Origin of the sequence: Algibacter miyuki (assembly GCF_030409805.1) — a bacterium.
Classification (GTDB): Bacteria; Bacteroidota; Bacteroidia; order Flavobacteriales; family Flavobacteriaceae; genus Algibacter; species Algibacter miyuki.
This window is the reverse complement of the sequence record NZ_JAUFQP010000007.1, coordinates 576,715-692,057: the sequence shown is the minus strand read 5'-3', so window position 1 is coordinate 692,057 and position 115,343 is coordinate 576,715. Positions and strand designations below refer to the sequence as shown.

General features: G+C 33.0%; 108 protein-coding genes and 2 tRNA genes (2 of these 110 only partly in view). 64 read left to right on the top strand and 46 right to left on the bottom strand.

The window, feature by feature from the left end:
- Positions 1 to 1,368 carry the 3' portion of a ribonuclease R gene (rnr, locus tag QWY92_RS06020; protein WP_290269332.1) on the top strand. 837 nt of this gene lie to the left of the window's left edge, so only the last 1,368 of its 2,205 coding nucleotides appear in the window; the start codon falls outside the window, past its left edge; it ends in the stop codon at positions 1,366 to 1,368.
- Between the two features lie 273 nt (positions 1,369 to 1,641).
- Here the strand turns inward: rnr and QWY92_RS06015 are convergent, their stop codons facing one another.
- Positions 1,642 to 2,172, bottom strand: a complete 531-nt coding sequence (locus tag QWY92_RS06015; protein ID WP_290269330.1) for a sigma-70 family RNA polymerase sigma factor — start codon at positions 2,170 to 2,172, stop codon at positions 1,642 to 1,644.
- A gap of 369 nt (positions 2,173 to 2,541) precedes the next feature.
- Between QWY92_RS06015 and QWY92_RS06010 the strand changes: the two genes are divergently transcribed.
- The 3 genes from QWY92_RS06010 (at position 2,542) to QWY92_RS06000 (ending at position 6,213) form a co-directional block, all read left to right on the top strand.
- Complete coding sequence (locus QWY92_RS06010) at positions 2,542 to 2,841, top strand: heavy metal-binding domain-containing protein (protein WP_290269328.1); 300 nt, start codon at positions 2,542 to 2,544, stop codon at positions 2,839 to 2,841.
- A 113-nt stretch (positions 2,842 to 2,954) separates the two neighbouring features.
- Positions 2,955 to 3,629, top strand: coding sequence for a head GIN domain-containing protein (locus QWY92_RS06005; RefSeq protein ID WP_290269326.1), 675 nt, complete (start codon positions 2,955 to 2,957; stop codon positions 3,627 to 3,629).
- Between the two features lie 160 nt (positions 3,630 to 3,789).
- A complete protein-coding gene (locus QWY92_RS06000; RefSeq protein WP_290269324.1) occupies positions 3,790 to 6,213 on the top strand; it encodes an ATP-binding protein in 2,424 nt (807 codons plus the stop codon).
- Here QWY92_RS06000 and QWY92_RS05995 read toward each other — a convergent pair.
- The 5 genes from QWY92_RS05995 to QWY92_RS05975 all read right to left on the bottom strand — a co-directional run bounded on the left by QWY92_RS05995 (position 6,206) and on the right by QWY92_RS05975 (position 9,139).
- The gene (locus QWY92_RS05995) at positions 6,206 to 7,546 is read right to left on the bottom strand and encodes a sigma-54-dependent transcriptional regulator (protein ID WP_290269322.1); all 1,341 of its coding nucleotides are present in this window, start codon (positions 7,544 to 7,546) and stop codon (positions 6,206 to 6,208) included. The genes QWY92_RS06000 and QWY92_RS05995 overlap by 8 nt on opposite strands.
- 114 nt (positions 7,547 to 7,660) lie before the next feature.
- The gene (locus QWY92_RS05990) at positions 7,661 to 7,993 is read right to left on the bottom strand and encodes a hypothetical protein (protein ID WP_290269320.1); all 333 of its coding nucleotides are present in this window, start codon (positions 7,991 to 7,993) and stop codon (positions 7,661 to 7,663) included.
- A gap of 38 nt (positions 7,994 to 8,031) precedes the next feature.
- Complete coding sequence (locus tag QWY92_RS05985; RefSeq protein WP_290269319.1) at positions 8,032 to 8,376, bottom strand: hypothetical protein; 345 nt, start codon at positions 8,374 to 8,376, stop codon at positions 8,032 to 8,034.
- A gap of 37 nt (positions 8,377 to 8,413) precedes the next feature.
- Entirely contained in the window at positions 8,414 to 8,758 is a 345-nt protein-coding gene (locus QWY92_RS05980) for a hypothetical protein (protein WP_290269317.1), read from the bottom strand.
- A 36-nt stretch (positions 8,759 to 8,794) separates the two neighbouring features.
- Positions 8,795 to 9,139, bottom strand: a complete 345-nt coding sequence (locus QWY92_RS05975; protein WP_290269315.1) for a hypothetical protein — start codon at positions 9,137 to 9,139, stop codon at positions 8,795 to 8,797.
- Between the two features lie 465 nt (positions 9,140 to 9,604).
- Between QWY92_RS05975 and QWY92_RS05970 the strand changes: the two genes are divergently transcribed.
- The gene (locus QWY92_RS05970) at positions 9,605 to 10,285 is read left to right on the top strand and encodes a LysE family translocator (protein ID WP_290269313.1); all 681 of its coding nucleotides are present in this window, start codon (positions 9,605 to 9,607) and stop codon (positions 10,283 to 10,285) included.
- Between the two features lie 91 nt (positions 10,286 to 10,376).
- Here QWY92_RS05970 and QWY92_RS05965 read toward each other — a convergent pair.
- The 3 genes from QWY92_RS05965 to QWY92_RS05955 all read right to left on the bottom strand — a co-directional run bounded on the left by QWY92_RS05965 (position 10,377) and on the right by QWY92_RS05955 (position 11,073).
- Positions 10,377 to 10,447: transfer RNA gene (locus QWY92_RS05965), tRNA-Cys, on the bottom strand.
- Positions 10,448 to 10,504: 57 nt separating this feature from the next.
- Positions 10,505 to 10,864, bottom strand: coding sequence for a dihydroneopterin aldolase (gene folB, locus QWY92_RS05960; RefSeq protein WP_290269310.1), 360 nt, complete (start codon positions 10,862 to 10,864; stop codon positions 10,505 to 10,507).
- Entirely contained in the window at positions 10,864 to 11,073 is a 210-nt protein-coding gene (locus QWY92_RS05955) for a zinc ribbon domain-containing protein (RefSeq protein ID WP_290269307.1), read from the bottom strand. Before QWY92_RS05955 ends, folB begins: the two co-directional genes overlap by 1 nt.
- Positions 11,074 to 11,185: 112 nt before the next feature.
- Between QWY92_RS05955 and QWY92_RS05950 the strand changes: the two genes are divergently transcribed.
- The 4 genes from QWY92_RS05950 (at position 11,186) to QWY92_RS05935 (ending at position 16,068) form a co-directional block, all read left to right on the top strand.
- Complete coding sequence (locus QWY92_RS05950) at positions 11,186 to 13,195, top strand: glutamine--tRNA ligase/YqeY domain fusion protein (RefSeq protein ID WP_290269305.1); 2,010 nt, start codon at positions 11,186 to 11,188, stop codon at positions 13,193 to 13,195.
- A 21-nt stretch (positions 13,196 to 13,216) separates the two neighbouring features.
- Positions 13,217 to 14,299: a TPM domain-containing protein gene (locus QWY92_RS05945; RefSeq protein ID WP_290269303.1), complete on the top strand. Its 1,083-nt coding sequence runs from the start codon at positions 13,217 to 13,219 to the stop codon at positions 14,297 to 14,299.
- Positions 14,300 to 14,355: 56 nt separating this feature from the next.
- Entirely contained in the window at positions 14,356 to 14,841 is a 486-nt protein-coding gene (locus QWY92_RS05940; RefSeq protein ID WP_290269301.1) for a DUF1761 domain-containing protein, read from the top strand.
- Positions 14,842 to 14,907: 66 nt separating this feature from the next.
- Complete coding sequence (locus QWY92_RS05935; protein ID WP_290269299.1) at positions 14,908 to 16,068, top strand: GNAT family N-acetyltransferase; 1,161 nt, start codon at positions 14,908 to 14,910, stop codon at positions 16,066 to 16,068.
- 75 nt (positions 16,069 to 16,143) lie between these two features.
- On the opposite strand, the gene QWY92_RS05930 is transcribed toward QWY92_RS05935, so the two are convergent.
- Positions 16,144 to 17,070: an SPFH domain-containing protein gene (locus QWY92_RS05930; RefSeq protein ID WP_290269296.1), complete on the bottom strand. Its 927-nt coding sequence runs from the start codon at positions 17,068 to 17,070 to the stop codon at positions 16,144 to 16,146.
- Between the two features lie 77 nt (positions 17,071 to 17,147).
- On the opposite strand from QWY92_RS05930, the gene QWY92_RS05925 reads away from it, so the two are divergent.
- Positions 17,148 to 17,831, top strand: a complete 684-nt coding sequence (locus QWY92_RS05925; protein ID WP_290269295.1) for a hypothetical protein — start codon at positions 17,148 to 17,150, stop codon at positions 17,829 to 17,831.
- Positions 17,832 to 17,849: 18 nt separating this feature from the next.
- Positions 17,850 to 18,965 (top strand): glycoside hydrolase family protein, encoded by a 1,116-nt coding sequence (locus tag QWY92_RS05920; protein WP_290269293.1) that lies wholly within the window; start codon positions 17,850 to 17,852, stop codon positions 18,963 to 18,965.
- Positions 18,966 to 19,046: 81 nt separating this feature from the next.
- On the opposite strand, the gene gltX is transcribed toward QWY92_RS05920, so the two are convergent.
- The gene (gene gltX / locus QWY92_RS05915; RefSeq protein WP_290269292.1) at positions 19,047 to 20,558 is read right to left on the bottom strand and encodes a glutamate--tRNA ligase; all 1,512 of its coding nucleotides are present in this window, start codon (positions 20,556 to 20,558) and stop codon (positions 19,047 to 19,049) included.
- Positions 20,559 to 20,747: 189 nt separating this feature from the next.
- Here gltX and QWY92_RS05910 point away from each other — a divergent pair, with 189 nt between their 5' ends.
- From QWY92_RS05910 to QWY92_RS05890, 5 genes are all read left to right on the top strand, one after another.
- On the top strand, positions 20,748 to 24,188 hold the full coding sequence (locus QWY92_RS05910; protein WP_290269289.1) for a DUF4175 family protein: 3,441 nt from the start codon (positions 20,748 to 20,750) through the stop codon (positions 24,186 to 24,188).
- Positions 24,181 to 24,591 carry an rRNA maturation RNase YbeY gene (ybeY, locus tag QWY92_RS05905; RefSeq protein WP_290269287.1) on the top strand — a complete coding sequence of 137 codons (411 nt, stop codon included), beginning with the start codon at positions 24,181 to 24,183 and terminating at the stop codon, positions 24,589 to 24,591. The genes QWY92_RS05910 and ybeY overlap by 8 nt, the downstream gene beginning before the upstream one ends.
- Before the next feature lie 82 nt (positions 24,592 to 24,673).
- On the top strand, positions 24,674 to 26,545 hold the full coding sequence (gene mnmG / locus QWY92_RS05900; protein ID WP_290269285.1) for a tRNA uridine-5-carboxymethylaminomethyl(34) synthesis enzyme MnmG: 1,872 nt from the start codon (positions 24,674 to 24,676) through the stop codon (positions 26,543 to 26,545).
- 398 nt (positions 26,546 to 26,943) lie between these two features.
- Positions 26,944 to 27,801, top strand: a complete 858-nt coding sequence (locus tag QWY92_RS05895) for a class I SAM-dependent methyltransferase (RefSeq protein ID WP_290269996.1) — start codon at positions 26,944 to 26,946, stop codon at positions 27,799 to 27,801.
- Positions 27,802 to 28,052: 251 nt separating this feature from the next.
- On the top strand, positions 28,053 to 28,586 hold the full coding sequence (locus tag QWY92_RS05890; RefSeq protein ID WP_290269283.1) for an OmpH/Skp family outer membrane protein: 534 nt from the start codon (positions 28,053 to 28,055) through the stop codon (positions 28,584 to 28,586).
- Positions 28,587 to 28,683: 97 nt separating this feature from the next.
- Here the strand turns inward: QWY92_RS05890 and QWY92_RS05885 are convergent, their stop codons facing one another.
- A complete protein-coding gene (locus tag QWY92_RS05885) occupies positions 28,684 to 29,838 on the bottom strand; it encodes a DNA polymerase III subunit (RefSeq protein WP_290269280.1) in 1,155 nt (384 codons plus the stop codon).
- 238 nt (positions 29,839 to 30,076) lie between these two features.
- Here QWY92_RS05885 and QWY92_RS05880 point away from each other — a divergent pair, with 238 nt between their 5' ends.
- The 3 genes from QWY92_RS05880 to QWY92_RS05870 all read left to right on the top strand — a co-directional run bounded on the left by QWY92_RS05880 (position 30,077) and on the right by QWY92_RS05870 (position 34,170).
- Positions 30,077 to 31,264, top strand: coding sequence for a phosphoglycerate kinase (locus QWY92_RS05880; protein ID WP_290269278.1), 1,188 nt, complete (start codon positions 30,077 to 30,079; stop codon positions 31,262 to 31,264).
- A 421-nt stretch (positions 31,265 to 31,685) separates the two neighbouring features.
- The gene (locus QWY92_RS05875; protein ID WP_336622089.1) at positions 31,686 to 33,146 is read left to right on the top strand and encodes a lytic transglycosylase domain-containing protein; all 1,461 of its coding nucleotides are present in this window, start codon (positions 31,686 to 31,688) and stop codon (positions 33,144 to 33,146) included.
- A 16-nt stretch (positions 33,147 to 33,162) separates the two neighbouring features.
- Positions 33,163 to 34,170 carry a DUF4837 family protein gene (locus tag QWY92_RS05870; protein ID WP_290269274.1) on the top strand — a complete coding sequence of 336 codons (1,008 nt, stop codon included), beginning with the start codon at positions 33,163 to 33,165 and terminating at the stop codon, positions 34,168 to 34,170.
- Positions 34,171 to 34,243: 73 nt separating this feature from the next.
- On the opposite strand, the gene tatA is transcribed toward QWY92_RS05870, so the two are convergent.
- On the bottom strand, positions 34,244 to 34,429 hold the full coding sequence (gene tatA / locus QWY92_RS05865; protein WP_290269272.1) for a twin-arginine translocase TatA/TatE family subunit: 186 nt from the start codon (positions 34,427 to 34,429) through the stop codon (positions 34,244 to 34,246).
- A 141-nt stretch (positions 34,430 to 34,570) separates the two neighbouring features.
- Here tatA and QWY92_RS05860 point away from each other — a divergent pair, with 141 nt between their 5' ends.
- The 28 genes from QWY92_RS05860 to QWY92_RS05725 all read left to right on the top strand — a co-directional run bounded on the left by QWY92_RS05860 (position 34,571) and on the right by QWY92_RS05725 (position 64,213).
- Positions 34,571 to 35,440 carry a M23 family metallopeptidase gene (locus QWY92_RS05860; protein ID WP_290269270.1) on the top strand — a complete coding sequence of 290 codons (870 nt, stop codon included), beginning with the start codon at positions 34,571 to 34,573 and terminating at the stop codon, positions 35,438 to 35,440.
- A gap of 30 nt (positions 35,441 to 35,470) precedes the next feature.
- A complete protein-coding gene (locus QWY92_RS05855; protein ID WP_290269268.1) occupies positions 35,471 to 35,593 on the top strand; it encodes a hypothetical protein in 123 nt (40 codons plus the stop codon).
- A 141-nt stretch (positions 35,594 to 35,734) separates the two neighbouring features.
- Positions 35,735 to 37,216, top strand: coding sequence for a GH3 family acyl-acid amido synthetase (locus tag QWY92_RS05850; RefSeq protein ID WP_290269267.1), 1,482 nt, complete (start codon positions 35,735 to 35,737; stop codon positions 37,214 to 37,216).
- Between the two features lie 45 nt (positions 37,217 to 37,261).
- Complete coding sequence (locus tag QWY92_RS05845; protein ID WP_290269266.1) at positions 37,262 to 38,953, top strand: DUF6909 family protein; 1,692 nt, start codon at positions 37,262 to 37,264, stop codon at positions 38,951 to 38,953.
- Positions 38,954 to 38,957: 4 nt separating this feature from the next.
- Positions 38,958 to 40,019, top strand: coding sequence for a hypothetical protein (locus tag QWY92_RS05840; protein ID WP_290269265.1), 1,062 nt, complete (start codon positions 38,958 to 38,960; stop codon positions 40,017 to 40,019).
- The gene (rfbB, locus tag QWY92_RS05835; RefSeq protein WP_290269264.1) at positions 40,009 to 41,019 is read left to right on the top strand and encodes a dTDP-glucose 4,6-dehydratase; all 1,011 of its coding nucleotides are present in this window, start codon (positions 40,009 to 40,011) and stop codon (positions 41,017 to 41,019) included. The genes QWY92_RS05840 and rfbB overlap by 11 nt, the downstream gene beginning before the upstream one ends.
- Before the next feature lie 5 nt (positions 41,020 to 41,024).
- Complete coding sequence (gene rfbA / locus QWY92_RS05830) at positions 41,025 to 41,879, top strand: glucose-1-phosphate thymidylyltransferase RfbA (protein WP_290269263.1); 855 nt, start codon at positions 41,025 to 41,027, stop codon at positions 41,877 to 41,879.
- Positions 41,880 to 41,886: 7 nt separating this feature from the next.
- Positions 41,887 to 42,438 carry a dTDP-4-dehydrorhamnose 3,5-epimerase gene (gene rfbC / locus QWY92_RS05825; protein ID WP_290269262.1) on the top strand — a complete coding sequence of 184 codons (552 nt, stop codon included), beginning with the start codon at positions 41,887 to 41,889 and terminating at the stop codon, positions 42,436 to 42,438.
- Positions 42,428 to 43,207 (top strand): dTDP-4-dehydrorhamnose reductase, encoded by a 780-nt coding sequence (gene rfbD / locus QWY92_RS05820; protein WP_290269261.1) that lies wholly within the window; start codon positions 42,428 to 42,430, stop codon positions 43,205 to 43,207. Before rfbC ends, rfbD begins: the two co-directional genes overlap by 11 nt.
- 28 nt (positions 43,208 to 43,235) lie before the next feature.
- Positions 43,236 to 44,354: a GDP-mannose 4,6-dehydratase gene (gene gmd / locus QWY92_RS05815; RefSeq protein ID WP_133967689.1), complete on the top strand. Its 1,119-nt coding sequence runs from the start codon at positions 43,236 to 43,238 to the stop codon at positions 44,352 to 44,354.
- 5 nt (positions 44,355 to 44,359) lie between these two features.
- Entirely contained in the window at positions 44,360 to 45,406 is a 1,047-nt protein-coding gene (locus QWY92_RS05810; protein WP_290269259.1) for a GDP-L-fucose synthase family protein, read from the top strand.
- A gap of 9 nt (positions 45,407 to 45,415) precedes the next feature.
- Positions 45,416 to 46,840, top strand: a complete 1,425-nt coding sequence (locus tag QWY92_RS05805; protein WP_162857648.1) for a lipopolysaccharide biosynthesis protein — start codon at positions 45,416 to 45,418, stop codon at positions 46,838 to 46,840.
- Between the two features lie 7 nt (positions 46,841 to 46,847).
- Positions 46,848 to 47,924, top strand: coding sequence for a nitroreductase family protein (locus QWY92_RS05800; protein ID WP_290269257.1), 1,077 nt, complete (start codon positions 46,848 to 46,850; stop codon positions 47,922 to 47,924).
- Positions 47,908 to 49,053, top strand: a complete 1,146-nt coding sequence (locus tag QWY92_RS05795; RefSeq protein WP_133967698.1) for a polysaccharide pyruvyl transferase family protein — start codon at positions 47,908 to 47,910, stop codon at positions 49,051 to 49,053. Before QWY92_RS05800 ends, QWY92_RS05795 begins: the two co-directional genes overlap by 17 nt.
- Positions 49,054 to 49,096: 43 nt before the next feature.
- A complete protein-coding gene (locus QWY92_RS05790) occupies positions 49,097 to 50,251 on the top strand; it encodes a glycosyltransferase family 4 protein (protein WP_290269255.1) in 1,155 nt (384 codons plus the stop codon).
- On the top strand, positions 50,248 to 50,835 hold the full coding sequence (locus QWY92_RS05785; RefSeq protein WP_133967702.1) for an acyltransferase: 588 nt from the start codon (positions 50,248 to 50,250) through the stop codon (positions 50,833 to 50,835). Before QWY92_RS05790 ends, QWY92_RS05785 begins: the two co-directional genes overlap by 4 nt.
- A gap of 56 nt (positions 50,836 to 50,891) precedes the next feature.
- On the top strand, positions 50,892 to 52,562 hold the full coding sequence (locus QWY92_RS05780) for a hypothetical protein (protein ID WP_290269253.1): 1,671 nt from the start codon (positions 50,892 to 50,894) through the stop codon (positions 52,560 to 52,562).
- Positions 52,563 to 52,743: 181 nt separating this feature from the next.
- Complete coding sequence (locus QWY92_RS05775) at positions 52,744 to 53,538, top strand: glycosyltransferase (protein WP_290269252.1); 795 nt, start codon at positions 52,744 to 52,746, stop codon at positions 53,536 to 53,538.
- 15 nt (positions 53,539 to 53,553) lie between these two features.
- Positions 53,554 to 54,222 carry an acyltransferase gene (locus QWY92_RS05770; protein WP_133967708.1) on the top strand — a complete coding sequence of 223 codons (669 nt, stop codon included), beginning with the start codon at positions 53,554 to 53,556 and terminating at the stop codon, positions 54,220 to 54,222.
- Positions 54,223 to 54,268: 46 nt separating this feature from the next.
- Entirely contained in the window at positions 54,269 to 55,477 is a 1,209-nt protein-coding gene (locus tag QWY92_RS05765) for a hypothetical protein (protein WP_133967710.1), read from the top strand.
- 12 nt (positions 55,478 to 55,489) lie between these two features.
- Entirely contained in the window at positions 55,490 to 56,746 is a 1,257-nt protein-coding gene (locus tag QWY92_RS05760) for an O-antigen ligase family protein (protein ID WP_133967712.1), read from the top strand.
- Between the two features lie 24 nt (positions 56,747 to 56,770).
- A complete protein-coding gene (locus QWY92_RS05755; protein WP_290269243.1) occupies positions 56,771 to 57,868 on the top strand; it encodes a glycosyltransferase in 1,098 nt (365 codons plus the stop codon).
- A gap of 2 nt (positions 57,869 to 57,870) precedes the next feature.
- The gene (locus QWY92_RS05750; RefSeq protein WP_290269241.1) at positions 57,871 to 58,416 is read left to right on the top strand and encodes a putative colanic acid biosynthesis acetyltransferase; all 546 of its coding nucleotides are present in this window, start codon (positions 57,871 to 57,873) and stop codon (positions 58,414 to 58,416) included.
- Positions 58,409 to 59,611 (top strand): WcaI family glycosyltransferase, encoded by a 1,203-nt coding sequence (locus tag QWY92_RS05745; protein WP_162857650.1) that lies wholly within the window; start codon positions 58,409 to 58,411, stop codon positions 59,609 to 59,611. The genes QWY92_RS05750 and QWY92_RS05745 overlap by 8 nt, the downstream gene beginning before the upstream one ends.
- A 63-nt stretch (positions 59,612 to 59,674) precedes the next feature.
- On the top strand, positions 59,675 to 61,075 hold the full coding sequence (locus QWY92_RS05740) for a nucleotide sugar dehydrogenase (protein WP_290269236.1): 1,401 nt from the start codon (positions 59,675 to 59,677) through the stop codon (positions 61,073 to 61,075).
- A gap of 3 nt (positions 61,076 to 61,078) precedes the next feature.
- Positions 61,079 to 62,065 (top strand): UDP-glucuronic acid decarboxylase family protein, encoded by a 987-nt coding sequence (locus QWY92_RS05735; protein WP_290269235.1) that lies wholly within the window; start codon positions 61,079 to 61,081, stop codon positions 62,063 to 62,065.
- Between the two features lie 8 nt (positions 62,066 to 62,073).
- Positions 62,074 to 63,423 (top strand): exopolysaccharide biosynthesis polyprenyl glycosylphosphotransferase, encoded by a 1,350-nt coding sequence (locus QWY92_RS05730; RefSeq protein ID WP_290269234.1) that lies wholly within the window; start codon positions 62,074 to 62,076, stop codon positions 63,421 to 63,423.
- Positions 63,386 to 64,213, top strand: coding sequence for a glycosyltransferase family 2 protein (locus QWY92_RS05725; protein ID WP_290269231.1), 828 nt, complete (start codon positions 63,386 to 63,388; stop codon positions 64,211 to 64,213). The genes QWY92_RS05730 and QWY92_RS05725 overlap by 38 nt, the downstream gene beginning before the upstream one ends.
- Here the strand turns inward: QWY92_RS05725 and QWY92_RS05720 are convergent.
- On the bottom strand, positions 64,194 to 65,504 hold the full coding sequence (locus QWY92_RS05720) for a phenylacetate--CoA ligase family protein (protein WP_290269229.1): 1,311 nt from the start codon (positions 65,502 to 65,504) through the stop codon (positions 64,194 to 64,196). The two genes, QWY92_RS05725 and QWY92_RS05720, sit on opposite strands and share 20 nt — an antisense overlap.
- Positions 65,505 to 65,645: 141 nt before the next feature.
- Between QWY92_RS05720 and purD the strand changes: the two genes are divergently transcribed.
- Positions 65,646 to 66,917 (top strand): phosphoribosylamine--glycine ligase, encoded by a 1,272-nt coding sequence (gene purD, locus QWY92_RS05715; RefSeq protein WP_290269228.1) that lies wholly within the window; start codon positions 65,646 to 65,648, stop codon positions 66,915 to 66,917.
- On the opposite strand, the gene QWY92_RS05710 is transcribed toward purD, so the two are convergent.
- A complete protein-coding gene (locus tag QWY92_RS05710; protein ID WP_290269226.1) occupies positions 66,912 to 67,139 on the bottom strand; it encodes a DUF6341 family protein in 228 nt (75 codons plus the stop codon). The two genes, purD and QWY92_RS05710, sit on opposite strands and share 6 nt — an antisense overlap.
- Before the next feature lie 72 nt (positions 67,140 to 67,211).
- Here QWY92_RS05710 and QWY92_RS05705 point away from each other — a divergent pair, with 72 nt between their 5' ends.
- Positions 67,212 to 68,135, top strand: a complete 924-nt coding sequence (locus QWY92_RS05705) for a DUF6427 family protein (protein ID WP_290269223.1) — start codon at positions 67,212 to 67,214, stop codon at positions 68,133 to 68,135.
- Here QWY92_RS05705 and upp read toward each other — a convergent pair.
- Positions 68,124 to 68,783 (bottom strand): uracil phosphoribosyltransferase, encoded by a 660-nt coding sequence (gene upp, locus QWY92_RS05700; protein ID WP_290269222.1) that lies wholly within the window; start codon positions 68,781 to 68,783, stop codon positions 68,124 to 68,126. The two genes, QWY92_RS05705 and upp, sit on opposite strands and share 12 nt — an antisense overlap.
- 73 nt (positions 68,784 to 68,856) lie before the next feature.
- Here upp and QWY92_RS05695 point away from each other — a divergent pair, with 73 nt between their 5' ends.
- Entirely contained in the window at positions 68,857 to 69,462 is a 606-nt protein-coding gene (locus QWY92_RS05695; protein ID WP_290269221.1) for a DUF4254 domain-containing protein, read from the top strand.
- A gap of 70 nt (positions 69,463 to 69,532) precedes the next feature.
- Positions 69,533 to 70,552, top strand: coding sequence for a glycosyltransferase family 9 protein (locus QWY92_RS05690; RefSeq protein WP_290269219.1), 1,020 nt, complete (start codon positions 69,533 to 69,535; stop codon positions 70,550 to 70,552).
- Positions 70,553 to 70,564: 12 nt separating this feature from the next.
- Here the strand turns inward: QWY92_RS05690 and QWY92_RS05685 are convergent, their stop codons facing one another.
- The 3 genes from QWY92_RS05685 to QWY92_RS05675 are packed head-to-tail and all read right to left on the bottom strand — an operon-like array spanning position 70,565 to position 72,765.
- A complete protein-coding gene (locus QWY92_RS05685; RefSeq protein WP_290269217.1) occupies positions 70,565 to 71,170 on the bottom strand; it encodes an HPP family protein in 606 nt (201 codons plus the stop codon).
- Between the two features lie 32 nt (positions 71,171 to 71,202).
- Positions 71,203 to 71,691, bottom strand: coding sequence for a P-loop nucleotide/nucleoside kinase family protein (locus QWY92_RS05680; RefSeq protein WP_290269215.1), 489 nt, complete (start codon positions 71,689 to 71,691; stop codon positions 71,203 to 71,205).
- 15 nt (positions 71,692 to 71,706) lie between these two features.
- Positions 71,707 to 72,765, bottom strand: a complete 1,059-nt coding sequence (locus tag QWY92_RS05675; RefSeq protein WP_290269213.1) for a ferredoxin--NADP reductase — start codon at positions 72,763 to 72,765, stop codon at positions 71,707 to 71,709.
- A 113-nt stretch (positions 72,766 to 72,878) separates the two neighbouring features.
- Here QWY92_RS05675 and QWY92_RS05670 point away from each other — a divergent pair, with 113 nt between their 5' ends.
- The 5 genes from QWY92_RS05670 (at position 72,879) to QWY92_RS05650 (ending at position 76,620) form a co-directional block, all read left to right on the top strand.
- Positions 72,879 to 73,217 carry a PadR family transcriptional regulator gene (locus tag QWY92_RS05670; protein ID WP_290269211.1) on the top strand — a complete coding sequence of 113 codons (339 nt, stop codon included), beginning with the start codon at positions 72,879 to 72,881 and terminating at the stop codon, positions 73,215 to 73,217.
- Complete coding sequence (locus tag QWY92_RS05665; protein WP_290269209.1) at positions 73,217 to 73,912, top strand: hypothetical protein; 696 nt, start codon at positions 73,217 to 73,219, stop codon at positions 73,910 to 73,912. The genes QWY92_RS05670 and QWY92_RS05665 overlap by 1 nt, the downstream gene beginning before the upstream one ends.
- A 98-nt stretch (positions 73,913 to 74,010) precedes the next feature.
- Positions 74,011 to 74,412, top strand: a complete 402-nt coding sequence (locus tag QWY92_RS05660; RefSeq protein ID WP_290269208.1) for a DUF2059 domain-containing protein — start codon at positions 74,011 to 74,013, stop codon at positions 74,410 to 74,412.
- A gap of 9 nt (positions 74,413 to 74,421) precedes the next feature.
- Positions 74,422 to 75,900 (top strand): DUF5687 family protein, encoded by a 1,479-nt coding sequence (locus QWY92_RS05655; RefSeq protein ID WP_290269205.1) that lies wholly within the window; start codon positions 74,422 to 74,424, stop codon positions 75,898 to 75,900.
- 12 nt (positions 75,901 to 75,912) lie between these two features.
- A complete protein-coding gene (locus QWY92_RS05650; protein ID WP_290269203.1) occupies positions 75,913 to 76,620 on the top strand; it encodes an ABC transporter ATP-binding protein in 708 nt (235 codons plus the stop codon).
- Between the two features lie 156 nt (positions 76,621 to 76,776).
- On the opposite strand, the gene QWY92_RS05645 is transcribed toward QWY92_RS05650, so the two are convergent.
- The 20 genes from QWY92_RS05645 to QWY92_RS05550 all read right to left on the bottom strand — a co-directional run bounded on the left by QWY92_RS05645 (position 76,777) and on the right by QWY92_RS05550 (position 95,566).
- Positions 76,777 to 77,055, bottom strand: coding sequence for a putative quinol monooxygenase (locus tag QWY92_RS05645; protein ID WP_290269201.1), 279 nt, complete (start codon positions 77,053 to 77,055; stop codon positions 76,777 to 76,779).
- Between the two features lie 42 nt (positions 77,056 to 77,097).
- Positions 77,098 to 78,327: a murein hydrolase activator EnvC family protein gene (locus QWY92_RS05640; protein WP_290269199.1), complete on the bottom strand. Its 1,230-nt coding sequence runs from the start codon at positions 78,325 to 78,327 to the stop codon at positions 77,098 to 77,100.
- Positions 78,327 to 79,094 carry a lipoprotein insertase outer membrane protein LolB1 gene (lolB1, locus tag QWY92_RS05635; protein WP_290269197.1) on the bottom strand — a complete coding sequence of 256 codons (768 nt, stop codon included), beginning with the start codon at positions 79,092 to 79,094 and terminating at the stop codon, positions 78,327 to 78,329. The genes QWY92_RS05640 and lolB1 overlap by 1 nt, the downstream gene beginning before the upstream one ends.
- Positions 79,094 to 80,455, bottom strand: coding sequence for a tetratricopeptide repeat protein (locus QWY92_RS05630; RefSeq protein WP_290269196.1), 1,362 nt, complete (start codon positions 80,453 to 80,455; stop codon positions 79,094 to 79,096). The genes lolB1 and QWY92_RS05630 overlap by 1 nt, the downstream gene beginning before the upstream one ends.
- Before the next feature lie 33 nt (positions 80,456 to 80,488).
- The gene (locus QWY92_RS05625) at positions 80,489 to 81,508 is read right to left on the bottom strand and encodes a sugar phosphate nucleotidyltransferase (protein WP_290269194.1); all 1,020 of its coding nucleotides are present in this window, start codon (positions 81,506 to 81,508) and stop codon (positions 80,489 to 80,491) included.
- Between the two features lie 86 nt (positions 81,509 to 81,594).
- Positions 81,595 to 82,029: a dUTP diphosphatase gene (gene dut, locus QWY92_RS05620; RefSeq protein ID WP_290269192.1), complete on the bottom strand. Its 435-nt coding sequence runs from the start codon at positions 82,027 to 82,029 to the stop codon at positions 81,595 to 81,597.
- Positions 82,030 to 82,086: 57 nt separating this feature from the next.
- On the bottom strand, positions 82,087 to 83,550 hold the full coding sequence (locus QWY92_RS05615; protein ID WP_290269191.1) for an oligosaccharide flippase family protein: 1,464 nt from the start codon (positions 83,548 to 83,550) through the stop codon (positions 82,087 to 82,089).
- A gap of 79 nt (positions 83,551 to 83,629) precedes the next feature.
- On the bottom strand, positions 83,630 to 84,106 hold the full coding sequence (locus QWY92_RS05610; RefSeq protein WP_290269189.1) for a hypothetical protein: 477 nt from the start codon (positions 84,104 to 84,106) through the stop codon (positions 83,630 to 83,632).
- A 166-nt stretch (positions 84,107 to 84,272) separates the two neighbouring features.
- The gene (atpG, locus tag QWY92_RS05605; RefSeq protein WP_290269187.1) at positions 84,273 to 85,133 is read right to left on the bottom strand and encodes an ATP synthase F1 subunit gamma; all 861 of its coding nucleotides are present in this window, start codon (positions 85,131 to 85,133) and stop codon (positions 84,273 to 84,275) included.
- A gap of 114 nt (positions 85,134 to 85,247) precedes the next feature.
- The gene (gene atpA, locus QWY92_RS05600) at positions 85,248 to 86,828 is read right to left on the bottom strand and encodes a F0F1 ATP synthase subunit alpha (protein ID WP_290269185.1); all 1,581 of its coding nucleotides are present in this window, start codon (positions 86,826 to 86,828) and stop codon (positions 85,248 to 85,250) included.
- Between the two features lie 27 nt (positions 86,829 to 86,855).
- Positions 86,856 to 87,392 (bottom strand): ATP synthase F1 subunit delta, encoded by a 537-nt coding sequence (gene atpH / locus QWY92_RS05595; RefSeq protein WP_290269184.1) that lies wholly within the window; start codon positions 87,390 to 87,392, stop codon positions 86,856 to 86,858.
- A 6-nt stretch (positions 87,393 to 87,398) separates the two neighbouring features.
- Complete coding sequence (locus QWY92_RS05590) at positions 87,399 to 87,899, bottom strand: F0F1 ATP synthase subunit B (RefSeq protein WP_290269182.1); 501 nt, start codon at positions 87,897 to 87,899, stop codon at positions 87,399 to 87,401.
- Between the two features lie 104 nt (positions 87,900 to 88,003).
- On the bottom strand, positions 88,004 to 88,192 hold the full coding sequence (atpE, locus tag QWY92_RS05585) for an ATP synthase F0 subunit C (protein ID WP_004569351.1): 189 nt from the start codon (positions 88,190 to 88,192) through the stop codon (positions 88,004 to 88,006).
- Between the two features lie 42 nt (positions 88,193 to 88,234).
- The gene (gene atpB / locus QWY92_RS05580; RefSeq protein ID WP_290269181.1) at positions 88,235 to 89,350 is read right to left on the bottom strand and encodes a F0F1 ATP synthase subunit A; all 1,116 of its coding nucleotides are present in this window, start codon (positions 89,348 to 89,350) and stop codon (positions 88,235 to 88,237) included.
- A gap of 137 nt (positions 89,351 to 89,487) precedes the next feature.
- On the bottom strand, positions 89,488 to 89,859 hold the full coding sequence (locus tag QWY92_RS05575) for a DUF6168 family protein (protein WP_290269179.1): 372 nt from the start codon (positions 89,857 to 89,859) through the stop codon (positions 89,488 to 89,490).
- A gap of 106 nt (positions 89,860 to 89,965) precedes the next feature.
- A complete protein-coding gene (locus QWY92_RS05570; RefSeq protein WP_290269178.1) occupies positions 89,966 to 90,190 on the bottom strand; it encodes an AtpZ/AtpI family protein in 225 nt (74 codons plus the stop codon).
- Complete coding sequence (locus tag QWY92_RS05565; RefSeq protein ID WP_290269177.1) at positions 90,156 to 90,566, bottom strand: bactofilin family protein; 411 nt, start codon at positions 90,564 to 90,566, stop codon at positions 90,156 to 90,158. Before QWY92_RS05565 ends, QWY92_RS05570 begins: the two co-directional genes overlap by 35 nt.
- Before the next feature lie 12 nt (positions 90,567 to 90,578).
- On the bottom strand, positions 90,579 to 93,155 hold the full coding sequence (gene porW, locus QWY92_RS05560) for a type IX secretion system periplasmic lipoprotein PorW/SprE (protein ID WP_290269176.1): 2,577 nt from the start codon (positions 93,153 to 93,155) through the stop codon (positions 90,579 to 90,581).
- 486 nt (positions 93,156 to 93,641) lie between these two features.
- A complete protein-coding gene (locus QWY92_RS05555) occupies positions 93,642 to 94,097 on the bottom strand; it encodes a 6-pyruvoyl trahydropterin synthase family protein (protein WP_290269175.1) in 456 nt (151 codons plus the stop codon).
- 134 nt (positions 94,098 to 94,231) lie between these two features.
- Entirely contained in the window at positions 94,232 to 95,566 is a 1,335-nt protein-coding gene (locus QWY92_RS05550) for an MATE family efflux transporter (protein WP_290269173.1), read from the bottom strand.
- A 123-nt stretch (positions 95,567 to 95,689) separates the two neighbouring features.
- Here QWY92_RS05550 and QWY92_RS05545 point away from each other — a divergent pair, with 123 nt between their 5' ends.
- Complete coding sequence (locus tag QWY92_RS05545; protein ID WP_290269172.1) at positions 95,690 to 96,484, top strand: universal stress protein; 795 nt, start codon at positions 95,690 to 95,692, stop codon at positions 96,482 to 96,484.
- A 78-nt stretch (positions 96,485 to 96,562) separates the two neighbouring features.
- Here the strand turns inward: QWY92_RS05545 and QWY92_RS05540 are convergent, their stop codons facing one another.
- Both QWY92_RS05540 and QWY92_RS05535 read right to left on the bottom strand, forming a co-directional pair.
- Positions 96,563 to 97,645: an HmuY family protein gene (locus QWY92_RS05540; RefSeq protein WP_290269170.1), complete on the bottom strand. Its 1,083-nt coding sequence runs from the start codon at positions 97,643 to 97,645 to the stop codon at positions 96,563 to 96,565.
- A gap of 11 nt (positions 97,646 to 97,656) precedes the next feature.
- Positions 97,657 to 99,786 (bottom strand): TonB-dependent receptor plug domain-containing protein, encoded by a 2,130-nt coding sequence (locus QWY92_RS05535; protein ID WP_290269168.1) that lies wholly within the window; start codon positions 99,784 to 99,786, stop codon positions 97,657 to 97,659.
- A gap of 103 nt (positions 99,787 to 99,889) precedes the next feature.
- On the opposite strand from QWY92_RS05535, the gene QWY92_RS05530 reads away from it, so the two are divergent.
- From QWY92_RS05530 to QWY92_RS05500, 7 genes are all read left to right on the top strand, one after another.
- On the top strand, positions 99,890 to 100,795 hold the full coding sequence (locus QWY92_RS05530; protein ID WP_290269167.1) for a DUF6607 family protein: 906 nt from the start codon (positions 99,890 to 99,892) through the stop codon (positions 100,793 to 100,795).
- Between the two features lie 2 nt (positions 100,796 to 100,797).
- A complete protein-coding gene (locus QWY92_RS05525) occupies positions 100,798 to 102,291 on the top strand; it encodes an ankyrin repeat domain-containing protein (protein ID WP_290269164.1) in 1,494 nt (497 codons plus the stop codon).
- A 6-nt stretch (positions 102,292 to 102,297) separates the two neighbouring features.
- Positions 102,298 to 102,795: a DUF2271 domain-containing protein gene (locus tag QWY92_RS05520; protein ID WP_290269163.1), complete on the top strand. Its 498-nt coding sequence runs from the start codon at positions 102,298 to 102,300 to the stop codon at positions 102,793 to 102,795.
- 10 nt (positions 102,796 to 102,805) lie between these two features.
- Positions 102,806 to 104,998, top strand: a complete 2,193-nt coding sequence (locus QWY92_RS05515) for a PepSY domain-containing protein (RefSeq protein WP_290269161.1) — start codon at positions 102,806 to 102,808, stop codon at positions 104,996 to 104,998.
- Positions 104,999 to 105,009: 11 nt separating this feature from the next.
- On the top strand, positions 105,010 to 105,369 hold the full coding sequence (locus QWY92_RS05510; protein ID WP_290269159.1) for a DUF6686 family protein: 360 nt from the start codon (positions 105,010 to 105,012) through the stop codon (positions 105,367 to 105,369).
- Positions 105,370 to 105,374: 5 nt separating this feature from the next.
- The gene (locus tag QWY92_RS05505; RefSeq protein ID WP_290269157.1) at positions 105,375 to 105,737 is read left to right on the top strand and encodes a hypothetical protein; all 363 of its coding nucleotides are present in this window, start codon (positions 105,375 to 105,377) and stop codon (positions 105,735 to 105,737) included.
- A gap of 90 nt (positions 105,738 to 105,827) precedes the next feature.
- A tRNA-Ala gene (locus tag QWY92_RS05500) sits at positions 105,828 to 105,901 on the top strand.
- Between the two features lie 300 nt (positions 105,902 to 106,201).
- Here the strand turns inward: QWY92_RS05500 and QWY92_RS05495 are convergent.
- From QWY92_RS05495 to QWY92_RS05475, 5 genes are all read right to left on the bottom strand, one after another.
- On the bottom strand, positions 106,202 to 107,113 hold the full coding sequence (locus tag QWY92_RS05495) for an Abi family protein (protein ID WP_290269155.1): 912 nt from the start codon (positions 107,111 to 107,113) through the stop codon (positions 106,202 to 106,204).
- 374 nt (positions 107,114 to 107,487) lie between these two features.
- Positions 107,488 to 108,777 carry a flexirubin biosynthesis putative acyl-CoA ligase FlxY gene (gene flxY / locus QWY92_RS05490; protein ID WP_290269153.1) on the bottom strand — a complete coding sequence of 430 codons (1,290 nt, stop codon included), beginning with the start codon at positions 108,775 to 108,777 and terminating at the stop codon, positions 107,488 to 107,490.
- On the bottom strand, positions 108,774 to 110,435 hold the full coding sequence (locus QWY92_RS05485) for a C45 family autoproteolytic acyltransferase/hydrolase (protein WP_290269152.1): 1,662 nt from the start codon (positions 110,433 to 110,435) through the stop codon (positions 108,774 to 108,776). The genes flxY and QWY92_RS05485 overlap by 4 nt, the downstream gene beginning before the upstream one ends.
- Positions 110,436 to 110,444: 9 nt before the next feature.
- Entirely contained in the window at positions 110,445 to 111,974 is a 1,530-nt protein-coding gene (locus tag QWY92_RS05480) for a phytoene desaturase family protein (RefSeq protein ID WP_290269151.1), read from the bottom strand.
- Positions 111,971 to 115,343, bottom strand: the 3' portion of a protein-coding gene (locus tag QWY92_RS05475; protein ID WP_290269149.1) for an MMPL family transporter. It continues 314 nt past the right edge of the window; only the last 3,373 of its 3,687 coding nucleotides appear in the window; its start codon lies beyond the right edge, outside the window; it ends in the stop codon at positions 111,971 to 111,973. The genes QWY92_RS05480 and QWY92_RS05475 overlap by 4 nt, the downstream gene beginning before the upstream one ends.

Here is a 115,343-nt window from a genome sequence, read left to right as displayed (position 1 = left end):
GATGATGCCTTATCTTTTGAGGTGTTAGACAACGGTTTATACGAAATAGGAATTCATATTGCCGATGTTTCACATTATTTACAAGAAGGTACCATTTTAGACGATGAGGCTTACGAGCGCGCTACATCGGTTTATTTAGTAGATAGAGTAGTGCCTATGCTTCCAGAGGTTTTATCGAATAACGCTTGCTCGCTGCGTCCACACGAAGAGAAATTAACCTTCTCTGCAGTGTTTCAAATGAATGATAAATGCGAAATTAAAAACGAATGGTATGGCCGTACGGTAACGTACAGTGATGCACGTTTTGCTTACGAAGAGGCGCAAGCCATTATAAAAAGTGGGACCAATACCATTCCTAAAGAAGTTTCGTTAACAGGAAAAACTTACAAAGCCGATCAAAAAGTTGCCGATGCCATTTTAAAAATGGACGATTTAGCAAAATTAATGCGTGGTAAACGTATGACGTCTGGAGCTATTTCTTTCGATAAAGTAGAAGTAAAATTTGACTTAGACGAAAATGCAAACCCAGTAGGAGTCTTCTTTAAAACCAGTAAAGACGCTAATAAATTAATTGAAGAATTTATGTTATTAGCAAACCGAAAAGTATCGGAATTTGTTGGTAAAAAAGATCCTAAAAAAACCTTTGTTTACCGTACGCACGATGAGCCAGACGATAGCAAACTAGATAATTTACAGAATGTTGTGTCTAAATTTGGTTACAAATTAGATTTTAAAGATCGTAAATCTGTATCAGCATCACTTAATAATTTACTTAAAGATGTTAACGGTAAAAAAGAACAAAACCTGGTCGATACTTTAACTATTAGAACCATGAGTAAAGCCGAATATACAACCAAAAATATTGGGCACTACGGTTTAGCTTTCGATTATTACAGTCATTTTACATCGCCAATTCGTCGTTATCCAGATGTTATGGCACACCGTTTATTACAACAGTATTTAAATGGTGAAAAATCGGCAAACCAAGATGTTTACGAAGAAAAATGTCAGCATTCCAGCAACATGGAAGGTTTAGCAACTAGAGCCGAGCGCGATTCTATAAAATACATGCAAATTAAATTCATGCAAGATCATCAAGATGAAGAATTTTTGGGTGTTATTTCTGGAGTAACCGATTGGGGAATTTACGTAGAAATTATCTCAAATAAATGTGAAGGTATGGTAAGTGTTCGCGACATGAAAGACGATCATTACGCCTTCGATCAAGATACTTACAGTATGGTTGGTAGCAAAAATAAAATTTCTTACCAGCTTGGAGAAGAGATTATTGTGAGTGTTAAAAATGCCGATTTAGTTAAAAAACACTTAGATTTTCATTTAATAGGCAAGCCAGAAAATCAAGAATAAAATAAGTTGGGCGTTACTCTAACCGCGCTTTTAAGGCGCAGTTAGAGTCGGGCTTTCACTACTCAATCTTTTTGTTTTTCAAACGAAAACAAAAAGGATTTCAAACAAACCGTTCAATCCCTAACGCACATATTTACTGTGTTTCAGGGTATTCGAATGGTTTTTTTATGTCCTGTTTTTTCATTCGCACACTAGGTGGAATCTTATAATCAAGCTCATTTTCTTTTTAAAAAAAAATCAGTTTGTGATATGTTTAAAGGCTTCACGAAGTTATTAACAAGGATTACAAATGGTACAATTGGGCTCACCAATTAAGTTTCCATTTTTATCCAATTCATATTTACAACAGGCTTTAAAATTTGTTTTCAAAATCTCTTTAGATCTTTTTATTCTAGCCTTTACATTTTCTAGACTTATACTCAAAGTGCTTGCTACTTCTTTTTGTTTTAAGCCTTTAATGTAAACCAGCTCAATAACATCCTGGTAAATTTTGGGTAAATCGGTTACAAAACGATCAAAACAACATACTTCTTCATTAATCTCTAAAGGAATTTCTTTATTAGTATTTACTTCTTTTTCTGCATAAACAACCTCTTTATTAAAGTGATTTATAATTTCATTTCTAGCAATCTGAAAAATCCAAGCTTTTACTTTTTCTTCATTTTTAAGTTTATCTAGATTTTTATGAATTTTTAAAAAGGTATTTTGGAAAATATCATTGGTATCGTTTTTATTTTTTACTTTTTTCAGAATAAAAAAATAAAGCTCATCATTAAATTTGTTCCAAATATTTTGAGTTTCCATATTCAAAAGTAAAAAAAGGTTAGCCTTAAAACTAACCTTTTATAGGGTTTAACAACAGTTACATGTATCGCAATTGCATTTGTCGCAAGGGCATTTACTTTCTAAACAGTTTGTGCAGTTGCAATTTGTACAACTACAATTTGTGCATTTACAAGTATTCATAGTTTTTAAATTTTATTATTCACTAAGTAGACTGGCGAAGGTTAAAAAAGATACATTTTTAATTCGGTTTAATTATTTTTTAACATTTTATTTCAATTAAATATAGAAATTATAGAGCTTGTTTTTTCAAGGTATATTTTCAAAAATTAGTAAAATAACTGTAACTTTTCGCTTAAAAAGAATACTTATAAACAAAACGATAAACTTATGATTTTAACAACAACAAATACTATTGAAGGACACAGCATTAAAAATTATTTAGGTGTTGTAAGTGGCGTAGATGTTAATATGCCAAAAACTACAATTTCGTTTAATATGGAAAAATATTACGAAAATTACGAGAATAAAATAAATGAAGTTAAGGAAGAAGCTTTTCAAAAACTACAAGATAATGCTTATAAGTTAGGAGCAAATGCTGTTGTTGGTATTGCTTTAGATATTGAAACTATGCCTACTTCGGGTATTATTATAGTCTCTATTACGGGTACGGCGGTTATGGTAGTTTAGTTATAACTTTACTTATGGAATGATAATGTTTTGCTAAAGTTATTTATTGCGGAATAATTATTGATAGTTTTACGTTTTATAATAAACAAGATCAAAACAAACAGAACATACTCATGAAAACAATAGTTAAAATTTTAGTGCTTTTTATTAGCACAAGCATATTTGCAAATAATACAATAGAAAAAGAAATAGGCGAATTTAAAACCTTAAAAGTATACGATTTAATAACGGTAGAACTTGTAAAATCGGATACCAATAAAGTGGTTATTACTGGCGAAAATGCAGAAAATGTAGTCATTGTTAATAAAAACGGATTACTAAAAGTTAAAATGAATTTAAACGAAATATTCGATGGTAATAAAATAAAAGTGAAATTGTACTATACAGCAGTAGATCTTATTGATGCAAACGAAGGGTCAAAGATATTTTCTAAAGATGTTATTAAGCAATTTGAAATCGATTTAAGAGCTCAAGAAGGCGGTTCTATAGACGTACCATTAGAAGTTAGTTTTACCAATATTAAAGCCACTACAGGTAGTGTTATTAAAACAACAGGAACATCTACAAATCAAAAAATTACAATTTACACTGGCGGAATTTACAAAGCTGAAACGCTTAAAACCACAAAAACTGAAGTAGCTATTAAAGCGGCTGGAGAGGCGCATATTACAGCTTCCGAGGAAGCTGATGTTAATATTAGAGCCGGTGGCGATGTGTATATTTACGGAAAACCAAAGAATGTTACCGAAAATACAGCGTTTGGTGGGCGCATTAATTATGTAGATTAAGATAATTTCTTTTAAATAAATATTATAAAATTCATGTGGTTAAAATTTTAACTGCATGAATTTTATTTTTTTAAGGTAGTTGCTAAGTTGTATATTATCGTATATTTTTTATAAATTAGAATTAAACGGGTTTTAAAAAGCTAAACAACAAGTATTCTTTATGAAATATGCTAAACGTACTATTACTTTTAAAGTTATCATTGGGTATATTATCCTGGGTGTTTTGGCTACAATTTCGGGGTTTTTAATTTTTCATGAAATAAAAACATTTACAAGTTTACAGAAAGAAGATATTACCGATCGAAGTAAAATTATTAGAGCAGGAAGTTTAATTGCAGATATTTATGAAAATGAAAGTTTAGCCAGAGCTGCAATTCAGTTAAAATCTTCGGAAAAATTTGACGAGTATGTTTTTGAAAATGAACAACTTATTTTAAAAATAGATTCGCTTAGATCACTTATTAACAGTGATAGCCAACAACATATTTTAGATAGTATTAAAGTTTATGTAAATCAGAAGTTTGAAAATATCAAAGAGTTAAAAGAACTGAAAACCCGCGATAATGCAGATGAATCTATAAACAAAGCCATTAATAAACTCACGTCTATAGATTCTCATTTAGGCAAGGTTTCTATAAACGATTTAGTTAAAAACCCTGATGCTTTAGATAAAAAAACACGCTTAAATTTTGAGGAGTATGTTAAAATACTTAATAAATATAGTCCTAGAGATTCTATTAAAAAAACAGACCAAATAGAAATAGATTCGTTACTATCTGTTTCAAAAAGTATGCTTAAAGATGTGCAGATTAAGTCAAATAATCAGCGTGTATTTTTACAGAAAAAAGAAAGTGAACTTATTCAAAACGATTTAATAATTTTTAGAAAACTACAACAATTATTAAGTGCCTTAGAGCGAGATATTGTAGACTATAGCAATGTTATTAATCAACAAAGAGAGTTAACAATTAATCGTAGTAAAAATATAATATTAGCATCTGCAGCTATAAGTTTTATTGTTATTATTATTTTTTCAATTATCATTTTAAACGAGTTTAGAAAAACACAACGTTATCGAAAACAACTCGAAGAAGCTAATGAAACCACATCATCACTTTTAAAAAGTAGAGAGCAATTAATTTCTATGGTGAGTCACGATTTACGTACGCCTTTAAGTACTATTACCGGGTTTAGCGAATTACTGCAACAATCGGTTTTAGAAAAAAAAGATAAAAATTATATAGAACATATTTCTAGTGCTTCCAATTATATGGGGAAACTGGTGGACGATTTATTAGAGTTTTCGAAACTAGAAAACGGAAATATTACCATAGAATCTATTGCTTTCAATTTAGAAAATCATATAGAGGAAATTGTTCAGCATGTAAAAAATAGCGTAAAAAATAAGCCTGTTGAATTTATTTTAGAACATGATCAATCTATAGAAAACCTTATCATTACCGATCCATTTCGATTAAAACAAGTGTTGTTCAATTTGGTTATTAATGCATATAAATTTACAAACGAAGGTAGTATTACCATATCAAGTTTACTAAAACAGGAGGTATTAGAAATTAAAGTTAGCGATACCGGAGTGGGGATTAATGATAATCAAAAGGAACACATTTTTAAAGAATTTGCTCAAGCTGATAATAATCAAAATAGTAATGACAAAGGGTTTGGATTAGGTTTAACCATCTCTAAAAAATTAGTTGAAATTTTAGGCGGAGATTTAACTTTAGAGAGCGAATTAAACAAAGGCAGTATATTTACTTTAAAAATACCTGTAAAGCGTTCTAATAAGCCTCTAAATGCGAACAACACATCTACAGAGGTATTAGTAAAACCTATTTTCAATTTAAAAGCCATCGTTGTTGAAGATGATGCGTCTATGCGAAAATTTATTCACGACGTTTTAAAACAATACGGCATACAAGCTTATGTGTTTGGAGACGCAAAAAATGCTTTAGATGAAATAAAACAGATTGATTTCGATTTTGTTTTAACCGATATTCAGTTGCCAAAAATGAATGGTATACATTTTATGGAAATTCTTAAAACAGATGCTTCTTATAAAAATCAACCTATAATTGCGATGACCGGAAGGGCAAAAATGTCTACTAAAGATTATTTGAATAGTGGTTTTTCCGAAGTGATACTAAAACCATTTAATTCTAGTAAAATTCAACATGTTTTAGAATCGTTTTTTAGTAGTGAAGGTACTTATATTAAAGAAAAACGGATTACTGAAGAATCTATAGAACCAGAAGGATTTAGTATTGTTTCGTTAAGTACTTTTTTCAATAATGATACCGATGCAGTTAAAGGGATATTAACAACGTTTTTAGATGACACTAAGAAGAATTATGAGTTATTAGTTGTTGCAAAAAACATCAACGATATTGAAACTATTAATAGCCTAAGCCATAAAATGCTTACAATGTTTAAACAGTTAAGTGTTGACGCTGTTATTCCTTTTTTAGAAACCTTCGAATTGCGTAAAACTATAGAAAATAACGATTTTGAAGCTTTTAAAAAGGAGCTAGAACAGTTTATTAAAGCTTTAGAAAATTATATTAATTAATATCGTATTCCTTTATTTTATTATAAAGTGTTTTTCTAGTAATATTCAATAATTTGGCGGCGTTTGTTTTATTATTATTTGCTTCTTTTAAAGCATTTATAATAAGTGTTTTTTCGTTTTCTTTTGTTGAAAAACTAGCGTTACTCTGCACCGTTTCTTTAGGTTGTGTTAACTCGCTAGGTAAAACATTGGTATCAATAAGTTCCGTTTGTGTTAGCAAGGTGGCGCGTTTAATTACATTAGATAGTTCTCTTAAATTACCAGGCCAGGCGTAATCTAAAAATATATTAAGTACACTTTTAGAAAAACCAATAACCGATTTGTTTAATTGTTTATTAGCTTTTTCTAAGAAGAAATCGGCATATAGAATTAAGTCGTTATGTCTTTCTTTTAGGTTAGGTATTTTAATAGAAAATTCATTCAATCTATGGTATAAATCTTCACGAAAAGTGCCTTTTTCAACAGCAAGAAGTAGATCTTCATTTGTTGCGGTTATTAACCTAATATCAACATTAATTTCAGTATTACTACCTACAGGTTTTACTTTTCGTTCTTGTAAAGCACGAAGCAGTTGTATTTGATTTTCGTAGGTTAAATTTCCAACTTCATCTAAAAATAAAGTACCACCATTGGCGGCTTCAAAATGACCTATTTTATCGTCTGTTGCACCGGTAAATGAACCTTTTTTATGTCCGAAAAACTCACTTGAAGCTATTTCTTTTGGAATGGCACCACAATCTACAGGTATAAATGGTTTATCTTTTCTTGTACTTTTTAAATGAATTGTTTTGGCTACAACTTCTTTACCTGTACCACTTTCACCCGTAATTAAAACCGATATATCTGTTGGAGCTACTAATTTAATATATTCATTTAAGGTTTTGGAAGCGGCACTAATACCTTTAACAAACTCTGTATTTGTACTATTTTTTGGTTGTTTATTTACTTTTTCAGAAGTACTATTAGTAGATGTTTTTTGTTCTAAAGCATTATTAATAACTTCTAAAACTTCATCGGGATTAAAAGGTTTAGAAATATAATCGAAAGCACCTTGTTTCATGGCTTGTACAGCGGTTGAAACTTCGGCATAACCCGTCATTAAAACAACAGGAACCATATTTTTATCCTTTTTTATTTGCTTTAATAAATCAATACCACTACCATCTGGTAGTCTTAAATCGGTAAAGATTAGATCGTATTTTTGTTTTTTTAATAGGGTAGAAGCGCTATTAATATTATAGCTTAAAGTTACGGCATATTGATGGCGTTCTAAAAAATGTTTTAGCATTTTAGAGAAAGAGACATCATCTTCAATTAATAAGATTTGCTTCATAAAAAAGTATTGGTCTACAAATGTATTAAGTTTAGTGGATAGGTAAATTTTATAAACACAAAAAAAGACGTTTTATTTTAAAACGCCTTTTTTTTAAGAGAGGGGTATATAATACTATTCCTCGGTATCTTGAGCTGGTGCTTCAACGTCTGATGCTTTTAACCAGTTACCATCTTTATCGGCATAAACAACATTGTCCGTACCGTCGATAGTGATTTCAAGTTTATATTGTTCGCTACCGTTTACATAAGCTTTGTTTAAAGTAGCTGTTGAAAAATCTTTAGCTACTGCTGCAGTAACTGCTGCTGGCACGTTTTCTAAAGCAACTTCTTTAAATTCTTCAGTAATAGAAATGGTTGTGATTTCCGATTGGGTTGGGTTGATTTGTAAAGCGTAAGTTGATAATCCACCTGCTACGAATGCTACTGCTAAAATTAATTTTTTCATGATATTTTTGTTTTTAAGGTTTTACTATTTATAAATTATTATTGTTCAATGGTTTCTTCTGTATCTTGAGCTGGAGCTTCAACGTCTGATGCTTTTAACCAGTTACCATCTTTATCCGCATAAACAACATTGTCTGTACCGTCGATAGTGATTTCAAGTTTATATTGTTCGCTACCGTTTACATAAGCTTTGTTTAAAGTGGCTGTTGAAAAATCTTTAGCTACTGCTGCAGTAACTGCCGCTGGCACGTTTTCTAAAGCAACTTCTTTAAATTCTTCAGTGATAGAAATGGTTGTGATTTCCGATTGAGTTGGGTTGATTTCTAAAGCGTAAGTTGATAATCCACCTGCTACGAATGCTACTGCTAAAATTAATTTTTTCATGATATTTTTGTTTTAAGGGGTTACTATTTATAAATTATTATTGTTCAATGGTTTCTTCTGTATCTTGAGCTGGCGCTTCAACGTCTGATGCTTTTAACCAGTTACCATCTTTATCAGCATAAACAACATTGTCTGTACCGTCGATAGTGATTTCAAGTTTATATTGTTCGCTACCGTTTACATAAGCTTTGTTTAAAGTGGCTGTTGAAAAATCTTTAGCTACTGCTGCAGTAACTGCTGCTGGCACGTTTTCTAAAGCAACTTCTTTAAATTCTTCAGTGATAGAAATGGTTGTGATTTCCGATTGAGTTGGGTTGATTTGTAAAGCGTAAGTTGATAATCCACCTGCTACGAATGCTACTGCTAAAATTAATTTTTTCATGATGTTTTTGTTTTAAGGGGTTACTATTTATAATTATTATTGTTCAATGGTTTCTTCTGTATCTTGAGCTGGAGTTCCGATATCTGTCAATTTTAACCAGTTACCATCTTTATCGGCATAAACAACATTATCTGTACCGTCGATAGTAAGTTCAAGTTTGTATTGCTCAACACTGTTTACATAAGCTTTTTTTAAGGTTGCTGTTGAAAAATTTCTAGCTACTGCTTCAGTAACTGCAGTTGGTACGTTTTCTAAAGCAACTTCTTTAAATTCTTCAGTGATAGAAATAGTTGTGATATCCGATTGAGTTGGGTTGATCTGTAAAGCGTAAGTTGATAATCCACCTGCTACGAACGCTATTGTTAAAATTAATTTTTTCATGATTTTATGCTTTTATAATTATTGTAAATTGTTTTACGATGAGTTAATTGAAATAAATGTGCCGTAACTAAAATGAAATCAATTAAAATATGTAATACATTGATAAATAGTAGTTTAATATTTTTTGTAAAATAAACGAGTCATTTCTATTGTGTAAAAAGTGTATAAAAAAGAAGATTATTGGGTAAATATTACCCGAGCTGTTTGCTTAAAGAATGCCAACAAGGTTTTAATTAGTGGTTTATTTTTATTAGAAACAAAGTATGTTACCAGAAATAAAAGTTTTGAGGTGTTATAAAACCTATAAATTACATACCGCTGTTTCTTGCTTATAAAGTAAAGCGGTAAAAACTATTTAGAAATTTGATGTGTAAATAAAAAGGGTGTCTAAAATATTTCATTACTTTGTAATACCATTTATAATACAGACTCTAATTATATTTGGTATAATTTGTTTACAATATTATGTTCGACGATATTTTAACCGCTATTCCCTTCGGAATTATTCTAGCTTTCACCATTGGTCCAGTCTTTTTTGTACTGTTAGAAACCAGTGCTACAAAAGGTTTTAGGAGTGCTTTAATATTTGATAGTGGCGTGATGTTGGCCGATATTATTTTTATATTAGTTGCCTTTTTTAGTACCAATAAACTGCTTGAAAAAATAAAGGACGATCCTAACTTTTTAGTCTTTGGCGGTGTATTGCTATTGGTTTACGGACTTATTTCATTCGTAAAAACATCTAAATCATTCCGTGAAATTGTGCGTGAGTATCATAAAGTTGAAATAAAAAAAGGCTACGGAAAGTTATTTTTAAAAGGCTTTTTACTCAACTTTATAAATATTGGTGTGCTGTTAGGTTGGGTAGCTTTTATTGTTCTGGCTAACTCTTTAACCACATCTAAAAATGGAGTAATCGTTTTTTTAAGTACTATTTTAATTGTTTATTTTATAACCGATTTAGCTAAAATTATAGTTGCTAAAAAACTAAAAAACAAACTAACACCGCGGCTTATTTATAAAACAAAAAAAGTCATTTCATTAGTAATATTTGGCTTTGGCGTGCTGCTTTTGGTACAAGGATTTTTTCCGAAGGAAAAGGAACTACTTAAAGAAAAATTGGAGCAAATTAGTCCGATTAATTAGAGAACTTTGGATTAATTTTTTTCTTAATAATTATAAATAAACGACTACAAATAAAAAAAGCTTCCTAATTTCTTAGGAAGCTTTTTTGTTGAGGTGTCGAGCGGATTCGAACCGCTGTAGCAGCTTTTGCAGAGCTGAGCCTAGCCACTCGGCCACGACACCAAAATTAGTGGACTGCAAATGTAAAAAAAATTTACATTTTACAATGTATAAATTCACTTATTTCTGTTTTTTACTCATTTTTATAGTAACACGCTGAACATCACCACCTATTGGCGGGTTTAATTTGCTTACCCAAACAGTTGCTTTTTTTACCATTTTATCTTCGTTGAAAATACGGTTTAAAATACGTTTGGCAACCGTTTCTAGTAAGTAAGATGGGATATCCATTTCCTCTTTTATAATACGGTTTAGAAACACGTAATCTACAGTATCACTTAGTTTATCTGTGTTTGCTGAAGTTTGTAAATCGGCTTTTACTTTTAAATCTACACGATAATCACTACCAATTTTTGTTTCTTCTTTTAAACAACCATGGTGTGCAAATACCCTGATGTTTTCAACTTTTATAATTCCCATTAGCTTGTAAATAAATCAAAAATATTACTCAAGGCGCTTGTTTTGGCTTTGTAAAATTCGGTATACGTGCAACGAGTGCAGGTTACTGAGGTGAATTTTTTGTTCTGAACATCAAATATTTTAGATAATGTTCCACCGGTGGCGCGCATTTCACTGGTTTCAAATTCTCTATTTTGGCATTTCGGACAACTGTAATTATTAGTTTTCATATTATAACTTTAAAACGTTAGTCACAATTAATCCAAATTTGTTACGCTTCTTGCTTAGAATAGGTCAAAAATAACTTGAATTTATGTAATTTTGAAGCTTATTGATTTAAATATGTCTGAAGAAAGAAAATCACTCAATTTTTTAGAGCAAATTATAGAAGAAGATTTGGCAAATGGAATGCCAAAAGAAAATCTTCGTTTTAGATTTCCGCCAGAGCCTAATGGGTATTTGCACATTGGCCACACTAAAGCTATAGGTATTAGTTTTGGTTTAGGTGAAAAATATAATGCACCCGTAAACTTACGTTTTGATGATACAAACCCGGCTAAAGAAGAGCAGGAATATGTAGATGCCATTAAGGAAGATGTATCGTGGTTGGGGTATAAATGGGATAAGGAATTATTCTCGTCCGATTATTTTCAGCAACTTTACGATTGGGCCGTATATTTTATAAAAGAAGGAAAAGCTTATATCGATTCGCAGTCTAGCGAAGCGATGGCCGAACAAAAAGGAACGCCTACACAACCAGGTGTTGATGGACCTTTTAGAAATAGAACGGTTGAAGAAAACCTCGATTTATTCGAACGTATGAAAGCGGGAGAATTTAATGAAGGTGAACATATTTTACGTGCTAAAATCGATATGCAACATGTAAATATGTTAATGCGTGACCCGATTATGTATCGTATTTTAAAGAAACATCACCACAGAACTGCAAACGATTGGTGTATTTACCCAATGTATGATTGGACGCATGGTGAGAGTGATTACCTAGAACAAGTATCACATTCCTTATGTTCGCTTGAATTTAAACCTCATAGAGAGCTTTACGATTGGTTTTTAGACCAAGTAGTTACAGAAGATAAATTACGACCAAAACAACGTGAATTTGCCCGTTTAAATCTAAGTTACACCATAATGAGTAAACGTAAGTTGCTTAAATTGGTAGAAGATGGTGTGGTAAATGGTTGGGACGATCCACGTATGCCAACTATTTCTGGTTTGCGTCGTAGAGGTTATACGCCAACAGCTATTAGAAAATTTGTTGAAACTGTAGGTGTTGCTAAACGTGAAAACGTGATAGATGTATCGCTTTTAGAATTTTGCATTCGTGAAGATTTAAATAAAACGGCACCACGTGTTATGGCGGTTTTAGACCCGATTAAAGTGGTAATTACGAACTATCCAGAAGATAAAGAGGAATGGTTTGATGCTGAAAATAATCAAGAAGATGATGCCGCTGGTTTTAGAAAAGTGCCATTTTCTCGTGAAATTTATATAGAAAAAGAAGATTTTAAAGAAGAAGCTAGTAATAAGTTTTTCCGTTTGAAATTAGGCGGAGAAGTACGATTGAAAAACGCTTATATTATTAAAGCAGAATCGGTTGTAAAGGATGCTAACGGTAATATTACAGAAGTACATTGTACCTATTCCGATGATACGGAACGTCGTGTAAAAGGAACCTTGCATTGGGTTTCTATAAAACATGCTGTAAAAGCAGAAGTTAGAGAATACGATCGTTTATTTTTAGATGAAGCTCCAGATAGTCATCAAGATAAAGACTTTATGGAATTTATAAATCCAGATTCTTTAAAATTGGTTGAAGCTTTTGTTGAGCCAAGTTTACAAGATGCTGAAATAGGTCAAAGGTTCCAATTTCAACGTTTGGGTTATTTTAATGTGGATAACGATTCGGCTTCAGATAAGTTAGTATTTAATAAAACCGTTGGATTACGTGATTCTTGGGCTAAGGTTAAACCACAACCAGCAGCTAATACAAATGCGAATACTAACAAGCAAAAGCCACAACAACAGTCGCAAAGAAAAGCGATTGATGTCATTCAAAAATTAGGTAAAAAGTATACAAATTTACCTGAAGAAAAACGACTAAAAGTTAGAGCTGAAATTTTAGAACTAGCCAAAGACGTGACTTATGATGAGGTAGAACCACTTTTTAACACCGCTGTTAAAAAAGTAGGAACGCGTATTGCTGTGACCCTTATTTTGAAAGTTTTAGTAGAAAACGGACAGGCCAAAAATGATGATATTAATGCCTTTATTGAAAAAGCATTAGAAGATAAAAATGAGTTATTAGTTGAAGAAGCTAAAACGTTCAATTAAATACAAGCTTACTTATAACATTTGAGTAAATTAAAATTAATAATCCTCTTGTTTTTTGTTTGGTTTCAACAAACCAACGGGCAAGAGGATTTTCCTATTCTAACCGAAATTGTAACCGATAACGCTCATCTTTTCAGCGAAAGCGAAACCCTAGAACTTCGGGGAAAACTAAAAGCTTACGAAACCGAAACGACGCATCAAATTGTTGTTTTAACTATTAATTCCTTAGGAAATAATACGGTGGAAAATTATGCTTACCAGGTGTTTAATAGGAATAAACTCGGACAAAAAGAAGCCGATAATGGACTTTTAATCTTAGTTTCTAAAAACGATAGAAAGTTTAGGATTGAAGTTGGCCGTGGGTTAGAACCTATAGTTACCGATGCTTTTGCATCTCGAATTATTAGAAAAACCATGACGCCTGAATTTAAAAAAGGCGACTTTTTTAAAGGTGTAAACTTAGCAACTTCGGAAATAGTAAAACTTATTGACGATCCTAAATACCGTGACGAGTTTGCTAATTTAATTGAAGAAGAAAATGAAGTGCCACTTTGGGGTAAAATTTTAATTGGCGGGGCGCTAACGCTATTTTTTAGCATTTTTATAGGGGCTGGAGGTTTTACGTTTTATGCTGGTTATAAAAAAGTACTTAATGTTTTTAGAGGTTTAATAACAGGAAAAGTGAGTGTTGTTTCCTTTCCTTTTATATTAATTTCGTCCTTATTTTTGGTGTTGTTTAGTTTACCTTTTATAGTCTTGCCACTGTTTTTTGCAGTAATGATTATTAGTACTCAAGTAGATGAAAATGATGTAATTGATCCTTTTGATCTTTTAGAAGAAGCCTCCTTTTTAAATTCAAGCAACATCATTATTTTTGTTGTTTTGGTGTTTATTATTCTGCCATTAATTATTGTTTTTTCTACACGGTCTAGTATAAAATACGAACCTTTAAAATTTTCATTGTTAAAGAATGATAAAAAATATATGAGCAAGAATTTTTCTTCTAGCGGTTCTAGCTCAAGTTATATAGGTTCATCGTCTAGTAGTAGTTTTTCTGGTGGTGGTGGAAGTTCTGGTGGCGGTGGTGCTAGCGGAAGTTGGTAATATACTATAGAAGCAGTTATTTTCGTACATTTAAAGACTAACTAATATTTTTTACTATGGATTTTTTAAACTTTACAGCTATTCTGGTAGCTGCTATTTCTGCTTTAGTGGTCGGTTTTATTTGGTATAATCCAAAAGTATTTGGCACTGTTTGGATGAAAGAAGCTAATATAACGGATGCGCAAATTAAGGGTGGTAACATGATTAAAATTTTTATTCTAGCCTTTATTTTTGCCTTTTTATTAGCAATGACTATGATGCAAATGAGTATTCATCAAACAGGTGCGTTAAGTCTTATTGGAGGAGATGCTACTAAAGCATTACCTTCTTACGATGCTTTTATGGACGATTATGGGGATGCTTTTAGAACCTATAAACATGGCGGTTTACATGGTGTTTTAGCAGGTCTTTTTGTGGCGCTACCCATTATTGGAACTAATGCGTTATTCGAGCGTAAAAGTGCTAAATACATTTTTATAAATGCTGGATATTGGACTGTAACCTTGGGTATTATGGGCGCAATTATTTGTGGTTGGGAATAATATTTTTGTAAACTTTTAACATATTTAAAGACTGAGAATTGTAATTTTCAGTCTTTTATTTTTCTATTGATACATTATAAAATTTATTATTCATTTAAGGACCTTCCAGAAGGTTGGGATCCTCTTGTAAAGCACGATGTATTTTTGCAACTGGCCTATTTACAAGCGTTGGAAATTGCAGCTCCAAATAATTTGGAGTTGTTTTACATTGGTGTTTTTAAAAAGGATATTTTGGTTGGTGTAGCTGTGACGCAACGGGTACAATTGTATTTGAAAGATATGTTTAGAAAGACCGATATATCTTGTTTAAAATCTTATTTACGCGATTTAATTTCTAAAATTTTAAAGGGAAATATTTTAGTAATTGGGAATTTAACGCAGACTGGGCAACACGGATTATATTTTAAAAGAAAAGACATATCTCAGGAAGCTTTTTTTAAAATCACTCAAACGGCTTTGTATGAAATAAAGTCCATCATAAAAGCCAAACAGAATAAAACCATTAGAATGTTTGTGCTGAAAGATTATTTTGAAAATGATTCCATACATAAAGAAAAAGAAAGCTTAGATGCTGCAAAACTGCATCAGGTTGTGGTACAACCTAATATGATATTTTCGGTTAAAAGAAATTGGGTTACTATTGAAGATTATACAGCCGCATTACAGAAAAAATATCGAGACCGTTATAAACGGGCTAGAAAGAAATTAAATGGTATAAAAGCCGTTGAATTATCTATAGATGACGTTAAAAATAACAGTCAAACATTGCATCAGTTGTATTTAAATGTATCTAATAATGCGAAGTTTAACACCTTCATTCTACCTGAAAATCATTTTTATAGTTTGAAATTTCAACTAAAAGAAAATTTTAGAATTTTTGGTTATTATTTGGAAGATAAACTGGTTGGGTTTTATACTTTAATTCGGAATAATAAATCTTTAGAAACCTATTTTTTAGGTTACGATAGCGAACATCAATATAAAAATCAGTTGTATTTAAATATGCTTTACGATATGCTTAAATTTGGTATAGAAAACCAATTTAAAACCATTGTTTATGCGCGTACAGCTATGGAAATTAAAAGTTCGGTAGGAGCCGAGGCTAAACCGATGTTGGTGTATTTAAAGCATACGAATGTACTTATGAATGCGGCTTTAAAACAAATTTTTAAACTAATGGATCCAACTCAGGATTGGGAACCAAGACATCCATTTAAAGCGGAATAAAGTTATTATTTTATAAAAAATCCCCAAAGGATAACCTTTGAGGATTTAATTTCAACATAGAAATATAGGTTAAGTCTATTCTTTAATTTCTTTCTTTTTATTGTTTTTCATGGCTTCACCAATTTGGTTACTTGCTGCAAAACTAGCCACCATATCGTTTAGCATATTGCTTCCGGCTTGTGGCGAATTTGGTAGTAAAATTAAGTTACTATTAGTTTCGCTACCAATGGCTTGTAAAGTATCGTAATGCTGTGTAACTACAATTAATGCCGATGCTTCTTGGCTGTTAATACCTACTTTGTTTAATACTTCAACCGATTCTTCTAAACCACGTGCAATTTCACGACGTTGATCTGCAATACCTTGTCCTTGTAAACGTTTACTTTCTGCTTCCGCTTTAGCTCTCTCTACAATTAAAATACGTGCTGCATCACCTTCATATTGTGCCGCTGTTTTTTCTCTATCGGCAGCATTAATACGGTTCATGGCTTCTTTTACTTGTGCATCTGGGTCAATATCTGTTACTAAAGTTTTTATAATATCGTAACCATAATTTTGCATGGCATCGTTTAATTCTGTTTTTACAGCAATGGCGATATCATCTTTTCTTAAAAACACGTCATCCAAAATCATTTTTGGAACTTCAGCACGTACCACATCAAATACATAACTTGTAATTTGATCGTGTGGGTAATCGAGCTTGTAAAAAGCATCTTCTACTTTTTCTTTAATAACTTTATACTGCACAGAAACTTTTAGACGTACAAATACATCATCTTTAGTTTTAGTTTCTACAATAACATCCAATTGCTGAATTTTTAGGCTTAAACGGCCTGAAATACGATCTACTAATGGAATTTTCCATTGTAAACCAGATTGACGTATACCTTGGAAGCGCCCAAAGCGTTCTATAATAGCTGCAGTTTGTTGTTTCACCGTAAAGAATGATGAAATTAAAATAAATAGTCCAAATACAATAAGAGGAATGAAAACGAAATCCATAGAATTTTTTATTAAATGATTAGAAAATTAAGATACAAAAATTAAACTATATTTGGTGGTTTATATCCCGAACTAGTATGAAATATAATCAACCTTTACTATTAGTAGTTATAACCCTATGCTTTGTTACAAAATCTTTTGCACAAAAAGGAAATTATAGAATTACTAATGGTTTTAGCATCTCGGGAGGAATTACACAATTTGATATTGTAACCGATAATTTTACAACAAAAAGCACACAAGGTTTTACCGGTGGAATGGCTGCAACGGTAGATATACCTAACCGTTGGTACAATGTTAGTTTTGGTATGCAACTCTCAGAAAACCACTTGGAAGTACTAGGTAGACCAGATTTAATTAGTAATGAAACAACTTATATTGATTATAAAATGTTTGCTGCTCAAGTAGCTTTATTAATGCAGATAAAAGTTGTACCGCAATATTTCACCATAGATTTAGGGCCTATGTTGCAATATAATGGCAAGTTAGAATTAAATGATAGGTCTCAAGAGAATTATTACATCAATAATTACCTAAATTTATCGGCTAACGATATTAAAAATATTTCGCAGTTTAATTTTAATGGGGTAGTAGGAGCTTCGGTTGGTGTGAAAAATTTTAAGTTGAAAGCACAATATATTTACGGATTTACCAATATTTTAAAGAAAATTGAAAAACAACCTTTAGATTTTTCTGGCGGAAATTCTCGTTTTGAAGGCAACCAAACCATGTTGGTTTTAGGAGCAGAAATTTCGTTTTAAAATTCAAAAAAAATAAGCATGAAAAGAAGAACATTTATTGATACCACAATTAAAGGCTCATTGGCATTATCATCCATTAGTTTACTATCTTGTATGGGAGATAATAAACCACCAGAGGCATTTATAGATCGCGTTTTACCGGCACCAATTGGCGGTGGGTTTCGTGACGATAATTACTGGATTTGGGGATCGTCTGTTATAAAAGGGGAAGATGGTAAATACCATATGTTTGCCTCCCGATGGTCTAAAGATGTTGGTTTTGGTAATTGGGTGACAAATTCTGAAGTGGTTCGTGCTGTGGCCGATACGCCTGTTGGACCTTACGAATTTCAAGAAGTGGTGCTTCCTGTTCGTGGAAAGGAATTTTTTGATGGCATGTGTACGCACAATCCAAGAATTGTAAAATATAAAGACAAGTATTTATTATATCATTTTGGGACGACTTACGATTTTGATCAACCCACAAAAGAGAATCCAAAACCAGATGGTTACGATTGGAATGCTGCTTGGTTAAATAAGCGTGTTGGTTTAGCAATTAGTGATTCTATTTTTGGCCCATGGGAACGTGTTGATAAACCTGTTATTGAGCCTAGACCAGGACATTGGGATGCGACTATTACGTCTAATCCTTCTCCAGCAGTAGATCCACAAACTGGTAAAATTTTACTGATGTATAAATCTTCTGTAACTCCAAAACCGCCATTATTGTTAGGTGTTGCTATGGCAGATAACCCAAAAGGGGAGTACAAGCGTTTAAGTGAAGAACCTGTTTTTAGGTTTGAAACCCCTGGTAATAGCCATGTAGATGTTGAAGATCCATACATTTGGTGGGCAGGCGATAGATATGAAGGTGTTATGAAAGATCGCTCTGGTGAAATTTGTGGAGAAGAAGGTGGAGGTATCCATATTTGGTCTAAAGATGGTGTAAAATGGAACTTATTCGAAAATGTAAAAGCATACAGTCGTGATGTATTATGGGACGATGGATCAACATCTCACCAAAATCATTTTGAACGTCCTTTTGTTTTAGTTGAAGATGGAAAGCCTACGCATTTATTTGCTGCGGTTGGTAATGGACCTGAAGCTTGGAAGTTTGAAAACACGTGGAATATGGTGATTCCTTTGAAGCATTAGGAACGTATTTATAAAGAAAAAGGTCTGTAAATAGTTTAAAAACTACTTAGAGACCTTTTTTTATTTTAAGGAAACCTAAATTTATATTGTAGCAATTAGCTTTTCAATACGCTTAACGGTTTCGTTTTTTCCAATCATGTACATAATATCGAAAACATCAGGACCTTGTAAAGCACCAACAAGTGCTAAACGTAAAGGCATCATTACTTTTCCAAAACTGATTTCGTTGCTTGTTATCCAGCCTTTGATCTCTGTAGTAAGCGTTTCTACCGAAAATTCGGTATTTGCGTTTAAAACGGCTATAAGTTGCTTCATAATGTCGTCTGTACCTTCTTTTAAAGCTTTTTTAGATGCTTTTTCATCATAAGATGTTGGTGTAACAAAAAAGAAGTGGCTTAAATCCCAGAAATCGCTCACAAAAGTAGCACGTTCTTTAATTAAATTTATGGCCATTGCAATGTAGCTTGTATCGATATCTGCTAATTCTGGTCTTGAATTTTTGAATATATCTGCTAACTCTTCGTTATTTTGTTCTTGCATATAATGGTGGTTAAACCATTTAATTTTATCCGGATCAAAACGTGCACCAGACTTGTTTACTTTTTTCAAATCGAAAGCGGCAACCAATTCTTCTAGTGTAAAAATCTCTTGTTCTGTTCCTGGATTCCAACCTAAAAAAGCAAGGAAATTTACCATAGCATCGGCAAAATATCCATCTTCTTTATAACCTCTAGAAATTTCGTTCGTTTTTGGATCTTCCCACAATAATGGAAAAACAGGGAACCCTAATTTATCGCCATCACGCTTGCTTAATTTTCCTTTTCCTGTTGGTTTTAAAATAAGTGGAAGGTGTGCAAATTCTGGCGCATCCCATCCAAAAGCTTTGTACAATTGGTAGTGTAATGCCAAAGATGGTAACCACTCTTCACCACGAATTACATGCGAGATTTCCATTAAATGGTCGTCCACAATATTCGCTAAATGGTAGGTTGGCATACCATCACTTTTAAATAAAACCTTATCATCTAAAATGTTAGTATCAATTTTTATATCGCCACGGATAATATCTTTTAGATGAAGTGTTTCGTCTTGCGGACTTTTAAAACGGATCACGTAATCGTCGCCAGCATCTAACTTAGCCTGAGTTTCTTCCGCGCTAAGCGATAAAGAATTACTCAATTTTAGGCGATTATGCCAATTATAAATAAAGGTTTCTTTATTGGCCTCGCATTGTTTTCTTTCAGCATCTAAAGTTTCGGCAGTATCAAAAGCGTAGTAAGCATTTCCTGATGCAATTAATTCTTCAGCGTAAGCTTTATATAATGGTTTACGTTCACTTTGACGGTATGGACCAAATTTTTCGTTGGTTCCTGGACCTTCATCTAATGGCATGCCGCACCATTTTAAAGCATCAATAATATATTGTTCGGCACCTTCTACATAACGGTTTTGGTCGGTATCTTCTATTCTTAAAATAAAAGTTCCGTTGTGTTTTTTAGCGAATAAATAATTGAATAATGCTGTACGAACGCCGCCAATATGTAGCGGTCCTGTTGGGCTTGGTGCAAAACGCACACGAACATTTTTGGTCATGTTTTTAATTTATAGTAATACTTAAATGCGAACATTTAAGTGTGGATTGAATTGTTTTAACCCCAAAATCATTGCTTGTTTCAGGAATTTTGGCAAAGATACAATTAACAACTTATTATAAACCTTGTAAAAAATAAAATTGTAGTTTAGTGGGTTAATACTTTTGTTCCCAATAGTTTTTGTAAAAGCATGAATAATTTCGAAAATATACAACATAAATTAGAAGCCTTTATTAAGCGGTTTTATACCAATGAATTGCTTAAAGGTGCCATCTTGTTTTTTGCCATTGGGCTACTTTATTTTCTGTTTACGCTTTTTATAGAGTCGGTTTTATGGTTAAATACCACGGCGCGAAGTGTTTTGTTTTGGCTGTTTATTGCTGTTGAATTAGGCTTGTTAATCAAATTTATCTTTGTACCGCTTGCTAAATTGTTTAAACTTCAAAAGGGGATTAACTATAAGGAGGCCTCAAAATTAATCGGGGAACATTTTCCTGAAGTGAATGATAAGTTATTGAATGTACTTCAACTTAATGAAAGTGATTCTAAATCGGAATTACTTCTAGCGAGTATCAATCAGAAATCTTTGGAGTTAAATCCAATTCCGTTTAAACTAGCTATAAATTTTAAGAAGAATCTTGGGTATTTAAAGTATGCGGCCATTCCGGTAGTTATTTTACTACTCACTTTTTTTACTGGAAATTTCAATTGGTTTAGCGATAGTTATACACGTGTTGTAAATTATAAAACAGCTTACGAACCGCCAGCGCCTTTTCAGTTTTTTGTGGTTAACGAAAATTTGAAAGCTATAGAGAATAAAGATTTTAAACTCATTGTAAAAACAGCAGGGGAGGTTATGCCGGAAACGGTGCAAATAACTTATAATGATGAAACTTATTTTTTACAACAGAAAAATGTAGGGGAGTTTGAATATATTTTTCCGCAACTTAAAACAGGAGTAGAATTTCAATTATCGGCTAACAAGGTGCGTTCTAAAAATTATGCGATTGAAGTTTTAGAAGTGCCATCACTTTTAGATTTCGAAATGATTTTAGATTTTCCGAATTATACAAATAAGAAAACTCAAACATTAAAAAGTACAGGAAATGCTTTAGTACCGGAAGGCACAGAAATTAGTTGGCAATTAAAAACGAAATCTACTAGTGAGGTGCAATTATTATCAAAAGACACTATAAATTTCAAAAAAGAGGGTGCTGACGTATTTGGCGTAAAACAAAAAATATTTAAAAATTTCTCATATACGCTAAGCACAAGCAACACGAATTTGAAGCATTATGAAAACCTAGCGTTCAATATTGGTGTTGTAAAAGATGAATATCCAGAATTAAGATTAAAAGTGCAAAGAGATAGTGTGGATAATCAGTCGTTATATTTTTATGGACAGGTAAGCGACGATTATGGATTTAGTAAATTACAACTGGTTTATTATCCTTCGGAAGAAGAATCGAATAAAACTGTAAAAACAATTTCGATTCCAAATTCCAATTTAGGAGAGTTTATTAGTGCGTTTCCTGATAATTTTGAGGTTGAAGCAGGTATTTCTTATGAATTGTATTTTCAACTATTTGATAATGATGTAGTTAATAGCTTTAAAAGCGTAAAAAGTCAAGTTTTTAGCTATAGAAAACGCACAAATAGCGAAGAAGAGCAAAAACAGCTTCAAGAACAACAGGAAAGTATACAAGATTTAAATAAGTCGTTGGAAAATTTTGATGAGCAGGAAAAGAAATTGGAAGAAATTTCTAAAATGCAAAAAGAGAAATCAAGTTTAAATTTTAATGATAAAAAGAAATTAGAGTCTTTTCTTAAACGTCAGAAACAGCAAGATGAAATGATGAAAAGTTTCAATAAGAAGCTAAAGGATAATTTAGAAGACTTTCAGAAAGAAAATAAAAAGGACGATATTTTTAAGGAAGATCTTCAGAAACGTTTAGATGAAAACGAAGAAAAATTGAAGCAAGATGAAAAGCTTTTAGATGAACTTAAAAAGCTTCAAGATAAAATTAGTAAAGAACGTCTTGTTGAAAAATTAGATGAATTGGCTAAGGAGAATAAGAATAAAAAGAAAAGTTTACAGCAGTTATTAGAGCTTACCAAACGTTTTTATGTTGAAAAGAAACTAGAAAAACTTAAGGAAGATTTAATGAAGTTGGCGGTAGATCAAGAGAAATTGGCCAACGAAAAAGATCAAGAAAATACTAAAGAAAAGCAGGATGCTTTGAATGAAAAATTTCAAGAATTCAAAAAAGATATTGTAGAATTAGAAAAAGAAGGAAAGGCCTTAAAGAAGAAGGTTGAAGTACCTCGTGATAAATTAGACGAGCAGGAAGTAGAGCAGGAGCAAAAGAAAGCATCGGATGCTTTAGAAAAAAATGAAACCGCTAAACCTGAAAATCCCGAAGCTAATCCATCGGGTAAAGAAAGTAAAAGAGACGCCAAAAAAAGCCAGAAGAAAGCGGCTAAGAAAATGATGGAAATGAGTCAGCAAATGAGTCAAGCTATGAGTGGTATGTCTGGAGATAAAATGGAAGAAGATATTGAAATGTTACGTCAGATTTTGGATAACTTAGTTTTATTTTCCTTCGATCAAGAAGCTTTAATGGATGGGTTTAGTACTATAGATGTGAACAATAATAAATACGCTTCTTACCTTAAAAAACAAAATGATTTAAAAGAAAATTTCGAGCATGTTGATGATAGTTTATTTGCGTTGTCTTTACGTCAACCAAAGCTTTCGGAATCGGTGAATAAAGAAATTACCGAGGTGTTTTATAATATGGATAAGGCTGTGGAAGTTTTGGCAGAAAATCAATTGTATCAAGGTATTTCTGCGCAACAGTTCACGGTTACAGCTGCTAATAATTTGGCAAATATGCTAAGTGATGTGCTTGATAATATGGAAGAAAATATGAGTATGTCTCAGGGTAAAGGGCAGGATGGTGATTCTCAATTACCTGATATGATTATGACTCAGGAGCAATTGAATGAGATGATGAAAGAGGGGTTGAAAAAATCTGATCAAGGAAAACCTAAGGATGGAAAAGGAAAAAAGGAAAATGGTAAAGAAGGTGAAGGGGATAAGGAAGGTGATAATGGTAGTCCTGGTGAAACGGGTAAGGCAGGTTCTGAAGGTAAAGGTGGAAAAGACGGAGGAAAAACAGGAGAAAATGGAGAGGGTTTTGGTGAAGATTTAAATGGAGAACTTTATAAAATCTATCAGCAACAACAAGAATTACGTATGGCTTTAGAGGAGCAACTGGCTAAAGAAGGTAAGAAAGGTACGCGTGGAAATGCCGACCAATTATTACGGCAAATGGAATCTGTAGAAATGGAGTTATTGAATAATGGTTTCAATAACAGAACCCTTCAAAAAATGATGCAGTTAAAGCATCAATTGATGAAAATGCAAGAGGCATCCTTTCAGCAAGGTGAAGAAGATAAACGAGAATCTGAAACGAATAGGATAGGTTTTGATAATAACTCGAATAGCCAAATACCAACGGCTAAACAATATTTTAAAACCACTGAAATATTGAACAGACAAAGCTTACCTTTGCAGCAAATTTATAAAAAGAAAGTTCAAGAATATTTCAAGGAAAGCCATGATTGATTTTAATTACGAAACGGAGTTTAAAATAGAAAATGAAGAAGCGATTGCGACTTGGATTTCTAGTGTTATTTCAGAAGAAGGATATAAGTTGGAAGAAATAAATTACGTGTTTTGTGATGATGAATATCTACATAAATTGAATGTAGAGTTTCTAGATCACGATACCTTAACAGATGTTATTAGTTTCGATTATTCTATGGGAAAACTTGTGCAAGGTGATATTTTTATCTCTGTAGAACGTGTAGAGGATAATGCTAAAGATTTTAAAGTAGACTTTAATTCAGAATTAAATCGTGTTATTGTTCATGGTGTTTTGCATTATTGTGGGTACAAAGATAAGACTGAAAATGACGCTCAAATAATGCGTGAAAAAGAGGAGTATTATCTTGCTAAGGTGAAATAAAAAATCCCCTGTTTAGTTTTTTATGGCTCTCGAAATATTTGTGTTCCACGTGGAACACTTCAAAATTTAAAAAATAAAAATCATGTTTAACGAAGTATATGATGTTATAGTTGTTGGTGGTGGGCACGCTGGAAGTGAAGCCGCAGCCGCTGCTGCTAATTTAGGAAGTAAGACATTACTTGTTACAATGAGCTTACAAAACATTGCGCAAATGTCTTGTAATCCTGCTATGGGAGGTATTGCAAAAGGACAAATTGTTCGTGAGATTGATGCGCTTGGTGGGTATAGTGGAATTGTTTCTGATACATCGGCTATTCAGTTTAAAATGCTTAATAAATCTAAAGGACCTGCGATGTGGAGTCCGAGGGTTCAAAGTGATAGAATGCGTTTTGCAGAAGACTGGAGAATGCTTTTAGAAGGTACTCCAAATCTTGATTTTTACCAGGATATGGTTTCTGGTTTAATTGTAGAAAATCATAAAGTAGTTGGTGTAAAAACTTCTTTAGGAATTAGTATAAAAGCCAAGTCTGTTGTATTAACAAATGGTACTTTTTTAAATGGCTTAATACACATCGGAGATAAAAACTTTGGTGGTGGTAGAGCGGGGGAAAGAGCCGCGACTGGAATTACAGAACAGTTGGTTGAATTAGGTTTTGAGTCTGGTAGAATGAAAACAGGAACACCGCCAAGAGTTGATGGGCGTAGTCTTGATTATTCTAAAATGGTAGAGCAACCTGGTGATGCTAACCCGGAGAAATTCTCTTATTTAGATATAACAAAACCATTAGAAAAACAACGATCATGTTACATGACATATACAAGTCTTGAAGTTCATAATTTGCTTCGAGAAGGCTTTGATAGGTCGCCAATGTTTAACGGTAGAATTAAAAGTTTAGGACCAAGATATTGTCCTTCTATTGAAGATAAAATTAATCGTTTTGCAGATAAAGATAGTCATCAGTTGTTTATTGAACCGGAAGGTTGGAATACGTGTGAGGTTTATGTGAACGGTTTTTCTACATCGTTGCCAGAAGATGTTCAGTTTAAAGCGTTGCGTTCTGTAGTTGGTTTTGAAGGTGTAAAATTCTTTAGACCAGGTTATGCTATTGAGTACGATTATTTTCCGCCAACACAATTAAAGCATACTTTAGAAACTAAACTTGTTGAAGGTTTATATTTCGCGGGACAGATAAATGGAACTACAGGGTATGAAGAAGCAGCGTCTCAAGGTTTAATGGCTGGTATAAATGCTAGTTTAAAAACGCAAGAAAAAGAAGCGTTTACGTTAAAAAGAGATGAGGCTTATATTGGTGTTTTAATCGATGATTTAATTACAAAAGGAACAGAAGAGCCTTATAGGATGTTTACATCTCGTGCGGAATATAGAACGCTTTTACGTCAAGATAATGCCGATCTAAGATTAACACCTAAAGGTTTTGAATTAGGGTTAGCTTCTGAAAAACGTTTAAAAACTATGGAAGAAAAACATGAAGCTGCTGCAAAGTTTGTTAAGTTTTTTGAAACCGAAAGTGTAAAGCCAGAATTGATAAATCCTATTTTGGAATCTAAAAATTCTGCCATTGTTAAACAATCTGGTAAATTGTTTAAAGTGTTTTCTAGACCTAATATTGATATGGACGATGTTCGTAAAATTGAAAGTGTAGAAGCATATATTCAAGAAAATAATTTGGTTAGGGAAGTGTTAGAGCAAACCGAAATTCAAGTAAAATATTCTGGATATATTGCTAAGGAGAAAAACAATGCAGATAAGTTAACACGTTTGGAGTATGTAAAAATCCCTGAAGGTTTTGATTATTCTCAAATTAAATCGATGAGTTTAGAAGCGCGCCAAAAACTAAAAAAAATACAACCGGCAACGGTTTCTCAAGCATCAAGAATAAGTGGTGTATCTCCTAATGATATTTCGGTATTGTTAGTTTATATGGGAAGATAAAAGGGTTATTATTCTGAATAAAGACATTGTTTTTCTTCAGAATAATATTATGTTTTTTTACGTTCCACGTGGAACAAGTTTTATTTTTCGATTAATTTTTAATGCTTTTTTCGTTTGTGAAGCATGGAATAGATAAGACAAGATGTTAGTCTTTTTTATGAAAAGTAAGAGGGGTTTTAAATTAATATAGTTTTAAATTGAAAGAAGATTGTATTTAAAAGTGTGATCAATCAGGGAGCATAAGAGTTAATTTAAGACGTAAAATTGAATCCATAAATAGTTTAGGTTTTATCAACTTCAGAATTATATCGAATAAAAGAATAACAAACAAAGCTTCTCTTTATTTATATGAAGCAATCGTTTTTAGAATATCAATAAAATAAATTACGAAGTTCGTGGTGCAAAATCAATCAACAAAAACGTATTTAAAAGTAAAAGATTATTCAGTTTCTGGTGAAACTTTTCAGTTAATTGAAAACTCAGAATTTGGGTTTTTAGAAACTACACCGCAACCAACTTCGGAAAAGTTACCTGGTTATTATCAAAGTGAAGATTATATTTCGCATACAGATTCTAAAAGAAATCTATTCGAAAAAGTGTATCATTTGGTGCGTAGCATTTCACTTAAAAAGAAATTGAAATTAATAAATTCTTTTACTTCCGAAACAAAAAAGCTTTTAGATGTAGGTTGTGGTACCGGAGATTTTTTACAAACCGCACAACAAAACCAATGGACGGTTTTTGGTATTGAACCGAACGAAGAGGCTAGGGGTATAGCGAATAAAAAAACAAATCAATCTGTTTTTAAAACGGAGCAGTTAGAAAAATTTAAATCACAAACTTTTGATGTGATTACGCTTTGGCATGTTTTAGAGCATTTACCAAATTTAGAAGATCATTTTAAAACCTTTAAAAATCTTTTAAAGCCAAACGGAACTTTAATTATTGCGGTACCAAATTATAAAAGTTTCGATGCGAAACATTATAAAAAGTATTGGGCAGCTTTTGATGTGCCAAGACATCTTTGGCATTTTAATCAAGAATCTATTTCTAAATTAGTTTCTAAACAAGACATGGCTGTTGTAAAAACAAAACCGATGTTGTTTGATGCGTTTTATGTGAGTATGCTTTCAGAAAAATATAAAACAGGTAAAATGAATCCGGTAAAAGGGTTTTGGTATGGTTTGCGTTCTAATATCAAATCATTTAGCTCAAAAGAGGCTTCTTCTTTAATTTATGTGATTAAAAACATCTAAAAACGATTTATAAATACATATTATAGAGGTTTTTGTTTGTAATGATAAAATACTAGGCGATTTTTAGAAACGCGCTTAAAACGCTTTAAAAGCGGGTATTTTTTATAAGAATTGATTATGAAATCGCTCTTTTACGATAAAGTTTCTTTATATGTTAAAATCCGAATAATTACATGTCGTTTTAAAGCTTACTTTATTACATTTGTTCGGATTAAAAAAATTAACCAAAAACTAATCAAAAAAAAATAAAAATGAAAAACATACTTTATGTTGCCATCGCGATGCTTGTTTTAGCATCTTGTGAAAAACCAAACAAAATTGGTTTTGTAGATAACGGAGCTTTAATTAACGATTATCAAGAGAAAATTGATTTAGAAGCAAAATACCAAGCGAAAGACGACGCTTTTAGAAAAAGAGCAGATAGTATTGGTTTAGCGTTTCAAACAGAAGCTCAAAAAGGACAAGCCGAAGCTCAAAAATTAGCACAAAGAAATAACAGAAAAAAGGCTGAAGAATTAATGGCTGGTTTGCAACAAAAGCAACAACAGTTACAACAACAAATGCAAGTAGAGCAACAACAAATAACGCAAGCGTTTCAAGCGGATATCGATTCTGTTATTGTTAAGGTAAAAGCTTTTGTTGGAGAATACGGTAAAGCTAACGGTTATAACTATATTTTAGGAACTAGTGATGCTGCTGCAACGGTGATGTATGGTGAAGAAAAAAGTGATTTAACTAAAACTGTTACTGAAGCTTTAAATGCTGATTATAATAAAGCAAAATAAGCTTTAAATAATATATAAAGTAAAAGTCCTATGGAATGTGAATTTCATAGGACTTTTTTATGTTTATTACTTAATTAAAATTGAAAAATACAATGCGTTAGTTGGCTTTTTTGTGCAGTAAACGCGTTAGTTTTATAGATAAATCGGTAAGGATTATTTTAGAATTTCCGTTACGTTCAATATGGTAAATTGCATCTTGAAGTTCATTGCTAATATCCATTATATTATTGCCGTGTACGTAAGGGGCGAAGTTTTCAAGTTTAAATTTTTCGGTTTGTGGCTCGAAAAACACGAGTTCTTCGGCATTATAATTTAGCAACAATGCTTGTCTGAAAAAATCTAAACAGAAGTTTAAAAACTGCTTTTGTGTTTCGCGTCCGGTTTTGGCAATATCTTCACTCCAGCTTATTAAATCTAGAATAGCAGCTTTGTTTCCTTTGGCTTTAAAGGCGCTACGAATCCAATAAATAAACCAGGTTTCAAATTGGTTATCTTCGGAATCTTGATAGACTAAATCGCAGGCTTTATTGTAATTTCCGTTCGATTGATGTGCTATTTTCGTAGCTACATTTCTGTCAATATTAAACTGTTTCACTAGAGCGTCAACAATAACATCTTCGGCTAATGGCGGAAAATGTAAAATTTGACAACGCGATTTAATGGTGTTTATAATCTGCTCTTCATCTTCAGTAATTAAAATGAAAACCGTTTTATTTGGTGGTTCTTCAATTAATTTTAGAAGCTTATTAGCACAGGCGCCATTCATTTTTTCGGCCATCCAAATTAGCATCACTTTGTAACCGCCTTCGTAAGATTTCAGTGTAAGCGATTTCACGATATTGTGAGCTTCTTCTACACCAATTTGACCTTGTTTATTATCAACACCTAAAAGTTTATACCAATCGAATAAGTTACCGTAAGGTTGTTCTTTTAGTAGTTTTCGCCATTCTTCTAAGTAAAAACTAGAAACCGGTTTACTTTTTACTTTATCGCTGGTGGTTACAGGAAAAGCAAAGTGTAAATCGGGATGTGAAATACTGTTGAATTTTAAATTACAAGCGGTATTTCCATTCTCGTTTTCACCTTCGGTATTGGCGCATAATAAGTATTGGGCATAAGCAATAGCCATGGGTAGCGTGCCTGAGCCTTCGTTACCCACAAATAATTGGGCGTGGGCAATTCTACCATTATCCACGCTTGTGGTTAAATGGTTTTTGATATGTTCTTGTCCTAAAACGTCTTTAAAAAGCATAAAACAAACCTACATAAAATTTTGCGAATTTGAATACCATCAAGCGGTTTCCGTAGTGTTTTTAATATTTTTTTTCCAAGTAATTGCTGTTTTGTTTTTCAGTAAAAGCGAGTGATAATTCATTAATTTAAAAATTATCGGGTTTCTACATCGTTTTCGTAAAAAAACACGTTTTAATTGGCTGTTTATTTAGTTACATTTGTGAATCACAGAGTTAAAAATTAAAACATATAAATAAATGAAAACGCTTAACGATTTTGATTTCAAAAATAAAAAAGCATTAATCCGTGTCGATTTTAATGTGCCTTTAAATGATAAGTTTGAAGTTACTGATGCTACAAGAATTGTATCGGCAAAACCGACTATTATTAAAATTTTAGAAGACGGTGGAAGCTGTATCTTAATGTCGCATTTAGGTCGTCCAAAAGGCTTTCAAGATGAGTTTTCATTAAAGCATATTGCAAAAAAAGTAGAAGATATTTTAGGTGTTGGTGTTAAAACGGTTGCCGATTGTATTGGTGCTGATGTTGAAGCTGCAGCGGCTAGTTTAGAGCCAGGAGAAGTTTTATTATTAGAGAACTTACGTTTTTATAAAGAAGAAACTGCTGGTGATGAGGCTTTTGCTGAAAAACTTTCTAAGTTAGGTGATATTTATGTGAATGATGCTTTTGGAACAGCACACCGTGCACATGCTTCTACAACTATTGTGGCTCAATTTTTTGAAGGTAAAAAATGCTTCGGAAATTTATTAGCGCAAGAAATTGAAAGTATTAATAAAGTTATGGAAACGGGTGAAAAACCAGTTTTAGCTATTCTTGGTGGAGCGAAAGTATCGTCTAAAATTACAATTATTGAGAACATTCTTGATAAAGTAGATCACCTTATTATTGGTGGTGGTATGGCATTTACTTTTGTAAAAGCACAAGGTGGAAAAATTGGAAACTCGATTTGTGAAGACGATAAAATGCCTTTAGCTTTAGAAATTTTAAAGCAAGCGAAAGAAAAAAACGTACAAATTCATATCCCTGTAGATACTATTGCTGCAGATGATTTTAGTAACGATGCAAATACGCAAATTGTAGATATTAACGCTATTCCTGATGGTTGGGAAGGTGTAGATGCTGGACCAAAATCTAGAGCAATATTTCATGATGTAGTTATGCAATGTAAAACCATCCTATGGAATGGGCCATTAGGTGTTTTTGAAATGGAAAGTTTTGCTGGCGGAACTATAGAATTAGGAAATTCTATTGCTGAAGCCACTAAAAAAGGTGCTTTTTCACTTGTTGGTGGAGGAGATTCTGTTGCTGCAGTAAAACAATTTGGTTTCGAACATAAAGTGAGCTACGTAAGTACTGGTGGTGGTGCAATGTTAGAAAGCTTAGAAGGAAAAACACTTCCGGGTATTGCTGCTATTTTAAAATAGTAAGTTTTTAAATATACTATAAGATCATCTTGTTTTTCTTTTTTTAAGGAATTCAAGATGATTTTTTTTGTTCACGTAAACCTAATGTTTTATTACTGAATGTGTTTGCAGAGGGCTTATTTGTACAGTAAATAAATTCTACTAATATTAAATAACCTAAAGCCTCGTTTTTGTCGTAAATTGGGAGAGGTAAAAGGGGTTTGTTTTTTAAAGTAATTTATATTTAGTTTTCAAGTTCCTTTAAAAAACACGACTTTAGCCACAATATCGTTGATTAACGAACTGAATAATTTTTATGACTTTCCGATTTTTTATAATCTTATTATTTATTAGCGTCAGCTTTTCTTTTTCGCAAGAGGCTGATTCGACCATAGTACAAACTGTAAAAATTAAAGATTCGCTCGCTCAGGAAGCTGGTACAATGAAAGATTCTTTAATTGATAATACAACGCAAACCACTAATAGTATTCAAGTGCTTAAAGATAGTTCGTCCTTTAGAACTTTAAAAGACAATGAGTTTGCGGCTAAAATTGACGAAAGATGGTACGAAGAATTATATAATAATAACCTTTTTGACACCATTTACAAGTCGGTAAGCGAGTTAACATACGAACCTGTTGAATATCCCGAGTTATCTACAGATACGTTAAAAGCACGGCTAAAACGGCTTGATGCGCGCACGCCATTTAATGTGGAATACAATCCATCTTTAGAAAGTGTTATAAAATCGTATTTAAAGCGTAGACGTAAGCATTTACAGTCCTTAATAACATTAAGTGCTTTTTATTTTCCAATGTTCGAGCGCGAATTAGACAATCAAAATATTCCGTTAGAAATAAAATATTTAGCCATTGTAGAGTCGGCGTTAAAACCACGCGCAAAATCTAGGGTTGGCGCAACTGGTTTGTGGCAATTTATGTTTGCTACAGGAAAAGAATACGGCTTAGATGTGAGTAGTTATGTAGATGAACGTAGCGATCCTATAAAATCGACCATTGCAGCATCTCAATATTTATCCAGATTATATGGCATTTTTGGCGATTGGGATTTGGCTTTAGCGGCTTATAATTCTGGTCCAGGGAATGTATCTAAAGCGATTAGACGTTCTGGTGGTTATCGAAATTATTGGAATATCAGGCATAATTTACCACGCGAAACCGCTGGATATTTACCTGCATTTTTAGCAAATATGTATATTTTTGAATATGCCGAAGAACATGGTTTTACAAAATATAAACCAGAAATTGCTTATTTTGAAACCGATACCATTCATGTAAAACGCATGATAACGCTCGATCAAGTTTCCGAAGTAACCAGTGTGCCAATTGAGAAACTACAATTTTTAAATCCTTCATATAAACTAGATGTTGTTCCTTTTATAAAGGATGAAAATTACAGCTTAAGACTGCCTAATGAAGTGATTGGGAAGTTTGTAAATAATGAAGATTCTATTTATGCTTACGCTAAAGCGGAATTTGAAAAACGAGAAAAACCTTTGCCTCAATTTTTTAAGGCGGATGATAAAGTGACTTATCGTGTGAAATCGGGCGATTATTTAGGGAAAATTTCTAGACAATTTGGAGTTCGAGTGAGTGAAATAAAACGTTGGAATGGCCTACGTAGTAACAACCTTAAAATTGGACAACGATTAACTATTTTTAATAAAAAACCTAATGTTTCTACGAGTTCAACACCTAAAGTAGCGAGTAAACCGAAGGCTATTTCTGGACCTGTAACATATTATACGGTGGGTAACGGAGATTCGTTATGGAGTATTTCTCAAAAATATCCCGGAGTTTCTGTTCAAGATATTAAAGATTGGAACGGTTTTAGTGGTAGTAGTTTGAAACCCGGTATGAAACTGAAAATAGCTAAACTCTAACAAATTAAATCTTATTATGCGACAAATTATTTTTTCTGCAATAGCCTTAATGTTATTAGTGTCTTGCGGCGATAAAAAAACAAAAGATCAATCGATGTTACCAGATTCTTCTGGAAACATGAGTCATGTTTCTGTAGTATTAGAAAACGAAATGTGGGATGGTAGTGTAGGTGAAGCGATTAGGAATGTGCTGGCAACGCCTATTTATGGGCTTCCGCAAGATGAGCCTATGTTTTCAATTAGCCAGATTCCAACATCTGTTTTTTCTGGTTTTGTAACTAAAAACAGAACGGTTTTAAAAGTGGAAATGGGTAAAGAAGCAGGTATTAACATTGTTGACGATGTATATGCGAAGCCTCAAAAAGTAGTTACAATCACAGGTAAAACGAGACAAGAAATAATTGATGTTTTAAATACCAATGCTGAAAAAATTATTGAGTTATTTCGAAATGTAGAACTTAATGAACGTATGAGGCAAATGAGTAAATCGCATCATACTTATACTGCTATTGAAGAGAAATTAGGACTTACTATAGATTTTCCTTCCATTTATATTATTGCGAAAGAAGCTGATAATTTCTTCTGGATTAGAAAAGAAATTACAACAGGAACCACCAATTTGTTAATTTACGATATCCCGTTTGATGCTATTACGAAAAACGATAGTATGGTAAATCAAATTATTAAAATAAGAGATTCCGTTGGAGAGCTTTATATCCGCGGAAGACAAGATGGTGATGTACTTGCTAATGGCGAAAAAGTAGAGTCGTATATGGTTACTGAAAACGCATACACGCCGTTCTTTGGAGAAACTATAATAGACAACAAACCTGCTTTTGAAACCAAGGGACTTTGGGATTTAAAAGCGGATTTTATGGGCGGCCCATTTATAAATTATACTATTGAAGATAAAATTAATAAGCGTTGGGTAGTTGTAGAAGGTTTTGCTTTTGCTCCTTCCGTAGAAAAACGCAATTATATGTTAGAATTGGAAGCGATTATTCGATCGGTTAAAATTAAGTAACCCTTAAAAATAAGCATAAAAAAAGACCAATATTTATATAAATATTGGTCTTTTTTTTATAACTAGAAATAGTTTATTCTTTTTTGTCGCTTGCAGCATCTTCTTCTTTACTAGCATCTTTAAATTCTTTAATTCCACTGCCAAGTCCACGCATTAATTCGGGTATTTTCTTACCTCCAAATAATAATAAAACAACCACTACAATTAATATAATTTGTGGTGCTCCAATCATTCCTAAAAATATGTTTGATGATATCATAATTATTAATTTTGTTCTGCAAAGTTAATAATTAAACTTAAATAATATCGTTTTAAACATAACTTTAGCATATGGTTTAACATCCATTTAAACTGCTGAATTCGTAATTACTTAATAAATTCTATTTATTTTTGTTTTTAAATGAAAGAAGAAAAGAAGAAACCTAAAAAAATAAGACGCAAACTACTCGATAAGTATAAGCTTGTTATTCTTAACGAAAATACGTTCGAAGAGCGGTTATCACTTAAATTAACACGTTTAAATGTGTTTGTTTTAATATCGTTATCTGCCATTTTTTTAGTAGCAGCAACCTATGCTTTAATTGCATTTACCCCGCTTAGGGAATATATTCCAGGCTATTCTTCAACAGCATTAAAAAAGAAAGCCACCGAGTTAAATTATAAAACCGATTCGTTGCAAAAAGCAATTTCTTTAAACGAATTGTATTATGCTTCCATAAAAAAAGTACTAAAAGGAGATTTAAGCCCTTCGGATTTTAATAAAGATTCTATTATTGAAGCGGTGAAGTTAGAAGCAAGTGAAGTAGATTTAACACCGTCGTCTGCCGATTCTCTACTTCGTGAAAAGGTGGATAAGGAAGATAAATATAATTTATTCGAGTCGGCAACATCGGCAAGTAATTTTATATTGTTTCCTCCAGCAAACGGCCCTATTAGTGAAGCTTATAATGTAAAAGAGAAGCATTATGCAGTAGATATTGTGGTCTCAAAAGATACACCAATAAAAGCCACCGCAGATGGTATTGTAATTTTTGCCGAGTGGACGGCTAGTACAGGTTATGTGGCTATAATTGAGCATAGTTACGGACTTATTTCGGTCTATAAACACAATGCGTCTCTAACTAAAGCGCAAGGCGATTTAGTTAAAGCAGGCGAGGTTATTGCAACCGCAGGAAATACGGGAGAACTTTCTACTGGACCGCATTTACATTTCGAACTTTGGAATGATGGATACCCAATTAATCCAACAAACTTTATAGATTTTAAGTAAACACATTTTTCTTATAGGAAATGAAAAGGAATGAAACTTTTTATAGGGACTATAAATTATCAATCGCAATTAAATAATATAGTGTATCTTGATAATGATAACAGGAAGTTATATAAAGTCAATAATTTGGTTGAAGGCTTAAATATTGAGTAGTTTATTATGAAGCGAAACCAAAATAATTTCAGTAAATTTCGGAACCTAATCTATTTAAAGGGTTTGGTAATATTTTATCAAGTTTCGCCAGTGCGCGTGGTAGTTTAATTATTAACGGATTTAAAACGCATTAAAAAATAAATGTCGATAAAGTCAATTTTAGCAAAACCATTTGCAAAAAAGGTATATAAATCCATTCAAAAATGGGCTAATAACCCTGTGGAAACACAGGAGAAAATTTTTCAAAGTTTAATAGCAAGTGCTGGGGGAACAACTTTTGGTAAAGATCACGATTTTATAAGTATCAATACTCACGCCGATTTTGTAAAACGTGTTCCTGTTAGAGATTACGAGGCTTTAAAACCTTATGTTGAAAAAGTAGTAGCTGGCGAAAAAAATGTACTTTGGAAAGGTTTACCGCTTTATTTTGCAAAAACATCGGGTACTACTTCGGGAGCAAAATATATTCCGATTACCAAAGAAAGTATGCCGAGTCATGTAGAATCGGCTCGAAATGCCATTTTAATGTATATACACGAAACTGGCAACGCTAAGTTTGTGGATGGTAAAATGATTTTCTTGCAAGGGAGTCCTATTTTAACAGAACAAAATGGTGTGCAATTGGGACGTCTTTCGGGTATTGTGGCGCATTATGTACCAAAATATCTTCAAAAGAATAGATTACCTTCTTTAGCAACCAATTGTATTGACGATTGGGAAACCAAAGTAGATGCTATTGTAGAAGAAACATTACCAGAAAACATGACCATTATTTCCGGAATTCCGTCATGGGTGCAAATGTATTTTGAAAAAATTCAGCAGAAAACAGGTCAGAAAGTTGGCGATGTTTTTAAAAACTTCAACTTATTTATATTCGGAGGCGTTAATTATGAGCCTTACCGCGCCAAGTTTGAAAACCTTATTGGAAGAAAAGTAGACAGTATAGAATTATATCCGGCAAGTGAAGGCTTTTTTGCCTTTCAAGATAAACAGAATGAAAAAGGCATGTTGCTTCAGTTAAATTCTGGCATTTTTTACGAGTTTATTAAGGCTGATGAGTTTTTTGAAAATAATCCAAAACGAATTACTATCGGAGCGGTTGAACTGGGTGTAAATTATGTAATGATTATTTCTAGCAATGCAGGACTTTGGGGGTATAATATTGGAGATACCATTGAATTTACCTCTATAAAACCTTATCGGGTTATTGTTTCGGGACGTATAAAGCATTTTATTTCGGCCTTTGGCGAACATGTAATAGGTAAAGAAGTGGAACACGCTATGCAAGAAGCTACGGCTAATTCTGATGTTCGAGTTTCAGAATTTACGGTGGCACCGCAAATTAATCCTTCGGAAGGCTTGCCGTATCACGAATGGTTTGTAGAGTTTGAAAATGAACCCGATGATCTTTCCGGTTTAGCGAAAAAGTTAGATGCATCACTTCAAAAGCAAAATAGTTATTATTTCGATTTAATAAAAGGAAAAGTGCTGCAACCTCTAAAAATTACAAAGGTTGAAATTGGTGGTTTTCAGAACTATATGAAGTCTATTGGAAAATTAGGCGGACAGAACAAAATTCCGAGATTGTCTAATGACAGAAAAATCGTTGAACAGATTAAATAATCGGATTAATAAAAATAGTATTACCTTTGCAAACCAAATTGAACTATGAACAATAAACAACACCACGAACGTACTAGGGCTCAGGAAAGCTCGAATGCCATTGAGCGTATGTATATTACGATGAGGCATTTGTTTAACCGTGGTTTTTATAAACCAATGGGGATTTCTGGCGAAACTTTAAGGAGTGCCTTGCTGTTGTTGCGTCCAGAAATTTACGGTTCTATTGGAGACGAAAAAGCTGAATTAGAAGGTTTGCTTTATGTTATTGATAGGTTACCAATTGGTATAGAAGAGTGCATGTTTATCAATTTAACTAGCGATGAAGGTTATGCCGATTCGCATTTCGAGCCTATAATTCCACCAAAACGCCGCCGTAATTGTTATCGTATCGATGACGAACAAATGAACATTGAAATCACTCGCGGGCGTTCGGAAATCTATGATATATTAACACACTTAACTTTTCTATTTGTAGAATCTCATAAAATTAGTAATCGAGTAATTATTAATGATGAAGGGGTAACTACACGCGACTGGATAAAATTAGAAAATGCTGTTTTATCTAAAAAGAAACTCACGCTTGTAGAGCGCGAAGTTGCTATAACTCATGCTGCTAATATTTTAGGTAGAACCTTTAACGAAATCACTAAGGTTTATGATGCCTTTGCAACAGCAACGCAACCAGATCGTTTGTTGCATATTGTGTATTGGTTAGGGAAACTTGCCATTGAGGAACTCGTAAATAATAACAAGCGTACCGTTACGTTTAGTCCTGTTTTAAGGGAGCGTATTGGGCACCATATTCATGGGGAGATTTGGGCAAATACCATTAAGAAAACGTTGCATAAAAACGGTTTGTTGGGTAGGCCAATTCATATTATAAGTGCAAATATGCATAGTGTAATGAATACACTTTTTACTCCTAATGCCTTAAAAACTATTGTAGCAAAGAAAGATATATTTCAAGTATATGAATCTTTAAGTCGTAAAGAAAACGAGAGTTTACGCAGTAAAATTACCAAGGAAGCCTTGCAAAAAGGTATGTTTTATATTAAAGATACATCGGGAGTTAATATCGATGTGCAAATATTTGATACCAGTAAAATTGACCAGACTAAATTAGATATTGAAACCGACGAAACGGTTTTAAAAGAAAAACAACCTGTAATCGTTGTTATGGATTATGCTTTCGGTGAGCAGGCTTATGAAACTATTGATGAATTATTGAAGCCTTACGAAATGGAAGGCCAAGAGAAAATTCATTTAAACGTCGAGTCTTTATCTATTATGGGAAAAGCAGGTATTTTAGAAGGCGGAAAAGGCGATATTATGATACCTACAGCACATATATTTGAAGGTACCGCCGATAATTACCCATTTGAAAACGAATTAAAAAGATCTGATTTAGAAGGAAAAGGCGTAAATGTTTATGATGGTGCTATGATTACTGTTTTAGGTACGTCTCTTCAGAATAAGGATATTTTGAAATTCTTTTACAATTCCACATGGAATGTAATTGGATTAGAAATGGAAGGTGCACATTACCAAAAAGCCATACAAGCAGCATCTAAAGTTAGAAGAAGTATTAGTCCAAATGTAAAAGTGCGTTATGCTTATTATGCTAGTGATAATCCATTAGAAACAGGAGCAACATTAGCTTCAGGAGGCCTAGGGGCCTCTGGTGTAAGGCCAACATATTTAATAACAAGAACCATATTAGAACAAATATTAAGTTAAGATTATGAGTAAAGAATTGCCACAACAACCAAAACAATCTGAAGAAGTAGATTTAGGACAACTATTTAAACTTATCGGAAATGCTTTTGATAGACTTTTTACGTTTATTGGTTCTATATTTAAAACTATTTTTTCGGTTATTATTTATGCTTTAAGAGCTGTTTTAGATAATATAAAGATTATTGTTGTTTCTGTAATAATAGCAGGGGTATTAGGCTATGGGTTAGAAAAGACGAAGAAACCTGTTTTTTCTTCTTCTATGCTAGTTAAGCCTTATTTCGATTCTAAATTTCAATTAGTGACTAATGTAAATTATTATAATGCATTAATTGGAGTGGAAGATTATAAATCTTTAGCAGATCTTTTTAGTATTGATGAACAAGACGCTGTTCAATTACAAGAATTTAAAATTAGTCCTGGTCCTGAAACGGAGAATGATAGAATTATTCAATATGATAGATTTGTTAGGTCTATAGATAGTGTTAGGGCTCAAGGAGTTAGTTTTAAAGATTACATTGAAAACCGAAGTATATATACGGGGGATATTTTTCAAATTAGTGTAGTTTCAGAAAAAAAAGATATCTTTAAATCTTTAGAAGATGGGTTGAATTCAACGTTTACAAATTCATACTCTACTAAAAAGATGAAAAAGAGAGATTCACTTATAGATATTCGAAAGGCTAGAGTTAAAAGCTCTTTAAAACAGATTGATTCGTTAAAAAATGTATACATATCTGTAATGGAGGGTGAATCTAAGCGTAATGATAACCAGTCTATTTCAATGTCTAAGGATGGAGTTCTTGTTCAAGAAAAAACAGTGACACGAGAATTTGATTTACTTGAAAAGCAAATAGGCTTACAGCAGGAATTAAGTGCTTTGGAATCACAAAAAGTTGAAGAGGATGTGTTTTTTGATACAATATCAGGATTTCAAGAAGTTGGAACTAAATATCATAGTTGGAAAAACAGGTATTCTCTTATTTTTCCTGTCTTAGCATTTATACTTCTCATAGTAGGTTATTTAGTTAGAAAAAGTATAGCATATATTATTAATTATGAAGCCTAAAAGCATATTAATTACAGGTGGTGCTGGGTTTATAGGTTCTAATTTTATAGAATACTATCTTTCGCATTACCCTAACGATTGTATTCTAAATTTAGATAAGCTTACGTATGCTGGAAATAGTTCTAATTTAGACAATATAAAAAAACACGATAACTATACTTTTGTTGAAGGAGATATATGTGATAGGGGCTTAATAGAAAGCTTATTCAAAATACATGGTTTTACATCTGTGATCCATTTTGCGGCGGAATCTCATGTAGATAATTCTATAGAGAACCCATTTGCTTTTATTAACACTAATGTATTAGGAACCTTTAATTTATTAGATGTCGCAAAGCATTTTTGGATGGATGGTCCTTTTAAGGTAAAACCGGAGTTTAAAGAAGCGAGGTTTCATCATATTTCAACCGATGAGGTTTATGGTACATTAGGTAAAGAAGGTTTGTTTACAGAAACCACACCTTACGCTCCAAACAGCCCTTACAGCGCCTCTAAAGCTTCATCTGATTTTATTGTAAGAAGCTATTATCACACTTATGGAATGAGTGTTGTAACCACAAATTGTTCTAATAATTACGGCCCTAAACAACATGACGAAAAGTTAATTCCAACCATAATTAGAAAAGCCCTTTCAGGAGAAAATATTCCAATATATGGTGATGGTTTAAATATACGTGATTGGTTGTATGTAGAAGATCATTGCACAGGTATAGATTTGGTTTTCCAAAAAGGTGTTTTAGGAGAAACCTATAATATTGGAGGGAAAAATGAGCGAGATAACCTATATATTGCAAATACTATTTGTAATGTTTTAGATGAAGTATTACCTAAAAAGGAATCGTATAAAGCGCAAATAACTTTTGTGAAAGACAGGCCTGGGCACGATTTTAGATACGCTATAGATGCTTCTAAAATTGAGGAAGAGTTGGGTTGGAATGCTCAAGAAAACTTTGAGACAGGTATAAAGAAAACCATAGATTGGTATATTAAGAAATATTAAAAATAATGAAAGGAATCATATTAGCAGGTGGCTCGGGAACTAGATTATATCCACTTACAAAAGTAGTAAGTAAGCAGCTTATGCCAATTTATGATAAGCCTATGATATATTATCCGGTTACAACATTAATGAGTGCGGGGATAAAAGAAATATTAATAATTTCAACGTCAAAAGATTTACCTAAATTTAAGGAGCTTTTGGGTGACGGAAGTAGTTTTGGATGTGTTTTCGAGTATGCCATTCAGGAGCAACCAAACGGTTTAGCAGAAGCATTTATTATTGGAGAGAAATTTATTAAAAATGATAGTGTTGCCTTAATATTGGGCGATAATATTTTTTACGGATCGGGGTTAGATGACACTTTAAAATTCAATTTTAACCCAACAGGAGGCGTTATTTTTGCTTATCACGTGCAAGATCCTCAACGTTATGGTGTAGTAGAATTTGATGCTAATAATAATGCTATTTCTATTGAAGAAAAACCAAAAGAGCCTAAATCTAATTATGCTGTACCTGGGATTTATTTTTATGATAATTCTGTAGTTAAGATAGCAAAATCAATCAAACCTAGTTCTCGAGGAGAATTAGAAATTACTGATGTTAATAGAGTTTATTTAGAAAAAGGAAACTTAAAAGTTCAAATCTTAGATAAAGGAACCGCTTGGTTAGATACCGGTACGTTCACATCACTTATGCAGGCATCACAATTTGTGCAAGTTATAGAAGAACGACAAGGGCAAAAAATAGGATGTATAGAAGAAGTAGCCTATAAAATGGGTTATATAGGAAAAAATCAATTAGATAAGCTAGCCGAGCCTTTACTGAAGAGCGGGTATGGTGAATATTTAAAACAATTATAATAAACAGATGCTAGTTGAAAAAGTATTTTTAGAAGGTTGTTTTGTACTTACTCCAAAAGTTTTCGAGGACGAAAGAGGTTGTTTTTTTGAAAGTTTTAATAAAGCAATTTTTGAAAAGCAAACCGGTATTAATACTAATTTTGTTCAAGATAATCAATCTATATCATCAAAAGGAGTCTTAAGAGGACTGCATTTTCAAACCGGAGATTTTGCTCAGTCTAAACTAGTCAGAGTAATAAAAGGAAGCGTTTTAGATGTGTGTGTTGATTTAAGAAAAACTTCTCCAACATTTGGGCAACATTTCTCTATAGTCTTAGATGAAACTAAACACAAACAGTTGTATGTTCCGCGCGGCTTTGCACATGGGTTTTTAGCATTAGAAAATGATACTATATTTTCATATAAATGTGATAACTTCTACAATAAAAATGCCGAATCTGGGATTTTGTTTAATGATGAAATATTAAATATTAATTGGGGGCTTTCCAGGGAAAACCTGATAGTTTCTGAAAAAGATATGGAATTACCTACATTTAAAAGTTTAGTTGATGAATACTAGAGTATTAGTTACAGGAGCTGGAGGACAGTTAGGAAAAACCATCGCAGAGCGCTTTACAGAAAACACAAATAATCTTGATTTTATATTTGCAACAAGTAAAGATTTAGATATAACTAAAAAACAAGATGTTCTTGATTTTTTTAGAAAAAACAATTTTGATTACTGCATAAATTGTGCTGCATATACCAATGTAGAACAGGCTGAAAAAACACCAATGATAGCTTTTGAAGTTAATGCTGAAGGGGTTAAAAACATTGCTGAAGCTTGTAAAGAAACAAACAGTATTTTAATTCATGTTTCTACAGATTATGTTTTCGATGGAGAGAAAACTACACCATACATCGTGACAGATGAACCAAATCCAATAAATGAATATGGAAAGTCTAAATTGAAGGGGGAAAACTATATTAAAGAGACTTTAGAAAAATATTTTATTGTGAGAACGTCTTGGTTGTATAGTAAAAAATATGGAAAGAATTTTTACAAAACCATATTAGAAAAAAGTAAAACAGAGCAAGAACTCAGTATCATAGATAGTCAAACAGGTTGTCCTACAAATACTGTTAACTTAGCAGATTATCTTTTCAAATTAATCCAAAACAACCACTTTGGAATTCATCATTTTACAGATAAAAAGGCTATGACTTGGTATGATTTTGCTAAGAAAATACTTACAGATAACAACAAGCTTGAAGATATAAAACTTGTTAAAGCAAACAATTATCGTACTTTTGCTACTAGACCAAAAAACTCAGTTTTAGCAAATTAATTATTTATTTAAAATATACTATTAAAAAATGCAAAAAAAAGTAGCATTAATTACAGGGGTTACAGGACAGGATGGAGCTTACTTAAGTGAATTCCTATTAAAAAAAGGATATGAAGTTCATGGTGTTAAAAGACGTTCATCATTATTTAATACCGGGCGAATAGATCATTTATATCAAGACCCTCATGTGGAAGATCGTAATTTTTTTCTACATTATGGGGATTTAACAGATAGCACGAACTTAACACGCTTAATAAAAGAAGTTCAGCCAGACGAAATATATAATTTGGCCGCTATGAGTCACGTTCATGTTTCTTTTGAAATGCCTGAATATACTGCTAATGCTGATGGTATCGGTACATTAAGACTTTTGGAGGCTATTCGTTTTTTAGGGATGGAAAAAAAGACAAGAATTTATCAAGCGTCTACCTCAGAATTGTATGGTAAAGTTCAAGAAGTACCGCAAACAGAAAAAACACCTTTTTATCCAAGAAGTCCATATGCAGTTGCAAAAATGTATGCATATTGGATAACTGTTAACTATAGAGAAGCATACGGAATATACGCATGTAATGGTATTTTATTTAATCATGAATCCCCAGTAAGAGGGGAAACATTTGTTACTAGAAAAATTACAAGAGCGACCTCTAAAATAGCTTTAGGATTACAAGATAAAATTTATTTAGGAAATTTAGATGCTCAACGAGATTGGGGACATGCTAAAGATTATGTGAGAATGATGTGGATGATTCTTCAAGCAGATGAAGCTGAAGATTGGGTTATTGCAACGAATAAAACCACTACCGTTAGAGATTTTGTAAAAATGAGCTTTAACGAGGTTGGTATTGAACTAGAATTTAAAGGCACTGGTTCTGATGAAAAAGGCTATGTTAAAGCCTGTAACAACCCTAAATTTCAAGTAGAAATAGGAAAAGAGGTTATTGCTGTAGATGAAAAATATTTTAGACCAACAGAAGTTGATTTGTTAATTGGTGATGCCACAAAAGCAAAAGAAAAATTAGGTTGGGTACCAGAGTACGATTTAGAAGCATTAGTAAAAGACATGATGTCTAGTGATATTATGCTAATGGAGAAACAACAGTATTTATTAGACGGTGGATATCGAATTAAAAATTATTTTGAATAAATTTAATGGATACTAATTCTAAAATTTATATTGCAGGTCACAGAGGTTTAGTTGGGAGTGCGATATTAGAAAACCTGAAATCTAAAGGATATTCAAATATAGTAACACGAACCCATAAGGAGTTAGATTTGTCTAACCAACAAGCAGTGGCTAACTTTTTTGAAGCGGAAAAGCCAGAATATGTATTTTTAGCTGCAGCAAAAGTTGGAGGTATTGTTGCAAACAATGTTTATAGGGCAGATTTTATTTACGAAAATTTGATGATACAAAACAACGTAATTCATCAAAGCTACGTAAACAAAGTTAAAAAACTATTGTTTTTAGGAAGTACATGTATATACCCTAAAAATGCACCGCAACCTATGCTGGAGAATAGCTTACTAACCGATACATTAGAGTATACTAATGAGCCTTATGCTATTGCTAAAATAGCTGGTATTAAAATGTGCGAGAGCTATAACTTGCAATATGGTACTAATTTTATTTCGGTAATGCCTACGAATTTGTATGGCCCAAATGATAACTTCGATTTAGAAAAATCTCATGTATTACCAGCATTAATACGTAAAATTTATTTAGCTAAACTAATGTCGGAATCTAGGCATGATGAGGTTTTAAAGAATTTAGGAGTAAGTTCTATAGAAGAAGCTAAGGCTTATTTAAGCCAATTTGGAGTTTCTGAAAACAGTGTTGAAATATGGGGGTCAGGAAAGCCAAAACGAGAGTTTTTATGGAGTGAAGATATGGCAGATGCCTGTGTTTTTATTATGGAAAATAGAAGCTTTACCGATACTCATAATAAAGATGATAAAGAAATAAGAAACACCCATATTAATATTGGTACAGGAAAAGATATATCTATTAAAGAATTGGCCGAAACTATTAAACAAATTATTGGTTTTAACGGCGATTTAGTATTTAATGTAGACAAGCCAGATGGTACTATGCGAAAATTAACCGATGTTTCTAAGCTTAATGGTTTAGGTTGGAAGTATAAGGTGGATTTAGAAGCAGGCATAAAAGCTGTTTATAAATGGTATTTAAAGGCTTAAAAAATCAATTTGGATTCTAAAAAAATTATATCAGGAATAAAGTGGACCGGAATCCAGTTTTTTTTAGAATTTTTATTTAAATTTTCTATTAAACTTGTTCTTGCTAAAATACTTTTGCCAAATGAGTTTGGCTTAGTTGGGATGTGTACCGTATTTATTGTAATAGCCGATGGAGCATCAGAGCTAGGTATGAGCGCGGCATTGATACAGCGTAAAGAAGAAGAAGAGGTTAAGGCGATGTATTCAACCGCATTTTGGAGTGGTTTAATTTGGGGCATACTATTGTATGCTATAACAAGCTTTATTATTGGTCCATTTGCAGCGCATTTTTATAATGAACCCATTCTTACCACATTATTTCCTGTTTTAAGTTTAAGCATTTTAATTAGGCCATTAAGTTTAGTTCACGTTGTAATATTAACCCGAGCTATGGATTTTAGGAAAATTGCAAAAATATTCAATATTTCTGCTTTAATAGCTGGTGTGTTAGCACTAATTGCAGCATATTCAGACATGGGTATATGGGCGCTTGTAATAAATAATGTTTTGGCTTTAGGATTAACAATTCCATTTTTATATGTCGCAATTAAATGGAAACCTACATTTGAATGGAATAAAGATTATTTTAAAAGCATATTTGGTTTTGGAGCCTATTCTACCGGAACTAGTATTTTTAGCACCCTAACTTATAATATTGATAATTTAATTGTTGGAAAAATTTTAGGATCCTCCTTACTTGGTGCATATACTTTATCTTTTTCTTTAACAGAGCAACTAAGGCAGATGATAAGTGCTATTTTAGGTAAAGTAATGTTTCCTGTCTATGGAAAATCTCAGGATAATAAAGAGCAGCTTAAAGATTATTTTTTAAAAATAGTAAATTTTAATGCTATTATTATTTATCCTATAATGACTTTTTTGATTGTGTTTTCTAGAGATATCATTGTTGGTTTTTTCGGAGATAAATGGGAGCAAGCGGTAATTCCTCTAAAAATATTATCTTTAGCTGTAATGGTTCATTTATTAGTAAATTCATTTGGAACACTAATAAGAGGTTTAGGAAAGCCAAAGGTTGAAATGAAAATAATTATAGGATTAACTATTTTAATTCTTATTCCATCATTGTATGTAGGAGTTAGTTATTTCGGTCTCGTAGGAGCCGCATATGCCATTGTGTTTAATAAAATAACCTTAGTTGTTACTGCGCTAATCGTGCTTAATAAAGAGGTTGGACTTACTATATTTGATGTTTTTAAAGCTGTTAGAAGTGCTATTGCATCATTGTTATTATCCGTTTGTATAGTTTATATATTAATTAGTTTTAAAATTGAAAATATTTTTATTTTGTCAATCGTCTATGCTATATCTTACCTTGTAAGTGTATATTTTATGGAAAAGAAAAACATTGAAAATATTTTAAAGAACGTACTTTAATTGTTTTATGAAAAAAATATTAGGCAAATTATATTTCAAGGTATTATTATTTAAAAATAATATTTTACCTCGCTATTTTATCGCAACTCCGTTTTTTAGTAAATTATATTATTTTTTATTCTCATCTACTTTTAATAGAGAGCAACATGCTGTTTTAAAAGGTAAAATAAATCATTTAAAAGAGCTAGAAAGAGATAAAGCAAACATTTATACCTTAATACGTAATACTCATAGAATAGAAAAAGGGTTACTAATGCGTCCTAGAAGAGATGTTTTTGCTTTAGACTATATTGAAGAAACTATAGAGGCTTTCTTAAATATATGGGATCCAAAAAAAATAGATATAGACTTGCAATATAAATGGTTTTATGATGTGCTAAGTGAATATTTTTCAACGAGCGGTGATAATGAGCTAATAAGTAAATTGGCTACTAAATTTAATAATAAAGTTATTAATGTAAAAACTAATGAGGCTTCATCTAACGGTATAGAGAAATCAATACCTTATCATAGATTAGAAGAAGAGAAACCAAACATTTCGTATGAAGATTTTTTTAAGTTAATGCGTTTTAGGCGATCTGTTCGTTGGTTTTTAGATAAAAAAGTTCCTAGAACATTAATAGATAAAGCTATACTTGCAGCTGCACAATCGCCTAGCGCATGTAATAGACAGCCTTTTGAGTATAGAGTCATAGACGACCCAGAACTTTTAAAAGGAGTGGTAAACCTTCCTGGAGGCGTTAGAGGGTATGTAGATGGTATTCAGACTATAATTGTTGTTTTAGGTAATCTAGATGCTTATTTTGATGAAAGAGATAGACATGTAATTTATATTGATGCCTCATTAGCCAATATGTCTTTCATGTTAGCATTAGAAACTTTAGGGCTTAGTAGTTGTGCTATAAATTGGCCAGATGTAGAAGTGCTAGAAAAGAAGATGGAACACATATTAAAACTAGAAAAACATCAACGCCCAATAATGTGTATGGCTGTTGGTTATCCTGATCCATTAGGGAAAGTAGCATTTTCAGAAAAAAGAACATTAGAACATATTAGAACTTATAACTATGGTAATTCAAATTGATGGTACAAACACTTTAAATAAAGGTGCCGAGTTAATGCTTGTAGCTTTATTGGAGCAAATAGAAAAACACCATCCGGAAGCAACAGTTTATTATAACACAAATAATATAGGAGAAAAAAGTCAAAAATTTTCAACGAACCTAGCTATACATCAAAGGTTTTGGTTAAGAAATTCAAAATATCCAGTAGGTGTTTTACGCAGACTTAAATTACCTTATACCTTTTTCACCTCTAAGCATCCTGTAAAAGGAGTTAACCTCCTGCTAGATGCTGCAGGGTTTCAGTTTTCCGACCAATGGAATTATACAAAAGAAAGGTTAGATGAGTTAGAAAATTACTATAAAAAACTTAAATCTAAAGGAACTAAAATTATTTTTTTACCTCAGGCATTTGGTCCGTTTAAAACTAATGAAGGAAAAAGAGCTGTTGAGATTATAAACAAGTATGCAGATATTATTTTTGCAAGAGAAGAAATATCATATAATTTTATACTCGAAGCCGGTGCGGATAAAGATAAGGTACAACTATGTACTGATTTTACCTTGTTAGTTAAAGGAGTACTACCAAAACTAGATATTCAACTTAAAGATAAGGTGTGTATTATTCCTAATAAAAAAATGATTACTCACGCCAATAGTAGTAAAAACGAGTATTTAAGCGTTATGGGAGACCTCATATCAATTATACGAGAGTCTGGAAGAGAACCGTTTTTACTTAATCATGAAGGAATAGGAGATCTAGAAATTTGTAACTTAATAAGCAAAAATTCAAATAAACCTTTAGATATACTTAACGGGTTTAATGCAAAAGAGGTTAAAGGTATTATTGGATCTTCGTATATGGTTATTTCTTCAAGATTTCATGGTGTAGCTAGTGCTTTAAATCAAGGAGTTCCATGTTTGTCAACCAGTTGGAATCATAAGTATGAAATGTTATTCAATGATTTTGGATTAAGTAAAGATTATATAATTGGCTTAAAACCTGAAATTGGAGAATTAAACAAAGTTGTTAAAACATTGTTAGATAAGACAGAAAATGAAATTGTGCGAGACAAACTAAAAGAAAGTAGAGTAAAAATAGATAAGAAAGTGAATGAGATGTGGAATTTGATTTGGAATAAAAATATTTAATCAAACCTTTTTATTAAAACTAAAAAGCTATACAACTTACATATTGAAAAAAGAAATTCTATACATACACCACGCAGGAGAATTAGGCGGAGCACCTAAGAGTTTATCTATACTTTTAAATGGGTTAGATAGAAAAACTTACAATGCTACGGTTTTTATGCTTATTGATGGCCCTGCAAAAAGGTTGTTTGATAATGGGTACAATGACGTTATTGTTAGTGAAAAAAGATTGTTCGCTTTTCATGGAACTACAGTGTCTTCAATGAGTTTTAGGTTATTCGTAAAAAATATTCTCTATGTAATCCCTAACGCTATTGCGGCATATAAAATAATTTCTAAAACGAAACCAGATATCGTTCATTTAAACACAACCTGCTTGTTTATATATGCATTTATAAGTAAAGTTTTCTTTAAAGATATAAAGGTAGTAAGTCATGTTAGAGAACCTCTTTTAAATAATTTTTTCGGAAATATTTTAAAGCGATTTAATAATAAATATTGTGATTTTTTTATTCCCATAAATGATTTTGAATCACTACCTTTTAAAAACTCAAAACATCAAGTTGTAAAAAACTCTATAGATACTAATCTCTATAGCTACAACGAGCAAATTAGAAATATCGAGAGAAAAGAATTAGGTTTTAATGATGAAGATTTTGTTATTGGTTATTTTGCACGATTTAATATTGAAAATGGTATAGAAGATATATTAAAAATTGCTCAGGCTTTATACGGTTTAAAAGCATCGGTAAAAATTATAATTTATGGTTTTGAGCCAGAACTATTACCCAAAGAAATAGTAGGAATTGCTAATAAAATGCCTGAAAATGTTATTTTAAAAGGTATGGTATCTAATGTAAACGACAAAATGCAAATGATTGATTTATTATTAAGTCCTTTTAAAGAACCACATTTTTCTAGGTCGATAATTGAAGCTCAATCTTTGTCAATTCCTGTTTTAGTTTCAAATGTTGAATCTCAAAACACTCTTTTATTAAATAATAAAACCGGGTATTTGTACGATTTTGGAAATGTAGAATATGCAGTAGATAAAATTCTATACTTAAAATCTAACCAAGACGTTTTAAATCAAATGAAAAAAGATGCCAGAACTTATGCTTTAGATATGTTCTGTGAAAATAATAATAACAAAAAGATTCATGAAATTTATGATGGATTGTTAGCGCTATCAAAATGAAAAAACTTTATGATTTACTAGTAAATCTTTGGTTTCTAAAAAGCAAAGTAACTAACTTTATTAAACTAAGTTTATTTAAGGTAAAAACCGGAAAAAATTTAAAGATAAATGGAGGGCTATTTTTAAAAGGAAGAGGCCTTTTGGAAGTTGGTGATGATGTTACCATTAATTCAAACTATTTTTTTAATCCAATAGGAGGTCAAACTTTTACTAGTATAGTAGTTGGTAAAAATGCCAAATTAAGTATAGGAGATCGTGTGGGCATATCCAATACAGCAATTTATTGTGCACAAGAAATTGTAATTAAAAATAATGTTTTAATAGGTGGCGATTGTAAAATTTATGATACAGATTTTCATTCGGTTAAAATAGAAGATAGGTTAGCAATACCAGAACAAAACATTCAAACTAAACCTGTTTTTATCGCTTCAGGAGTATTCATAGGTACCGGAAGCATTATATTAAAAGGTGTAAAAATTGGCGAAAATTCTGTTGTGGCTGCAGGAAGTGTTGTATCAAAGTCTATTCCAGCAAACGAAATATGGGGAGGTAATCCTATAAAATTTATAAAGAGAATTATATAGAGTATTATAGTGGTATATTATTAAAAATAAAACCATAATAAAATAATCAAGTTAGAATGACAGTACTTTTAAATACAAAATATTTTACAGTGTTATGTCTGTTATGTAGTTGTTTGTTAAACTCCATAGCTACTTTTGGAAATACAACCGCACTGTTTGAGTATAATGGTTATCTGCACATAAGTAGTTTAGTAAGTTTAACAGATAGAAGTGCTGCTTTTTTAGAGACACCAACCTGGGAAATTTATACTACTGAGGCAATTACAAACACGGATTCTTTAAATTTAGAGTCTAAGGTGTTAGAAAGGGGGTATAATGCCCATAACCTTGTTTGGAGTATTGGAAATTTGTATGATGAAACATTAGAATCCTACCCGCCACAACTTAACGATGGGTGGAAAACTTTAGGCCGAGATAAATTAGGTGTACCCGTTGATTCTAAATTTGTAAATACAAAGGAATTAAATAGAGGACGTATTATTAGTGCTGACAATAGTTTTCTTAAAGAATCTTTATCTCCAGGGCAGTATAATGATAGTGACGCAAGAGTGATATACATAAGACTTCCTAGTGATTATATTTCCGATAGTTCCAACCTAATGGGAGGCTTTTGGGTAAATACAGAGGTGTTAAACGGTAATGGAATTTATATAACAGGAGTTAATGGTGTTCCATATAGGTTAACAAATAGCCAACTAAAAACAGTAGGAAGTAAAATGCTTAGATGGGGTGTGCAAAGAGAAGCGCCGCCATGTGCCGAAGTAACGGAAGTTTATAAAGATTATAGTTTTTTAACTTTAGATTTTAGTGTATTGCGTTATGTAATATCTATAGCAATACATCATGAGAGTCCGAATAAGGTAAATACTTTTGAAATTTTTAATCCAGTGCTTATAGAAGGGAAGTATACCTTAGATCCGTTCTATGATTATCAATCTGAAGCTGAAACAAAGAATTCAGATAAAATAGGGAAAACATGTATAATTGTAGGAGATAGCCAACATCAAGATCGTATATTTCAACGTATGATTGCTAGAAAAACAGGTATGAATGTGATTTCAATGGCAAAAGGAGGCCACTCTATTAAATATCAGAGTAAAAATTCCAAACGATCAAATATGTTTTGGTTTTATTCGAAAACTTTAAAAGATATTGTACTTTCAAATAAAAATATAGATTATTATATTTTACCTCTTTCAACAAATGATGCCGAAGGCGGAGGAGTGCTTTCCCTAGAAACTATACAAGCTGTTATAGATAATTATCCGTTTTATGGTGACAGTCCTGAAACTGTCTCTAAAAAACTAGCCTTATTTAATGCTATGAATGGTAAAACTAAAGAGGAAGTATTTGGTTATAAACAAACGTTTGCTGCATATATTATGCAGTTAAAATTAGTTAATCCAAATGCGAAATTTTTATTAGCATCTATTCCAATTTCACCTACTCATTTAACGGGTGAATTAAATAGCGAAGGGCATGGTGTATGGAAGGATGGTTGGAATGCTAAAAAAGCAAAAGAAGATAGAGAGTGGATTTTTAATAGTATAAGAAAAGACAGCAAAACTGTAGCCAAATGGTCCATGGCAGATTGGGTTGATTTAATGAATAAGGTTGATTTAAATTTTGAAAATGCACCTCAATTTTGTAGCGATGGAACACATTGGTTTCCTGAAATAAAAAAAAGAATAGGGGAGGTTTTAAGTAATGAATTATTAAAAATATAATACATGCATGTTATCTATAATAACTGCAGCATGAATTCTAAAAAATATTGAAAATGACTATCTAGATAGTGTTGAATAAATATCGTTTAAGTTTAGTACATGAAAGATTAAATGTAGTAAAACCATAACAAACAGTAATTAACTGTAAACTTAACAGGATAATAATACGCTAAAAATTATTATGGAAAATAAAAAAACAGTAATACCTGATACATTAGTTATAACGGCGACACTTGGTTCTCGTGAGACCCTAGACAGAACTATAAAATCGGTTATATCATATGGTGGAAATCGGGTAAAACATATTTTAACTTGTCCAAAATCAAAAATAGATGGACTTTCAAAAAAGTATCCGTTTTTAGAAATTATTCCAGAACCAGAAGGAAGAAAGGGTATTTATTCAGCATTAAATAATGCTATTGGTAAATATGCCAAAAACTATAAATACGTTACGTTTATAAATGATGATGATTATTGGTTGCCAGATTTTAAAAAACTGTTTTCGGCAATGGATAATGATGAAGACTTAGATGCCGTTTATGGAAGAACCATGTTTATGTCGGAAGAAGATACAATTATAGGTGAACAAACATCCTCATCAAGATATAAAGCTTTTAAAGCATTATTGTCTAAAAAAATAGTGCTCTTTACACAGCAGTCCACATTGATTAAAAGTGAATTGTTTTATATAATAGGTGGCTTCGACGAAAGTTACAAACTAATTGCCGATTCTAAATTTTGGGTTGAAGCAATTGATCTAAATACTAAATTTAAATACGTTAATGTATTAGCTGCAGCATATACCCTTCAAGCAGGACAATTATCTTCAGATAAAGAAACCCAAGGCGCAGAGTATATTAAATTATTAAATGAATCGAATTTTAAATCGGTTGGTTTTTCTGATATTGTAATTGAAAGTTTTCTTTTTCGAATGGCAAACATTTCGATATACCTAAAACGGTATTTAAAATTGTAATTAAAATTGTTTAAGGTGAAAAAAATATTATCCATCATTATTCTCTTTTTTCCATGGAAAATTAGGCGATTCTTCTTAATAAAAATTTGGAAATATGATATCCATTCTGAAGCTAGAATTGGGTTCTCTTATATATACCCAAGAATGTTAAAAATGGCTAAAGGAAGCGAAATAGGACACTTAAATGTGGCCGTAAACCTAGAACTAATGGTTTTAGGAGAAAATGCATCTATTGCACGATTAAATTGGATTACAGGTTTTCCTGTTAATTCAGAATCTTTACATTTTAAACATCAAAAAGAAAGAAGGAGTGAATTAATTTTGGGAGATAATTCTGCTATAACTAAACATCATCATATAGATTGCACAAATCAAGTAAACATAGGGAGCTATGTAACTATTGCAGGTTATTATTCTCAATTACTTACGCACTCTATAAATATTGAAGATAATAGGCAAGATAGTAAGCCTATAAAAATTGGAGATTATAGTTTTATTGGTACTAATAGTGTTATACTCGGTGGGGCCGTATTACCTTCGTATTCTGTGTTAGGAGCAAAAGCCTTGTTAAATAAGGCCTACGAAGAAGAGTATGTTTTATATGGGGGAATTCCTGCAAAACCTGTTACAGCACTTACTAAAGATGCCAAGTATTTTAAACGAACAGAAGGTTATGTTTATTAATACTAGAATAAAAAGAAAGTAATAAAAAAGAAGAACCCATTATTAAATGATAAATACAGATTTTAAAATTAGAACAAAGTTCTCAATAGACTCTTACCTTGAGTTTACTTCTGTTTTAATGGTTTTTATGCAAGGCTTTGTAATTACAGGCCTACCTATCATTGATTTGAAACTCTATTATCTTTTTTTAATTACTAACAGTTTAATGATATATTTAAAATATGGGGTTAAGCTGAATAAGTATTTATTTTTATTCTTAGGGTTTGCTTTGGTACATGGTTTTATAACTTATGTTTTATTTGGTACGCCATTAATTTATCTTATTAAGCAATTTATTGGAATCTCTTTTGCAGCTGTATATTTTAATAATGTTTTCATTGTTTACGATATAAATAAGCTCTTTAAAATCTATCTGAAATTAACAATAATATTCTGTGTTATAGCAATTATTTTTTACCCAACAGGTTTATTAGATAAAGAAACAAACCGAATGGATGGTTTAATGTCTGAACCTTCTAAGTTTATAATTGTTAATATACCAGCATTGTATTATTTTTTAAAACAAAAAAAATACAGGAATGCTTTTATACTGTTTTTAGGTATTATTTTAGCCAAGTCTTCATTGGGATATATAGGCGTTTTAATTATTTTATTATTTCTATTCTTACGAAAGGAAACGTTAAAATATTTAGGTTTTACCATAATCCCGTTCTTTATAGTTATTCCTTTTTTACAGAACAATGATCATTTTCAATCTAGATTAAACTCAACTTTAGAAAACCTAGAAGTATTTCAAACTCAAACATTTTCTAGGCAGGTTAATATTAGCACTTACGCATTATTAAAAAATGGTTATGTAGCAGTAAATAATTTTGGTGATTATATTATAGGCACTGGGTTAGGCTCGTTTGGTTACAGGCACGATTATTATATAAAAGAATTAAATATACCCGATTTTATTTATATTATAGGAATGGACGACTTAAATAGAGAGGATGCTAACTCCTTGTTTTTAAGGGTTTTGTCGGACTTTGGCCTGTTTGGGTTATTCTTTATAATTATATTTCTGTTTCTTGGTTTAAAAGCACATTTCACAAATTATTCCTCAGAGAAAAAAGCTATATGTACAGGGTTCTTTATTTACTTTTTACTAAAATTGATAAGAATGGGGCACTATTTTCCTGAAGAAATGTTTTTTTTCCTATTTATGTTCTTTTTTATGCTGCCAAAATTCAAAATCAAAAGAATCAGTTAATTGTATTTTAGAATGTTAAGAAATCTACCTTATAAAAAGTATTTAACAGTTAGTTTTTTGTTTTTTGCAATATTTCCATTGCTGCCAGTCAAATTATTAGGGTTACCGGTTATTATATTTTTTATAGCAACCGTAATAAGCTTTTTTTATAACCATAAAAACAACTTAAATTACAAGGTGTTTTTTATAGCAATTATTCCCTATTTATTGTTTTTAGTATCAGCTTTATATTCAGAAGATGTAGGATATGGGCTGGCTAAAGTTTTTGAAACAAGGCTTTCTTTACTTATTGTACCTCTTAGTTTTTTTTTATTAAACAAAGACTCTATTTCTTTACTCAAGTTAAAATGGTCTAAATTTCAATTAATTTATACGCTAAGTTCATTATTACTATCTATAATATATATACTCTACCTTCCTTTTGTAAAAGTCTCTGCCAACCCCCATTTTAGATTTCCATCAGGTTTTTTTTTTAAATCGGCAGCTTCAAATCTTCCCTATTGGAATTTAGAACCTGTTTATTTTTCGCTTATTATTGTTGTGGCTTTTGTACTTGTGTGCAAGTTATTTCATGAAAATAAAATCAGTAAAATTTATTTCTTTTTATCAAGCTTTATATTCTTAGTTATATTAGTGTTAATGATTAGTAAGGTTGCTGTAGCATTTGTTGGCTTATTTTTACTATGGTTTTTGTTTTACCAAGTGAAAATATTAAAATATAGAATTATTGCAGTATCAGCACTTGCATTAATTGCTATATATTCCTGTTATAAAATTCCGTCTATTAATTATGAAATCCAAGAAATATATTATTCAATAAAAGGCGAAAAAAGAACAAAAGATGATTCAACAGATCAAAGAAAACGAGTTACAGAATCTGCTATTGAATTAGCCTTTAAGGTGAATCCTTTTTTTGGTACAGGTATAGGCGATGTGCAAAATGATCTTAATAAGATTTACGAAGAAAAAAACTACAAGGATCTTCTAATAAAAAAGTACGACGCGCACAATCAATTTATAAGTATGTATTTAGGTGTTGGTGCCATAGGAATAATTGGCTTAACACTATTATTGTTCAGCATTATTAAAACATGTATAAACAATCAACTCATTTTTATTTTATGGATTCAGTGTTTTTTTATTTTACAAATGTTCACCGAAACCCTTTTAGAAAGACAAGTACCAATAATTTTATGGTCTTTTATCACTTCATTTGTTTTATTTTTGTATCCATTTAAAGGTAGAATTTTGTCCTATCAAAATAAATAATATAGAATATAACAAAGGCGTTTTATGAAAATTCTGCACATCATTGAAGATTATAGTGTTAATAGCGGTGGTTTAAGGACTGTTGTAAAAGATTTGAATGAACATTTAAACGAATTAGAGAATATTGAGTCCTTTATACTATCCTCACAAGAAGAAAATGGAGATGGTATTTATTTAGTAGACGATGCTAAAAACAAACCTTGGGTGTACTCTAAAAACTGGAGCCTTAAAATAAATGATATTGTATTAAAAAATAGCATAAACCTAATTCATATTCACGGCGTATGGATGTTTCCTCAATATATTGCGGCTAAGTACGCTTTTAAAAATAATATATCTTACGTTATATCTCCTCATGGTATGTTTGAACCATGGCTTTGGACGAAAGGGAAGTATAAAAAGAAAATATATTTTAATTTATTAACTAAAAAATTATACACTAATTCGAATAGAATACACGCTATTACCTTTGATGAACAACAAAACTTAACCAAACTTTTTCCAAAATCTAAATTTGTAGAAATACCCAATTTAGTAGATTTTGAGAAAGAAGATAATCTTGAAGAAAGAGACTCAAATGAGAAATATATTCTGTTTCTAGGAAGGTTACATGAAAAAAAAGGGATTGATTTATTAATTAGTTGTTTTGCAGAGTTAAAAACAGATAACATTGTATTGAAAATTGTTGGTAGCTTTAATGAGTACAAATTGGAATTAGACCAACTCGTAAATAAGTATGGAATTCAAGAAAAAGTTCAATTTTTAGGTTTAATAAAAGGTGAGGAAAAAAAGAAAATTTTTAGAAATGCTTTTGTCTTCATTGCACCATCATACTCTGAAGTCGTAGGAATGGTGAACTTAGAAGCTGCTATGGAAAAAACACCAGTAATAACAACGTTTCAAACAGGCTTAAATAAAGCTTGGAATGAAAATGGAGGCTTGTTAATTAACCCTAACAAATCAGAATTAAAAATAGCTTTAAATAAAGTGCTTAATTGGTCGGATGGAGAAAGGAACAAAAGAGGAAGGTTACTTTTCGATTTTGTTAAAAAGCACTATTCTTGGTCTTTAAGAATGAAAGACTGGGTGGAAATATATCATAGAATGATTAATAAAAAATAAGAATGTATCAACTTAAAAACTTTAAAGTTCCTGATAATTTTCGTGGAAAACCAGGATGGTATGTTCAACTTTGGTGGCTTACCCAATCTCTTTTTTTTAAAACATCTCCTCAGGTTTTATATGGATGGCGTAGGTTTTTATTGCGCCTTTTTGGAGCTCAAATCGGTAAGAAAGTAATTATTAGACCAAGTGCCCAAATAACATATCCATGGAAGGTTAAAATTGGCGATTATAGTTGGGTTGGCGATGATGTTGTATTATACAGTTTAGGCGATATTGAAATTGGCGAAAACTCTATTATATCTCAAAAAAGTTATATTTGCACTGGTACGCACGACTATTCTAAATCTGATTTTCCAATATTGGCTAAGAAAATTACCATTGGAAACGGATGTTGGTTAGCTACAGATGTTTTTGTTTCTCCGGGAATAACAATAGCTGATGGTGTTGTTGTTGGAGCAAGAAGTACAGTAATTAAAGATTTAGACGCGGCTTCGGTTTACGTGGGCTCACCGGTAAGGTTTATAAAGAAAAGAAATTTTGAGTAAAAGAATCACAATAATAGGGATAAACTATTACCCAGAGGATAGCGCAATTGGATTGTACACAACCCAAAAAGCTGAATATTTGGTTTCAAAAGGATTGGATGTAACCGTTATTACAGGTTTTCCTTACTATCCACAGTGGGAAATTAGAGAAGATTATAAATCTAAAGGCTACTTTGTAAACGAAACCATAAATGGGGTTAAAGTTTATAGAAGTAAGCAGTATGTGCCTAAAGACCCTACTTTTATTAAACGAATACGTCATTTAATAAGTTTTACTTTCGGAAATTTTTTAAATCTTTTCAAAACAAATAAACCCGATGTGGTTATATCCATTATACCATTTACCACTTCAGCACTATTAGGCTGGTTTTTAAAAATTAGATATAAGTGTAAGCATTGGGTGCATATTCAAGACTTTGAATTCGATGCTGCCATAGATTCTGGATTGCTAAAAGGAAATAAAAAAAGTGTTATTAAATTTTTACAAAGTATTGAAGGCTTTGTTTTAAAAAAAGCAGACATTGTATCTACCATAAGTCATGGTATGATAAAAAAGCTAAAAGCTAAAACGGATACAAAAACATATTATCTTACCAACTGGATAGACGTTAGTAAGTTTAGCTCAACAACATTAGAAACGCACCCATATTTAACATCCAATAAATTCAAAATTTTATACTCTGGTAATATTGGGGCTAAACAAGATTGGGACTTCTTTGTAAACGTTCTAAAAAAGTTAGAGAAATTATCAGATGTCGAGGTTATCTTAGTGGGAGAAGGTGCTGAAAAAGAAAACGTACTAGAAAAAATAAAAGACTTTAACTTTGTAAAGCATTTTAATTTGGTGCCTTATGCCGAATTAGCAAGTTTGCTTTCTAGTGCAGATGTGCATATATTGTTTCAGAAAACAGATGTTATAGATACCGTGATGCCGTCCAAAATACTTGGCATGATGGCTAGTGCAAAACCATCAATTGTAACCGGAAACATAAAGAGTGAAGTTGCTATGGTTTTTGAAGATTCACATGGTGGTTTTTATTTCGATGGAGAGTCCACAAATCAGGTTATAGATCAAATTAAGATTTTAAAAGAAGATAAAGCATTATGTACTAAATTAGGTAAAGGTGCTAAATTGTATGTTGAAGAAAAATTTTCTAAAGATAAAGTTTTGAATGATTTCATCGAAAAACTTTAAATTTCTTATAGTAATTATTATTACTGTTCTAGATTTACAATTATCATTAAACGAATAATATAAATGAATATTAAAAACATATGTTGTATTGGAGCTGGTTACGTTGGAGGTCCAACTATGGCAGTAATAGCCAAACAGTGCCCAAACATTAAAGTAACCATTGTAGATATAAATGAAGCCAGAATTGCGGCGTGGAACTCGAATAATTTTGACGCTTTACCTGTTTTTGAACCAGGTTTGGCAGAAATTGTAAAAGAAACTAGAGGTAGAAATTTATTTTTTTCAACAGATGTAAATAAAGCCATTGATGAGGCTGAAATGATATTTATTTCAGTAAACACCCCTACTAAAACATATGGGAAGGGAAAAGGTATGGCTGCCGATTTAAAATATATTGAATTATGTGCTAGACAAATAGCACAAGTGGCTAAGGAAGATAAAATTGTTGTTGAGAAATCAACATTACCAGTGAGAACAGCATCTGCTATTAAAAGTATTTTAGATAATACAGGTAATGGTGTACAATTTCAAATATTATCAAACCCAGAGTTTTTAGCTGAGGGTACAGCTGTTCAAGATTTGTTATTTCCTGATAGAGTATTAATTGGAGGAGATACTGCTACTAACGAGGGGCAGAAAGCCGTACAGTCTTTAGTTGAAATATATACAAACTGGATTCCAAAAGCACAAGTATTAACCACAAATTTATGGTCTTCCGAGTTATCTAAACTTACAGCAAATGCATTTTTAGCACAACGTGTATCATCTATAAATGCGATGTCTGAAATTTGTGAAAAAACAGGCGCCGATGTTCGCGAGGTTTCAAAAGCCATAGGTATGGATAGTAGGATTGGTTCTAAATTTTTAAATGCCTCTGTTGGTTTTGGTGGTTCATGTTTCCAGAAAGATATTTTAAATTTGGTTTATATAGCTAAAAGTTATGGTTTAGATGAAGTGGCCGATTATTGGGAACAAGTTATTATAATGAATGAGCATCAAAAAAATCGATTTTCTGATAATATTGTAAAAACACTTTATAATACTGTTTCTGGTAAAAATATAGCATTCTTAGGTTGGGCCTTTAAAAAAGATACAAACGATACCAGGGAATCTCCGGCAATTAAAGTTGCTGATAATCTCTTAAACGAACAAGCTTTAATTTCTGTGTTTGACCCTAAAGTTGTAGAAGAACGTATTTATGCCGATTTAGAATATTTAAACAGTCGTGATCCTCAAGAGAATAGAACCTTGTTAAGTGTAAAGAAAGATCCATATCAAGCCTGCCATAACGTACACGCCGTTGCTATTTTAACTGAATGGGATGTTTTTAAAACTTACGATTGGCAAAAAATATATAATGGCATGCAAAAGCCAGCTTTTATATTCGATGGTAGAGGGGTGTTAGATAAAACGCTTATGGAAACTATAGGTTTTACATATTACAAAATAGGTAGCGGAAATTAAATTATGAAAAACGTTTTAATAACAGGAGCAGCAGGTTTTTTAGGATCGCACCTTTGTGATAGATTTATTAAAGAAGGTTTCCATGTCATTGGTATGGATAACTTTATTACCGGAGATAAAAAAAATATAAGCCATTTAGAAGGTAATGATAACTTCCAATTTATAGAACATGATGTTACTGAATTTGTTAAAATTGAAGGTGAATTAGATTATATTCTACATTTTGCTTCGCCTGCAAGCCCTATTGATTATTTGAAAATTCCAATTCAAACATTAAAAGTAGGTTCTCTCGGAACGCATAATTTATTAGGGTTAGCAAAAGCTAAAGGAGCAAGAATATTAATTGCTTCAACATCCGAGATTTATGGCGACCCATTAGTGCATCCGCAAACTGAAAGCTATTATGGAAATGTAAATACAATTGGACCAAGAGGGGTGTATGATGAAGCCAAACGTTTTCAAGAGTCCATTACTATGGCTTACCATCGATTTCATGGCCTCGAAACACGCATTGTACGAATATTTAATACCTACGGACCAAGAATGCGACTAAATGATGGGCGCGTAATTCCTGCTTTTATGGGGCAAGCGTTAAGAGGAGAAGATTTAACTATTTTTGGAGACGGATCCCAAACACGATCATTCTGTTATGTGGATGATCAAGTAGAAGGTATTTATAACTTATTGTTCAGTGATTATGTCGAACCTGTAAATATTGGTAATCCTCACGAAATTTCGATAAAAGATTTTGCAGAAGAAATTATTAAGTTAACAGGTACAAAACAAAAAGTTGTTTACAAAGATTTGCCTATTGATGATCCTATGCAAAGACAACCGGATATTGCATTAGCAAAAAAAATATTAAATTGGGAGCCAAAAGTAACCCGAGAAGAGGGATTGAAAATTACTTTTAATTATTTTAAAACGCTATCAGCTAACGAATTATTAAAACGTGAGCATAAAGATTTTAAAAACCATATAAGAAAGTAGATCGAGGTATGTTTAAACAAGGTAGATATTCAGGCTTAATTAAGCCTATTTCGTACTTGCTAGATTTAAGTATCATAGTTGGTTGTGTTTTTTTATTTGAAATAAATATAACTAACGTGTATGGTTTTTTAATATATGTTGGTCTTTTTTGGGTAATTATTGCTTTTACAAATCATTTTTACGAAATACATAGACACACACGCATTGTTCAAATTTTAACATTGCTATTTAAGCAAATGTTGTTTTTTTCAATTATTCTATACGCTTTTATTGGTCTTTTTAAACAACCAAACATCAGTCGCCTTGAATTAGGAAACTATTTATTATGCACTTTTATACTTGTTACTTTTGTGAAGTTTTTGATATATTTTTTATTAAATATATACAGGTCAACTTTAGGGGGGAACTTTAGAAGTGTTATCGTTATTGGCAATAATGAAAAAACAAGACAACTGATTAATATTTTTAATACACGACAAGATTTTGGGTATAAATTCCAAAAACAATTTACTATAAAGGATGACGATTTCTCCCTTCAAAAGTGTTTTAATTATGTTATAGAAAATGATATTCATGAAATCTATTCATCCGTAGCAGGGCTGTCTAATAAGCAAATAAACATGCTTACAGATTTTGCCGATAACAACTTAAGAGAACTTAAGTTTATACCAGATAATAAGGATATTTATTCTAAAAAATTGAAGTACGAATATTACGATTATATTCCCATTTTATCCCTTCGAAGCATTCCTATTCAAGAGCCCTTAAATAAAATATCTAAACGTGTTTTCGATATCTTATTTTCGTCTTGCATCATTGTATTTGTTTTATCTTGGTTAACACCAATAATTGCGATTTTAATAAAATTAGAATCTAAAGGGCCTGTGTTTTTTAAACAATCTCGAAACGGTTTCAATTATAAAGAGTTCGATTGTTTTAAATTTAGATCGATGACACCTAATGAAAATGCGCATTTAAACCAGGCGACCAAAGGAGATATGCGCATTACTAAAATGGGAGCATTTATACGTAAAACTAGTATCGATGAGCTGCCTCAATTTTTTAATGTGCTTTTTGGCGACATGTCTGTTGTTGGTCCACGACCTCATATGGTAAGTCATACTAATATGTACGCCCGAAAAGTAGATAAGTTTATGGTGCGCCACTTTGTAAAACCAGGTATTACTGGCTTAGCCCAAGTAAGCGGTATGCGCGGTGAAATAGAAGACGATAAAGACATTATAAATCGTGTGAAATATGATATTTTTTATATTGAAAACTGGTCGTTACTTCTCGATTTAAAAATTATAGTTCAAACCTTTGTCAACGCTTTACGAGGCGAAGAAAAAGCGTATTAAAACAACACATTTGGCAGCTTCAGTTTCTATAATAACACCGATGTTTAATTCTGAAGATTTTATTTCGGAAACCATTGCTAGTGTTATTAATCAGACTTATAAAAACTGGGAACTATTACTAATTGATGATGGCTCTACAGATGGCACGATTGATTTAGTTCAGCCCTTTCTTAATTCACACTCAAACATCAAGCTCTTAAAAAACGAAACCAATGCGGGGGCTGCGATTTCTCGGAATAAAGGTATTCGGGAAGCTAAAGGCGATTATATTGCTTTTTTGGATGCAGATGATTTATGGAAACCCACAAAAATAGAAGTACAATTAGCCTTTATGGAAGCAAATAAGTGTGATGTAAGCTTCACAAGTTACGAACTCATAAATGAGTCTGGAAAATTGCTAAACAAGGCTAAAATCGCTTTAAAAAGTGTGTCCTATTCAAAAGAGTTGAAAAGTAATTACATCGGAAATTTAACAGGCATGTATCACGCTAAGGTTTTAGGTGAAATTATCACACCGAATCTCCGAAAGCGACAAGATTGGTTATTGTGGTTGGCGGCTATAAAAAAATCAGGGAAACCCGCACAAGGGATTCAGGAATCTTTAGCTTACTATCGTATTCGCGAAAACTCCATGTCTGCCAATAAATTCAGTTTAGTAAAGCACAATTACTGGGTCTATAAAAAAGGTTTAGGATTTTCTACCCTAAAATCGATGTATTGTATGGTCGTATTTTTGAAAGAGCACTTTTTTGTAAAACCTAAAGAAGTGGTTATTTCAGGTAAGACTTAAACTGCTTTAGTTTACCGCTTTTAGCGCGTTTTAGTTCTGTTTTGCGTTCGAAATTCACCATTAATCCAGGTTCTAAATATGTGTCTATGGCCTTTTTTATTGCTTTTAAATGGGTTTCGCTTAACGCGGAAGTGCTTACGTAACTAATTCTAAATACATCTCGTTTTAACTGTTCAATAGTAAAAGCCTTAACGTTGCCTTCGTTTTCAATAATGGTTTTTGTAACGTAATAAAACGTTAATCCTGCGGCTTTTTTTCCGCTAGGCAATTCAATAATATCACTAGTTCGTCCAGTTAAGCTTTCCAAAATAGGTTTTTCGGGCGTACTATATTTTGAAAGTTTCCCAATATCACCTAAATCGTATCGAATAAACGGATGTGCTTTATTGTAAAGCGCCGTTATCACAATGCGGCCCACTTCGCCGTAAGGTAAAACGTTGTTGTTGTCATCTAGAATTTCAACAAACAAATCTTGAGTGTTAATAAGCCATTCGTTATGCCGATTTTGGAAGGCAATTAATCCCAATTCCGCAGCACCATATTCATTGATAATTGGAATTCCAAATTGACGCTCTAGCAGTATTTTATCATCTTCAAAAAGCATTTCTGAAGTCACAATACAAGCTTTTAGCGATGGGCAAATGTTGTTTAAGACTAGATTTTTAGCTTCAAGATATTTCGCAAACTGTACAATAGCGCTCGTGTAACCGTTAATATAGTCAAACGAAGTGCTTTTGAATTTTTCTACATTTTTCTGAAATTGGGAATCACTTAAATCAAAAACGGAAAAGCGATGACGTTTGCTCAATCTATCTTTTAAACGTTCTTTATAATATCCCTTTTTGTTCAACGGAATACCGTAAAACCGCGCTTGCTTAGATTGGTTGAAATTGAGGTTAAACCAACCATAGCGATCTATAAAAACAGACCAAGATAAGGCATGACAAAATTTATCTTTAGCAAAAATAAAGGGGTCTCCCGATGAGCCTGATGTTTTATTTATATAAATATTTTTAGAAGCATACCCTTCGGAAAGTCGGTTGTTTAGAGGTTGTTGTAAATCGCGCTTCATCATTACTGGTAGGCTGTTCCAGTCTTTTGGATTCGCGTCTTTAACAAAGTTTTTATAAAACTGATTATGTTTTAAATGATGCTCAACAATGGCTTGTTTTGATGTTTCAACATAGGTTTTAAAATCCTGAGTTTGTTTTGTTTGAATTTTTTGAAAAAATGCCTGAGCTTCCGTTATCGGGAAACCATTGAGTTTTAAAGACAGGTCGAATAATTTCAAAATACAGTAGGCTTAAATAGTTTTTGTAAAGTAAATAAAAAATATTCGTGTTTTCGTGGCATTAGTTTTATTTTTGTCTTCGGAAAAACAACAACTAAATTTATTTTTCCCATGAAAATGGGATTTTAAAATCTATAAATAATGAATATTTTAATTCTTGGTTCTGGCGGAAGAGAACACACATTCGCTTGGAAAATTGCTCAAAGTCCTTTATGTAATGCACTTTTTGTTGCTCCTGGAAATTCGGGAACAGCAAACGTAGCGACCAATGTAAAGATTGGTGTAACCGATTTTGAAGCCATTAAAGAATTGGTTTTAAACGAAAATATAGACCTTGTAGTGGTTGGGCCAGAAGATCCGTTAGTACAGGGGGTTCACGATTTTTTCTTGAATGATGATGCTATCAAGCATGTTTCTGTTATTGGGCCGCAAAAAGTAGCAGCTGAATTAGAGGGTAGTAAAGAATTTGCTAAAGAATTTTTATACCGTCACAATATTCCAACAGCAGCTTACGAGAGTTTTACTAAAGAAACTGTTGAAAAAGGATATGCTTTTCTAGAAACGTTGAATGCGCCGTATGTGTTAAAAGCAGACGGATTAGCAGCGGGAAAAGGGGTTGTTATTTTAAATGATTTAGATGAAGCTAAGGCGGAACTAAAAAGTATGTTGGTAGATGCCAAATTTGGTGAAGCGAGTAACAAAGTGGTTATTGAAGAGTTTTTAGACGGTATTGAATTAAGTTGTTTCGTGTTAACCGATGGTGAAAATTATAAAATTTTACCAACCGCAAAAGATTACAAACGCATTGGTGAAGGTGATACCGGTTTAAACACGGGTGGAATGGGAGCTGTATCTCCAGTGCCTTTTGCTACAGACGAATTTTTAAGTAAAATTGAAGAACGCATTGTAAAACCAACTATAAGTGGTTTCAAAAAAGATAATTTACCTTATGTAGGTTTTGTGTTTATTGGTTTAATTAAAGTTGGAGACGACCCGAAAGTTATTGAATATAACGTGAGAATGGGCGATCCGGAAACCGAAGTAGTATTACCTAGATTGAAGAACGATTTTGTTGAAATTCTGCAAGCAATGGCAAACGGAACTTTAGATACTATTAATATTGAAATAGACGAGCGTGCGGCAACTACTATTATGTTAGTGTCTGGGGGTTATCCAGAAGCTTACGAAAAAGGTAAAGAAATTACGGGCGTTGATGCGATTGAAGATTCTATTGCTTTTCATGCAGGAGCACAGCTTAAAGATGGTAAAATTGTGACTTCTGGCGGACGTGTTATGGCGATTACATCATATGGAAACACGTACCAAGAGGCCATAAAAAAATCTTATCAAAATATAGAAAAACTACATTTTGATAAGATGAATTATCGTAAAGATATTGGATTTGATCTATAAGTAAGAGTGAGCAGAAATGCTTTTGTCCTCTTCGTCATTATCGCTGTATTTTTTTAATTGAAGCATCCAGTAAACCATGGCTACAAGACCAATAATTGCAAAAATCCAAGAAATAGTGCTTGCTGCAAACCAGTTTTCAAGCTCTAAAGCTCTTAATGCATCCATTGGTACAAGAAGTGTGTCAACAAATAAATCTTGTATTGCGTAAAAGAAATCTTTCATGTGTGGTATATTATTTTCTAACTTGGTTAGAATTGTTAGTATATTTACGTAGCAAAAATACAAAAACAGTTAATGATTACAAGTATTTTTAGTAAATCTAAGCCAATAAATTTCATTATCGTATTTTTTATTACGCTATTGGCTTTTGTAATGGCTAGGTTTGGTTTAGAAACAAGCTGGAGTAACGCCTATGTTGTTATTGAAGAAGGCGGCTTATTTATGGTTTGTTTTGCTTCCATTTTACTGGTTAATTTTATTGTTAACAAAAACAGTTTATCAAAAAAAAGCAACTACGAAATCTTGTTGTTTAGCTTGTTTTTATTGACTTTAACACAAACTACAAATAATGTCAATATTCTGCTTTCAAACTTTTTTGTACTCTTAGGTTTGCGCCGCGTTATTAGTTTACGTTCTAAAATAGAGTTGAATAAAAAATTATTCGATGCCGCCTTTTGGTTTGCTATTGCTGCACTTTTTTATTTTTGGGCCATTTTATTTTTTGTGTTAATTCTCATTTCGTTGATTCTTTATAGAGATGGTGAATTAAAGCATTGGGTGATTCCTTTTACCGGTGTAGCATCTGTTTTTGTTATAACCATGGGAGCTTCGGTTGTTTTCTTCGATGATTTTTTTGGTGCATTTACCAGTTTTCCAGAGTTTAGTTTTAACTTTAATAGTTATAATTCGGCATCGTATATTATAGCGATAACCATTCTTTTATCCTTCGGAATTTGGTCTTCCTTGTTCTATATCAACAGTATAAAAGAGAAGAAAAAGGCTTTTCGGGTATCATTTAAAACTATTCTTGTGGCAGCCATAATTGGTTTTGCTATTGTTTTTTTAGCTCCGGTAAAAGATGGAAGTGAGTTTCTATTTCTATTTGCGCCATTAGCGATTATTATTGCTAATTATATTGAAATTATTGACGAAAAATGGTTTAGAGAAATCTTTCTAGGCGTGCTTATTATTTTACCGTTTGTTCTGTTAATGCTGTAGTTTTTCACCAAAAGCTAAGTCGCCAGCGTCGCCCAATCCTGGCATAATATAGCCTTTCTCGTTTAATTTTTTATCAATGGCAGCAATCCATAAATGCGTGTTTTTATCAAAATGATCTGCAATAAAATCGACGCCTTCTTGTGCGCCAATAGCACTAACTAAATGCACTTCTTTGGGTGTGCCAAAAGGTTTTAAAGCTTCAAAAGTAGCTAACATCGATTGTCCGGTAGCTAGCATAGGGTCGGCTAAAACTAAAGTCTTATTTTCTAAACTTGGGCAGGCTAAATATTCTACCACAATTTCAAAACTTTCAGGATCGTGTTTGTGGTGTCTGTAAGCCGAAATAAATGCATTTTCAGCCGTATCAAAATAATTTAACAAGCCATTATGTAGCGGAACGCCGGCACGTAAAATAGAACATAAAACCACATTGTTTTCTAGTAAATTTATGGAGCAATCACCCAAAGGTGTTTTTATGGTGGAAGCTTTATAGTTGAAATGTTTACTCATTTCATAACCTAATATTTCACCAATACGTTCAATATTTCTGCGAAAACGCATACTGTCGTTTTGAATTTCAACGTTTCGTATTTCAGAAATAAAAGTGTTTAATACTGAGTTTTGTTCTGATAAATGATGAATTTTCATAATGATAACGTGGTTTTTCTGTAGTAAAGTTAAGTAAATATGAAGTATATTTACATTTTAAAATTTATACAATATGTTTACAACTAAAGCCAACAAAATATTTCAAGACGTTATAGCGAAATACCACATTATTAATACGGTAGATCAACCTTTTACAAACGCTTACGCGGAAAGTGATTTATTAGAGCATTTATTGTACAGAAAATGTTGGATTGATACCGTGCAATGGCATTATGAAGATATTATTCGTGATCCACAAATAGACCCTGTTGCGGCGTTAACATTGAAGCGTAAAATTGATGCCTCTAACCAAGATAGAACGGATATGGTAGAATATATCGATAGCTATTTTTTAGAGAAATATAAAGATGTTGAGGTGAAAGCGGATGCTACAATTAATACCGAAAGTCCAGCTTGGGGTGTAGATCGTTTATCTATTTTAGCCTTAAAAGTATATCATATGAATGAGGAAGCAACCCGTACCGATGCTTCTGATGCGCATAGAGCGGCTTGCCAAACCAAACTAGATATTTTATTAGAACAACGTATAGATTTATCTACAGCTATTGATACCTTGCTTGCCGATATAGAAAAAGGTGATAAATACATGAAAGTGTATAAGCAAATGAAAATGTACAATGATGATGAATTAAACCCTGTTTTAAGAGGTCAAAAATAATTATAAAACCATACAAAACGGACGTTGCTTTTATTTTGGCAGCGTCCGTTTTTTTTAGTTCCAAATTCACATGTCTAAACCAAGCCAAAACATTTTAGTAATAAGGCTTTCTGCGATGGGAGATGTTGCTATGACGATTCCTGTTTTAAGAGCCTTAATCCAAAAATATCCGACGCTTAAATTAACGGTTTTAACACGCGCTTTTTTTACGCCATTTTTTAGAGGTTTGCCAAATGTAACAGTGGTTCATGCCGATGTAAATGGCGAGCACAAAGGTGTTATAGGACTTTGGAAATTATCAAAAGCATTAAAAGCACTAAATATTGATGTTATTGCGGATTTACACAATGTGTTACGTAGTAATATTTTAAAACAATTCTTCTTCGGAAAAAAGACAATTCAAATTGATAAGGGTAGAGCTGAGAAAAAAGCATTGGTTTCTGGTGAAAAATTTCAGCAATTAAAAACAACACATCAACGTTATGCTGATGTTTTTGAAACCTTGGGATTTCCGGTGGAATTATCGAATCCAAGCTTTCCTCAACGTGCCATTTTAAGTCCAGAACTTCAAACTATTGTTGGGCATAGTTTTAAAAAATTGATTGGTATTGCACCATTTGCAGCCCATGAGGGAAAAATGTATCCTCTAAATTTAATGAAAGAGGTTATTGAAACCCTTTCAGAAGATTATAATATCGTACTCTTTGGTGGAGGAAAAAAAGAGGTTGCTATTTTAAATGAATTTCAAAATACTTTTGAAAACGTGATTAACGTCGCTGGAACGCTAAGTTTCGATGAGGAATTAGACCTTATTTCGAATTTAGATGTGATGTTAGCTATGGACTCCGGAAACGCGCATATGGCAGCTATGTTAGGGGTAAAGGTCGTTACTGTTTGGGGTGTTACGCATCCGTTTGCTGGTTTTGCTCCATTTAATCAGCCTAAAGATTATTGCTTAGTGGCTGATAGGGAGAAATTCCCAGAAATTCCAACATCAATTTATGGAAATAAATATCCTGAAAATTATAAAGGTGCCGCTGGAAGTATCGCTCCAGAAACCATAGTTTCTAAAATAAAAGCTATTATTTAATCGGTCTTTTTTCTATTTCTTTAATCCTTTACTTTTAAATACTTGAGTTAACCTGCCGTTGGTTGGGTAAGACCTATGTTTGGTCATGTTATTAAAAATTAATGCGACAAATAATAGTATTAATGAGCCAGATAAAACGGGAGATAATACGTAGAAATAGCCTAAATTTTTAATATTTTCTGTACCTATAATGGCAATAAGTGCGGTTGCTCCACCTGGCGGATGCAAGGTTTTTGTAAACTGCATGGCAATTATAGATGTGGCTACGGCTAGTGGTGCGGTAAGCCAAATAATATCAGGTATAAATTTAGCTATTGTAACTCCAATGAGTGCCGAAATTATTTGTCCGCCTATAACATTTCGGGGTTGCGCTAAGGGGCTTTGTATGGCTCCAAACACTAATACACTTGAAGCACCAAATGAGCCAATAAGAAACATGTTTTCAGTTTCTAATAAGTATTTGGATTGAATAAACGCGATAAGACCAATACCTGTAAAAGCACCAATAAACGACCAAAATTTCTCTCTGTAATCTACTAGAGTTTCTTTGTAGATTACATATTTTGAAATTCGAGCATTACGTTTAATTTTTTGACGAATGCGTTTACTTTTACTCATGTTTGTTTAGTTATAATGTCGGAGAGATAATTTTATTGGCGAATTATTGTGCTGTTTTTCAGCTCTGTATCGGTTGGTGTTTCAAACCAGTTTTCCATAAAATCAAAGTCTGATTGGCTAACTTCAAACTCAAAAGTATCTCCTTTTTCGGAATTGCGTTTTAAAACCCTTTCGAGTCTTACAGCTTTGGGAATATCTAGAAAATGAGTGGTTATTTCATAGTTGTTTTCAGAGCAAAAGGCTCTAAACTTTTCACGATGTTTAAATTTTGAAAGCCCTAAATCTAAAATGGAATCGGTGCCTGTTTTTTCTAACTGGTGTATTAAATCTAAAATCATAGTTTCCGAACGTTCAATGCGTTCCAAAAACCATTCTAAGCCATCAGTTGGGGTTTTATCTGGAAGGAATAAGGTTTTGTTCCAAGTATCAATAGAAAAAACAATAGCGTTTGTATTTGCTTTTAAAGCTTGCGCATAGGTTGTTTTACCAGATCCTGTATTTCCAACAATAAGGTGAACCATTAAAATGTTGCTTTTTTAAACGTCGTCAAAATCGATAGAAAGTGTATCGCTTGTTGGATGCGCTTGGCAGGTTAAAATTAAGCCTTCAGCCACTTCGCTTTCTGTTAAAATATTGTTTTGGCGCATCACAGCGGTACCTTCGGTTACACGGGCTAAGCAACTACTACAAATTCCACCTTGGCAAGAGTATGGTGCATCTAAATCTTCATCTAAAGCCGCTTCCAAAAGGGTTTGTTTTTGCGACATATCAAACGTGGTGGTTTCATCATCAACCGTAACTGTAATTTTTGTGTTTCCACTAGATACCGTTGTTTCTTTTGCTATTTCAGCGGGTTTCGAAGCTTTAAAAAGTTCAAAATGAATACGATTTTCATCAATATCATGGCTAGTTAAAACATCTTTAACTGTATGGATCATGGTTTCTGGTCCACAAAGGTAAAAAGCATCTACTTCAACGTGTTTATGTTTGTTTTTTATCACATAATTTACGGTGCTTTTTTCAATACGTCCAAAAATAGCATCGTCTTCATCTTGTTGGCTAAATACAAACTGAACAGAAAAACGATCTTTATATTGATGTTGTAAAGCTAAAAGCTCGTCGAAAAACATGGTGTCTTCCGTAGTTTTATTACCGTAAACTAAAATTACTTTACTATGGATTTCTTCTTCCAAAGCACATTTTAAAATACTTAAAACCGGAGTAATACCACTACCAGCAACAAATGCAGCAATATTTTTTGTTTTAGAATCGTTAGGCGTAAAAGTGAAACGACCTTTTGGTGGCGCCACTTCTAGCGTATCTCCAACTTTTAGGGTGTTGTTAGCGTATGCCGAAAACGTACCATCTTTCACTTCTTTTACAGCCACTTTTAACTCACCACTTTTTGGCGAAACACATAGTGAATAATCACGACGAATCTCATTACCATTAATTTCCGTTTTTAAGGTGATGTATTGTCCAGCTTTAAAGGTAAAAGTGTCTTTTAAATTATCTGGAACATTGAAAGCGATACTTATAGATTTCTCGGTTTCTCTATTTATATTTTTAACTGAAAGTTTATGGAATGATGACATGTCTAATTGATTTTCAACAAAAATACTAAAGCTGATAGTTTTTGCCGAAATATTAAGTGAAAATTAATACCTAAATATTATATGCATAAGAAATTTATGTATATTTGATGTGTATGGGAAACACAAAATTGTATAAAGGGAGCCTGACAACCATTATTTTGAAATTGCTAAATGAGCATGATAAAATGTATGGTTATGAAATTACTCAAAAAGTAAAAGCAATTACCAAAGGCGAGTTAAAAATTACGGAAGGTGCGCTATATCCATCATTACATAAGCTAGAAGCTGAAGGGTTGTTAGCGGTTGAAGTTTTAAAAGTGGATAATAGATTACGGAAATATTACAAGTTAACGGAGCAAGGCACAAAGGAAACGATTAATAAATTGGACGAATTAGAGCGCTATATTAAAACGATGCGTGCTTTGGTAAATCCAGAACTTCGATTTGACTAATGAAACTGACTACCATTCAAATACAAGATTTGTACAGATTTACCAGAGTGCATTTTGTGGAATATTACGATTTACAAACCGAACTTGTAGACCATTTAGCGAATGACATTGAAGCTATTTGGGAAGATAACGCTAACTTGTCTTTTGAAGAAGCACGTGGAAAAGCCTTTAAAAAATTTGGTGTTTATGGCTTTAGTGATGTGGTTACTCAAAGAGAGCGTGCTATGCATAAGCGTTATATTAAATATTTGTTTCGCGAGCTAAAGCAGTGGTTCTCTTTTCCTAAAGTAATGACAACTGTTGCCATGTTTTTAATATTTTACATGGTTTTTTCTACAAAATTTTCGGAGTATTTTATATATGCTTTTTACGGTATTCTTGCCCTTTTCGGACTTTATAAAAGTTTTGTTTTGAATAAAAAGTTTAAACAAAAAAAGAAAATTGCTAAAAAAACATGGCTGCTTGAAGATTTAATTTTTAAACAAGCAATCCTATTTTTTGGGTTTTTTATCTATTATACAATTAATTTAGTAAATCATATCCATGCAATACATCAAACAAAATATTTAGTTATTTTGGTGTCTGGGTTATTTAGTATTATGTGTCTGCTAGCGTACGTCAGTTTAGAATTACTACCCAATAAAGCCGAAATACTTTTGAAAGAAACCTATCCAGAATACGCTATTTCAGTTTAATGTTTTTACATAATTTCACCTTATTTTGTAACAAATCAAATATTCGACTTACTAACAATAAGAATACAATTAACATAACTATTAAAACTTCAATTAAAATGAAAAAATTACTACTCGTTGGTTTATTTATGCTAACAATTGCAACACAGGCGCAAGAACAAAGCGATTTTAAAAAACAAACTATTGAATTTATAAAAATCACGGGGGCTGGGGCGGCTTTTGAAACAGCCATTTCTCAATTAGGAATGATGGTTTCGGAAGAAAATAAAGAAGCTTATACCAAAGAAGCAAATGGAACATTAGTTGGGTTGTATGATAAAATGGCAGAATTGTACATGAATGAATTTACACAATCTGAAATACAAGAGTTAGTAACGTTTTACCAAAGCGATTTAGGTAAAAAATTAGCAGGAAAGCAAATGAATTTAGCGCAGCGAGGTATGGCTATGGGACAATCTTGGGGAATAGAGGTTCAAGGTATTGCCGCTAAATACAACTAAATTTAAAGGATGATAAAACATTTTTTAAATTTAGAATGGAAAGCCTTTTTTAGATCGGCTAGCTTTGGTAAAAGTGTGGCTATAAAAATAATGATGGGCTTTTTTGGCCTTTACTTTATAGTTATGTTTTTATTGCTTGGCATCGGATTATACCCCATGTTGAAGAAGGCATTTCCTGATCAAGACCCACTGCTTATAGTAAATAGTTACATATTTTACTGGATTTTAGGCGATTTAGTATTTCGGTTTTTCATGCAAAAATTGCCCGTAATGAGTGTGAAACCCTTATTGGTATTGCCCATAAAAAGAAGTCAGATTGTACATTTTGTATTACGGAAATCTGTGGTTTCATTTTTTAATTTTTTACCACTTTTCGCCATTATCCCTTTCGGAATTACATTATTGGTGAAAGGTTACCCAACGGGTTCTGTTTTAATATGGATGCTTTGTTTAGTGGTAGTGAGCTTGATTATTAATTTCTTAAATTTTATAATTGAAAGCTTTTCGGCAGGAAGCGAACTCTCGTTTTTACCTATTATAGCACTTACGGGAGGCTTGTATGGTTTAAATTATTTTAACTTTATTTCATTTACTAGCCTTATCGGAAACGGATTTAATGGTGTGTATCAATCTCCTGTTTTTATTCTTTTTCCTATTGTTATTTTAATAGGATTGTATCTTTTCAATTTTAAACTATTGAAACAGAAACTCTTTTTAGATAGTGGCCTTAAAGTGAAAATTAAAGAAGTGAACGCGGCTAATCTAGATTGGACAAAAAACTTCGGAGATGTGGCTCCGTTTTTACAACTCGATTTAAAATTACTGTGGCGGAACAAACGTACAAAATCTTCTGTTTGGATGTTGGGTTTAGGTTTATTATACGGACTCATGTTTTACCCTGGTGGTAAATATGATGCTATGCCAGCCTTTTATGCCTTTGTTGGCGTGTTTGTAACGGGAATATTTTTAATCAATTTCGGACAATTCATTCCGGCTTGGGATAGTGGTTATTATAAATTGCTAATGAGTCAGAATATTAAATACGAGCAGTACTTAAAGTCTAAATTCATTTTAATGAGTTTGAGCGTAATTATTTTATTCGTGCTAAGTATTCCGTATGTGTATTTTGGTTGGAAAATTTTACTCGCCCATTTTGTTACCGCTATTTATAATATTGGTGTTAATACACATGTTATTTTAATTGGAGGTTCATACAATAGGAAGAAAATTAATTTAGATGAAAAGGCGGCGTTTAATCTACAAGGAACAGGGGCTGTGCAATGGCTTATTGGTATTCCGTTAATGATAGTTCCGTTACTTATTTTCGGAATTTCTAGTTGGTTAGCTAGTTTTGAAATGGCTTGCTTAGTATTGGCAATCTTTGGAATTTTAGGTATTGTTTTTCATCAGAAGATAATGAAACTCATAACCAATAAATATTTAAAATCGAAGTATAAAATGATTGATGCATTCGATCAAAACAACTAAATTTTTCACATTATGATTATTACATCAAACTTATCAAAAACATACAACGGTGCAAAGGTTTTAAATATTGAATCGTTAGAGATTCCAAAAGGACAAAGTTTTGGTTTAGTGGGCAATAATGGTGCTGGTAAAACCACGTATTTTAGCCTACTTTTAGATTTAATTGCACCAACTACGGGGTTTATAAAAAGCAACGATATTCAGGTAAACGAAAGTGAAGCGTGGAAACCATTTACGTCTGCATTTATAGATGAAAGTTTTTTAATTGGTTATTTAACAGCCGAAGAATATTTCTATTTTATTGGTGAATTACGCGGACAGAACAAAGCGGATGTTGATGCTTTAGTGGCAGAATATGCCGATTTTTTTCACGACGAAATTTTAGGTCAGAAAAAATATTTACGCGATTTAAGTAAAGGAAATCAAAAGAAAGCTGGTATTGTTGCTGCGCTTATCGGAAATCCGGAAGTTATTATTTTAGACGAACCTTTTGCTAATCTTGACCCTACAACGCAAATTAGATTAAAAGGAATTATTAAAGATTTAGCAGAAAATCAAAATATCACCGTTTTAATTTCTAGTCACGATTTATTGCACGTAACCGACGTTTGCGAGCGCATTGTAGTTTTAGAAAAGGGAGAAGTGGTTAAAGATTTAGAAACCAGTGAAGCCACCTTAAAAGAACTTGAAGTACATTTTGCAGGCGAAGCGGTCGTGTAGGTGAAACGTATTTTAAATATAGTTAACTATTGATGGTACTCGTGGAACGCGCGTCCTATGGAGTAAAAACAAGAAAACCTATTCTAGATGAATAGGTTTTCTTGTATTATGAATTTCACTCTACGATATTGATCGAAAGTGTCAGTTTTATCGTTGTTAAAACACTTCAATTTTTGGGGCTTTGGCTAATAAAGGCTGAACAGCGTTTATAAAAGTTTTAAAATGTTCCGACGCATTGTGGTCTTCAACGGCTTGTGCATCTTCATATTTTTCATAAATAAAGAATTCATTTGAGGTGCCAACTTCTTGCAATAGCGTATAAGTGGAACAACCTTTCTCTGCCAGACTTTCTGCGACCATAACGTTTACTAATGCTATAAATGGCGTAACTTCTGATGCTTTTACGCTTAATTGTGCTATAATCGTTTTTTCCATGATGTTATGTTTAAAAGTAGAATTTTTGAATTAACACAGCTACTACATTTTATAAATCCAGCTTGCAGGATTTTGAGTGTTAGTGTCTTTAGAAATTACAAAATTTAGTATGGTTTCTCCTGTTGATGGGTTTGTAAATACCTCGCCAATATCTTGTTTTGTGGTTACTTTATCTCCTGTTTTTACATAAATATTAGACAGGTTTTTATAATAAGTAATGTAGTTTCCGTGTTGGATAATTACAAACGGATTCACGTTTCTGTTAGCTACAACACCAATAACTTCGCCATTAAACACAGCACGCGCCTTAGCGCCTTTTTCGGTAGCAATACGCACACCATTACTGTTTATAGTTAACGAGCGTACTACAGGATGCGGCTGTGTACCATAACCCATTTTTACTACGCCTTTTTCTACAGGCCAAACTAATTTACCTCGGTTGGACTCAAAGTTTTTAGCAAGCGCTTTGCCTTCTGGAGTTAATGCAAACGTGCTTGAATTGGACGATTTACCTGCTTTCTTGTTCGATTTTGCTATGGCTGCTTTAATAATTTTATTTATTTCAGCATCTATACGGCGGGTTTCACGTTCTTTTTCTTGTATTTGGGCGGCATAGCGGGAGATGTTGCTTTCAATTTCTTTCATTAAAGTTTGCTGTTGTTTACGCTCACTTTCTAATGATTTTTGGGTGACTTTATTTTCAGCAATAAGTTTCTTTTTATCTTCTTTTTGTTTTAATAAGTTCGTGTTTATAGTTTGTAATTCTTGCGTTTTAGCCTTTATAGTTTCACCTTGTTCCTTTTGATGATCCGAGTACTGTTTCATGTATTGTACACGCTTGTAGGCTTGTTTAAAATTACTTGAAGACAAGAGAAACATAATACGACTTTGCTGATTTTTGCTTTTGTACGATTTTACAATCATAGCAGCATAATCTTCTTTTAATGTTGTCAGTTCTGCTCTTAAACTCGTAATATTATTTTGGTTGGTGTTTATTTCCCGTGTTAATAAATTGGCTTGGCGGTTGGTTACTTTTATCAAATTATCCAACACGTTAATTTTGTGGTTAAAATCTTCAATTAAGGATAATTTAGATTTAGCTTTCGATTTATTTTCCGAGCGTAATTCGTTTATTTTCTGAATTTGTCTACGCAATTCCTGACGGCGCGTTTCTAATTCCTTTTGCTTGTTGTTTTGTGAAAAACCAAGAATGCTACAAAGCAAAAAACTAAGTAGAAATACTATTTGATATGCCGGTTTTCTAACCCTCATTAAAGTTCAATTTTTTTAAAACCAGATGGAATTTTAAAAGGAAAGCGCAAGTCATCATTAAGCGCGATACCTTTAAATTCTAGATTTATTATAGTTTCATCAGTGCCTTCTACAGCAATAACTTTTACGTTTTCTGGAAGAATCTGTTTATCAATATGTTGATGTGATAAATAATCAATTTGAAGCATTCTAAATTCCTTAGGTTGCGATATTTGTTGCGATTGCACCTTGAATAATGAAGGATCTATCAGAAAGAAAATTTCAAATAAAGCCTTTTGGTTTTTAGGTTGAAGGACATATACTTGATCATTTACTGAAGAATCATAACGACCATCTTTTAAGTTGAAAATAGCTTCACCTAATAATAAGTTTTGCACTTTCTGAAAATCTAATTCCGTACCTAATAATTTGCTTAAATATGAAAAATCGCCTTCAAAATACGTATTGTCTAGCTTGTTGTAGAAGCCTACTTGTTCTGGCGTAATCAATGCTCTAATCACTGAAAAAGGTGCGTTTATCCATAATACTTCATCTTTTTTAGCACGAAACGTTACGGTGTTAGTTTGCGATTTTCCGTTTTTATTAAAGTTGATTCTAAGCTTGGCTTGTAATGTTTTAAAATCGGGACTTTGTTTGGTGTTGGCTTTAATAACCTCTTTGGTGGAAAGGGTGTAGTTTTCGGCACCACCAGCAATAGTTTTGCTGGATTTACAGCTAAAACTTAATAAAAAAATGGTGCTGAGTAATAAGTATATAGGTTTGCTCATTAATTTTCTGGGTGTATATGTTGTGCTTTGTCACTAAACGTTTTTGCCTTGGCAGTATTGTTTAAAAGCGAGTAAGCTTTGCTGAGTTGTTTATAAAAATCGGCTTCTAATTTGGTGTCGTCTATAATATAATCTAAACCTGTTTCTAATGGTTCTAAAGCTTTTTTAGGGTTATTTAAGGCATTTAAAGCTACGCCATTCACTAAGTATAGTAACGGTTGCGACGGATAATTTTCTAAGGCTTTTGCGCTTTTTTGTTCGGCTTCTTTAAACTGTTGTAAATCTATTTGAAGCAGCAAAATATTTTTTAAAACTGAAAAGTTGTTGCTGTCTTGTTCAAGTGCTTTTTCAAAATATTCTAAAGCTTTTGGTTTATCATTTTTAGATAAATAATATTGCCCTAATTCGAGTAGCGATTTCTCATTATCTTGTTGACTCACTAGGGTAGTGGCTTCAAGTAAATCGGCTTCGTATTGAGGATTAGCTTTAACAAAGTTTACAAAATCGGCTAAAACTTTTACTTTCGCCTCGGGTTTTATTTGTGTGCTTTGTACCACGGTTTTCATAGATGCAATGGCCTTATCAGTTTCATTTTCATCCAAATAGAATTTGTAAAGCGCAAGATGTACCAATTGTGATTCTGGGTTGATTTCTAGTAGTTTCTTTGCGGTTTCAAAAGCTTTTTTCTTGTTGTTATTTTCGCTGTAGCGGAAGATTAATGCTAAGTAGTTTGATTCCTTATCAGGATTGTTTTCTACACGCGTTTCAAGGTTTTCTATCTGGTCAGATTTTCGACCTGTAGCAGCGTAAGCATTATTACGCATACGATCTCTAGCGATAGACACACCAAATTCAGCATCCAATTCATCTAAAAGAATAAGCGCCTCATCAAATTTTTTGGTTTTCACGTAGAGCGATGCTAAATCTTCTTTGTAATCCGGATGATAACTTACCAATTGTTTCACCGTTTTAATGGCGTTCTCTAAGTCGTTTTGACCGGCATAAAATGCGTATAATTCATCTAAAAACCATTCGTTATCAGGTTCTAAATCTACTGCCTTTTTTAGCGCGGTTTCCGCGTCGTTATAATTTTTAAGCTTACTGTAGTTTTTTCCTAATTCAAAATGCAAAACAGGAACAGATTTGTCTAAAGCAATACATTTCTGTAAAGCTTCTACCGAGCGGTCGTAGTTTTCTATACTTTTCTGTTTTAAGGCTTCGTAAAAATACTCTTGAAACTCGTCAGTATTATCGCCTAAATCGTCATCTTGCGTTTTATTAGAATCGACTTGCGCATAGTTTATCTTCGGAACGAGTAACATTCCGAAGATAAAAAACAAGATGTACATGTTATGTTTCATTTGCTGTGCGCGTCTTTTTATAATTTTAGAAAATTACTCTAAAATTGAATAATCTCCAATGCTAATACTGGTAAATTCGCCATCATATTTTACATGATTTCCAATCATAGCGTTGTCTAATTTAGCATTTTTAATGTTAGAATTGGTTTGAATTAAACTGTTTTTAATTGTTGAATTTTCAATAACCGTACCATTTCCTATAGAAACAAAAGGGCCAACAGTTGTGTTTTTAAGAATTACATTTTCACCAATAAAACAAGGTTCAATGATATTTGAGTTTTCTAATTTTGCTGAAGTTGCTACTAATTGTTCGTCGCCATCGGCTTGTAAAAAGCCTAACATACGTTGGTTGGTTTCAATGGTAATGGCCTTGTTTCCGCAGTCCATCCATTCGTCAACCGTACCAGTTTTAAATACTTTGCCATCGGCCATCATGCGTTTTATACCATCGTTAATTTGGTATTCGCCGCCATTCATAATGTTTTCATCAAGAATTTCTTGAAGTTTTCCTTTTAAAACAGCAACATCTTTAAAGTAATAAATTCCAATTACGGCTTGATCGCTAACAAAAGATTCTGGTTTTTCAACAAGCTCAACAATTTCTTGGTTGTCATTAAGTTTAACAACTCCGTAAGCTTCGGGATTTTTAACTTGCTTGGTCCAAATAACACTATCCGCAGTTGGATCTAAATCGAATTGGGCACGAATTAAAGTGTCAGCATAAGCAATCACGGCAGGGCCAGAAAGCGAAGGCTCGGCGCACATAATAGCATGGCCAGTACCTAGTGGTTTATCTTGACGATAAATAGAAGCTTTGGCTCCCAAGTTTTCAGCAAGCGATTTTAAACTGTCTACAACATCATCGCCAAACCAAGCAGGATCGCCCAAAACAAAGGCAATTTCTTCAATAGGTTGCTTTAAAACTTTAGCAATATCTTTTACCAAACGGTGCACAATAGGTTGTCCAGCGACTGGAATTAATGGTTTTGGTACGGTTAAACTGTGCGGGCGTAAACGGGATCCACGTCCGGCCATTGGTACGATTATTTTCATAGTCTTAAATAGTTTATTTGTTTTTCGTTTTTCAACGAACTCATAACTGTTGTTTTATTCTGAAATTATATGCTATTTTCAGCCTCTTATTTTACGCCTGTACTTCCAAATCCGCCTTCGCCTCTTGTGGTTTCAGATAATGTTTCAGCAGAAATCCACTCGGCGCGTTCATGTTTTGCTATGACTAACTGCGCAATGCGTTCGCCATTTTCGATAATGAAATCTTCATTAGAAATATTAACTAAAATCACTCCAATTTCACCTCTATAATCGGCATCAATGGTTCCTGGTGCGTTTAAAACGGTTACGCCTTTTTTCGCTGCCAACCCGCTTCTTGGACGTACTTGTGCTTCGTAACCAATAGGTAATTCGATAAATAAGCCTGTTTTAACAATGGTTCTCCCTAAAGGCTTTAAGGTTATAGCTTCGGAAATTTTAGCGCGTAAATCCATACCTGCAGATGCTATGGTTTCATAGTGCGGTAAATCGTGATTCGATTTGTTAATTATTTTTATTTGCATGCTTTGTTATGTCTTTTTTGATGAGATGCGTTCAGGAACGTTTCAAATCTATATAGGTTATTTGTTTTTTAAGATGTTTTTAATATCGTCTTTCTCCATAAAATAAACGATGCCCAAAAATACGATTAACATTGATATGCCTACCAGATAATTACCCCTAAATTGATAAAAGGATAGTATGGACAGACCAATGGAAAGGACAAGATACATCAGTATTTTTTTTAGATTATACGGAATAGGATAATATTTTCTTCCGAAGTAATAAGATAAAACCATCATAACGGCATAGGCAGATAGTGTTGCAACCGCGGATGCTTTATAGCTAAATTCTTTTATGAATAGAATATTGATAGTTAAGGTTATTACAGCGCCGGCAATAGAAATATAAGCACCAAACTTAGTTTTATCGGTAACTTTATACCAAACAGATAAATTGTGATAAATGCCTAAGAAAAAGTTAGCCATCAAAATAATAGGCACCACCCACATAGCTTCCCAATAAGCTTCACTTCTAACAATTATAGGTTTTAATATATCGGCAAAAACAACAACACCAAGCAGAATGATGGCGCCTAAAGCCACATAAAACTCTAATATTCTAGCGTAGTTTTTCTGTGGGTTTTCACTTTTAGCATGACTAAAAAAATAGGGTTCAATGCCTAAACGGTAAGCTGTTGCAAAGAGCGTCATAAACAGAGCGAGTTTGTAACAGGCGGAATACATACCAATATCAACATCGGCAATATCTTTTGGTAAAAGTTCTTTAAGCAGAATTCTATCAAAGGTTTCGTTTATTGAAAATGCCACGCCGGCAATTAAAACAGGGTAGGCGTAACGCATCATTCTTTTCCAAAGGTCTCGATTGAAAACGTATTTAATTTTCGTGTAAAACGGAAGCATTAAAAGTAATGTGATTCCGCTTGAAATGAGGTTGGCAATGAAGATATAACTGATTTCGAAATTTTCTATCCAAAGGTTTTCTAAAATTGAAAATTGATTTGATAAATCTTTTAAAGCGAGTAAAAAGAAGAGATTTAAGCCTAAATTTATGGCTACATTCAGTATTTTTATAATGGCATAGCGCATGGGTTGCTGCGTGGCCCTTAACCATGCGAATGGAATGATAACCAGCGCGTCACAAAGTAAAATCCAAATCACTATCGAGATATACTTCACGTCAATATCTATAAACGAAGCTATCTGATTTTTAAAAATAAGTGCTATTGCAAAGAAAGTAATAGATGATACTATTAAAGATATGGCCGAGGTACCGGTAACGCTATTTGTGTCGTCTTCTTTGTTAAAAAATCTAAAGAAGGCCGTTTCCATGCCGTAAGCTAAAATAACATTGAAAAGTACGAAATATGAAAAAATTACTGATACTTCCCCGTATTCACTTACCGAAGAAAGTACGCCATCGCTAGTGTAAAGTGGCACGAGCATAAAACTCAACATTCTTGGTAGCACTGTGGCTAGGCCGTAAATAAATGTTTGTTTGAATAGTGATTTTAGTGCGCTCAATGCTAGTTGTTTTGTGGAGCTAAAAGTACGTTTTTAGCAAATGCCATGCAAAGATAAGTTATTGCTTGTTTTTAGAAGCTTACGGTAGTTGAATGGTTGTTTTATTTGCTATATTTTGTATTTTGAAGTACTTGGTTTTGTTTCTCGCAGTATAACTAACTACACAGCTAGTATCGCTTAATTGGAAAGGGAAGTCGTTTTGTTTATCCGGAATGGTATTTCCGAATTCTTCTAATGGATTTGAACTGAGGTTGAAATCGCCTTTAATTACTTTAGAATTTTTGAAATGAGCGATATAGGTATTATGGGGTGTAGGGTTTAATTTTTTAGTTTGATTTTGAAAGTAAACACTGTCTAAAATGATATCGTTTGGCGATTCAATTTGAATTGATACTTTGATTTTAGATGCTTCGTTGTTATTCGTAAACTCTATGTATTGATAATATGCTGCACTCACTTCAAAAGGCGGGTTTTCTTGGAGTTTCTGCGTGCTTACACAGTTTGATAACGTTAAGACGAATATAAGTAGGGCTGTGGTTTGTTTTATCAACTTCATTTTAAAACTGTTTAGTGAAGTATATTCAAAAGTGATGCCATTTTTTGGCATAAAAAAAGCCTCAAATAAATTGAGGCTCTTTTATATTATTTTGACATCGTTTACACTTCGTCTAAATGTTCAATGCTTATTTACATTGATTCATTTGACTTCGCAAAAGCTGGGTCTAATTATTCAATGCTTCCGCACCTCCTACAATTTCTAAAATTTCATTAGTAATCGAAGCTTGACGTGCTTTGTTGTATGTTAATTTAAGTTGATCTCTTAATTCCGTAGCATTATCAGTTGCTTTATGCATTGCCGTCATACGCGCACCGTGTTCGCTGGCGAAAGAATCTCTAATGCCTTTGTACAATTGTGTTTTTAATGACTTAGGAATTAACTGCTCTACAATTTCTAATTTTGATGGTTCGAAAACATAATCAGAATTGTTTACCGCTGCACCTTCAACAGGTACAATTGGTAAAAATTGTTCAACAGTTACTATTTGCGTTGCTGCATTTTTAAATTTATTGTAAACAATTTCGATTTTATCGAATTCGCCTGCAAGGAATTTTTCCATTAATTGTTCAGCAATTTCAGCAACATTATCAAACGTTAAATCGTCGTAAATGGCACTGTTATTAGCTATAATATTATTGGTTTTCTTAAACGCGTCGTTACCTTTTTTACCTATAGCAAGATAAGATACCTCTTGGTTTGCATAAGTATCATTAGTAAGTTTGTTAACTTCCTTAATGATATTAGAGTTAAATGCACCAGCCAAACCTCTATTAGAAGTGATGGTTACAATTAATACTTTTTTTACTTCACGTTGTGTAGAATATGCGCTTCCAGAATCAGCATCTAAAGTGGCACTCAAACTTTGTAAAAGTTCGGTTAACTTATCTGAATAAGGACGCATTGCTGTAATAGCATCTTGTGCCTTTTTTAACTTTGCAGCCGATACCATTTTCATGGCACTGGTAATTTGCATCGTTGAAGATACCGATGATATTCTGTTACGTATTTCTTTAAGATTAGCCATTCTTTATTTTTATAAAGACTCTTCGACTATGCGCAGAGTGACATTAGTTTTATAGTTTAAATTTAGAGTTATGTGTATAGATTGCTCTTACGCATAACTCTAAATTCTGAGTTTTTAAGCTCTATATTTTCCTGATAAATCTTTAGCTACAGAAGTTAAAACATCTGTTACTTCATCAGTTAATTTTCCTGCTTTTAAAGTATCTAAAATACCTCTATGTTTCGCGTTTAAGAATTCGATAAAATCTCTTTCAAATTCTTTTACTTTTTCAACAGGTACATCTTTTAATAAGTTTTTAGAACCAGCGTAGATAATAGCTACTTGATCTTCTACTTTAAAAGGATCGTTTTGACCTTGCTTTAAGATCTCTACGTTACGTTTACCTTTGTTAATTACGTTTAAAGTAACAGCATCTAAATCTGAACCAAACTTAGCGAAAGCCTCTAACTCACGGTATTGTGCTTGATCTAATTTTAAAGTACCAGATACTTTTTTCATAGATTTAATCTGTGCATTACCACCAACACGAGATACAGAAATACCTACGTTAATTGCTGGACGAACACCAGAGTTAAATAAATCTCCATCTAAGAAAATTTGCCCATCAGTAATAGAAATTACGTTTGTTGGGATATATGCAGAAACATCACCTGCTTGAGTTTCAATAATTGGCAATGCTGTTAAAGATCCACCACCTTTTACGATTGGTTTTAACGACTCTGGTAAGTCATTCATTTCTTTAGCAATGGCATCGTTATTAATAACTTTTGCAGAACGCTCTAATAAACGAGAGTGTAAGTAAAATACATCTCCAGGATATGCCTCACGTCCCGGTGGACGTCTTAATAATAAGGATACCTCACGGTAAGCAACGGCTTGTTTTGATAAATCATCAAAAACAATTAAAGCTGGTCTACCAGTATCTCTAAAGTACTCTCCAATAGATGCTCCAGTAAATGGTGCATAAACTTGCATTGCAGCAGGATCTGATGCATTTGCAGCTACTATTGTAGTGTAAGCTAAAGCGCCTTTTTCTTCTAAAGTTTTAGCAATAAGTGCTACTGTTGAAGCCTTTTGACCTACAGCAACATATATACAATATACAGGCTCGCCTGCATCGTAAAATTCTTTTTGATTTAAGATAGCATCGATACAAACGGCAGTCTTACCTGTTTGTCTGTCACCAATTACCAACTCACGTTGACCTCTACCAACTGGGATCATAGCATCAATTGCTTTAATACCTGTTTGTAATGGTTCAGTTACTGGCTCTCTAAAGATAACACCAGGAGCTTTACGCTCTAAAGGCATTTCATAAGTAGTTCCAGCAATAGGTCCTTTACCGTCAATTGGGTTTCCTAAAGTATCTACAACACGACCAACAATACCTTCTCCTACTTTCACAGAAGCAATACGGTTAGTACGTTTTACTGTAGAACCTTCTCTAACTCCTACTGAAGTTCCTAAAAGTACAATACCTACATTATCCTCTTCAAGGTTAAGTACGATACCTTCTAATCCGCCTTCGAATTCTACTAATTCACCATATTGTGCATTAGCTAATCCGTAAGCACGAACAATACCGTCACCTACTGTTAATACAGTTCCTACTTCGTCTAATGAAGCGCTTGCCTCAAAACCCGAAAGTTGTTGTTTTAAGATTGCTGATATTTCAGCTGGTTTTACTTCTGCCATCTTATTGTTTATTTAGATCCAAAGACCTTAGTTTAATGTAAATTCTCTTTTTAATTTATTAAGCTGATTGGCAACACTTGCGTTATACTGCAAATCGCCAATACGTAAAATAAAACCACCTAAAATAGTTTCATCTATAATGTTTTCTACTTCAACATCTTTTCCTGTAAGGGCTTTAGCTTTTGCTAAAACACTCTTCTTTAACTCGGCTGTTAACGCTACTACTGTAGTAACGGTAGCAACTTCAACACCTTTAGATTCGTCTAATAACTGACCGTATTTTACAGCGATATCACCTAAAATATTAATTCGGTTATTAGTAATTAAAGTATCAATTAAGTTGTTCGTTGATTTATCAGTGTTTTTAAAAACTTCTAATAAAGTCGATTTTTTAATTGAAGAAGGAATTACAGGGCTTTGAAGTGCTTCGCTTAAATCTTTACTTGTAGCCAAAGTATTAGCGATTAGCTTCATATCATTACCAACAACCTCGGCTGTTTTAAGATCTGATGCTAAGCTTAATAATGCTTTAGCGTAACGTATTGCTGCTCTTGCTCCCGCCATTATAATTTAGTTTAATGATTTTTCAGCTAACATCGTTTCAACCAATTTCAGTTGGTTGTCTTTGTTAGATAATTCAGTACGCATTACTTTTTCGGCAATTTCTAAAGAAATTCCAGCAACATGGCTCTTAAGTTCTGCTAAAGCAGCTTTCTTTTCACCTTCGATAGCCGCTTGCGCTTGTACTATCATTTTGTTTGCTTGTGCTTCCGCTTCCGATTTAGCGTCTTCAATCATTGTGTTTTTCATCTCGCGTGCTTCTTTAAGCATTTCTTCGCGTTCTGCTCTAGCTTCTTGTAATAACTTTTGGTTATCAGCTTGAAGGTTTTGCATTTCTAACTTTGCATTTTCAGCAGAATCCAAAGCATCTTGAATGCCGTCTTCTCTAGTTTGTAAAGCGTCTAAAATGGGTTTCCAAGCAAATTTTCTCATTAATACTATTAATATTAATAAGATAATGGCTTGCATAAAAAATAAGCCCGGTGAAAAATCATGTAATAACTGATCCATGAAAACTATAAATTAGTTGTTAGTGTCTTTTTTTGTTTAATTTGAAAACAGGTCCTGCAACCAACCGTTACAGGATTCTGTTTCTTTTGTTTTTTAGGAAATTCTTATTTCCCTAAGATTAATGCACCGAATGCTAAACCTTCTAATAAGGCTCCGATGATGATCATGGCAGTTTGGATTTTTCCAGCTGCTTCAGGTTGACGAGCAATACCTTCCATTGCTTTTCCACCAATTTGACCTAATCCGATACCACCACCGATAACGATTAATCCTGCTCCAATTAAATTGTACATAGTAATTTGATTTTTATAAATATTAATTAAACAAATTCAATTTTAATGATGATCGTCGTGTTCTTCAACGGCCATACCAATAAATAACGATGATAACATCGTGAAAATAAACGCTTGTAAAAAGGCTACTAAAATTTCGATTACCATAATAAATAATGATAACACTAACGACATTCCTGTAGAAACCACAGGGCCGAAGTCTGCTTTTAAAGTAATCATTAAAGCAATTAAGCTCATCACTACAAAGTGACCTGCTGTTATATTTGCAAACAAACGTATTAATAATGAGAAAGGCTTAATAACTACAAAACCAACAAGCTCGATAACGGCAAGTATTGGACGTAATATATAAGGAACACCTGGCATCCATAAGGTGTGTGCCCAGAAATCTTTAGAACCACTAACTAAGTAAATAATTACCGTGAAAATAGCTAAACATGCTGTTACGGCTATCTGTCCTGTTACGTTAAAACCTAGTGGTGTTAAACCTAATAAGTTTAATATCCAGATAAAGAAAAATACGGTTAAAAGGAAGCCCATAAATTTACGGTACTTTTTCTCTCCAATATTTGGTCTTGCAATTTCATCACGAACATAAATTACTAAAGGTTCTAATACTCTAGCAAATCCTGTTGGAATAGATTTTCCGTTTTTATAACCTCTAGCTAAAGCGCCAAAACCTAATAACATTAATAAACCAGCTAATATCATTCCGAAGGCCGATTTAGTAATAGAGAAATCTAAAACTTTATGTGCATTAGTAGCATGGTGATCTTCATCAAAATTAATTGTAGAAGCACCACTTTCTAATTCGTATATTTTACTGTGAAGTTTTACTAACTTAGTATCACCAGCATCAACAATAACTTTACCGCTATCATCATGGTGAAATTCTGAAGACATGAAGGTTTTTAAACCATTGCTTGTCCAAACAATTACAGGTAAAGGAAAACTGTAGTGTGTACCAGATTCGTTGTGCGTGTAGAAATGAAAATCGTGCGAATCTTTTAAGTGATGTGCAATGTATTCATTAATTTCCTCCTGCGTATCTACTTTGTTGCCTGGTTCATGCTTTGCATCATCTCCATAAGAAGATATTGAAAACAACGCTAAAACTAAAACTGCTATAAACTTGATAGATTTTTTTGCCACCATCATACTTTTTGTAACTATTGTAAATTTATGCTCTGTAAATTTTGTGCAAATGTAAGTAATAATTTAAAAAGTCAGAGGCTTTTTTTAGTTAGATTTTTCTCTAAATAATTTTTGCGCGAAATTTAACTGAAAATTGGCTGTTATTTACTGTTTAAAAGCTTTGAAACACTAACAGCTTCGATGATTAAAAACAGAAATAAGGGTATAACTAACGCAATACGTTCCATTTGCGATAAATTGTCGTTGGCAAAAACGGTAGATTGAAAAATTAAAACAAAGGCACCAATTTTTATAAACATTAAAGTTAAATAAGCATATCCGGCCTGATTTGGTAGTTTTTCGGCTACTATTTCTACGGAAGTATAAACGATTATGGCCGCTATTAAATGAAATAGATAAACATGAAGCAACGAGAACGAAATACTTTCTGTTGTTAAATACGCTTGAAGGTTATAAGCTGCTAGAAATAAAATAAAAAAAATACTGGTGACAACTAGAATACGTTTAGCCATTAATGAGATGTTATATAAGATTGATTTTTTTGAAATGACATGATTTTTACAATCAAGAATGCTATTCAATTTAGAGGGGTTATCAAATCGCGATACTTTGGCGTGTTTATTTCTGCAAGTTAGTAACCTGTTTAATAACGGCAAACATAGCAATAAAAACAGATGCTAAAGTCACAACTTTGTAATACAGTTGGTTGCTGTTATCAAATTTCACATCGAGCCATTCACCTAATTTGCTACCTAAATATATGGTAACACCCATTTGGATAGCCATAGATGAAAAACGAATATAAGGATTAAGCTTCTTTTTCTTTTTGTCTTGTTCCGCCATGGGTTGTGTTTTTTGCGCCACCTTGCATTACGCAGGTTACATTAAAAGTTGCGCCAGGTTCTACAGCTAATTTACTAGCTACCACTTCACCTTCAATATGTGCAGTAGATTTTAATGTTAACGTGCCCGACAATGTTAATGTGCCAGAAAAACGACCTTCAAAATGGGCGTCTGTGCCGTTTAAAGAACCTTTGATAGATCCGCTTTTACCAACTACCACTTTTCCTGGGGTGTTAATACTGCCTTCAATACTACCATCAATTCTAAAATCGCCCTCACTATTAAAGTCGCCAACTATTTTGGTGCCTTTTGCTATTATATTTTGGGAGGAACTTACATCTGACATTTGTTTACTTTTTTTGTTATCTGAAAACATAACGGGTTAGGGTTATTGGTTATTTCTGTTAAGGTAGGGGTCTAAATTTTTATGTATTTGGACAACTTGATAATTAGCCGACGAAATCACGAAGAAAGGTTTCTGTATCTTCTTTTTGTTTTTATCGGTTAATAGTTGCGTGAAGGTTTTTGCAACAGCTTCATTTTTTAAGCCATGTACTAAAACAAAGGTTTTTTCAGCATTGTAAACATCTACGGAAGATGATAGTCTGTAATATTTAATTTCTTTTAAAACGTCATCTAAGGTTTTTTTAAACGTGGTTATAGCCTCTTTTTCGTTTTTATTAAACTGAAAAACAACTTTGTAATTTGTAGTAATGCTATCTATGGCCGTAACAAAATCAGTACTTGAAATTCTAGACAGTAGTTCGGTTTCAATTTTTTGAGCCTGTTTGCCTTCTTTGGTATTGGCATAAGTTACTGCTAAATGATTGATGGCTTTTTTATAAGCTTCAAAACCTAATAAACGTCCGCTAGCAGTCGCTTTTAAAAGTTCGAACTTCGGAACCATAGGTTCGCCGTCAAAACGTTTTATATAGGTTTCACTTTTAGAAATAACTTCGGCATACTCTTGGTTTTCATGCTGTAGGTACAAGGCTTCGTAAAGACTAGCTGGGCTATTTTCATCCTTATCCGAAACTAATTCTGGGTTTTCTAAAATAGTAGCGTAACGCGACTCTGGATAGCTTTTTATAATATCGTTTTTGGCGATCGATGCTTCATCATTTTGACCTAAAATTTCATAAATCTTGTATAAATTATATTTCGAAGGTAGAATTAATCGTTCCTCAGGGTTACTATCTAATAAATCTTGAAATTTCGATTTAGATAATTCATATTCCTTAAATTTCTCTTTATAAATAAGACCTAATTGGTAGTAAGCATAATTACGTTCTTTAGAAATACTATCAATTTCCTTAGTTTCAGTAGGTATTTTAGAAATGTAAAATTGAGGGTCAAATTTCTCTTCATCCGAAGCTAAGGCTAATAAATCGGTTGCGGAACTAGAAACATCATTTCCGGTTGCCGATGCTCCTTTGCTAGACCATCTCCAATTATCTTCTAATTTTCGATTACCCCAAATTTTTACAAATTCATTTTTACCATAAGCCACTGTAGTTGGGTTATAAAAATAGAATTGAGCCGCTTGCCCAGGCAATCCTCGTTGCGGTATGTTATTTCCCGATGTAGGTATATTATTTGCTGTAACTAAGCCGGTGTTCGCATTACGTTCAGCAGCTTCGGCTTGTAGCTGTTCTTCTTCAGCTTTCACTTTAAGGTCGCTTACAAAAGTTTCAAACATGGCTAAACGTTCGGCCTCTGGTAAATGCACTAAATGTAAAATGCTATCGTTCGTTTTTGCAATAGCCTCATAATAAATAACATCTTCTAAATTATCGCGTTTACGTTTAACTATGCGGTAGGGTTTAGAGTTTAATGTTAAGTTGATCATCGTACTATCAAAATAAGCGCCAGCTCTTGCGTATTCCGAATTATCAAAATACATATAAGCCAAAGTTTCATAATTTCTAGCCTGTAATAATTTGTCTTGTGAGTTGGTGCGCAACGATTTGTTATAATAATCAACCGCTAAAGTATCCGAAGCATTACCTAAATGAAACTCACCAATTTGATGAAAAATTTTATCTAAAAATGGTCTGTTTTCTCGATCTTCCTCGAGTTTGGTTAATAATTCTATGGCCTCAAATTTGTCGTCGTTTTCAAAATCAAAATTTTTAAACTTTTCCAAATAAGCCGTAATCATATAGATTCTTGGTGTTTTTCGGTTTAGTTCAATCACTTTATCAAAAGCAATATTCGCACTGTCTCTATAACCTAATTGGTTGTACAGTTGCGCTTGAATAAAGCGGTAACGTCCGCGTTCGTCATTTTTTCTAGTGGCTTGCGCCGCAATTTCAAGTTGCGTTATGGCACTATCCACAGATTTTGTGTTAATATACGCTTGAGCTAACATAGATGTCGCATCGGCCAAATCTTGTTTCTCTAATGCCTCTTGTTTTAGTAAGCGTTTTAAGTTTTTTATAGCCAATTCGTTATTATCTAAACGCATATTGGTTTTTTCGCGCCAGACTTTAGCCTGATTTATTTTATCGCTCGCTGGGTATTTGTAAAGAATGTAGTTGAAAGCTTCCAAAGCGGGAACAAAACGCTGATCGAAATAGCGCGCCTTTCCCAATAGTAAATACGCTTCATCCATTTGCGGATTCACCTCCTTACCATTAATATTCATACTATGTTTCTGAATCGCTTTTACAGCCTTTTCTTCAGCACGCGTAAAATCTTCGTTTTTAGATTGCCCAGGCAGCATAACTTCTTCGCGTATCTGCATGCGCTCAATGGGTAGCACATCCCAATAATTATCAAAATAAGCCATGTTTAGGCTATTTTGCCCTTGTTCTAAAGCAATATTACCGTTATAAAGCGTGTTAAATTCAGTGGTTACTGCATGAAAATTTCGACTTACAAATTTGTCTTTTTTTCGGGAGCAACTCACCACTAAAATAGTTGTAAGTAATAAGGTTAGTATGGTTTTAAACGCTGTTTTCAATTCGGGAATTTTTAGTCTAAAATAATAACTGTTTACGCTTGCTATTATTATATAGCGAGGTAAAAATAAGCATCTTTTTGGATTTAAACCCGTTACTTACTTAAATTATCCCATTTGGCATACGGCGGCGTTTCAATAAAACACATCTTTTTTGGTTCTATTTTGGCGTTCCCTAAAAAGGGCCGGGCTTTCCGCTGTATCTTTTTTTGGGCGTTCTATGTTGTTTTGGCTTTACTTAAATTAGTGCGGAAATCAATAGCGTTTCGTGCGATTTCAAACCACAAAAAAAGGATGCCGCATCAATCCCTAACGCGGGTAAAACCGCCAAGATTTGTTTACGAATTCATTTGTTTTACTGAAATAATATCGGGTATGCACAAAACCTTAGCAAATAGGCCTGCGTTAGGGATTGTAGTGGATAGCCCAAAGCCTGACGCAGGAAGTGCGAGGACTTGTAACGCAAAGCCCGACCCGAAGGGTAACGCCCTAAATATTATCGGAAGCGTACCACTGCGCAAAAGAGCTGTCGGTTTCTTGTAATTTTAGTGAGTGTAAACTGATGTGGTTTGGTAGGCGATTCTTAATTTTTTGAGCAAAATCGAGCACCATCATTTCGCTAGTGGGTTGGTAATCTACCAATAATACGTTGTGGTCGCGGGCTTGAAGTTCTTTGGCAAGCTCGACGTGTGGCGTGTTTTGGTTGAAAACGGTAGCATGATCGAAAACATCTACAATTTCTTCTTTTACAATTTTTTTAAGGTCGCCAAAATCGATTACCATACCGTATTTTACGTTGGTAGAATCTGTTATAGGTTTCCCTATTACAGTTACCGATAGTTTGTAACTGTGGCCGTGTACGTTTTTACATTTACCATCGTACCCGTAAAGGGCATGACCAGTTTCGAAAGAGAATTGTTTTGTAATTCGAATGTTATTACCCATTATCTTTTTTTTCTACGGTTTACTACGTAAACTACTATTAATACTATACCTAAGATCAGAAAAAGTCCATTTCCGCTTAAAAATGAGAGAGTGTCCATATTGTGGTTTTACTGTGTTTGGAATTTTTATCAAAGTTAAGTTTTTTGAGAGAGCGGTATAAATATTTTTCGAAATTTTATTATCAAGGGTACGCCACGGGCTATAATCCAAAAGGTTAGAGCGATAAAAATACCGTGAAGTTGGTAGCCTAGGCTGTCTAACCAAAATAATATGGGGATAAAAACGAGGTTGGTGGCGAATAAAAGGACATTTCTAAGGAATTTCATTTTGCCAAGACCTTTAAAAATACCATCGTAAATAAAGGCTAATGCGCAAAATGGCTGCATGAGTAGAACCAGCCAAAAGGTGTTATAAAAAAGCGATAAAACTTCGGGGTCTTTACTAAAAAGGCGTCCTAAAGGATAATAAAATAAGACTCCGAAAAGGGCTAAAGCAAAACCGGTAGCTATGCCATAACGTATAAGTTTGTTACCTAATTGTAGTAAAACAGGGTAGGCTTTGGCACCGTATAATTTACCCGACAAAATATTACCGGCACTCGCATAACCATCGACAAAAAAGGCGGCGAAAAACCATAAATTAATGCAAATGGTATAGGCTGCAATATGGGCTGCACCGTAGCCTGTGGCAAAACGGGTGGCAAAATATAGTGTGATATTTAAGGCTAAAGTGCGGACAAATAAATTAAGAATCATGATGATGAATTTATTAATCTCTTTGTGCAGCGGAAAGCTGGGTTTTAAAGGAATATCTGTTTTTTTAAGCACGTATATGGCTGCCAAAAGCGCCATTGTAATTTGAGCTATTAAGCTGGCGTAAGCAGCACCTTTTATATTCATGGCAGGAATGTAATTAGTGATGCCAAATACAAAAATATAATCTAGAACAATGTTTAGTAATGCACCAATAGAGGCAATTACCATGGGGTAATAGGTGTTTTGGAGTCCGCGAAATACACCAAAAACAGCCATAGTAAAAAGTGTAAAGGGAAAGCCAAAAACGCGAATTTGGTAATAATCTACCGTATAATCTAGAATGCTACCCGTGGCATTATAGAGTTTGAAAATAGTTTCAGCAAACGGGTATGTGCCAACAATAATTAATACACTAAGTAAGGTAACTATTAATATAGCTTGGGCAGGTAGGTTTTTAATAGCATCTAATTTATTGGCACCTAAATATTGCGATATGATTGATGAAATTGCGCTTCGAGTTTGTCCCAAAACCCAAATAAGCATCGAAATAAAAGTACCAACAATACCAACTGCAGCTAACGATTCGGTTGCGTTGGTATCAATGTTTCCGATAATTGCGGTATCGGTAATCGACAGGATGGGTTCGGAAATTCCGGCAATTAACGCAGGAATTGCTAATTTATTTATATATTTAAAACTTATGTTTGTGTTCACGAAGTGGTATTAGAAATGATTCTTAATTCTATTTTGTGGGTTTGGGCTTACATGAGTTGTTTTTAATGTTTACTTTTACATTAGTTATAAGCCGCAAATTTAGTATTTAATATTATAGTTATTATGAAGAATATTTTAGTTCCCGTTGGATCGTCGAAAAACGCCGTAAGTCATTTACAATATGCAGTTGATTTTGCAGAAGCTGTAGGCGCGAAACTTTTTGTTGTACAAATTTATAATGTTTACACTAAGGCTGGAACAATGATTCGGGTTGATGACTTGATACAGCGTGAAAGTCAGGCTTTTTTAGATAATTTAGTAGCTCAAATTGATAAAAAAAGCGTTGAGGTTATCGTAAAAGTTTTAAAAGGAAAATTAGTTGATACTCTTGAAAAAGCTTGTAAAGCTGCCGATGTAGATTTAATTTTAGTAGAACCAAGAACAAACTCTATTAAAGATGAAGTGTATTTGGGGAAAACTTCAGGAAAAATTATTAAACAAACTAATATACCGGCACTAATTGTGCCAGAAGGTTATGTATTTAAACCCGTGAAAAGTGTTTTGCTGGCTATGAAATCGGCCATTATCAAAAGGAAAAAAGCGTTAAATCCGTTAATTGAAATAAAGGATATTTTTAAAGCTGAAGTGAATTTACTTCTAGTGAAAACACCGTATTATAATGAAGGTGATTTTGATGTGAATGAAACTTTAGAAACTTTAGCAAACAGCATAACTAAAAGTGGAAATGCAACAACGTTTCAAGGGGTGTTAGAGCATTACAGATCGCATAACCCAGATATGCTTTGTGTGGTACGCCGTAAACGTGGGTTCTTTGCTAAGAAATGGGAGAAAAATGCGATTCTTAAAAAAGATTTTCACAGTAAACTACCAGTATTAGTATTACGCGGATTGAAATAAACAAAACAGGATAATGTAAAAATATAAAAAAGCCTAACTTTTAAAGTTAGGCTTTTTTTTGTGGCTTGCTTAGATATTTTATTCTACTAATAAGCTATAAATAAACTCCGGGTGGCCACGTTCGCCATCGGTATTTGTTAAGGCGATTAGTTGTAGTTTATAAAGGTTACCATCGGTATCGTTTATTACATAAAACATATTCGTTTTTAATGACGGTAAAGTTGATGGACCACCACTATTTCTCCAGCTATTGCCAATACCACGTTGGTCTGTAGAGAAGTTAGATGCATCAACATCTGCAAGTGTAAAATCGGTGTAATTTAGAGTGGTTTCTATCTCAGTATCCACCATGTACACTTGTACGTCGGCCTTTGTATTGTTTACCACAAAATCGGAAAACCCATAAGCACCATAACCCACGATTTCATTTGTGAAAACGGTAAAGTTTAAATCCCAGTTTTCTTTTTTAGGTTCAACAGAAACTACGTTTTCAGTATTAAAACTGAAGAAGGTGTAGTTAAATTCAGTATTTTTAGATAGTGTTACTTCTTTGTGGGTTGTAGCATCTAAATCGGCATATTGTAAAATATAATTGTCACCGCTTTTCAGAATTCTAATTTTTTTCCATCCTCTGGCATCTCCCGATATAGCAACACTTCCTGTAGAGGCAGGTTCTGTACCAACTTCATCACCTAAGTTTATTAGATAAACGGGGTTGTTTTCATCAGTATCAGAAATTTCCGAAATGGCAGTTTCTGTAATATCACCATTTGGAGCATCGATATAAATTTGAGACCCAGCAGAACCCACGACGGCTTTCGTTTGAAAATCTAAAACTTCTGTATCTGTGGAATTGACGGCATCTATATCTGTTACCGATAGTTTGGCCGCAGTCATATAAATAGATCCGTTAAGGGCTACTCTAAACTCAGACCCGGAATAGAAGCCTAAATCCCATGAGTCACGCTGTACTGCTGTAGATGTGCTAGTGCTCAAGTCAATATATACTTGATTTTGTTCATTAGAACCACCAGTATTAGGGGCTAGCGCAGCACCATCAATAACAACTTTAATAAGTTCGGTTGGACCATCGTCTTCACTACAACTGGTTATTGAAAAAATGGAAATGCATAGAATAAGTGTGATTAATTTGTTTAACATAGTTACTGATTTTAAAAATTAAGATTATATAGTAGTTTTAAATAAAATGAACGCCCGTAGCCCAGTAAAAGGCCGTCTCCGTTAGATGAGTGCACACCACCAGTGGTTTGGCTAACATTAACACGGGTAATATCGAGTAAGTTTCGGCCGCCAAGTGTGGCTTGAAATTGGTTATTGTAAAACGATTTTTTTATGGAAGCATCCAACCAATTATATGCATCGGTTGTTGTTTTTTCGTAAAGAGTATTGTTGTCGGTATCGGCGCCAATAGCGTAATAATCTTGTTGTTTTCCATTATATTTTAACAGAAGCGTGAAGGCGGTATGCCACTTTTTAACCTGGTAAGTCGCGCTTGTATTCAATTGCATGGCGTAGAGAAAGTCATCTTCAGGGGCAGTTTCGTTACTTGCTACTTGGGAAATTCCCTGTAGGGTTGCGCCTAAATTGAAGGTCCAATGATGCGCCTTAATGGCATTTTGTGAAGTAATTCCCCATAAGCGATACGTATCGATGTTGATAAATTTATATTGTAGAGGTGATGTATTTACAATGGCTAAATCAATTTTGTCTTGTAAATCAATATAACTTAGTTTTAGCTTGTTTATAAGAGAAAGACCGCTAAACGAACTTCGTTTTTTCAAATCTAAAAAAGCGGTAAAACCATTTTCAGGGTTCAGGTTTTCATTGCCTTGTACATCGTGGTTACTATCTACCAAATAGAAATACAGTTCTTCAAAATTAGGTGTTTTGTAAGACGTGCCTATGTTTGCACGCAACTCGAAACCTTTGTTAAATAGTTGGCGCGCTGTAAAGGATGTAATGAGTTTAGACTTGAACTTAGAATTATATTCAAAACGTAAACCAGGACGTAATAAAATACGATCTGAAAGTTGTATTTCTGAAGAACCAAAGAGCGCATAATTATTTTGCGTTTGTATTTTATCCTGTTGAGTAACATCGCCTGAAGCTTGGCTGTCAAAAGCTTTTATAAATCTGGTTTCATAACCCAATTGAAAATTGAAATAATCATTTTTAACTAAATTATTAATACTTCCTTTGGAAAAAAAGACTTCGCTAGATTGATAAATACCGTCCGATTGGTTACTTTTTTCTTCACTAAGGATGTAGTAAGTAAATTCGTTTAGACGTCGTTTTTGTTGTTGATAGGAAATCGAAGCATTGTAGTTTGCTCCCGAGTTTAAACTACCATTAATACTGATGTTGTTTACAAACCTATTGGTTGTGAAGGTTTTATCGGTTGCTACCGGATTGCTCGTTTGCGTTTGCGTGTCTATGTTGGCTCTAACCGATGTATCGTAGTAATCGATAAGTTCATTAAAATATTCAAACTTGTATAAGAGTCTAAAGTTTTCTTTCTTAAAATTGATAAGAGCATTCGTGTTTATTTGTGTTTTTGGTAGCCAATCATAACCTCGTAAACCATCATCATTATAGTAGTTTTTGCCTTGTTTATCATTATAAAAACCCGCAAATTGATTTCTGTTTATGCCGGCTCGTGCAAACCAAGTACTATTAAAATTGTGGCTTAGGTTTAAGGCTTGAATGTGGCGGCCTTCATCAAATAAGGCATATTCATTGCTTACGGTTTCTTCCTGTATGGAAGTTTTAATATTCCAATCGGTATCTATCGATTTTTTTGTTATGATATTGATAACTCCAGAAATGGCGTTAGCGCCGTATTCCACACCCATAGCGCCTTCTACAATTTCTATGCGCTCTACATCGTCTAAGTTTATTTGCGTTAAATCGATGTTGTTTCCGAAGCCATTATCGCTTACAAGCGGAATATTATCAACTAAAATATTAAAATATTGAGCATCTAATCCGAAGAAAGAAATGGTCGATTTTCCCGTTTTTGAATTCGGAATAATAGTAAGGTTGAGGTTGAAGTTCAATAAATCGGCCAAGTTATTAGCTGCCTGATTATCGATTTGCTCACGCCTAATAACCGTTACATTATGTGCCGATTTTTTAATGGATTGCGGGTTGTATTGCCCAGTAACAACAACTTCTTTTAAAGCCTGAAGCGCTAAGCTGTCGGGTTTAATTTCTTGGGAAAATAGTGGTCCAGAAAAAAAAGTTATAAAATAAATGGCGAAATACTTTTTATTTAGAATCATTCTTGATTAAATTTGCTGCAAATATATATCTTATTTTAATTCAGTCTAAATAAGAATAGATTAATTTTAATATTTTTTTAATAATTACATCAAAACACTAAAAATGAAACAATTATCAATTTTATCATTATTCATTTTAACCTTTTCCTTCTTTGGACATGCTCAGAAAAAGAAAAAACAAGATGCCGAATCCATTAAAAATATGTGTGGATGTTTCGAGGTAACCTTCAATTTTGCCGAAACATTTCATTACAGTAAGGATTCGCTTTATAAACCTTCAGAAACTAAAATTGATAAAGGATTAGAATGGGCGCAGTTGGTTGAAGATGATAAAAACAAAATTTCAATTCAGCATTTATTACAAGTTGGAAACCCTGCAGAACCTTATATCGTAAAGCATTGGAGACAAGATTGGCTTTATGAAAACACCGATTTCTATATGTTTAATGGCGATAATACGTGGAATTATATCTCGAAACCAAAAGCTGAGGTAAAAGGGCAGTGGACGCAAAAAGTTTATCAGGTAGATGATAGTCCGCGCTACGAAGGTTCTGGAACTTGGGTGCATGTCGATGGTAAAAACTATTGGGAAAATACTACCGATGCACCTTTACCAAGGCGGGAATACACCAAGCGCAGCGATTATAATATTACCGTTAGAGGAAACCGCCAAGAAATTACTCAAACAGGTTGGGTGCACGATCAAGACAATGCGAAAGTACTGCGGGAACTAGGTAAGCCTGATGTGGTTTTAGCAAAAGAAAAAGGATACAATACTTACGTGAAAGTAGCCGATAGTCGCTGTCAAGGTGCCATAGATTGGTGGAGTGAAAATCAAGATAAATGGGCTTTGGTACGCCATAAATGGGATGATGTTTACAGCAGAAACCAAAATTTAGCTCTAGAAAACAAAGTGGAAAACAAGGTGCTTTATAAATACTTGTTTTCTGATGATTATACTGAAAAAACTAAAATTGAAACCGTTATTGAATCTTTTGTAAAAAAATAAATATGAATTATAAACACACCATCTTAGTTGCCTTTTTATTCGCAAACTTGCTATCGGCACAAACAAAAAACACGTTTTTGGAAAGCGACTTTTGGAGCACAAAACCAAGCATTGAAGTTGTAGAACAGAAAATAGATGAAGGACATGATCCTACCGCATTAACTTCTAACGGCTTTGATGCCGTGGTGTATGCTATTTTGCAAGAGGCGCCAAATGAAACTATTAAACATTTACTGACTAAAATAGGAAACCCTGTTAATAAATTAACCCACGATAAACGTACTTATGCCTTTTGGTCGGCATATAAAAATAATGCCGAATTATTACAATATTTAGCAACGGAAAATGCCGATTTTTCACTTCGAGATTCTCATCATTTTTCGCCATTAACCTTTGCCGCTGTTGCTGGTGTTACAAATACTGATATTTATGATATATGTATAAAAAATGGCATTGATGTTAAAACCGATGTCGATGAGCATGGTGCCAACGCGCTTTTGTTGCTAACACCACATTTAGCAAATTTTGAGCTAGTCGATTATTTTACATCAAAAGGACTTGATTTAAATTCCGTAGATCAGGATGGAAATGGCGTTTTTAATTATACCGCAAAAGCGGGGAATAAAGCCATGTTGGAGTTATTGATAAAAAAAGGTGTGCCTTATAAAGTTTTGAATAAAAAAGGTGAAAACGCACTGTTTTTAGCAACTAAAGGTTCTCGAAAAGGTTACAATACTTTGGATTATCTAAAATATTTAGAGGCTTTAGGTTTAGAGGCGAATATTATTAATACCGATGGCAAAACACCGCTTCATAATTTAGCTTATGGTAATAAAGATTTGGAAACCTTCTCTTATTTTATAAACAAAGATGTTGCTGTTAATCAAATAGATGTCGAGGGTAATACCGCGCTAATCAATGCTTCCAGTAGAAATACTTTGGAAATAGTCGCTTTTTTAGCGTCTAAGACAGACGCGATTAACCAAGTTAATAAAGATGGAGAATCGGCTTTAACAAAAGCTATTTCTAATACGCCGGAAGTCGTTCAGTTTTTAATTAAGAAAGCTGCCGATGTTCATGTTATCGATGCGAAAGGAAACAATCTAGGCTATTATTTATTGAAAAGTTTCCGCGCGAAGGCGTCTGATACTTTTGGTGAAAAACTGGCGGCATTATCTAATAAGGGATTCAACATTAAAACAAGTCAGAAAGATGGTAACAGCGCCTATCATTTGGCTTTAGATAACCGTGATGCTTTAGAATTATTAAAAGTGGTTCATAATTTTGGGGTTGATATTAATGCTAAAAATAATAGTGGTTTAACACCTTTACATAAAGCAGTGATGCAGGCTAAAGACGAAAAGATTTTAAAATATCTTCTAAGTATTGGTGCTAAAAAAGATATAAGAACTGATTTTGATGAAACAGTTTACGATTTAGCAAAAGAAAATGAATACCTACAAAATCACCAAATTGACATTAATTTTTTAAAATAAAAACCCATGAATAAAAATCTAATTTTTAAAATATTCCCGATAGCTTGTCTTGTTGTCTTTAGTTTGTTCGGATTTAAAACCATTTCCGATTCGTCAACTTATAAATGTATGATCCAAATGACGAATTATACCGGAGAAGGGGCTTATGTGGTAATTTCCTTATTAAACCCAGAGGGCGAATATGAAAAAACACTTTATGTACAAGGCGACGATGATGAATGGTATTCTGATATTCCAGAATGGTGGAAGTTTCAAGGGAAAACACGAACCAATATCGATGCCATAACAGGAGCAACAGTAAGCGGAGGTGGACGTACCATTAACGTGATCACGATTGATAACGATAAAATTGATGCGGGTTATAAAATCCGTTTCGAGTCGGCTGTAGAAGATCAAGAATATTATAAAAGCGATGTAGAATTTGAACTCACATCTGCCACAGTAAAAAGTAAAATTGAAGGTAGCGGCTTTATACGTTATGTACGCATGATGCCCCAACAATAAATCATTATAAATGACGATTTCTATCTGGAGATACAGCCACTTAACGCTGGCTGTATCGACTTCTATATTTATATTATTAGCAGCTTTAACAGGAGTAGTTTTGGCGTTTGAGCCTATTTCGAATCAGTTAAAACCGTATGCCGTTAAGGATGCTCAATCTCTAACGTTGGATAAAACGATTGCTGTTTTGAAAGCGGAATATGATGAGGTTATCCAAATAGAAATTGATAAAAACGATTTTGTTCAAGCAGACGTTATTACTAAAGCAGGGGATAGTGAAACTTTTTATGTTAATCCGTTTACAGGAAAAAAAATAGGGGCTATTATAGAAAAAGCTCCAATTTTTAAGTTTGCTACCAACTTACATCGGTCTTTATTTTTAAAATCAACTGGGCGCGCTATAATTGGTGTGGTTTCTTTTTTGTTGTTTTTAATGACGGTGAGCGGTGTTTTTTTAATAGCTAAGCGGCAAGGAGGTTTTAAAGCTTTTTTTTCAAAAATAATTAAGGAAGATTTTAATCCGTATTATCACAGTATTTTAGGACGTTATACTTTAATTCCTATTGTAATCGTAACCGTTACGGGAGTTTATTTATCGTTAGAAAAATTTTCGTTATTACCAACAGATAGCCACAGGCATGAGGTTGTCGTTATGCCTTCCGCGAAAGCGTTACAAAATAACACGGATGGTTTTAACGTATTCAAATCTATAACTTTAAGTGACGTGGCGCATGTGGAATTTCCTTTTTCGGAAGATGAAGAAGATTATTTTATATTAAAATTACACGATAGGGAGTTGTTTGTCAATCAGAATAACGGAACCGTAGTGAGCGAAAAAAAGACTGGTTTTGTGGCCTTAGCATCAGGTTGGAGCTTGTTTTTACATACCGGAGAAGGTTCTGTAATTTGGTCGCTGGTGTTACTATTAACGGCTTTGTCTATTTTGTTTTTTATGTATTCGGGCTTTGCAATGACGCTAAACCGAAGAAAGAAACGGGTTAAGATTGAAAATAAATTTAATAAAGATACTGCGGAGTATATTATTCTGGTAGGCTCGGAAACGGGGAGTACCTTCGGTTTTGCCAAGTCGTTGTACAATGCATTAATGGCGCAAGGGAAATCGGTTTTTGTTTCAGAATTAAACCAATATACAACCTATAAAAAAGCAAAACACTTAGTTGTGTTTACAGCTACTTATGGTGATGGTGAGGCACCTACAAATGCCACGAATTTCGAACGATTAGTTGGTGAAATCCCTCAACAGAATACGCTTCAATATTCGGTAGTTGGCTTTGGTTCGTTAGCTTATCAAGGGTATTGTAAATATGCACTTATTGTGGATGCTTTACTTCAAATGCATTACAATTTTGTACCCAATATTAAGCTTCATAAAATACATAATCAATCGGTTGAAGCTTTTAATTATTGGGTTTCTGCTTGGAGTAAGAGTAAAAATTTAACGCTTGATGTTGAAGCGCCACTAAAACCGAAGGGTACCAAAAGTAAACCGTTGTTTAAAGTGGTGAATAAAACGGAAATGAATACAGATGCTTCCTTTTTAGTAGAATTAGAACCTGCACGAAAATCTAAATTCACTTCAGGGGATTTACTGAGTATCACTCCCGAAAATGAATCTGTCGAACGCTTATATTCTATAGGAAAAACAGATAAAAATATCATATTAAGTATAAAGAAACATGAGTTTGGTATTTGCTCAAATTATTTGAATACACTAAAATTGAACGATATGATTACAGCCGAAATAAAACAAAATAAGGGATTTCATGCACCAACTTCAGCAAAAGAAGTGGTGATGATTGCCAACGGAACCGGAATTGCACCGTTTTTAGGGATGGTAAATAATGAAAACCGAAAACCCAGTAAAAATTATCTGTTTTGGGGTGGCCGTACCAAAGAGTCGTATAAGTTGTATTCTAAACTCATTGATAAGGCGTTTAATAGCCGGAATTTATCAGGAATTTATTTGAGTTTTTCAAAAGAAGAAAGTCAGAAAAAATATGTACAAAATTCTTTAGTTGAAAAGGAAGATTTAATTGCACGTGTACTTAAAAATAATGGCATTATCATGATTTGTGGTTCAATTGCCATGATGAATGGTGTGTTGGAAGTGCTTGAAAATATTTCGTATTCTAAACTAGGCAAAGCGTTAAATATGAGTCAAATAAAAACAGATTGTTACTAAATAGAACCTATATGTGCGAGAATAATATAAAAACCTTAGCAAAGGTAACCAATGGCGAGCTTTCTGTATGTTGCGAGTGCCGGGTGTATCACCTTGAATTTAATAATATTTATTTAGAATTGAACGAAAATGAGTTCGAACAGTTCAAAAATTACCTTTTTGATATTGAAATGGATTATTGGGAATATAAGTACGCTTCAGCAAAGGTGAAACGAAAAATACCGATTCCGTCGATGCAGCAAAATCTAGTTTTAATGTTTAAACGAGAAGAAATAGTAGAACTTAGGATGTTGCTATCTAGTCGAGCTACGCATGTCTTTAATGAAGCGCTAACAGTGAGAGATATTGATTATACTTTGATTTTAAATTAAGCCCTATGGACGATATAAATACCATTTGCCACAACGATTTTGGAATTGCTTTTCAATGGAAAAGGAGCGCCGCCAAAGACTTTAATAAAATTCAGTTGGTATTTAAAAATACTGGGTTGTTTCTAACGCCCGATGAACTTGTTCAGTTTTCGAAAAATATGGAGTTTACATGTTGTGAGGTCTCAGCACAGGTTAATGATATTGATTATGCAAGCAATAAGTTGTATTTACTGAAAGGACCAAACCCACAAATAAGCTTTGCTTTAAAAGCCATGGAATTACAGGCGTTTAAAGACTTGATAAATGGCACATTATTTCAGTTGGGACTTCATAAAATTTTGGCATCACAGCAGGTGCGATTTAATTAATATTGAGCTCAATATTAGTGTTAGATATTTATATTAAAAATGTATACATTTGCAGTGTTAGGCAATAACTTGCAAAACATTTGAATTTTTGGGGATGTAGCTCAGTTGGCTAGAGTGCTTGACTGGCAGTCAAGAGGTCGTGGGTTCGAATCCCATCTTCTCCACTAATGATAGCAAGGCTTCCAAGAAATTGGAAGCTTTTTTTTATAAATTACATACATTTTACATACTATTATTGATATAATAAAAGTAAGCCCTTTGAAGCTATATATTAAATCACAATATTAATATCCCCTTTTTTAATTATATTTTTACAAAAGCATTCTCAATAAGACCTTACGGAAGTAAACAATACTTTGTATTTAAGCTCAGAAAACAAATTCCGCCAAAGGTGTTATTTTGCTTTTACTTTAGTTTACCAATCTAAATGTTAATGTATTCCATTATTCGTTTTTACTAGTAATTTACTTCCAAAGGGGTTCTTCTTGCCATTTTGGTTTCATGCCTAATGCATCTGGATCTACATTTGGGTATTTTTCAAATAAATTATTTAGCTTAATACTAAATTCATTTCTAGGTAGAATAGTATTTAGCATATAGCGCATTAAACACATATGAACATACAATTTTGAAAACTCGTGCTGTTTAGGTACATTAATGGAATCTAAAATCCAAGGTTTTGGTGGTTTAGACAATAATTTTACCGTACTAGGAAGATTTCTATTCCATAAACGTGAATGATGTGCACAATAATTACGGATTACTGCTATGGACTGTAGCCAACTAGGTAAGAAGGTGTGGTTAACAGCTCCAAACTCAATAGCTATTAAATCTTTTGATTTTACGGTATGTTTTAAGTTGCCATATAGCTTAGATAAGGTTCCAAAGCTTGTTTGCTCTAATGATTTCCATGCAGGAGGAAACCTTTTGTCATCTTTATGTTTTTTAAGATGCTTCTTTATGGATTCGTCTTTAGTGCGCTCAATTTCTATTTCTAAATTTGATAGTGTTTTAACTAGTGCTTTACTATCGTTAAATAGATCGAAGTTTTGAAACCACCAAGGGTTAATTTCGTGAGATAAATGATAAATCAATTTGGTGCGTAGGCTAATTTCTATCTTCTCTATAACATCAAAGAGTAATAATCGTAGTTCTGCATCAAAATTGTATAAAGCTATGACATCTTCAAATTTACTATTAGGTTTGAAGATATGGTTTTCTTTATCAGATTGCATCACATACCAATACTCTCCTAATCTGTAATAACTAATGTTAATAAGGTATTTTTCTGCAATTCGTGGGTGCTTAATTGTTAAGCCACGATCTTGTAATTGTTTTACTTGTTGTGGAAGTGTAAACGGTTTTTTGTCAAACATATATTAAAGATTAGGTGTAAGGTTTGACAAGAACAATAACCTATATAAAGCAAAAGACACACCCTGGGACGCTGTGCTTATGGGTAGCGTGGTGTGTACTGTTGGTGCAAATGTACAATACTTTACCATAATTTTACGATTTTTTACCATGTTTTTTTACCTTTATGCAGAATTGTAATACTTTCTTAAAGAGGTTGAATCTCCTGAATTCACCTTTTTTTTTGTTAAAATTAGTTCATTTTCTATAGCTTAAGTTACATTATTTTTTTTGTAAATGTTATGTTGCTTTCAAACGGAGTCTTGAAATAGTTAAATGAATTTTAAAAATAAATATATTTTGGTTTAGTTTGTTTACATTATCAATAACCTCAAACTTACTTCCGCTTATCAATAACCATTACTGGTTTTCTACTCATTTTCGGGAATTGTAGTTTCTGAATATCTTTTTTGTTGCAAAATTCAATTTTTGGTAATACTCTTAATTTGGCTCTAAAATGATTTTTTATATTCTGAAGTAAAATATCTGTAGGTTCTGCTGTAGCTATTTTTATAAGAATTTCATCGGTCCCAATACTATTGTGTGATAGTTCGATAACATAAGAATCTACTTCGCTAAAGTCATTTAAAACATTATGCATGGCGGGCGGATAAATCGTGGTGCCTTTATATTTTATCATCTGTTTTTTTCTACCAATAACAGGGCCTAAACGGGTGGTGTTTCGGCCGCAATTGCAGGGAGTATTGTGAGCTTTTACAATATCACCGGTTTTAAAACGGAGTAACGGCATGCCTTCAAGACCAAGCGTGGTAATGGTTAATTCGCCAGCTTCGCCTTCGGACACAGGTAGGTTGTTATCGTCTAAAATTTCGGTAATAATTAATTCTGGATGTTCGTGGCCACCTTGTTGTTGACTACATTCAGTAAAAGCCGTATTCATTTCGGTAGAAGCGTAGGTTGAAAACAGCTCGATATTCCAGTCTTGTTTTATTTTTTCTGATAAGGTGTTTAGCGAAAAATCTTGATGCCTAAGTGGTTCACCAATGCAAATAGCGCCTTTGATTCCAGAGGTATTCGGATCAATATTATGCTGTTTTGCATATTCAATAAGTTTCAATAAAAACGACGGTACCGCAATAATATAGGTAGGTTTAAATTTTAAAATAGAATCCCATTGCAATTCTGGAATTCCATTTCCAACACGAATAATACCTGCGCCCAATTTTCTAGCCCCTAAAAAATAAGCCAATCCTGCCATAAAGCGGCGGTCAATGGTAGTCATTAGTTGAATAACGTCGTTCGTTCCAATACCAGCACAAGCAAAAGAAATAGCTTCGTTATAAGCTAAACGCTCCAAATCGTTATCGGTTAAGCCAAAAATCACAGGTTCGCCTAAGGTACCCGAAGTAGTTACGTAATCTATAATTTTATTTTTCGGCACACACATAAAATCGTCGTTATACAACTGTAAATCATCTTTTGTGGTGGTAGGAATAGCCGTTAAATCTTCAAGCGTATTGATGTTTTTAATATCAATTTGATGTGTTCTAAACAAGCGCTTGTAAAAAACAGAATGAGTATTTAAATACTCCAAAAGAGTTTTTAGCTTGTCGACCTGAAAGGCCTTGATTTCGGTTTGCGATGCGTGTTCTATATCTGGAATCATAGGGCTAACTTTCGTTTTAACTTTTTAATGTATTTGTCAACGTCTTGTTGGTCGGGAACTGTGGTGATTTCTTTGGTTTTGGCTTTTTTAAAGGCATTTAGTGATGCTGTATAATACCCTTTTTCGTAGTAATATTTTCCAACTAAATAATAGGCTTCCCAGTATTCTGGGTTTTTATTTCTTAACTCTGAAAGTATTTCAGGTGTTAATGTTTCGTTGTTTTTTATTGCTGAAAGCACTTGAGCTCGTATCGTTCTGTACGTTTGATAATCGCGATAGGCTTGAGTAAACTGGAACGGATCTTTTTCAATGTTTAAAGCCGTGTTGGCAAGCGATAGTTTATTTGGGTTTTTAAAAATGGCATTAAGGTCGTAAGCTACAAATTCGCCCAATTGATAGGGGTTAGACGATACCCAAACCAAACGTTGTTCGGGTTTGAAAACGATAGCGTGATGTGCTAATAATTGATTTAGCGCTTTTTCGTTACCATAACCAATAGATTTATTGTTTAAACCGTCTTTGTTTCTTAGAATATCAACCGCAATTTGAGGTGTTATTTTTGGTTGCTGATTTAGTAATTCTTCCATGCGTTGATAGCGGTATTGCGAATGACTTTCAGCAATGTGTTTTTGGTTTTTTTTGTCTTCCGCGTAAGCGTTACTTTGAAAATGATTGGAACATATTAATTGGTTTTCATTTAAAACTTCATAAACTCCAAAATTGGTTGGAGATACTTCAATAATCGCCGCTTTTTTATCTTTTGCACTGCCAATAAAAATAGATTCGGATACAAATACTTGACGCTTTTTTGCAATAGCAATTGCCTCATCTATCGTAGTAGCGTACTGTAATATTTCTCGATTTAAAATAGAAATGGGGGTTTTGGCAATTAGCGGGATTTGTGATTTTCCGGCATTTATACTCACTGTAAGTCCGTGTTCGTTCATGCCTGAAACCACGCCAATCATGCCTGCCCAAGTAACCGACATAAATTTGTAACCTTCCGTGGGGTTTACAAACGAGATTATTTTTTCTTTAGCAAATTCGTCTCCAGCGTAAAAATCGAGATTACGACCAATAATTAAGCTGCCGTCTTCAGTTTTGTCGCCCCAAGCTGCAAAAGAGGAGCAACCTACCAAGGCTAAATCTTGCAAGGCATGACCAATATCGTGAGCGCCATGCAAATATAAAATACGTAAATAGGGGTCGGCAATATGGTTGTATTTTGGAGATGCGTATTTTGAAAGTCCGTAAATTTCGGTTTTGTATTCTAGCGGAACATTGAGGTATAATTGGCGGTTAAACCAAGCTAAAAATCGTCGTAAAATTGCTTGTTTTGATTTTGATGGTACGAGTTCGTCTACCTTAGATAAAAAGGCGTGTTCTTGGAAATGGAAGAGCTCTTCGGTGAGACTTCCTGTAATTAAACCACGTTCAAGAGGATTGCCTTCAACATAAAGCTCCCATAAACCTTGTTTGTTTTTACTGAGGTTATTTTTGCCTAAAGTATAGGCGGAATCGGAAATTTTAATGCGTTCCGGAATACTGGAATTATAAGCGCTAACATCGGGAATATCATGTAAAGATTTAGAAATGCCGCAAGACGTTAGTCCTAAAAACAAAAAAAGCATTCCTAAATTAAATATCCTCAAGCTCATTTTTATGTGTTATTCAGGTTTGTTGGCTTCTAATATGTTATTCAATAAAGGCTCCATTCCAAGAATTTCAGAACAGGTTAACACCGCTCCAATAGTAACACCTAAAATACCGTGCATATTTAAACTTTGTCCGGTTAGGAGGAGGTTTTTTACTTTGGTACGTGGCGATACAAAGGAAGCTAGTGGTTTATTCGCATCTTTAACGTAGCCATAAATAGACCCTCGGTTAGAACCAATATAATCACGATAAGATAAGGGGGTCGAGGTGTATGTTTCTTGAATGCAATCGCGAATATTAGGGAATTTTTTCTCTAATTCTACAATAAGTATTTCGGCTTTTTCGGCTTTAAATTCTTCATAAGTTTGTCCTCTCTCATTTTTATTGGCAACGGTATTATATGTGTTTTCCCAAGGCGCCATTTCTTCATAGCGCATGTAGGTCATCACGGTTAAGCTTTCGCCCCAAACATCGGTTTTTTTATTAATTCCCATGGATGCCATATAGCCTTCAGGCCAACTTTCAGGAGTATAATCTTGGCCATCCCAAATTTTATCGGCATCTTTTATATGGTAGAAATTTTTATTCTGATATTTAAATGTATTCGGTTTAAGGACAATATACAGGCTAAAACCAGCAATAATACTTTCAATTTTATTAATTCTTTTGGTGTAAATTTTCTTGAATTTATCTTCACCAACCAGTTTAATAGTGAGCTTTGGTTCTATGTTTGAAATAAATAAATCGCCTTTAATTTCTTTACCGTTTTTTGTAATTACTGATGAAATATCTTTGTCTTCAAAATTGAATTTAACCACCTCATGATGTTTAAAAGCGTCGCCACCATGTTCTTTTAAACGACGAATTAAAATTTTAGAAATCTGGCTGCCTCCATTAATACAGCGGTAAGCGCTTTCAATATAGGAGTTTATAGTTAGGGCATGCACGTAAAAAGGTGTGCGGTCGGCATCGCCAGCATACAAATAGTTGGTGCCGGCAAGTACGGCACGTAATTTTGTGTTATCGGTTATAGAATCGATATATTCTTTTGCTTTTAAACTGAAAATATTACTGTTTTCGTAATAAGGTTTCCCGTGTTTTAAACCATATAAAGGAAATTTATCGCAAACATCTTTCACCTTATCGCAATATGTAATAATGGCTTTTTCTTCTTCAGGAAATTGAATAACTAGTTGTTTTATGAAATTATCATAACCTTGAGCATGCTTGTATTCATTAGGGTCGCCTTCAAAAGTCACAATGTCAAAACCATCTTCATCTAGTTTTTTCAAACTTAAATCGTCTATAATATCGAGGTATTTAAAGTACTGATATAGGTTTTGGCCTTCGTTTAAACCACCAATATAATGCACGCCGGTATCAAAAATAGTTTTGTCGCGTACAAAGGTTTGTAAATTTCCACCGTATTGGTTGTTTTTCTCCAAAACACAAACGCTATAGCCTGCTTTGGCTAAAATATTGGCAGACACTAAACCGCCCAAACCGCTTCCTATGACTACGACATCGTAATGTGATTTCATGCTTTATTTACCTGTTTTGTTAAGATAGTAATATTTTTATTTTGAAGTGTGCATTCGAAACCTAAATCGAATTTCTTTAGGATTGAAACCAAAGCATCTCCATGTAATACAATGATGTTTTTTAATTCGGAATACATCAGGGCTTGTAATTCATTTTTTGCAATATTCACTTGATTGATAATTAATGTATCTGCTTTAAATACCACTAAATCTTCCACAGCATCGATACAATGAATGTTGTTTTTATTAGTGATAAAACTGTTTTTGAATATGATGCGGTTGCTTGGTTTTTCAATATAAGAAACTAGGTTTCGGTCTACCGCATGTAAGGCGAGTAAAAAGTCGAGTTGCCCATTGGTGTTCGATAAATGGACAACGGTATCTTTTTCTCCAACCGCATTTAATACCGTTTGGTAAAGGTCTTGGTTGGTTTTAATGTCGGTTTTAACATGTTTGAAAAGCGCATCACCTTTATATCTAAAATCGTCTAAAAGCATGGCGTGAAAGTAACTCGGACTTTCTTTTTCTTTTCTGAAAGTACTAAACTCTGCTCTAAAATACGCCCCAATTTGTTTGGCCCGTTTTGAGTAGCTTGTACTAAAACGTGTATCGTTTGGGGTAATACGATGTAATATTTTTAAAGTGATGTGACCGTCTCTAATCATAGATTCACCTTTCGGAATTACTTCGGAATTACCATGAATAAGCACTGGGATAATATCGAGTTTAAACTGTTCCGCTAGGTAAAAAGCACCTTTATGAAAACGTTTTATCTTGTTGGTTTTAGAGCGTGTGCCTTCCGGGAAAGCCATTAAAGTATAACCTTGTTCTACTTTCTTTTTCAAATGATCTAAGCCGTTTTCAATGCCGCTCGAAACGGGATAAAAACCAGCTAATTGTACGGCTTTACCAAAAACGGGGGAGTTGTAAACCCAATCGTTTACCAAGAAAATAATTTTTGGGTGTAGCATGCCAATTGCTAAAATATCTAAAAAAGAAGTGTGATTTGCGATAATTATCGCCTGCTTTTTAAAATCTTCTTGATGTGAGTTAATCACCTTTTTAACTAGAAAAAGGTGTGTGTAAAGTACCGATTTCATAAATTTTGAAATGGTGATATGAAACCATTTCATCTTGGTTTTCTTCGGAAGGGGGATAATTTTCAATATCGTAACACTAAACAACGAGAGCAAAATACCACCCAAACCAAAGTATGTAAATGATACAATGGAATGTAGTAATAGTCTAAACGAAATAGGACGTTTTTGATTATTCCCTATAAATAGTTTAAATAATAAAGGTTGAATAGTAAAAGCGATTAAAACAGCTGATAAAATACCAATTAAGCAAACTACTGATATGGAATATAATGCAGGATGTTTTGCGAAAATCAAAACGCCAACACCTAAGATAGTGGTGATTACAGATAATAAAATAGAGGTTTTATGCGTGGCCAACGATTTTTCGCCCGTGCGGTACTCGTGTAATAAACCATTGGTGATGAAAATGCTGTAATCTATACCTAAACCAAAAATAAAGGTGGAAATAATAATGTTAAAAATATTAAATTCTAAGTGGAATAAACCCATAATCCCGATGGTTAGCAACCACGTTAAACAAATGGGGATGCCAGTAACTAAAGTGAGCGAAAAGCTTTTGTAAAAGATTAGTAAAATTAAGATAACCACAATTAGGGAATAACCAATTAAGCTGTTGAAATCATTTTTTAGATTGCCTAAAAATGTCTCGTTCATTTGTTTTCGGTCAATTAATAAGGTTTGCGAATCGTCTTTAAAAGCTTCGGTTATGGCATCGCTATTTTCAACTTTCACCAAAGTGGTAATGGTGGTGTAATTATCTTTTGTGGCAATATAATCACTTACCGAAAACGTGTTTATGGCTTTATAAGCGTCAATTTCTAAAGGTTTAAATGTGGTGTTTAAAAGCGTGTAGAATTTATGGTAGGTTTCAGGTTTAAAACCTAGAGGCTTGCCGCTTTCAATAAGGTTTTCTGTGGTGGTTTCAATGGTATTTTTGTCCCAAAAGGTATTCCAGCGATCAATTTGTGCATTTTGTTGGGCTTTTGAATGTACAAAAGTACCAATAGAACTGTAGTTGATAATTTGGTTATCGGCTTTTAGGCGTTGTAGTTTTTTTAGGATGCTATCATTAACCTGTAAGGTGTTTTCTTCAGAAGTGCCATAAGCGGCAATATAAATGGATTTTGATGTGCTGTTAATAAGTTTATCCAGGTTTAACTCGGCGGTTTTTGCATCTGCTGGCATGTAATTCATTTCACTTAAGTCGTTATTGAAAACAACCGTGTTATAAGTAAATAAACTACCAAAACAGAGTAGCAGCAAACCAATAATGGCCCATTTGTTTTTGTGAATATTATAAGAGGCTAATTTATCTAAAATTGTACTTTTTTTACGTTTTTTAGATTGTTCATGATATACCTGCGGAATAAAAAGTAACGCAAAACATGACGAACCCATAACGCTAATGGCGGCAAAAACACCCAAATCTTGTAAGGCTTGGGAGTTGATGAATAGTAAACACAAAAATGCCAAAGCCGTGGTGAGACTACTCATTAAAATGGGTTTAGAAATCTCCTGATATAAATGTTTTATGTTGTTATTGCTTCGGATATGTGTGAGGATGTGTAAAGAATAATCTAAAGTAACACCCAATAAAATTGAGCCAATACCTAAGGAGATAGCCGATATTTTTTCACGAAATAAAAACAGAAAAGCAATAGCTAAAAGTCCGCCAAAGATCGTCGGAATAAATAAAATTATAGGGACTGTTAGCTTTTTGTAAAACAAAACAAAAATGAGTAAAAGGATGCTTAAAGCAATACTAATGGTTAGCGTAATATCACTTTTTATCTGGTTGGCGTTGGCCACGGCAATTAAGGTGCCACCAAAATATTCGCTTTGGGCTTTACCTTTAAAAATTTCATTTAATTTGGTACCTGTATCGTATAAGTTTTCTACAAATTTGGTGTTTTCTGAAGTTTCATTCGCATCTAAAGCAGGTGTTATAAAGAGTAAAATATGCTGTTTGTTTTTACTGACCAAAAAGCCGTTTTGAAGTATAAAATCTTCACCAAAACTTAACTCTTGTAGTTTTTTTAGTGCGATGTATGAAATGCCTAGCGGATCTTTCAAAATAAAATCTTTAGCGACAATTCCGGAAGGCGAAATAAGGGTTTTGTAATTCTTTAAGGTAATAGCATCAATACTATCTTTTTCAATTTTATTAGCTAGGGTTTCATAATCTGTTTCATTTAAAAATAATGGTAAATTTTGATAGATGAAATCTGCTGTGTTTTTTATTTCAGCATCTTCTACACGACCTTGAATT

What these genes read in the sequence shown, in the direction of transcription:
- QWY92_RS05660 (WP_290269208.1), top strand. Translation starts at nt 74,011, where the DNA reads ATGAAAAAATTACTACTCGTTGGTTTATTTATGCTAACAATTGCAACA.
- rfbB (WP_290269264.1), top strand. Translation starts at nt 40,009, where the DNA reads ATGAAGCCTAAAAGCATATTAATTACAGGTGGTGCTGGGTTTATAGGT.
- QWY92_RS05870 (WP_290269274.1), top strand. Translation starts at nt 33,163, where the DNA reads ATGCGACAAATTATTTTTTCTGCAATAGCCTTAATGTTATTAGTGTCT.
- dut (WP_290269192.1), bottom strand. Translation starts at nt 82,029, where the DNA reads ATGCAAATAAAAATAATTAACAAATCGAATCACGATTTACCGCACTAT.
- QWY92_RS06010 (WP_290269328.1), top strand. Translation starts at nt 2,542, where the DNA reads ATGATTTTAACAACAACAAATACTATTGAAGGACACAGCATTAAAAAT.
- QWY92_RS05710 (WP_290269226.1), bottom strand. Translation starts at nt 67,139, where the DNA reads ATGAAAGATTTCTTTTACGCAATACAAGATTTATTTGTTGACACACTT.
- QWY92_RS06005 (WP_290269326.1), top strand. Translation starts at nt 2,955, where the DNA reads ATGAAAACAATAGTTAAAATTTTAGTGCTTTTTATTAGCACAAGCATA.
- QWY92_RS05650 (WP_290269203.1), top strand. Translation starts at nt 75,913, where the DNA reads ATGATTATTACATCAAACTTATCAAAAACATACAACGGTGCAAAGGTT.
- QWY92_RS05885 (WP_290269280.1), bottom strand. Translation starts at nt 29,838, where the DNA reads ATGCTTTTTAAAGACGTTTTAGGACAAGAACATATCAAAAACCATTTA.
- QWY92_RS05980 (WP_290269317.1), bottom strand. Translation starts at nt 8,758, where the DNA reads ATGAAAAAATTAATTTTAGCAGTAGCATTCGTAGCAGGTGGATTATCA.
- atpA (WP_290269185.1), bottom strand. Translation starts at nt 86,828, where the DNA reads ATGGCAGAAGTAAAACCAGCTGAAATATCAGCAATCTTAAAACAACAA.
- QWY92_RS05925 (WP_290269295.1), top strand. Translation starts at nt 17,148, where the DNA reads ATGAAATATAATCAACCTTTACTATTAGTAGTTATAACCCTATGCTTT.
- QWY92_RS05510 (WP_290269159.1), top strand. Translation starts at nt 105,010, where the DNA reads ATGTGCGAGAATAATATAAAAACCTTAGCAAAGGTAACCAATGGCGAG.
- QWY92_RS05505 (WP_290269157.1), top strand. Translation starts at nt 105,375, where the DNA reads ATGGACGATATAAATACCATTTGCCACAACGATTTTGGAATTGCTTTT.
- QWY92_RS05950 (WP_290269305.1), top strand. Translation starts at nt 11,186, where the DNA reads ATGTCTGAAGAAAGAAAATCACTCAATTTTTTAGAGCAAATTATAGAA.
- QWY92_RS05845 (WP_290269266.1), top strand. Translation starts at nt 37,262, where the DNA reads ATGAACAATAAACAACACCACGAACGTACTAGGGCTCAGGAAAGCTCG.
- rfbD (WP_290269261.1), top strand. Translation starts at nt 42,428, where the DNA reads ATGAATACTAGAGTATTAGTTACAGGAGCTGGAGGACAGTTAGGAAAA.
- QWY92_RS05590 (WP_290269182.1), bottom strand. Translation starts at nt 87,899, where the DNA reads ATGGATCAGTTATTACATGATTTTTCACCGGGCTTATTTTTTATGCAA.
- QWY92_RS05530 (WP_290269167.1), top strand. Translation starts at nt 99,890, where the DNA reads ATGAAACAATTATCAATTTTATCATTATTCATTTTAACCTTTTCCTTC.
- QWY92_RS05985 (WP_290269319.1), bottom strand. Translation starts at nt 8,376, where the DNA reads ATGAAAAAATTAATTTTAGCAGTAGCATTCGTAGCAGGTGGATTATCA.
- QWY92_RS05665 (WP_290269209.1), top strand. Translation starts at nt 73,217, where the DNA reads ATGAAACTGACTACCATTCAAATACAAGATTTGTACAGATTTACCAGA.
- tatA (WP_290269272.1), bottom strand. Translation starts at nt 34,429, where the DNA reads ATGATATCATCAAACATATTTTTAGGAATGATTGGAGCACCACAAATT.
- QWY92_RS05955 (WP_290269307.1), bottom strand. Translation starts at nt 11,073, where the DNA reads ATGAAAACTAATAATTACAGTTGTCCGAAATGCCAAAATAGAGAATTT.
- gmd (WP_133967689.1), top strand. Translation starts at nt 43,236, where the DNA reads ATGCAAAAAAAAGTAGCATTAATTACAGGGGTTACAGGACAGGATGGA.
- QWY92_RS05575 (WP_290269179.1), bottom strand. Translation starts at nt 89,859, where the DNA reads ATGGCTAAACGTATTCTAGTTGTCACCAGTATTTTTTTTATTTTATTT.
- QWY92_RS05995 (WP_290269322.1), bottom strand. Translation starts at nt 7,546, where the DNA reads ATGAAGCAAATCTTATTAATTGAAGATGATGTCTCTTTCTCTAAAATG.
- lolB1 (WP_290269197.1), bottom strand. Translation starts at nt 79,094, where the DNA reads ATGAGCAAACCTATATACTTATTACTCAGCACCATTTTTTTATTAAGT.
- QWY92_RS05940 (WP_290269301.1), top strand. Translation starts at nt 14,356, where the DNA reads ATGGATTTTTTAAACTTTACAGCTATTCTGGTAGCTGCTATTTCTGCT.
- QWY92_RS05855 (WP_290269268.1), top strand. Translation starts at nt 35,471, where the DNA reads ATGAAACTTTTTATAGGGACTATAAATTATCAATCGCAATTAAATAAT.
- rfbA (WP_290269263.1), top strand. Translation starts at nt 41,025, where the DNA reads ATGAAAGGAATCATATTAGCAGGTGGCTCGGGAACTAGATTATATCCA.
- QWY92_RS05735 (WP_290269235.1), top strand. Translation starts at nt 61,079, where the DNA reads ATGAAAAACGTTTTAATAACAGGAGCAGCAGGTTTTTTAGGATCGCAC.
- QWY92_RS05750 (WP_290269241.1), top strand. Translation starts at nt 57,871, where the DNA reads ATGTATCAACTTAAAAACTTTAAAGTTCCTGATAATTTTCGTGGAAAA.
- gltX (WP_290269292.1), bottom strand. Translation starts at nt 20,558, where the DNA reads ATGACCAAAAATGTTCGTGTGCGTTTTGCACCAAGCCCAACAGGACCG.
- QWY92_RS05705 (WP_290269223.1), top strand. Translation starts at nt 67,212, where the DNA reads ATGATTACAAGTATTTTTAGTAAATCTAAGCCAATAAATTTCATTATC.
- QWY92_RS05695 (WP_290269221.1), top strand. Translation starts at nt 68,857, where the DNA reads ATGTTTACAACTAAAGCCAACAAAATATTTCAAGACGTTATAGCGAAA.
- QWY92_RS05520 (WP_290269163.1), top strand. Translation starts at nt 102,298, where the DNA reads ATGAATAAAAATCTAATTTTTAAAATATTCCCGATAGCTTGTCTTGTT.
- QWY92_RS05625 (WP_290269194.1), bottom strand. Translation starts at nt 81,508, where the DNA reads ATGAAAATAATCGTACCAATGGCCGGACGTGGATCCCGTTTACGCCCG.
- QWY92_RS06015 (WP_290269330.1), bottom strand. Translation starts at nt 2,172, where the DNA reads ATGGAAACTCAAAATATTTGGAACAAATTTAATGATGAGCTTTATTTT.
- QWY92_RS05785 (WP_133967702.1), top strand. Translation starts at nt 50,248, where the DNA reads ATGAAAAAACTTTATGATTTACTAGTAAATCTTTGGTTTCTAAAAAGC.
- QWY92_RS05740 (WP_290269236.1), top strand. Translation starts at nt 59,675, where the DNA reads ATGAATATTAAAAACATATGTTGTATTGGAGCTGGTTACGTTGGAGGT.
- QWY92_RS05570 (WP_290269178.1), bottom strand. Translation starts at nt 90,190, where the DNA reads ATGGCGGAACAAGACAAAAAGAAAAAGAAGCTTAATCCTTATATTCGT.
- QWY92_RS05975 (WP_290269315.1), bottom strand. Translation starts at nt 9,139, where the DNA reads ATGAAAAAATTAATTTTAACAATAGCGTTCGTAGCAGGTGGATTATCA.
- QWY92_RS05810 (WP_290269259.1), top strand. Translation starts at nt 44,360, where the DNA reads ATGGATACTAATTCTAAAATTTATATTGCAGGTCACAGAGGTTTAGTT.
- QWY92_RS05675 (WP_290269213.1), bottom strand. Translation starts at nt 72,765, where the DNA reads ATGTCATCATTCCATAAACTTTCAGTTAAAAATATAAATAGAGAAACC.
- atpG (WP_290269187.1), bottom strand. Translation starts at nt 85,133, where the DNA reads ATGGCTAATCTTAAAGAAATACGTAACAGAATATCATCGGTATCTTCA.
- QWY92_RS05910 (WP_290269289.1), top strand. Translation starts at nt 20,748, where the DNA reads ATGAATAATTTCGAAAATATACAACATAAATTAGAAGCCTTTATTAAG.
- QWY92_RS05525 (WP_290269164.1), top strand. Translation starts at nt 100,798, where the DNA reads ATGAATTATAAACACACCATCTTAGTTGCCTTTTTATTCGCAAACTTG.
- QWY92_RS05840 (WP_290269265.1), top strand. Translation starts at nt 38,958, where the DNA reads ATGAGTAAAGAATTGCCACAACAACCAAAACAATCTGAAGAAGTAGAT.
- QWY92_RS05540 (WP_290269170.1), bottom strand. Translation starts at nt 97,645, where the DNA reads ATGTTAAACAAATTAATCACACTTATTCTATGCATTTCCATTTTTTCA.
- atpB (WP_290269181.1), bottom strand. Translation starts at nt 89,350, where the DNA reads ATGATGGTGGCAAAAAAATCTATCAAGTTTATAGCAGTTTTAGTTTTA.
- flxY (WP_290269153.1), bottom strand. Translation starts at nt 108,777, where the DNA reads ATGATTCCAGATATAGAACACGCATCGCAAACCGAAATCAAGGCCTTT.
- QWY92_RS05990 (WP_290269320.1), bottom strand. Translation starts at nt 7,993, where the DNA reads ATGAAAAAATTAATTTTAGCAGTAGCATTCGTAGCAGGTGGATTATCA.
- QWY92_RS05795 (WP_133967698.1), top strand. Translation starts at nt 47,908, where the DNA reads ATGGTAATTCAAATTGATGGTACAAACACTTTAAATAAAGGTGCCGAG.
- QWY92_RS05535 (WP_290269168.1), bottom strand. Translation starts at nt 99,786, where the DNA reads ATGATTCTAAATAAAAAGTATTTCGCCATTTATTTTATAACTTTTTTT.
- QWY92_RS05800 (WP_290269257.1), top strand. Translation starts at nt 46,848, where the DNA reads ATGAAAAAAATATTAGGCAAATTATATTTCAAGGTATTATTATTTAAA.
- QWY92_RS05890 (WP_290269283.1), top strand. Translation starts at nt 28,053, where the DNA reads ATGAAAAACATACTTTATGTTGCCATCGCGATGCTTGTTTTAGCATCT.
- QWY92_RS05495 (WP_290269155.1), bottom strand. Translation starts at nt 107,113, where the DNA reads ATGTTTGACAAAAAACCGTTTACACTTCCACAACAAGTAAAACAATTA.
- QWY92_RS05685 (WP_290269217.1), bottom strand. Translation starts at nt 71,170, where the DNA reads ATGAGTAAAAGTAAACGCATTCGTCAAAAAATTAAACGTAATGCTCGA.
- QWY92_RS05565 (WP_290269177.1), bottom strand. Translation starts at nt 90,566, where the DNA reads ATGTTTTCAGATAACAAAAAAAGTAAACAAATGTCAGATGTAAGTTCC.
- QWY92_RS05860 (WP_290269270.1), top strand. Translation starts at nt 34,571, where the DNA reads ATGAAAGAAGAAAAGAAGAAACCTAAAAAAATAAGACGCAAACTACTC.
- QWY92_RS05920 (WP_290269293.1), top strand. Translation starts at nt 17,850, where the DNA reads ATGAAAAGAAGAACATTTATTGATACCACAATTAAAGGCTCATTGGCA.
- QWY92_RS05655 (WP_290269205.1), top strand. Translation starts at nt 74,422, where the DNA reads ATGATAAAACATTTTTTAAATTTAGAATGGAAAGCCTTTTTTAGATCG.
- QWY92_RS05775 (WP_290269252.1), top strand. Translation starts at nt 52,744, where the DNA reads ATGGAAAATAAAAAAACAGTAATACCTGATACATTAGTTATAACGGCG.
- QWY92_RS06000 (WP_290269324.1), top strand. Translation starts at nt 3,790, where the DNA reads ATGAAATATGCTAAACGTACTATTACTTTTAAAGTTATCATTGGGTAT.
- folB (WP_290269310.1), bottom strand. Translation starts at nt 10,864, where the DNA reads ATGGGAATTATAAAAGTTGAAAACATCAGGGTATTTGCACACCATGGT.
- QWY92_RS05880 (WP_290269278.1), top strand. Translation starts at nt 30,077, where the DNA reads ATGAAAACGCTTAACGATTTTGATTTCAAAAATAAAAAAGCATTAATC.
- QWY92_RS05640 (WP_290269199.1), bottom strand. Translation starts at nt 78,327, where the DNA reads ATGAGGGTTAGAAAACCGGCATATCAAATAGTATTTCTACTTAGTTTT.
- QWY92_RS05515 (WP_290269161.1), top strand. Translation starts at nt 102,806, where the DNA reads ATGACGATTTCTATCTGGAGATACAGCCACTTAACGCTGGCTGTATCG.
- upp (WP_290269222.1), bottom strand. Translation starts at nt 68,783, where the DNA reads ATGAAAATTCATCATTTATCAGAACAAAACTCAGTATTAAACACTTTT.
- QWY92_RS05480 (WP_290269151.1), bottom strand. Translation starts at nt 111,974, where the DNA reads ATGAAATCACATTACGATGTCGTAGTCATAGGAAGCGGTTTGGGCGGT.
- mnmG (WP_290269285.1), top strand. Translation starts at nt 24,674, where the DNA reads ATGTTTAACGAAGTATATGATGTTATAGTTGTTGGTGGTGGGCACGCT.
- QWY92_RS05930 (WP_290269296.1), bottom strand. Translation starts at nt 17,070, where the DNA reads ATGGATTTCGTTTTCATTCCTCTTATTGTATTTGGACTATTTATTTTA.
- QWY92_RS05970 (WP_290269313.1), top strand. Translation starts at nt 9,605, where the DNA reads ATGTTCGACGATATTTTAACCGCTATTCCCTTCGGAATTATTCTAGCT.
- QWY92_RS05630 (WP_290269196.1), bottom strand. Translation starts at nt 80,455, where the DNA reads ATGAAACATAACATGTACATCTTGTTTTTTATCTTCGGAATGTTACTC.
- QWY92_RS05610 (WP_290269189.1), bottom strand. Translation starts at nt 84,106, where the DNA reads ATGAAGTTGATAAAACAAACCACAGCCCTACTTATATTCGTCTTAACG.
- ybeY (WP_290269287.1), top strand. Translation starts at nt 24,181, where the DNA reads ATGATTGATTTTAATTACGAAACGGAGTTTAAAATAGAAAATGAAGAA.
- QWY92_RS05645 (WP_290269201.1), bottom strand. Translation starts at nt 77,055, where the DNA reads ATGGAAAAAACGATTATAGCACAATTAAGCGTAAAAGCATCAGAAGTT.
- QWY92_RS05850 (WP_290269267.1), top strand. Translation starts at nt 35,735, where the DNA reads ATGTCGATAAAGTCAATTTTAGCAAAACCATTTGCAAAAAAGGTATAT.
- purD (WP_290269228.1), top strand. Translation starts at nt 65,646, where the DNA reads ATGAATATTTTAATTCTTGGTTCTGGCGGAAGAGAACACACATTCGCT.
- QWY92_RS05485 (WP_290269152.1), bottom strand. Translation starts at nt 110,435, where the DNA reads ATGAGCTTGAGGATATTTAATTTAGGAATGCTTTTTTTGTTTTTAGGA.
- QWY92_RS05680 (WP_290269215.1), bottom strand. Translation starts at nt 71,691, where the DNA reads ATGGTTCACCTTATTGTTGGAAATACAGGATCTGGTAAAACAACCTAT.
- QWY92_RS05760 (WP_133967712.1), top strand. Translation starts at nt 55,490, where the DNA reads ATGTTAAGAAATCTACCTTATAAAAAGTATTTAACAGTTAGTTTTTTG.
- rfbC (WP_290269262.1), top strand. Translation starts at nt 41,887, where the DNA reads ATGCTAGTTGAAAAAGTATTTTTAGAAGGTTGTTTTGTACTTACTCCA.
- QWY92_RS05555 (WP_290269175.1), bottom strand. Translation starts at nt 94,097, where the DNA reads ATGGGTAATAACATTCGAATTACAAAACAATTCTCTTTCGAAACTGGT.
- QWY92_RS05730 (WP_290269234.1), top strand. Translation starts at nt 62,074, where the DNA reads ATGTTTAAACAAGGTAGATATTCAGGCTTAATTAAGCCTATTTCGTAC.
- QWY92_RS05690 (WP_290269219.1), top strand. Translation starts at nt 69,533, where the DNA reads ATGTCTAAACCAAGCCAAAACATTTTAGTAATAAGGCTTTCTGCGATG.
- QWY92_RS05755 (WP_290269243.1), top strand. Translation starts at nt 56,771, where the DNA reads ATGAAAATTCTGCACATCATTGAAGATTATAGTGTTAATAGCGGTGGT.
- QWY92_RS05670 (WP_290269211.1), top strand. Translation starts at nt 72,879, where the DNA reads ATGGGAAACACAAAATTGTATAAAGGGAGCCTGACAACCATTATTTTG.
- atpH (WP_290269184.1), bottom strand. Translation starts at nt 87,392, where the DNA reads ATGGCGGGAGCAAGAGCAGCAATACGTTACGCTAAAGCATTATTAAGC.
- QWY92_RS05545 (WP_290269172.1), top strand. Translation starts at nt 95,690, where the DNA reads ATGAAGAATATTTTAGTTCCCGTTGGATCGTCGAAAAACGCCGTAAGT.
- QWY92_RS05875 (WP_336622089.1), top strand. Translation starts at nt 31,686, where the DNA reads ATGAAAGATTCTTTAATTGATAATACAACGCAAACCACTAATAGTATT.
- QWY92_RS05765 (WP_133967710.1), top strand. Translation starts at nt 54,269, where the DNA reads ATGATAAATACAGATTTTAAAATTAGAACAAAGTTCTCAATAGACTCT.
- atpE (WP_004569351.1), bottom strand. Translation starts at nt 88,192, where the DNA reads ATGTACAATTTAATTGGAGCAGGATTAATCGTTATCGGTGGTGGTATC.
- QWY92_RS05780 (WP_290269253.1), top strand. Translation starts at nt 50,892, where the DNA reads ATGACAGTACTTTTAAATACAAAATATTTTACAGTGTTATGTCTGTTA.